The organism is Pseudomonas atagonensis, from assembly GCF_011369485.1.
Lineage (GTDB): Bacteria > Pseudomonadota > Gammaproteobacteria > Pseudomonadales > Pseudomonadaceae > Aquipseudomonas > Aquipseudomonas atagonensis.
The window spans coordinates 1-115343 of record NZ_VXCA01000030.1; the positions used below are offsets into that span (position 1 = coordinate 1).

At 59.5% G+C, this 115343-nt stretch carries 103 protein-coding genes and 1 tRNA gene (1 of these 104 running past the window's edge); 58 read left to right on the forward strand and 46 right to left on the reverse strand.

All coding sequences use genetic code 11. The annotated features are described in order from the left end of the window. Window positions 1-187: 187 nt before the first annotated feature. Window positions 188-1387, reverse strand: a complete 1200-nt coding sequence (gene tyrS / locus F2P67_RS21055; RefSeq protein ID WP_166223199.1) for a tyrosine--tRNA ligase — start codon at window positions 1385-1387, stop codon at window positions 188-190. 212 nt (window positions 1388-1599) lie between these two features. Between tyrS and F2P67_RS21060 the strand changes: the two genes are divergently transcribed. Next, window positions 1600-3024 carry a peptidoglycan DD-metalloendopeptidase family protein gene (locus F2P67_RS21060; protein WP_166223202.1) on the forward strand — a complete coding sequence of 475 codons (1425 nt, stop codon included), beginning with the start codon at window positions 1600-1602 and terminating at the stop codon, window positions 3022-3024. 3 nt (window positions 3025-3027) lie between these two features. Next, the gene (locus tag F2P67_RS21065; RefSeq protein WP_166223205.1) at window positions 3028-4119 is read left to right on the forward strand and encodes an anhydro-N-acetylmuramic acid kinase; all 1092 of its coding nucleotides are present in this window, start codon (window positions 3028-3030) and stop codon (window positions 4117-4119) included. Between the two features lie 74 nt (window positions 4120-4193). Here F2P67_RS21065 and erpA read toward each other — a convergent pair whose 3' ends face one another. Then, window positions 4194-4544 carry an iron-sulfur cluster insertion protein ErpA gene (gene erpA / locus F2P67_RS21070; RefSeq protein WP_003228776.1) on the reverse strand — a complete coding sequence of 117 codons (351 nt, stop codon included), beginning with the start codon at window positions 4542-4544 and terminating at the stop codon, window positions 4194-4196. A 168-nt stretch (window positions 4545-4712) separates the two neighbouring features. Next, entirely contained in the window at window positions 4713-5747 is a 1035-nt protein-coding gene (gene argC / locus F2P67_RS21075; RefSeq protein WP_166223208.1) for an N-acetyl-gamma-glutamyl-phosphate reductase, read from the reverse strand. A 135-nt stretch (window positions 5748-5882) separates the two neighbouring features. Between argC and hemJ the strand changes: the two genes are divergently transcribed. The 6 genes from hemJ (at window position 5883) to coq7 (ending at window position 10362) form a co-directional block, all read left to right on the forward strand. After that, on the forward strand, window positions 5883-6311 hold the full coding sequence (gene hemJ, locus F2P67_RS21080; RefSeq protein WP_166223211.1) for a protoporphyrinogen oxidase HemJ: 429 nt from the start codon (window positions 5883-5885) through the stop codon (window positions 6309-6311). Between the two features lie 33 nt (window positions 6312-6344). Next, window positions 6345-7313 (forward strand): NAD(P)H-dependent flavin oxidoreductase, encoded by a 969-nt coding sequence (locus F2P67_RS21085; RefSeq protein WP_166223214.1) that lies wholly within the window; start codon window positions 6345-6347, stop codon window positions 7311-7313. A 78-nt stretch (window positions 7314-7391) separates the two neighbouring features. Further along, window positions 7392-8342 (forward strand): DUF805 domain-containing protein, encoded by a 951-nt coding sequence (locus F2P67_RS21090; protein ID WP_166223217.1) that lies wholly within the window; start codon window positions 7392-7394, stop codon window positions 8340-8342. Window positions 8343-8403: 61 nt separating this feature from the next. Further along, a complete protein-coding gene (locus F2P67_RS21095; protein ID WP_166223219.1) occupies window positions 8404-9192 on the forward strand; it encodes an SDR family NAD(P)-dependent oxidoreductase in 789 nt (262 codons plus the stop codon). A gap of 80 nt (window positions 9193-9272) precedes the next feature. Next, window positions 9273-9611, forward strand: coding sequence for a histidine triad nucleotide-binding protein (locus tag F2P67_RS21100; RefSeq protein ID WP_003228789.1), 339 nt, complete (start codon window positions 9273-9275; stop codon window positions 9609-9611). 103 nt (window positions 9612-9714) lie between these two features. Next, the gene (coq7, locus tag F2P67_RS21105; RefSeq protein WP_166223222.1) at window positions 9715-10362 is read left to right on the forward strand and encodes a 2-polyprenyl-3-methyl-6-methoxy-1,4-benzoquinone monooxygenase; all 648 of its coding nucleotides are present in this window, start codon (window positions 9715-9717) and stop codon (window positions 10360-10362) included. Between the two features lie 105 nt (window positions 10363-10467). On the opposite strand, the gene speD is transcribed toward coq7, so the two are convergent. Then, window positions 10468-11262, reverse strand: coding sequence for an adenosylmethionine decarboxylase (gene speD, locus F2P67_RS21110; RefSeq protein ID WP_016983471.1), 795 nt, complete (start codon window positions 11260-11262; stop codon window positions 10468-10470). A 237-nt stretch (window positions 11263-11499) separates the two neighbouring features. Then, the gene (locus F2P67_RS21115; RefSeq protein ID WP_003228794.1) at window positions 11500-11922 is read right to left on the reverse strand and encodes an OsmC family protein; all 423 of its coding nucleotides are present in this window, start codon (window positions 11920-11922) and stop codon (window positions 11500-11502) included. A gap of 237 nt (window positions 11923-12159) precedes the next feature. On the opposite strand from F2P67_RS21115, the gene crp reads away from it, so the two are divergent. Beyond that, entirely contained in the window at window positions 12160-12804 is a 645-nt protein-coding gene (gene crp, locus F2P67_RS21120) for a cAMP-activated global transcriptional regulator CRP (protein WP_053124359.1), read from the forward strand. Between the two features lie 10 nt (window positions 12805-12814). Here crp and F2P67_RS21125 read toward each other — a convergent pair whose 3' ends face one another. From F2P67_RS21125 to F2P67_RS21140, 4 genes are all read right to left on the reverse strand, one after another. Continuing rightward, entirely contained in the window at window positions 12815-13513 is a 699-nt protein-coding gene (locus tag F2P67_RS21125) for a lipoate--protein ligase family protein (RefSeq protein WP_166223225.1), read from the reverse strand. 97 nt (window positions 13514-13610) lie between these two features. After that, on the reverse strand, window positions 13611-14447 hold the full coding sequence (gene trpC, locus F2P67_RS21130) for an indole-3-glycerol phosphate synthase TrpC (protein WP_166223228.1): 837 nt from the start codon (window positions 14445-14447) through the stop codon (window positions 13611-13613). Next, window positions 14444-15493, reverse strand: coding sequence for an anthranilate phosphoribosyltransferase (gene trpD, locus F2P67_RS21135; protein ID WP_103304391.1), 1050 nt, complete (start codon window positions 15491-15493; stop codon window positions 14444-14446). The genes trpC and trpD overlap by 4 nt, the downstream gene beginning before the upstream one ends. Before the next feature lie 9 nt (window positions 15494-15502). Next, a complete protein-coding gene (locus F2P67_RS21140) occupies window positions 15503-16096 on the reverse strand; it encodes an aminodeoxychorismate/anthranilate synthase component II (RefSeq protein ID WP_166223231.1) in 594 nt (197 codons plus the stop codon). Window positions 16097-16503: 407 nt separating this feature from the next. On the opposite strand from F2P67_RS21140, the gene estP reads away from it, so the two are divergent. Beyond that, on the forward strand, window positions 16504-18414 hold the full coding sequence (estP, locus tag F2P67_RS21145; RefSeq protein WP_166223234.1) for an esterase EstP: 1911 nt from the start codon (window positions 16504-16506) through the stop codon (window positions 18412-18414). Window positions 18415-18549: 135 nt separating this feature from the next. Here the strand turns inward: estP and trpE are convergent, their stop codons facing one another. From trpE to F2P67_RS21195, 10 genes are all read right to left on the reverse strand, one after another. Next, window positions 18550-20031 (reverse strand): anthranilate synthase component I, encoded by a 1482-nt coding sequence (gene trpE, locus F2P67_RS21150; protein WP_166223237.1) that lies wholly within the window; start codon window positions 20029-20031, stop codon window positions 18550-18552. A 71-nt stretch (window positions 20032-20102) separates the two neighbouring features. After that, window positions 20103-20921 carry a phosphoglycolate phosphatase gene (locus tag F2P67_RS21155; protein ID WP_166223240.1) on the reverse strand — a complete coding sequence of 273 codons (819 nt, stop codon included), beginning with the start codon at window positions 20919-20921 and terminating at the stop codon, window positions 20103-20105. Next, complete coding sequence (rpe, locus tag F2P67_RS21160) at window positions 20918-21592, reverse strand: ribulose-phosphate 3-epimerase (RefSeq protein WP_007918813.1); 675 nt, start codon at window positions 21590-21592, stop codon at window positions 20918-20920. The genes F2P67_RS21155 and rpe overlap by 4 nt, the downstream gene beginning before the upstream one ends. Before the next feature lie 113 nt (window positions 21593-21705). Beyond that, window positions 21706-22854, reverse strand: a complete 1149-nt coding sequence (locus F2P67_RS21165) for an iron-containing alcohol dehydrogenase (protein ID WP_166223243.1) — start codon at window positions 22852-22854, stop codon at window positions 21706-21708. A 161-nt stretch (window positions 22855-23015) separates the two neighbouring features. Further along, window positions 23016-23840: an ABC transporter permease gene (locus F2P67_RS21170; protein ID WP_166223246.1), complete on the reverse strand. Its 825-nt coding sequence runs from the start codon at window positions 23838-23840 to the stop codon at window positions 23016-23018. A 12-nt stretch (window positions 23841-23852) separates the two neighbouring features. Further along, the gene (locus F2P67_RS21175; RefSeq protein ID WP_166223249.1) at window positions 23853-25100 is read right to left on the reverse strand and encodes an ABC transporter permease; all 1248 of its coding nucleotides are present in this window, start codon (window positions 25098-25100) and stop codon (window positions 23853-23855) included. Between the two features lie 263 nt (window positions 25101-25363). Continuing rightward, complete coding sequence (locus F2P67_RS21180) at window positions 25364-26407, reverse strand: ABC transporter substrate-binding protein (RefSeq protein WP_166223252.1); 1044 nt, start codon at window positions 26405-26407, stop codon at window positions 25364-25366. 48 nt (window positions 26408-26455) lie between these two features. Then, window positions 26456-27580, reverse strand: a complete 1125-nt coding sequence (locus F2P67_RS21185) for an ABC transporter ATP-binding protein (RefSeq protein WP_158953271.1) — start codon at window positions 27578-27580, stop codon at window positions 26456-26458. Between the two features lie 353 nt (window positions 27581-27933). Beyond that, on the reverse strand, window positions 27934-28563 hold the full coding sequence (locus F2P67_RS21190; protein WP_003228820.1) for a response regulator: 630 nt from the start codon (window positions 28561-28563) through the stop codon (window positions 27934-27936). Continuing rightward, window positions 28564-30963 carry a PAS domain-containing sensor histidine kinase gene (locus F2P67_RS21195; RefSeq protein ID WP_166223254.1) on the reverse strand — a complete coding sequence of 800 codons (2400 nt, stop codon included), beginning with the start codon at window positions 30961-30963 and terminating at the stop codon, window positions 28564-28566. Window positions 30964-31037: 74 nt separating this feature from the next. Here F2P67_RS21195 and F2P67_RS21200 point away from each other — a divergent pair, with 74 nt between their 5' ends. Continuing rightward, a complete protein-coding gene (locus tag F2P67_RS21200; protein WP_166223257.1) occupies window positions 31038-32027 on the forward strand; it encodes an alpha/beta hydrolase family protein in 990 nt (329 codons plus the stop codon). Window positions 32028-32154: 127 nt separating this feature from the next. Here the strand turns inward: F2P67_RS21200 and F2P67_RS21205 are convergent, their stop codons facing one another. From F2P67_RS21205 to F2P67_RS21215, 3 genes are read right to left on the reverse strand one after another with little or no spacing between them, the layout of a single operon-like run. Beyond that, window positions 32155-32922 carry a TerB family tellurite resistance protein gene (locus tag F2P67_RS21205; protein ID WP_166223260.1) on the reverse strand — a complete coding sequence of 256 codons (768 nt, stop codon included), beginning with the start codon at window positions 32920-32922 and terminating at the stop codon, window positions 32155-32157. Window position 32923: 1 nt separating this feature from the next. Continuing rightward, window positions 32924-33595 (reverse strand): N-acetylmuramate alpha-1-phosphate uridylyltransferase MurU, encoded by a 672-nt coding sequence (gene murU, locus F2P67_RS21210; protein ID WP_166223263.1) that lies wholly within the window; start codon window positions 33593-33595, stop codon window positions 32924-32926. Further along, window positions 33592-34611 carry an aminoglycoside phosphotransferase family protein gene (locus F2P67_RS21215; protein ID WP_166223266.1) on the reverse strand — a complete coding sequence of 340 codons (1020 nt, stop codon included), beginning with the start codon at window positions 34609-34611 and terminating at the stop codon, window positions 33592-33594. Before F2P67_RS21215 ends, murU begins: the two co-directional genes overlap by 4 nt. 130 nt (window positions 34612-34741) lie before the next feature. Between F2P67_RS21215 and F2P67_RS21220 the strand changes: the two genes are divergently transcribed. From F2P67_RS21220 to F2P67_RS21270, 11 genes are all read left to right on the forward strand, one after another. Beyond that, entirely contained in the window at window positions 34742-37543 is a 2802-nt protein-coding gene (locus F2P67_RS21220; protein WP_166223269.1) for an LPS-assembly protein LptD, read from the forward strand. Continuing rightward, window positions 37518-38840, forward strand: a complete 1323-nt coding sequence (gene surA / locus F2P67_RS21225) for a peptidylprolyl isomerase SurA (RefSeq protein ID WP_178120946.1) — start codon at window positions 37518-37520, stop codon at window positions 38838-38840. Before F2P67_RS21220 ends, surA begins: the two co-directional genes overlap by 26 nt. Continuing rightward, window positions 38837-39826 (forward strand): 4-hydroxythreonine-4-phosphate dehydrogenase PdxA, encoded by a 990-nt coding sequence (pdxA, locus tag F2P67_RS21230; RefSeq protein ID WP_166223275.1) that lies wholly within the window; start codon window positions 38837-38839, stop codon window positions 39824-39826. The genes surA and pdxA overlap by 4 nt, the downstream gene beginning before the upstream one ends. Beyond that, window positions 39823-40641 (forward strand): 16S rRNA (adenine(1518)-N(6)/adenine(1519)-N(6))-dimethyltransferase RsmA, encoded by an 819-nt coding sequence (rsmA, locus tag F2P67_RS21235; protein WP_166223278.1) that lies wholly within the window; start codon window positions 39823-39825, stop codon window positions 40639-40641. The genes pdxA and rsmA overlap by 4 nt, the downstream gene beginning before the upstream one ends. A 114-nt stretch (window positions 40642-40755) precedes the next feature. Further along, window positions 40756-41136 (forward strand): Co2+/Mg2+ efflux protein ApaG, encoded by a 381-nt coding sequence (apaG, locus tag F2P67_RS21240; protein WP_166223281.1) that lies wholly within the window; start codon window positions 40756-40758, stop codon window positions 41134-41136. Continuing rightward, window positions 41136-42017, forward strand: a complete 882-nt coding sequence (locus F2P67_RS21245) for a symmetrical bis(5'-nucleosyl)-tetraphosphatase (RefSeq protein WP_166223284.1) — start codon at window positions 41136-41138, stop codon at window positions 42015-42017. The genes apaG and F2P67_RS21245 overlap by 1 nt, the downstream gene beginning before the upstream one ends. A 33-nt stretch (window positions 42018-42050) precedes the next feature. Beyond that, complete coding sequence (glpE, locus tag F2P67_RS21250) at window positions 42051-42380, forward strand: thiosulfate sulfurtransferase GlpE (protein ID WP_166223287.1); 330 nt, start codon at window positions 42051-42053, stop codon at window positions 42378-42380. Window positions 42381-42678: 298 nt separating this feature from the next. After that, window positions 42679-44601 (forward strand): PrkA family serine protein kinase, encoded by a 1923-nt coding sequence (locus tag F2P67_RS21255; RefSeq protein ID WP_166223290.1) that lies wholly within the window; start codon window positions 42679-42681, stop codon window positions 44599-44601. 121 nt (window positions 44602-44722) lie between these two features. Beyond that, window positions 44723-45994: a YeaH/YhbH family protein gene (locus F2P67_RS21260; RefSeq protein WP_166223293.1), complete on the forward strand. Its 1272-nt coding sequence runs from the start codon at window positions 44723-44725 to the stop codon at window positions 45992-45994. Further along, a complete protein-coding gene (locus F2P67_RS21265) occupies window positions 45991-47553 on the forward strand; it encodes a SpoVR family protein (RefSeq protein WP_166223296.1) in 1563 nt (520 codons plus the stop codon). The genes F2P67_RS21260 and F2P67_RS21265 overlap by 4 nt, the downstream gene beginning before the upstream one ends. Before the next feature lie 63 nt (window positions 47554-47616). Further along, on the forward strand, window positions 47617-48846 hold the full coding sequence (locus tag F2P67_RS21270) for a multifunctional CCA addition/repair protein (protein WP_166223299.1): 1230 nt from the start codon (window positions 47617-47619) through the stop codon (window positions 48844-48846). Between the two features lie 82 nt (window positions 48847-48928). Here the strand turns inward: F2P67_RS21270 and folK are convergent, their stop codons facing one another. Then, on the reverse strand, window positions 48929-49447 hold the full coding sequence (gene folK / locus F2P67_RS21275; RefSeq protein ID WP_166223302.1) for a 2-amino-4-hydroxy-6-hydroxymethyldihydropteridine diphosphokinase: 519 nt from the start codon (window positions 49445-49447) through the stop codon (window positions 48929-48931). Continuing rightward, on the reverse strand, window positions 49438-49794 hold the full coding sequence (gene folB, locus F2P67_RS21280) for a dihydroneopterin aldolase (protein ID WP_016772885.1): 357 nt from the start codon (window positions 49792-49794) through the stop codon (window positions 49438-49440). The genes folK and folB overlap by 10 nt, the downstream gene beginning before the upstream one ends. Before the next feature lie 74 nt (window positions 49795-49868). On the opposite strand from folB, the gene plsY reads away from it, so the two are divergent. Next, window positions 49869-50438 carry a glycerol-3-phosphate 1-O-acyltransferase PlsY gene (gene plsY / locus F2P67_RS21285; RefSeq protein WP_166223305.1) on the forward strand — a complete coding sequence of 190 codons (570 nt, stop codon included), beginning with the start codon at window positions 49869-49871 and terminating at the stop codon, window positions 50436-50438. Between the two features lie 23 nt (window positions 50439-50461). Here plsY and tsaD read toward each other — a convergent pair whose 3' ends face one another. After that, window positions 50462-51487 (reverse strand): tRNA (adenosine(37)-N6)-threonylcarbamoyltransferase complex transferase subunit TsaD, encoded by a 1026-nt coding sequence (gene tsaD / locus F2P67_RS21290; protein ID WP_166223308.1) that lies wholly within the window; start codon window positions 51485-51487, stop codon window positions 50462-50464. A gap of 199 nt (window positions 51488-51686) precedes the next feature. Here tsaD and rpsU point away from each other — a divergent pair, with 199 nt between their 5' ends. The 16 genes from rpsU to F2P67_RS21370 all read left to right on the forward strand — a co-directional run bounded on the left by rpsU (window position 51687) and on the right by F2P67_RS21370 (window position 72049). Then, window positions 51687-51902, forward strand: coding sequence for a 30S ribosomal protein S21 (gene rpsU, locus F2P67_RS21295; protein WP_002551877.1), 216 nt, complete (start codon window positions 51687-51689; stop codon window positions 51900-51902). A 485-nt stretch (window positions 51903-52387) separates the two neighbouring features. Then, entirely contained in the window at window positions 52388-54352 is a 1965-nt protein-coding gene (gene dnaG / locus F2P67_RS21300) for a DNA primase (protein WP_166223311.1), read from the forward strand. A 67-nt stretch (window positions 54353-54419) separates the two neighbouring features. Next, a complete protein-coding gene (gene rpoD / locus F2P67_RS21305) occupies window positions 54420-56264 on the forward strand; it encodes an RNA polymerase sigma factor RpoD (RefSeq protein ID WP_166223314.1) in 1845 nt (614 codons plus the stop codon). A 126-nt stretch (window positions 56265-56390) separates the two neighbouring features. Then, complete coding sequence (locus tag F2P67_RS21310) at window positions 56391-60137, forward strand: bifunctional diguanylate cyclase/phosphodiesterase (RefSeq protein WP_166223317.1); 3747 nt, start codon at window positions 56391-56393, stop codon at window positions 60135-60137. Window positions 60138-60152: 15 nt separating this feature from the next. After that, a tRNA-Ile gene (locus F2P67_RS21315) sits at window positions 60153-60229 on the forward strand. Window positions 60230-60432: 203 nt separating this feature from the next. Continuing rightward, on the forward strand, window positions 60433-60993 hold the full coding sequence (locus F2P67_RS21320; RefSeq protein ID WP_166223320.1) for a PBECR2 nuclease fold domain-containing protein: 561 nt from the start codon (window positions 60433-60435) through the stop codon (window positions 60991-60993). 308 nt (window positions 60994-61301) lie between these two features. Beyond that, entirely contained in the window at window positions 61302-61763 is a 462-nt protein-coding gene (locus F2P67_RS21325; protein ID WP_007959884.1) for an Lrp/AsnC family transcriptional regulator, read from the forward strand. A 146-nt stretch (window positions 61764-61909) separates the two neighbouring features. Continuing rightward, window positions 61910-63592 carry a flavin monoamine oxidase family protein gene (locus F2P67_RS21330; RefSeq protein WP_166223323.1) on the forward strand — a complete coding sequence of 561 codons (1683 nt, stop codon included), beginning with the start codon at window positions 61910-61912 and terminating at the stop codon, window positions 63590-63592. A gap of 12 nt (window positions 63593-63604) precedes the next feature. Continuing rightward, window positions 63605-64399, forward strand: coding sequence for a carbon-nitrogen hydrolase family protein (locus F2P67_RS21335; protein ID WP_166223325.1), 795 nt, complete (start codon window positions 63605-63607; stop codon window positions 64397-64399). Window positions 64400-64437: 38 nt separating this feature from the next. Next, window positions 64438-66855: a pyrroloquinoline quinone biosynthesis protein PqqF gene (gene pqqF, locus F2P67_RS21340; RefSeq protein WP_166223328.1), complete on the forward strand. Its 2418-nt coding sequence runs from the start codon at window positions 64438-64440 to the stop codon at window positions 66853-66855. A 159-nt stretch (window positions 66856-67014) separates the two neighbouring features. Beyond that, a complete protein-coding gene (gene pqqA, locus F2P67_RS21345) occupies window positions 67015-67089 on the forward strand; it encodes a pyrroloquinoline quinone precursor peptide PqqA (RefSeq protein ID WP_003444522.1) in 75 nt (24 codons plus the stop codon). Between the two features lie 81 nt (window positions 67090-67170). Beyond that, window positions 67171-68082 carry a pyrroloquinoline quinone biosynthesis protein PqqB gene (pqqB, locus tag F2P67_RS21350; RefSeq protein ID WP_166223331.1) on the forward strand — a complete coding sequence of 304 codons (912 nt, stop codon included), beginning with the start codon at window positions 67171-67173 and terminating at the stop codon, window positions 68080-68082. A gap of 21 nt (window positions 68083-68103) precedes the next feature. Next, a complete protein-coding gene (gene pqqC, locus F2P67_RS21355) occupies window positions 68104-68856 on the forward strand; it encodes a pyrroloquinoline-quinone synthase PqqC (protein ID WP_166223334.1) in 753 nt (250 codons plus the stop codon). Then, window positions 68853-69128: a pyrroloquinoline quinone biosynthesis peptide chaperone PqqD gene (gene pqqD, locus F2P67_RS21360; protein WP_166223336.1), complete on the forward strand. Its 276-nt coding sequence runs from the start codon at window positions 68853-68855 to the stop codon at window positions 69126-69128. Before pqqC ends, pqqD begins: the two co-directional genes overlap by 4 nt. Before the next feature lie 7 nt (window positions 69129-69135). Continuing rightward, entirely contained in the window at window positions 69136-70272 is a 1137-nt protein-coding gene (gene pqqE / locus F2P67_RS21365; RefSeq protein ID WP_425511027.1) for a pyrroloquinoline quinone biosynthesis protein PqqE, read from the forward strand. Continuing rightward, window positions 70238-72049, forward strand: coding sequence for a S9 family peptidase (locus F2P67_RS21370; protein WP_166223340.1), 1812 nt, complete (start codon window positions 70238-70240; stop codon window positions 72047-72049). Before pqqE ends, F2P67_RS21370 begins: the two co-directional genes overlap by 35 nt. A 148-nt stretch (window positions 72050-72197) precedes the next feature. On the opposite strand, the gene F2P67_RS21375 is transcribed toward F2P67_RS21370, so the two are convergent. Together F2P67_RS21375 and F2P67_RS21380 are read right to left on the reverse strand one after the other, a co-directional pair. Then, window positions 72198-72356, reverse strand: a complete 159-nt coding sequence (locus F2P67_RS21375; RefSeq protein ID WP_003228885.1) for a YqaE/Pmp3 family membrane protein — start codon at window positions 72354-72356, stop codon at window positions 72198-72200. A gap of 196 nt (window positions 72357-72552) precedes the next feature. Then, window positions 72553-73836, reverse strand: coding sequence for an aspartate aminotransferase family protein (locus tag F2P67_RS21380; RefSeq protein ID WP_166223342.1), 1284 nt, complete (start codon window positions 73834-73836; stop codon window positions 72553-72555). A gap of 169 nt (window positions 73837-74005) precedes the next feature. Here F2P67_RS21380 and F2P67_RS21385 point away from each other — a divergent pair, with 169 nt between their 5' ends. Next, entirely contained in the window at window positions 74006-74926 is a 921-nt protein-coding gene (locus tag F2P67_RS21385; RefSeq protein ID WP_166223344.1) for a LysR family transcriptional regulator, read from the forward strand. 227 nt (window positions 74927-75153) lie between these two features. Here F2P67_RS21385 and F2P67_RS21390 read toward each other — a convergent pair whose 3' ends face one another. From F2P67_RS21390 to bioB, 10 genes are all read right to left on the reverse strand, one after another. After that, window positions 75154-76932, reverse strand: coding sequence for an acyl-CoA dehydrogenase C-terminal domain-containing protein (locus F2P67_RS21390; protein ID WP_166223346.1), 1779 nt, complete (start codon window positions 76930-76932; stop codon window positions 75154-75156). Window positions 76933-77114: 182 nt separating this feature from the next. Next, window positions 77115-78911: an acyl-CoA dehydrogenase C-terminal domain-containing protein gene (locus tag F2P67_RS21395; RefSeq protein WP_166223348.1), complete on the reverse strand. Its 1797-nt coding sequence runs from the start codon at window positions 78909-78911 to the stop codon at window positions 77115-77117. Window positions 78912-79001: 90 nt separating this feature from the next. Continuing rightward, complete coding sequence (locus tag F2P67_RS21400) at window positions 79002-80291, reverse strand: GGDEF domain-containing protein (protein ID WP_166223350.1); 1290 nt, start codon at window positions 80289-80291, stop codon at window positions 79002-79004. Between the two features lie 293 nt (window positions 80292-80584). Then, window positions 80585-82390, reverse strand: a complete 1806-nt coding sequence (locus F2P67_RS21405) for a phenylacyl-CoA dehydrogenase (protein WP_166223352.1) — start codon at window positions 82388-82390, stop codon at window positions 80585-80587. A 276-nt stretch (window positions 82391-82666) separates the two neighbouring features. Continuing rightward, entirely contained in the window at window positions 82667-82963 is a 297-nt protein-coding gene (locus F2P67_RS21410; protein ID WP_166223355.1) for a pyrroloquinoline quinone biosynthesis protein PqqE, read from the reverse strand. Window positions 82964-83069: 106 nt separating this feature from the next. Beyond that, window positions 83070-83750: a dethiobiotin synthase gene (gene bioD, locus F2P67_RS21415; RefSeq protein WP_166223358.1), complete on the reverse strand. Its 681-nt coding sequence runs from the start codon at window positions 83748-83750 to the stop codon at window positions 83070-83072. Continuing rightward, entirely contained in the window at window positions 83747-84559 is an 813-nt protein-coding gene (bioC, locus tag F2P67_RS21420; RefSeq protein ID WP_166223361.1) for a malonyl-ACP O-methyltransferase BioC, read from the reverse strand. Before bioC ends, bioD begins: the two co-directional genes overlap by 4 nt. Beyond that, window positions 84552-85283, reverse strand: a complete 732-nt coding sequence (locus F2P67_RS21425) for an alpha/beta fold hydrolase (RefSeq protein ID WP_166223364.1) — start codon at window positions 85281-85283, stop codon at window positions 84552-84554. The genes bioC and F2P67_RS21425 overlap by 8 nt, the downstream gene beginning before the upstream one ends. After that, entirely contained in the window at window positions 85276-86454 is a 1179-nt protein-coding gene (gene bioF, locus F2P67_RS21430; RefSeq protein ID WP_166223367.1) for an 8-amino-7-oxononanoate synthase, read from the reverse strand. The genes F2P67_RS21425 and bioF overlap by 8 nt, the downstream gene beginning before the upstream one ends. Window positions 86455-86600: 146 nt before the next feature. Further along, window positions 86601-87656, reverse strand: coding sequence for a biotin synthase BioB (gene bioB / locus F2P67_RS21435; RefSeq protein ID WP_103304440.1), 1056 nt, complete (start codon window positions 87654-87656; stop codon window positions 86601-86603). Between the two features lie 91 nt (window positions 87657-87747). Here bioB and F2P67_RS21440 point away from each other — a divergent pair, with 91 nt between their 5' ends. The 5 genes from F2P67_RS21440 (at window position 87748) to rarD (ending at window position 93678) form a co-directional block, all read left to right on the forward strand. Beyond that, window positions 87748-88482, forward strand: a complete 735-nt coding sequence (locus F2P67_RS21440; RefSeq protein WP_166223369.1) for a ComFC family protein — start codon at window positions 87748-87750, stop codon at window positions 88480-88482. Window positions 88483-88675: 193 nt separating this feature from the next. After that, window positions 88676-89440: a TOBE domain-containing protein gene (locus tag F2P67_RS21445; protein ID WP_166223372.1), complete on the forward strand. Its 765-nt coding sequence runs from the start codon at window positions 88676-88678 to the stop codon at window positions 89438-89440. Window positions 89441-89510: 70 nt separating this feature from the next. Continuing rightward, window positions 89511-91412, forward strand: coding sequence for an alkaline phosphatase PhoX (locus F2P67_RS21450; protein ID WP_166223375.1), 1902 nt, complete (start codon window positions 89511-89513; stop codon window positions 91410-91412). A 197-nt stretch (window positions 91413-91609) separates the two neighbouring features. Continuing rightward, window positions 91610-92584, forward strand: a complete 975-nt coding sequence (locus tag F2P67_RS21455; protein ID WP_016983182.1) for a serine/threonine protein kinase — start codon at window positions 91610-91612, stop codon at window positions 92582-92584. Between the two features lie 206 nt (window positions 92585-92790). Next, window positions 92791-93678, forward strand: a complete 888-nt coding sequence (gene rarD / locus F2P67_RS21460) for an EamA family transporter RarD (RefSeq protein ID WP_166223378.1) — start codon at window positions 92791-92793, stop codon at window positions 93676-93678. A gap of 223 nt (window positions 93679-93901) precedes the next feature. On the opposite strand, the gene F2P67_RS21465 is transcribed toward rarD, so the two are convergent. Next, the gene (locus tag F2P67_RS21465; RefSeq protein WP_034155036.1) at window positions 93902-94420 is read right to left on the reverse strand and encodes a glycine cleavage system transcriptional repressor; all 519 of its coding nucleotides are present in this window, start codon (window positions 94418-94420) and stop codon (window positions 93902-93904) included. A 661-nt stretch (window positions 94421-95081) separates the two neighbouring features. On the opposite strand from F2P67_RS21465, the gene F2P67_RS21470 reads away from it, so the two are divergent. Then, the gene (locus tag F2P67_RS21470) at window positions 95082-97259 is read left to right on the forward strand and encodes a malate synthase G (protein WP_166223381.1); all 2178 of its coding nucleotides are present in this window, start codon (window positions 95082-95084) and stop codon (window positions 97257-97259) included. Window positions 97260-97378: 119 nt separating this feature from the next. On the opposite strand, the gene F2P67_RS21475 is transcribed toward F2P67_RS21470, so the two are convergent. Next, entirely contained in the window at window positions 97379-97825 is a 447-nt protein-coding gene (locus tag F2P67_RS21475; protein ID WP_166223384.1) for a response regulator, read from the reverse strand. A 259-nt stretch (window positions 97826-98084) separates the two neighbouring features. Between F2P67_RS21475 and F2P67_RS21480 the strand changes: the two genes are divergently transcribed. The 8 genes from F2P67_RS21480 to F2P67_RS21515 all read left to right on the forward strand — a co-directional run bounded on the left by F2P67_RS21480 (window position 98085) and on the right by F2P67_RS21515 (window position 106967). Then, window positions 98085-100019 carry a putative nucleotidyltransferase substrate binding domain-containing protein gene (locus tag F2P67_RS21480; RefSeq protein ID WP_343045169.1) on the forward strand — a complete coding sequence of 645 codons (1935 nt, stop codon included), beginning with the start codon at window positions 98085-98087 and terminating at the stop codon, window positions 100017-100019. After that, the gene (locus F2P67_RS21485; RefSeq protein ID WP_166223390.1) at window positions 100016-100723 is read left to right on the forward strand and encodes a 3'-5' exonuclease; all 708 of its coding nucleotides are present in this window, start codon (window positions 100016-100018) and stop codon (window positions 100721-100723) included. The genes F2P67_RS21480 and F2P67_RS21485 overlap by 4 nt, the downstream gene beginning before the upstream one ends. 193 nt (window positions 100724-100916) lie before the next feature. Continuing rightward, a complete protein-coding gene (locus F2P67_RS21490) occupies window positions 100917-101393 on the forward strand; it encodes an RNA polymerase sigma factor (RefSeq protein ID WP_218583382.1) in 477 nt (158 codons plus the stop codon). Beyond that, window positions 101390-102361: a FecR domain-containing protein gene (locus F2P67_RS21495; RefSeq protein ID WP_166223395.1), complete on the forward strand. Its 972-nt coding sequence runs from the start codon at window positions 101390-101392 to the stop codon at window positions 102359-102361. Before F2P67_RS21490 ends, F2P67_RS21495 begins: the two co-directional genes overlap by 4 nt. A 123-nt stretch (window positions 102362-102484) precedes the next feature. Beyond that, a complete protein-coding gene (locus tag F2P67_RS21500) occupies window positions 102485-104911 on the forward strand; it encodes a TonB-dependent siderophore receptor (RefSeq protein ID WP_166223398.1) in 2427 nt (808 codons plus the stop codon). Window positions 104912-104985: 74 nt separating this feature from the next. Further along, window positions 104986-106116 carry a PepSY-associated TM helix domain-containing protein gene (locus tag F2P67_RS21505; protein ID WP_166223401.1) on the forward strand — a complete coding sequence of 377 codons (1131 nt, stop codon included), beginning with the start codon at window positions 104986-104988 and terminating at the stop codon, window positions 106114-106116. Further along, the gene (locus F2P67_RS21510) at window positions 106113-106292 is read left to right on the forward strand and encodes a hypothetical protein (protein WP_166223404.1); all 180 of its coding nucleotides are present in this window, start codon (window positions 106113-106115) and stop codon (window positions 106290-106292) included. Before F2P67_RS21505 ends, F2P67_RS21510 begins: the two co-directional genes overlap by 4 nt. Window positions 106293-106337: 45 nt before the next feature. Then, entirely contained in the window at window positions 106338-106967 is a 630-nt protein-coding gene (locus tag F2P67_RS21515; protein WP_166223407.1) for a glutathione S-transferase, read from the forward strand. Here the strand turns inward: F2P67_RS21515 and F2P67_RS21520 are convergent. From F2P67_RS21520 to rloA2, 5 genes are all read right to left on the reverse strand, one after another. Continuing rightward, a complete protein-coding gene (locus F2P67_RS21520) occupies window positions 106964-107152 on the reverse strand; it encodes a hypothetical protein (RefSeq protein WP_166223409.1) in 189 nt (62 codons plus the stop codon). The two genes, F2P67_RS21515 and F2P67_RS21520, sit on opposite strands and share 4 nt — an antisense overlap. Continuing rightward, on the reverse strand, window positions 107149-108519 hold the full coding sequence (gene creD, locus F2P67_RS21525) for a cell envelope integrity protein CreD (protein ID WP_166223412.1): 1371 nt from the start codon (window positions 108517-108519) through the stop codon (window positions 107149-107151). The genes F2P67_RS21520 and creD overlap by 4 nt, the downstream gene beginning before the upstream one ends. Window positions 108520-108623: 104 nt before the next feature. Next, a complete protein-coding gene (creC, locus tag F2P67_RS21530) occupies window positions 108624-110042 on the reverse strand; it encodes a two-component system sensor histidine kinase CreC (RefSeq protein WP_166223415.1) in 1419 nt (472 codons plus the stop codon). Further along, window positions 110042-110722 (reverse strand): two-component system response regulator CreB, encoded by a 681-nt coding sequence (gene creB, locus F2P67_RS21535; RefSeq protein ID WP_166223417.1) that lies wholly within the window; start codon window positions 110720-110722, stop codon window positions 110042-110044. The genes creC and creB overlap by 1 nt, the downstream gene beginning before the upstream one ends. Before the next feature lie 74 nt (window positions 110723-110796). Further along, window positions 110797-111300 (reverse strand): retropepsin-like aspartic peptidase RloA2, encoded by a 504-nt coding sequence (gene rloA2 / locus F2P67_RS21540; protein ID WP_053124525.1) that lies wholly within the window; start codon window positions 111298-111300, stop codon window positions 110797-110799. Window positions 111301-111557: 257 nt separating this feature from the next. Between rloA2 and F2P67_RS21545 the strand changes: the two genes are divergently transcribed. Continuing rightward, window positions 111558-112436, forward strand: coding sequence for an acyltransferase (locus F2P67_RS21545; protein WP_166223420.1), 879 nt, complete (start codon window positions 111558-111560; stop codon window positions 112434-112436). 1 nt (window position 112437) lies between these two features. Here F2P67_RS21545 and F2P67_RS21550 read toward each other — a convergent pair whose 3' ends face one another. Then, window positions 112438-112995: a DUF2780 domain-containing protein gene (locus F2P67_RS21550; protein WP_166223423.1), complete on the reverse strand. Its 558-nt coding sequence runs from the start codon at window positions 112993-112995 to the stop codon at window positions 112438-112440. 148 nt (window positions 112996-113143) lie between these two features. On the opposite strand from F2P67_RS21550, the gene F2P67_RS21555 reads away from it, so the two are divergent. The 3 genes from F2P67_RS21555 to F2P67_RS21565 all read left to right on the forward strand — a co-directional run bounded on the left by F2P67_RS21555 (window position 113144) and on the right by F2P67_RS21565 (window position 115079). Further along, on the forward strand, window positions 113144-113779 hold the full coding sequence (locus F2P67_RS21555) for a sigma-70 family RNA polymerase sigma factor (protein WP_166223426.1): 636 nt from the start codon (window positions 113144-113146) through the stop codon (window positions 113777-113779). Next, entirely contained in the window at window positions 113776-114450 is a 675-nt protein-coding gene (locus F2P67_RS21560; protein ID WP_166223429.1) for an anti-sigma factor, read from the forward strand. The genes F2P67_RS21555 and F2P67_RS21560 overlap by 4 nt, the downstream gene beginning before the upstream one ends. A 152-nt stretch (window positions 114451-114602) precedes the next feature. Next, window positions 114603-115079 (forward strand): DUF3757 domain-containing protein, encoded by a 477-nt coding sequence (locus F2P67_RS21565; RefSeq protein ID WP_166223432.1) that lies wholly within the window; start codon window positions 114603-114605, stop codon window positions 115077-115079. A gap of 68 nt (window positions 115080-115147) precedes the next feature. On the opposite strand, the gene fdhA is transcribed toward F2P67_RS21565, so the two are convergent. Further along, window positions 115148-115343 carry the end of a formaldehyde dehydrogenase, glutathione-independent gene (gene fdhA / locus F2P67_RS21570; RefSeq protein ID WP_166223435.1) on the reverse strand. 1004 nt of this gene lie beyond the right edge of the window, so the window shows 196 of its 1200 coding nt (coding positions 1005-1200); its start codon lies off the right edge, out of view — the gene reads right to left on this strand; its stop codon occupies window positions 115148-115150.

The window sequence follows — 115343 nt, forward strand, 5'->3', positions numbered from 1 at the left end:
TTCTACAGCGTTACACGCTGTTGTCAACACCTCTTTTTCAACTTCCTTTTGGCTTCGATGAACTGAAGCACTTACCGCCGAAACCTACATAACTCATTGAATCTCAAGGAGTTTTCCGTTTCGACTGCGCCGGAAGTGGGGCGAATTATAGACATCTGAAATTCGCCGTCAACACTTATTTTCGATATCACTCAGATTTCAGCGTGATACGCGCAAATGCCTTCTTGCCGGCCTGACAAACGTGGGTTGCGCCCAGTACATATATAAAGGAGCGGTCAACCACCTCACCATCTACACGCACGCCGCCAGCCGCCAACAGATCACGAGCCGCCGCCGAGTTCTTCACCAGACCCGCCTTATTAAGGACAGCAGCAATCGGCATATCCTCAGCGGAGGCCAACTCGATCTCCGGCAGATCATCCGGCAACTCACCATCCTTCATACGGTTACCCGCACCTCGGTGAGCATTCGCCGCTGCTTCTTCACCGTGGAAACGCGCAACGATCTCTTCAGCCAGCTTGATCTTGATATCACGCGGATTGGCACCCGCCTCTACATCAGCACGGAAAGCATTGATCTCATCCATCGAACGGAAACTGAGCAATTCGAAGTAACGCCACATCAGCGCATCCGGAATAGAAACCAGCTTGCTATACATGACGCCCGGCGCTTCCTGAATACCAACATAGTTGCCCAACGACTTGGACATCTTCTTCACGCCATCCAGACCTTCAAGCAACGGCATGGTCAGGATGCATTGAGCCTCTTGACCGTAACCACGCTGCAGCTCACGCCCCATCAGCAAGTTGAACTTCTGGTCAGTACCACCTAACTCGACATCCGCGCGCAGAGCGACCGAGTCATAACCCTGAACCAGCGGGTAAAGGAACTCGTGAATAGCGATAGGTTGATTGGTGGTGTAGCGCTTGTCGAAATCGTCGCGCTCGAGCATTCGAGCGACGGTGTATTGCGAGGTCAGGCGAATGAAGTCCGCCGGCCCCATCTGATCCATCCAGGTGGAGTTGAATGCGACTTCGGTTTTTGCCGGATCAAGAATTTTGAAGACCTGAGTTTTATACGTCTCAGCGTTCTCCAGAACCTGCTCACGAGTCAGCGGCGGGCGAGTGGCGCTCTTGCCGCTCGGATCACCGATCATCCCGGTGAAATCACCTATAAGGAAGATCACCTGATGCCCCAGCTCCTGGAACTGGCGCAGCTTATTAATAAGGACAGTGTGACCAAGGTGCAGATCCGGAGCAGTTGGATCGAAACCAGCCTTAATACGCAGCGGTTGGCCGCGCTTGAGCTTCTCGATCAGCTCGGACTCGACCAATAGTTCTTCCGCACCACGTTTAATCAGCGCTAGCTGCTCTTCAACCGACTTCATAACAGACCCGCAAGGCTCAGATTCAAAGGGAACCAACCATACAAGATCGCGCACCAATTACAAGTTTTGCCCGGCGCACGGACACCAATCCACAGACGCACTGTCTGTAGACTTGCTTCAGAGATGATTTGGTTATATTTTATACAGTTATTTCATCTTCATCATGTCATTCATCTTTTCCAATTCATCATTTTTCAAAGTCAAAATTACTTATGACCACTGAACCGTCTAAAGCGCCACCGCTTTACCCGAAGACCCACCTGCTCGCTGCAAGTGGAATCGCCGCCCTACTCAGCCTGGCGCTCCTGGTATTTCCTTCCAGTGATGTTGAAGCCAAAAAGACGACCCTGAGCCTTGAACTGGAAAGTCCTGCTGAACAACTGACACAAGATCAAGACGCTGCTGACACGGCTCAAGCCACAAATGAGCCCGTAACCTCCCCCTTTGCACAGATAGAAAACAGCGACGAAACCACTTCGCAAACGGCTGAAGCCGCTCCTGCGCCAGCACCCGTCGCGGAAAAACCAAAAGCCCCTGGTCATCGAGAAGTCGTTGTCGCAAAAGGCGATACGCTCTCTACGCTGTTTGAAAAGGTAGGTTTGCCGGCCGCAGCCGTGCATGAAATTCTGGCCAGCGACAAGCAGGCCAAGCAGTTCAGCCAGCTCAAGCACGGCCAGAAACTCGAGTTCGAACTCAACCCGGAAGGTCAACTAACCAGCCTGCACAGCAAGGTCAGTGACGTTGAAACCATCACCCTGACCAAGAATGACAAGGGTTATGCCTTCAATCGCGTCACTGCAAAACCAACCGTTCGCACCGCTTACGTCCATGGCGTCATCAACAGTTCGCTGTCGCAATCCGCAGCCCGCGCAGGCTTGTCCCACAGCTTGACTATGGATATGGCCAGCGTGTTCGGCTATGACGTCGACTTCGCCCAGGACATCCGTCAAGGCGATGAATTCGACGTCATCTACGAGCAGAAAGTGGTCAACGGCAAGGCTGTCGGCAATGGCCCGATCCTCTCCGCGCGTTTCACCAACCGCGGCAAGACTTACACCGCGGTGCGTTACACCAACAAACAGGGCAACAGCAGCTACTACACCGCTGATGGCAACAGCATGCGCAAGGCATTCATCCGTACGCCGGTGGATTTCGCCCGCATCAGCTCCAAGTTCTCCATGGGCCGCAAACACCCTATCCTGAACAAGATCCGCGCTCACAAGGGCGTCGATTACGCAGCCCCACGCGGTACGCCAATCAAGGCAGCCGGTGACGGTAAAGTACTGCTCGCCGGCCGCCGTGGTGGCTACGGCAACACCGTAATCATTCAACACGGCAATACTTATCGCACCCTATACGGTCACATGCAGGGTTTCGCCAAAGGCGTGAAAACCGGTGGCACCGTGAAGCAGGGTCAGGTGATTGGCTACATCGGCACTACCGGCCTATCGACCGGCCCTCACTTGCACTACGAGTTCCAGGTCAACGGCGTGCACGTCGATCCGCTGGGTCAGAAGCTGCCAATGGCCGATCCGATTGCCAAAGCCGAACGGGCGCGTTTCCTCGCCCAGAGCCAGCCGCTGATGGCGCGCATGGATCAAGAGAAGGCCACCATGCTTGCCTCGAGCAAACGTTAAGCGATGGCCCTGTATATCGGCGTGATGTCCGGAACCAGCCTCGACGGTCTGGACATTGCCCTGATCGAGCAGACTTCGGCGATCAAACTGATCGCCACGCACTACATCCCCATGCCTGAATCGCTGCGCACCGAGTTCCTTGGCTTGTGCGCCAGCGGCCCCGACGAAATCGCCCGATCGGCAATTGTGCAGCAGCACTGGGTGCAACTTGCCGCTCAGGGCATTCACACTCTTCTCGAACAGCAGCAGCTCAAACCTCAAAACATCCGCGCAATCGGCAGTCACGGCCAGACCATCCGCCATGAGCCCGCGCGCGGTTTTACGGTACAGATTGGCAACCCTGCTCTGCTGACCGAGCTGACGGGCATTACCGTCGTCAGTGACTTCCGCAGTCGAGACGTCGCTGCCGGTGGCCAAGGCGCACCTCTGGTGCCAGCCTTCCATGAAGCTTTGTTCGAAGAGCGTACCGGCAATCAGGCGGTCTTGAATGTCGGCGGTTTCAGCAATCTGAGTCTGATAGAGCCGACCAGGCCTGTAGCCGGTTTCGACTGCGGCCCAGGGAATGTTCTGATGGATGCCTGGATTAAGCAGCAGCGCGGCGAAAACTACGATCGCAATGGTGACTGGGCAGCCAGCGGTAAGGTGGAGCCGACGCTACTCGGAGCACTGCTCAGCGACCCATTCTTCGCCACCAAAGGCCCGAAGAGTACCGGCCGGGAGGTGTTCAACCTGCCATGGCTGGAGCAGCACCTTTCACGGCTGCCGACTTTCGCCGCAGAAAACGTACAGGCAACACTGCTCGAGCTGACGGCGTTGACTATCGTCGAGTCGCTGCAAAGTGCCCAAAGCGATACTCAGGAACTACTGGTCTGCGGCGGCGGCGCGCACAACGCCACACTGATGAAGCGCCTTGCCGACTTGCTACCGGGCACCACCGTCGCCAGCACTGCCACCCACGGCGTAGATCCTGACTGGGTCGAAGCGATGGCCTTTGCCTGGCTAGCCCATTGCTGCCTCGAAGGTATCGCTGCCAACCGGCCAAGCGTTACCGGCGCCAAAGGCCTGCGCGTACTCGGCGCCATCTATCCCAACTGAGCGAAATGCTGGCAAAAAAAACGCCGTAGAACCGTGAGGCTCTGCGGCGTTTTGTTATGTGCAGCGAAGTGCAATCAGATCGAGAACGAAGACCCGCAACCACAAGTCGTGGTGGCGTTCGGGTTCTTGATCACGAAGCGCGAACCTTCCAGACCTTCCTGGTAGTCCACTTCGGCACCCGCCAGGTATTGGAAACTCATCGGATCAACTACCAGACTCACGCCTTCGCGCTCGACAATGGTGTCATCCTCGGCCACATCTTCATCGAAGGTGAAACCGTACTGAAACCCTGAACAACCGCCACCCGTAACAAATACGCGCAGCTTCAAGCGATCATTCCCCTCTTCATCGACCAGGCTCTTCACCTTGTGCGCAGCACCTTGAGTGAATTGCAAAGCCGTGGGGGTGAAGGATTCGACGCTCATGCTGACTATCTCCCGGCGTTACGCCGCCATAATGCGTGATGACGCGCATTATCCGCTTGTCCTAGAAAATCGGTCAACTATTGTTACGGTATATCAATAAAGCCGATCAACTCCTCAGAATGCAAAAAGGCCCATTTGACGGGCCTTTTTGCTGTGCTCGATAAAGTGTTACGGCAGCATACCGGCGTGGGACAGGCCGAAACGCTCATCCAGCCCGAACAGGATGTTCATGTTCTGCACAGCCTGACCCGAGGCACCTTTGACCAGATTGTCGATCACCGACAGCACCACCACCAGATCACCATCCTGCGGACGGTGAACCGCGATACGGCAGACGTTGGCGCCACGCACGCTACGGGTTTCCGGATGGCTTCCGGCTGGCATCACGTCGACGAACGGTTCGTTGGCATAGCGCTTTTCGAACAGTGCCTGCAAATCCACCGAACGATCGACCACAGTCGCGTAAAGCGTCGAGTGAATACCGCGAATCATCGGTGTCAGGTGCGGAACGAAGGTCAGACCAACATCCTTGCCCGCGGCGCGACGCAGGCCCTGACGAATTTCCGGCAGATGACGGTGACCTTTTACCGCATAAGCCTTCATGCTTTCCGACGTCTCGGAGTACAGCGACCCTACAGCCGCACCGCGACCGGCACCACTGACACCGGATTTGCAGTCGGCAATCAGGCGCGATGCATCGGCCAGACCTGCCTCAAGCAAAGGCAGGAAACCCAGCTGAGTCGCAGTTGGATAGCACCCCGGCACGGCGATCAGGCGCGCTTTTTTGATTTGCTCGCGATTGACTTCAGGCAGACCGTAAACCGCTTCATCCAGCAGCTCCGGCGCACCATGCGGCTGGCCATACCACTTGGCCCATTCTTCAGCGTCCTGCAGGCGGAAGTCGGCCGACAGGTCGATGACCTTGGTGCCCGCCGCCAGCAGCTCGCCTGCCAATGCGTGGGCAACACCGTGCGGCGTAGCAAAGAACACCACATCGCAATCACCCAGGGTTTTGATATCCGGCACGCTGAACGCCAGACCGTCGTAGTGACCGCGCAGGTTCGGGTACATGTCAGCCACGGCCAGACCGGCCTCGGATCGGGAAGTGATCACTACCACTTCTGCCTGCGGATGCTGTGCCAACAGACGCAGCAGTTCGACACCGGTGTAACCCGTGCCGCCGACGATACCGACCTTGACCATAAACCTGCCCTCAACGAACCCACTGGAAAGCCGTCGATAATAGGGGCCGCGCGCCCCTGCGACAACCGTCAAGGTGACGTGCGGACGCTCAAGCCTCTACTATCCCGGCTACCGTGAACCTGGGAATAACCAAAAATGCTCTATCTGTGGATCAAAGCGCTACATATCGTCAGCATCGTGTGCTGGTTTGCCGGCCTCTTCTATCTTCCGCGACTGTTCGTTTATCACGCGCAAAGTGAGGACACGATCAGCAAAGAACGCTTCAGCGTCATGGAGCGCAAGCTCTATCGCGGCATCATGGGGCCGGCGATGATCGCCACACTGATCTTCGGTGGTTGGCTGGTCTATCTCAACCCGGGCATCTTCAGCATGGGTGGCTGGATCCACGCCAAGTTGACCCTGGTGGTTCTGTTGATCGGCTATCACCACATGTGCGGCGCACAGGTAAAACGTTTTGCCCGTGGCGAGAACACCCGCAGCCATGTCTTTTATCGCTGGTTCAATGAAGTGCCGGTTCTGATATTGCTGGCTATCGTAATTTTGGTCGTGGTCAAGCCGTTCTAACTTCAACAAGTACAGATATTTGGGGTGTTCACAATGTCGCTGCCCGCTCTGCTCGAACAACGTCTGCGTCTGCCTGTGGTGGCGGCGCCGATGTTCCTGATTTCCAATCCGGAACTGGTGCTCGCCTGCTGTCGAAACGGCGTGGTCGGCAGCTTCCCGGCGTTGAACCAGCGTGACAGCAGCGGGTTCAAAGCCTGGCTGGAACAGATCGAGGCGGGACTCGCGACACTGGACAACCCGGCGCCTTACGCGGTGAACCTGATTGTGCACAACAGCAACCCGCGCTTGCAGGCGGATCTGAATATCTGCGTCGAACATAAGGTTCCGGTCGTCATCACCAGCCTCGGCGCGGTGAAGGAACTGGTCGACGCGGTGCACAGCTATGGCGGCCTGGTCTTCCACGACGTCACTACCCGCCGGCATGCCGAAAAGGCTGCCGAGGCTGGCGTTGATGGTTTGATCGCGGTGGCGGCTGGCGCCGGGGGCCATGCCGGCACCTGGAGCCCGTTCGCACTGATTGCCGAGATCCGCGAGTTCTTCGACAAGACGCTGTTGCTTGCAGGATGTTTGAACCATGGCCATGAGATTCTGGCCGCACAAATGCTCGGTGCGGATTTGGCCTACTTTGGTACGCGTTTTATCGGCACCACGGAAAGTCATGCGCCTGACGCCTACAAGGAGATGCTGCTGACAGCCAAGGCCGCGGACATCATCCATACTCCAGCGGTGTCGGGAGTTCCGGCGAGTTTCATGCGCCAAAGCCTGCAGGCCGCCGGTTTCGATCTGGCCGCGCTGCAGGGCAAGGGCGAAGTCAATTTTGGCGAAAAACTCAAACCGATAAACGACGAAGCCAAGGCCTGGAAAACCGTGTGGTCGGCAGGTCAGGGCGTTGGGCAAATCGATGATCTGCCGAGTGTGGATCAACTGATCGCGCGTCTCGACGGCGAGTATCGCCAGGCTCAAGAGCGCACGCGGCAATTGTCGACCCGCTGGCCCCGCTGAAAAAACCAGGCCAGTCACTCCGCGACCGGCCTTACACTGACGACTTTTCAATCTACTCGCGACAAGGATGCCTCGGCCATGAGCGAACCCCGTTACAAGATCGTTTTCAACGGTGCTCTACAGCCCGGTGTCGATATCACCACGGCCAAACTCAATCTGGCGGATCTGTTCAAAAGCGATGTGGCTGGCATTGAGCGATTGTTCAATGGCCGAATCGTAGCCCTCAAACGCGACCTGTCCCACAGCGATGCGCAGACTTATCTGCAGGCATTGAACAAAACCGGGATCGACGCGCGAATCGAGACCGAAACCGCCATCGAACTGAACCTGTCGGACGTCCACGAGCACGCCCCCGTCGTGGCGGAGCCGGATTCTCCGTACGCGCCACCACGCGCCAGCGTCGGCGAAAGCCTGCCGGCCTTTGCCACACTCAAGCCGTTCGGCGTCGAAGGACGGATCGGCCGTTTGCGTTTTCTGGCGTGGACGATGGTGCTGAGCCTGGTCACTCTGCCCGTGGTCGGCATATTTGCCCTGGTCGCCTTGGGGCTGGTCAGCGGCGACTCCACCACCGGCCTGATCATTGGGGGAATCCTCGCGTTCTTCCTGTTTCTTGGCTTTGTCATCGTCAGCATTCTGTTCAGTGTTCAACGTCTGCATGACATCGGCTGGTCGGGCTGGTTGTGGCTGCTGAACCTTGTACCCTTCGTCGGCAGCTTCTTCCCGCTGGTGATCATGGTCGTGCCGGGCAACACCGGCGCCAACCGCTATGGCCCACCGCCGCCACCAAACAGCACGGCAGTCAAAGTCCTGTGTTCGTTGTGGATCGTGTTCTTCGCGCTGATATTCGCAGGGGGCATGCTCGGCGGGATCTCGGCCATTCAGCAAGAATACGAAAGCAATCTGGAAAGCAGTTACGAAAGCGGCTCGGTAACCACCGATGAAATCGAAGTCGAAGTCGAACCGGCGGCGAATTCCGCCGAGGATGCAGCCGAAGCGGCGCAGCCCCCTGTAGACTCTGCAAAAGAATGAACAGCGCTCCCCGCCGTGACACCCGCGTCGTCGGCGCGGAGCTGTTGCGATGGAGAATTGCATGACCCGTTACGCTCTGATCACTGGCGCCTCCAGCGGCATTGGCCTGGCCATGTCCGAAGCGCTGGCACGGCGCGGCCGCAGCCTGATTCTGGTAGCACGACAGCGTGATCAGCTGGAAAGTATCGCAATCGAACTGACCCAACGCTTCGGCGTGGAAGTGTTGTTCCGTGCCTGCGACCTGGGCGAACCATTACGCCTGTCCGGCTTCCTCCTTGAGCTGGAAGAAGGCGACCGGCAGATTGATTTGCTGGTGAATTGCGCCGGCATAGGCACTTGTGGCCCGTTCCTCGCGCAGGACTGGATGACCGAGCAGGATCTGATCGAAGTCAACATTCTCGCCCTCACCCGTCTGTGCCACGCAATCGGCAACAGCATGGCGTTGCAGGGTGGCGGACAAATACTCAATGTTGCCTCGATGGCGGCGTTCAATCCCGGCCCGTGGATGAGTACTTATTACGCCAGCAAGGCTTACGTGCTGCATTTTTCCGAAGCCCTGCGGGTTGAGCTCAAACAGAGCGCGGTTAAGGTATCGGTGCTCTGCCCCGGCCCGACCCGTACTGCCTTTTTCCGCACGGCGCAGTTGAACAGCGACAAGCTCAAGGACAGCAAACTGCTGATGAGCCCCGAGGAAGTCGCGCTGTACACCGTGCGCGCGCTGGAGAAAAATCGCGCGATCATCATTCCGGGACGGCGCAACCGCTGGTTTGCGTTCCTGCCGCGACTGGGTTCGCGCTGGCTCAACCGCACCATCGTCGGCATGGTCAACAAGGCTTACTGCCCGCGCTGAACCGTCCTACAGCAAAACACTGGGCGGGTTCATTCCCCATGAGTACACTCAGACCAGCCCAAACAACGGAGAAAACAGCAGTGGATACTCTGTTCACCAAGATCATCAACCGGGAAATTCCGGCCAAGATCATTTACGAGGACGACCAGGTTCTGGCGTTCCACGATATCGCTCCCCAGGCACCGGTGCATTTTCTGGTGATCCCGAAGAAACCGGTGCGCACCCTCAATGACCTGACCGAAGACGACAAGGCGTTGGCCGGGCATATCCTGTTCACCGCGCAGCGTCTGGCACTGGAACTGGGCTGCGAAGAAGGTTTCCGGGTGGTGATGAACTGCAATGAAAAGGGTGGGCAGACCGTCTATCACATCCACATGCATGTACTCGGTCAGCGTCAGATGAACTGGCCGCCGGGCTGATTCACGGCAAAACGTGCGGGAGCCCCGCTCCCGCATGACCCAGCGCAAACCTTCCCCGGCCGATTCGGTTAAACTGGCCGCCGAGATTCTTCCGGAGGTCAGCATGACTACCCAACGTCACTACTCGCCGATTGACCGCCTTCTGCTGCAAGCCGATGCCGCGATGCGTACCTTGCTGCCCTTCAGTGGCCAGCCATATCGTCCGTCGCCGGCCATTGTGCAGCCTGAAGTGCAAATGAGCGACGAAGACACCCGCCACGTCGCCGGCCTGATGCGCATCAACCATACCGGTGAAGTCTGCGCCCAGGCGTTGTACCAGGGGCAGGCACTGACCGCCAAACTGCCGCAGGTGCGCGAGGCCATGGAACACGCCGCCGAAGAAGAGATCGATCATCTGGTCTGGTGCGAGCAGCGCATTCATCAGCTGGGCAGCCACACCAGCGTGTTGAATCCGCTGTTCTACGGGATGTCGTTCGGAATCGGCGCGGTTGCCGGGCTGATCAGCGACAAGGTCAGCCTGGGGTTTGTCGCGGCGACCGAGCATCAGGTGTGCAAACACTTGAACGAACATCTGGAGCAATTGCCGGCTGAGGACGAAAAGTCCCGGGCGATTCTGGAGCAGATGCGCATTGATGAAGAACATCACGCGGAAAGTGCGCTGGAGGCTGGTGGTTTCCGCTTTCCGGCACCGGTGAAGTTCGGGATGAGCCTGTTGGCGAAGGTGATGACCAAAAGTACTTACCGGATCTGAGATCCGTGTTGCCGCAGAAAGCCTTCTAGTGAGAAAGCCCGCAGGCTTTCACAACAGAAATGAAAAAGGCGACCGAGAGGTCGCCTTTTTTTGTGCCCGGGAATCTTACGTCGGCATGTTGCGCGCGTAGAAGATTTCCAGCATTTCGTGCTTCACACGATCAGTCACCTGAGCACGTTGCTCCGGGGACAGGTTGCTGGTGGCGTCGCCGAACAGGTAGTTATCCAGTTCGAAGTTCTTCAGCAGCATTTTTGTGTGGAACAGGTTTTCCTGATACACGTTCACGTCGGTCATCTGATACGCGTCGCGGGTGTCTTCGGAGAGGTAGTTCTGGATCGAGTTGATCTCGTGGTCGATGAAGTGCTTGTTGCCTTCAACGTCACGGGTAAAGCCGCGCACACGATAATCCACAGTCACGATGTCCGAATCGAACTGGTGAATGAGGAAGTTGAGCGCTTTCAGCGGTGAAATCACACCACAGGTCGACACGTCGATGTCCACACGGAAGGTTGCAATACCGTCGTCCGGATGGATTTCCGGGTAGGTGTGCACCGTGATATGGCTCTTGTCGAGGTGGGCCAGGATAATTTCGGGCAACGGGCCCGGTGACTCTTCAATCTGGCTTTCAGTCGGGGTGACCGGCTCTTCAGAAATCAGAATCGTGACGCTGGCGCCCTGAGGTTCGTAGTCCTGACTGGCAATGTTCAGGATGTTGGCACCAATGATCTCGACAACCTCTGTGAGAATCTGCGTCAGGCGTTTCGCGTTGTACTCTTGATTGATGTACTCGACGTAAGCCTGCTGGTCTTGCGGGGTTTCCGCGTAGCAGATGTCATAGATGTTGAAGCTCAAGGTCTTTGTCAGGTTATTGAACCCGTGGAGCTTGAGTTTGCTTTTCACCGTTAAAAACTCTCTATGTATGCGGCACGGCCGCGTGATCAAGCATGCCCGTCAAGTGCGAACAACGCACCTGCGTAGGACGGTTAACACCTCTTCGCGATGGCGATTTTGGTTATCTGTTCAGGCGGCTGACCCATCGGTTGACCGATCACTGCCCTGAAAAAAGTGGCGCATTATGCAGACGTCAGCGGGGGATCGCCAGAGTCTGCACTGCTTTTATGATAGTTGAATGTCGGTTCAACCGAGTTCGACGATTTCGTAATCGTGGGTGATCGCCACGCCGGCTGCGCCCAGCATGATCGAGGCCGAGCAATACTTTTCGGCGGATAATTCGATGGCGCGTTTGACCTGGGCTTCTTTCAGACCCCGGCCCTTGACCACGAAGTGCATGTGAATCTTGGTAAACACCTTCGGATCTTCGGTCGCGCGCTCGGCTTCCAGGAAGGCTTCGCAGCTTTCAACGGCCTGACGCGACTTCTTCAGGATGCTGACCACATCGAAGTTGCTGCAACCGCCAACGCCCAGCAGGAGCATTTCCATCGGGCGGACACCCAGATTACGACCACCGGCGTCCGGCGGACCGTCCATGACCACGACATGACCGCTGCCGGATTCGCCGAGGAACATGGCTTCGCCAGCCCATTGGATGCGTGCCTTCATCGCCAAGACTCCACTGTAGAAAAAAGGGTCGCCAGCTTAGCACAGCGCCCCGGTCTGACAGCGAGCGACGATCCTAGGACAGTTGCCTCTGCAGCGTAGGTAATTTCTCGAATTTTCGACGAAGTGTCTGGTAAGCTGGCGCCAATTGGCTGGCGCCCATGCCAGCCGTGTAGCGACCGCCTTCAGCGCCTCATAAAAAAATCAAACATCACCGTGCAGTCTTTTCGGGATACAACCATGGTTGCTATTACCCCAACACCCAAAATCAAGAACCTCGACAAGCTGTTGATGCATTGCCAGCGCCGTCGCCATGCGGCCAAGAGCAACATCATTTGTGCCGGCGACCGCTCGGACACGCTGTACTTCATCATCAAGGGTTCGGTGACGATCCTGATCGAGGACGACGATGGTCGCGAGATGATCATCGCCTATCTCAACGCCGGTGATTTCTTCGGTGAACTGGGTCTGTTCGAACAGGCGGGCCAGGAGCAAGAGCGAAGCGCCTGGGTGCGAGCCAAGGTCGAGTGTGAAATTGCGGAAATCAGCTACACCAAGTTTCGCGAATTGTCCCAGCAGGATCCGGACATTCTTTACGTGCTCAGCGGACAAATCGCACAACGCTTGCGCAACACCACGCGCAAGGTGGGCGATCTGGCGTTTTTCGACGTGACCGGCCGAGTGGCGCGTTGCCTATTGGAACTGTGCAAGCAACCGGATGCGATGACCCATCCCGATGGCATGCAGATCAAGGTAACCCGCCAGGAAATCGGGCGAATTGTCGGTTGTTCCAGGGAGATGGTCGGTCGCGTGCTCAAGGATCTTGAGGAACGCAACCTTGTCGATGTGAAAGGCAAGACCATGGTGGTCTTCGGCACACGCTAAGCGGGAACAGTCAGGCGCTGTAGATCTGCGCCAGCATCAAACGAAACAACTCATCAAGACGCGCCAATGCCGTTGGCGCGGCAAACTTCTCGTGCAGCGCAATGTGGCTTTCGGCACGCACCCGCTGCTCCAGGCCACAGGCTTCGTTGAAGCGGTTGACCGCAGCGACCATCGATTCCCGCTCGTTATCCAACAGCATCGCACCGTGCACCAAGCCAACCGGACGCTGTCCGCCCTGACTTTGGCGCCAGCGCTGGGCCGTGCCGACCATCTTGCGACCGTCGAGATTGACGTTGAAACGTCCGTCGCAGAACGCGCCGTCGATTTCGCCCACCGATGAAACTCCGCCCAGCTCATCCAGCAGTTCACAGATCGGATCACACAGACGCCGGTAACCGGTTTCAATGCGGTTCAGATCACCTTCGCTGCGAGGTGGGGCGTAGACCAGTGCGATATTGAGGGTGGCCGCAGATTGCGGAACGGGTTCACCGCCGGTTTCGCGCAGCAGGACTGGCCAACCGGCAGCGGCAGAGACTTCGCAGGCGTGCTCGAAACCGGGCAGGCGATTGAGCCGGCGCGGCATGACCAGGGCGCGGTCGCTGGGCTGCCAGAACAACAGACCGAATTCGGCGTCGCCGCTGCAGATCGAGGCCAGTAGATCCTGTTCGGCTTGCAGCCCGGCTTCGATGGTCAGGGAGGTGGGGATCATAAGGTTTCCGTAGGACGATGAGTCTGAGGTGAATCTTATGCCGCCTTCACGGGCAAGCCCGCTCCCACAAGGGACGCGGGTGCCTGCAAAGACTTGATCAGTCGAGGGTCGAACCGCTCACCGGAACGCCACGCTCCGGGAAGAACAGACGCTGCAGCTCAGTGCCCGGGCTTTCCGCACGCATGAAGGCCTCGCCGACCAGGAACGCGTAAACGTCGCTGATTTCCATCAACTCGACGTCGGCCCGGTTGAGGATGCCGCTTTCGGTAATTACCAAACGATCACGCGGAATACGCGGCAACAAATCGAGGGTGGTTTCCAGGCTGACATCGAAGGTGTGCAGATTGCGGTTGTTGACCCCGACCAATGGCGTGTCGAGGGTTTTCAGTGCGCGTTCCAGCTCATCGCCGTCGTGCACTTCCACCAGCACGTCCAGGCCAACGCTTTTCGCCACTGACGCCAGCTCGGCCATTTTCACGTCATCCAGCGCGGAGACGATCAACAACACGCAGTCGGCGCCCAGCGCACGGGCTTCGACGATCTGGTACGGATCGATCATGAAATCCTTGCGGATCACCGGCAGTTTGCACGCGGCACGGGCCTGTTGCAGGTAAACGTCGGCGCCCTGGAAGTAGTCGATGTCGGTCAGCACGGACAGACAGGTCGCCCCGCCCTTCTCGTAGCTTTTGGCGATGTCGGCGGGCACGAAGTTCTCGCGGATCACGCCTTTGCTCGGCGACGCCTTTTTGATTTCAGCGATCACTGCCGGCTGCTTTTTCTTGGCCTGCGCCAGCAATGCCTGGGCAAAACCACGGGGTGCATCGGCCGCCTTGGCCAGACTTTCCAGCTCGCTCAGGCTGACGCGAGCGCTACGCTCGGCGACTTCCTGAACTTTGCGGGCCAGAATGTTTTCCAGAACCGTCGGTACACTCATCCCTCATTCTCCACTTTGAATACCGCGGTAAAGGCACCCAGCTCCTCGAGTTTTTCCCGAGCAAGCCCAGTGTGCAAAGCGTCGTGCGCAAGCTCCACGCCCTGTTTCAAACTGCTGGCCAGGTCGGCGGCGTACAACGCCGCACCGGCATTGAGCACAATCATTTCGGCGGCTTTCTGACCGTTTTCGGTTTTGCGCTTGCCGAGGGCATCGCGGATCAACGCCAGCGACGCTTCCGGGCCTTCGACCGACAGACCGTGCAGGCTCTGGCTTTTCATGCCCAAGTCTTCCGGCTCGACCCAATACTCGGTGATCTCGTTGTTCTTCAGCTCGGCGACAAAGGTCGGCGCGGCGAGACTGAACTCGTCCAGACCATCCTTCGAATGCACCACCAGCACATGCTTGCTGCCCAGACGCTGCAAGACTTCGGCCAGTGGCCGGCACAGAGCCTGAGTGAACACGCCTACCACCTGATGTTTCACACCGGCCGGATTCGTAAGCGGGCCGAGCATGTTGAACAACGTACGCAAGCCGAGATCGCGGCGCGGGCCGGCGGCATACTTCATGGCTTTGTGATGGGTCTGGGCGAACATGAAACCGATACCGACGTTGTCGATGCAACGAGCGACTTGAACCGGCGTCAGGTTCAGATAGATGCCGGCGGCTTCCAGCAGATCGGCACTGCCACTCTTGCCCGACACCGCACGGTTGCCATGCTTGGCCACGGTGCAACCGGCCGCTGCGACAACAAAGGAAGACGCGGTCGACACGTTGAAGATGTTCGCACCGTCACCACCGGTGCCGACCACATCGACTACACCGTCGAGGGTCTTGAGTTCGACCTGATCGGCCAGCTCACGCATCACCGACACGGCGCCGACGATTTCGTCGATGCTCTCGCTTTTCATGCGCATGGCCATCATGAACGCGCCGATCTGCGCGTCAGTGCATTGGCCGGTCATGATTTCGCGCATCACGTCGCGCATTTCATCGGTGCTGAGATCGAGGTGATCGACGATACGGCTCAGGGCTGTCTTGATATTCATGGGAAGTCCTTAGCGCGTGCCGCCGGTTTGTTTGAGGAAGTTGGCAAACAGTTCATGACCCTGTTCGGTCAGGATCGACTCGGGGTGGAACTGTACGCCCTCAATGTTCAGGGTCTTGTGACGCAGGCCCATGATTTCGTCGACGCTGCCGTCATCGTGTTGCGTCCACGCGGTCAGCTCCAGGCAATCGGGCAAAGTATCGTGCTTGACGATCAGCGAGTGGTAGCGGGTAACGGTCAGCGGATGATTCAGTCCCGCGAACACGCCCTTGTCCTCATGGAATACCGGGCTAGTCTTACCGTGCATCACTTGCCGGGCACGCACTACGTCACCGCCAAAGGCCTGGCCGATGGACTGGTGGCCGAGGCAGACGCCGAGGATCGGCAGCTTGCCGGCAAAGTGCTTGATGGCTTCGATGGAGACGCCAGCTTCGGTCGGAGTACATGGGCCTGGGGATACAACGATCCGCTCAGGGTTGAGCGCTTCGATTTCGGCGATGGTCAATTCGTCGTTGCGCACGACTTTGACTTCGGCACCCAACTCGCCGAGGTATTGCACAACGTTGTAAGTAAAGGAGTCGTAGTTGTCGATCATCAGCAACATGGCGTTTCGAACCTCTTGAATTCTGACTAGAAGACAGCCTTCAGGTGACTTGCCCGCAGGGCGCTGCACGATGTCGGACGCGCCAGTGGCGTCGGCAAAGCGGCATTTCAAACGGGCAAGGAAGGCAAAGCGATACAGATCCGGCGGAGCCGGCAGAAAAGATTCAGGCGCGCCAACGCCAGCGGGCGTGTGCCTTGATGACTTGATCCAGAAGTTTGCTGGTGATCAACACGGGGAAGGTCTCGTTCATACGTTCCGGCACAGTAACTTAGCTGGGCAGAGCGTGCAATATGGCGGGGCTTGCGGGAGATAAAACCGGGGGAGGATTCGCGACCGATGGCAAAACGCCGGAAGTTTTTGGTACTGTCGTTTCGTTCACCTACAACAATAAATAAACGGACTTGCTCATGATCAAACAGACGTTGTTTGTACCGCTCGCCAGTTGCCTGCTCGCACTGGCCTGCGCCCAGGCGAATGCTGCACCCAATCCTTACTCGAACTTCGTGGTCTTTGGCGACAGCCTCAGCGATGCCGGGACATTCACCGACAGCGGCGGCCCTGCCGGGTCGGGCACACGCTATACCAACCGCACCGGCCCGAACTATCAGAACGGCAGCGGTGAGTTCTACTCCCTGAACGCCACGCAACTGCTCGGCGGCCGCCTCGGATTCACTCCAGACCAGACCGCCGCGTCATCCTCCACCGTACGTCCCGACCAAGGCTTGCCGGACGGCAATAACTGGGCAGTGGGTGGCTATCGCACCGACCAGATTCTCGACTCGATCACTAGCCAGTCCGCCACCGGCGAACGCACCCGCACCGGTTATCTGCCTTCGAACGGTTTCCGGGCTGACCCGAATGCCCTGTATTACCTGACCGGGGGTGGCAATGACTTCCTGCAGGGCCGCGTCACCAGTATTCCTCAGGCGAATGCCGCCGCCGATCGCCTGGTCGACAGCGTACGCACGCTGCAAGGTGCAGGCGCCCGTTACATCATGGTCTGGCTGCTGCCGGACATCGGCCTGACCCCGGCCATCAACGGCTCACCGTTACAGGCCTTCACCTCGCAACTCAGCGCCCAGTTCAACACTGAACTGGTGAGCCAGTTGCAGGGCGTTAATGCCAACGTTATCCCGCTGAACGTTCCGGTACTGCTGAAAGAGGCGTTCGCCAATCCGGCGCAGTTCGGTCTGGCCACTGACCAGAACCTGGTCGGCACCTGCTTCAGCGGCAACAGCTGCACGGAAAACGCCCGGTACGGGATCAACAGTGCGACGCCGGATCCGACCAAGCTGATCTACAACGACGCAGTGCACCCTACCGAAGCCGGGCAACGCCTGATTGCCGACTACGCCTACTCGCTGCTGGCCGCGCCGTGGGAAGCGACTTTACTGCCGCAAATGGCGCAAGGCACCTTGCGCTCGCATCAGGATGAATTGCGCAACCAATGGCTGGCCGATTGGCAGAACTGGCAAGGCGTTGGCCAGTGGCGAGCCATTGTCGCCGGCGGTGGCCAGCATCAGGACTTCGACACCCAAGACAGCGGCGCCAGCGCCGACGGCAACGGCTACAACCTGAACATCGGCGGCAGCTATCGCCTCAACGAGGCCTGGCGCGTGGGTCTGGCGGCGGGTTTCTACAATCAGAAACTCGAAGCGGGCGATAACGACTCGGACTACAAGCTGAACACCTACATGGGCACTGCATTCGCTCAGTATCAGGAGAATCGCTGGTGGGGTGACGCGGCGGTGACCGCCGGACATCTGGACTACGACAGCCTGAAACGTAAATTCCAGTTGGGCGTCAACGAGCGCGGCGAGAAGGGTGACACCGATGGCTACGTTCTGGCGTTCAGCGGCCGGGTGGGTTACGACATCGCGCCTGAGGCGAGCAGCCCATGGCACCTGTCGCCTTTCGTCAGCGCGGATTTCGCCAAGGTTGAAGTCGATGGCTACTCGGAAAACGGCGCTGACTCGACCGCGCTGACCTTCGATGACCAGTCACGCATCTCCCGGCGTCTGGGCCTCGGGTTTCAGGGCAAATATCAGATCACTTCGCAAACCCAGGTGTTCGGCGAACTGGCTCACGAGCGTGAGTACAACGACGACACCCAGAATGTGACGATGAATCTCAACAGCCTGCCGAACAACCACTACACCCTGGCGGGCTACACCCCGCAGACCAACCTCAATCGCTTGAACCTGGGCGTGAGCCACAACCTCACCAAGGAACTGGCGTTGCGCGCCAGTTACAACATTCGCAAGGATGATGACTTTACCCAGCAAGGGATCAACGTTGGTGTAGCGCTGGATTTCTAAGCGCAAAAGATCGCAGGCCTGCAAAAACAAGTGTGGGAGGAGGCTTGCTCCCGAAGGCAGTGGGTCAGTCGACATTAATCTGACTGACCTACCCACTTCGGGAGCAAGCCCCCTCCCACAAATACTATGTCCGGCTCAGCTTTCCGGAGTTTGCTCAGCCAAGGCCACGGCGCGGAACATCGCGCGGCGCTTGTTCAGGGTTTCTTCCCATTCCAGCGCCGGTACCGAGTCGGCAACGATGCCGCCACCGGCCTGCACATGCAGTTCACCGTTCTTGATGACTGCGGTACGGATGGCAATCGCGGTGTCCATGTTGCCGTTCCACGCGAAGTAACCGACCGCCCCGCCATACACTCCACGCTTGACCGGTTCCAGTTCGTCGATGATTTCCATCGCACGAATTTTCGGCGCACCAGACAAAGTGCCCGCCGGCAGAATTGCCCGCAGTGCATCCATCGCCGTCAGCCCTTCTTTCAAATGGCCGGTGACGTTGGAAACGATGTGCATCACATTGGAATAACGCTCGATGACCATCTTCTCGGTGAGCTTCACCGAACCGATTTCCGAAACGCGACCGGTGTCATTACGGCCCAGATCGATCAGCATCAAGTGCTCGGCGATTTCTTTGTCGTCGGATAGCAAGTCTTCTTCCAGTGCCAGATCCGCTTCTTCGGTCGCGCCACGCGGACGCGTGCCGGCAATCGGGCGCACGGTGATCAGGTTGTCTTCGACCCGCACCAGCACTTCCGGCGAACTGCCGACGACGTGGAAATCGCCGAAGTTGAAGAAATACATGTACGGCGTCGGGTTGAAGCAACGCAGTGCACGGTACAGATCGATCGGCGCGGCCTTGAAGTCGATCGACATACGCTGCGACGGCACGACCTGCATGCAATCACCGGCAAGGATGTATTCCTTGATGGTGTCGACGGCTTTTTCGTAGTCGTCCTGGGTGAAACTCGAACGGAATACCGGATCAGCCGATTGTTGCTTGCTGAACTCCAGGCCACGACGCGGGGTGATCGGCTGGCGCAGTTTCTCCAGCAGCTCCTGCAATTGCGCCTGACCTTGTTCGAAAGCATCGGCCTGCGCCGGGTCGGCCAACACAATCGCGTGCATCTTGCCGGCGAGGTTGTCGAACACGACCACCGCATCGGAAACCATCAGCAAAATGTCTGGCACGCCCAGCGGGTCCGGGTTCGGGCATTTGCCCAGGCGTTTCTCGACATAACGCACACAGTCGTAACCGAAATAACCGACCAGACCACCGTTGAATCGCGGCAGACCGGCAATGGTTGGCACGTTGTAGCGGGCCTTGAAGGTTTCGACGAAGGCCAGCGGGTCTTCAACGTCGTGACTTTCGGTCTCGACGCCATCGACGGTCACGCTGACGTGATGGTCATGAACCCGCAGCACAGTGCGGCACGGTAGACCAATGATCGAGTAACGCCCCCATTTCTCGCCACCCTGCACCGATTCGAGCAGGTAGGAGTTGGGCTGGTCGGCCAGTTTCAGGTAGATCGACAGCGGCGTGTCGAAGTCGGCCAGGGTTTCGCAGGCCAGCGGGATGCGGTTGTAGCCGTCGGCGGCCAAGCGCAGGAATTCTTCGCGGATCATAAGGTGCCTCGTGGTGTGAGGTGCAAATCAGTCAGGTGTGCAAACGCGCCGGCAGGCCGGCCAGGAACAAGTCAGGCGCGCCAACGCCAGCGGGCCAGGGCCTTGATGACTTTCATCCAGAGTTTGCGAGTGACCACCACGATGGCGTTTCCAGAAGGGGATTGAGAAGCGTCGGGCAACGTTATCTCAGCGGCCGTAACGAGGCAACCGGGAATTAGCTTGCGCAGATCGTCGATCACCAGCGCCGGGGATTCCTCGGCAATCGGCCGGCCATGGTTGTAGCCGTAACTGAGCGCGACACATTTGACCCCCGCTGCTTTCGCCGCCAGCACGTCGCTGCGCGAGTCGCCGACGAACAGCGATTGCGAGGCCGGAATGTTGGCCATTTTCATCACGAAGAACAGCGCGGCCGGATCAGGTTTCTTCTGCGGGAGCGTGTCGCCGCCGATGATCCACTTGAAGTAGCGGCCAATCTTCATCTGATCCAGCAACGGCGCGACGAAGCGCTCCGGCTTGTTGGTGATCAGCGCCATGGCCACGCCCTGTTTGTGCAGCCACTTGAGGGTGTCGCGTACGCCAGGATAGACCACGGTCAGCTCATGGCTGGCACCGTAGGCTTCCATGAACACTGCCAGCGCATGCTCGGCCTCGACGTCATCCACGGAGGAATGATCGATGCCACCCGCCAAGGCGCGGCGCACCAGCACCGGCGCGCCATTGCCGACCCACTCGCGTACTGCTTCGACGCCCGCCGGTTGGCGGCCGAGGGTGAGCAGCATGTTGTCCACCGCCGCCGCCAGGTCGGGAACCGAGTCGATCAGCGTGCCATCCAGATCGAACATCACCAACCGTGGCAGTTTGCCCGGGAACAGCTGCTCAAAACCGCTCATGGACGTGCCAGCGCCAGCTCGGAACGCATCTTGTCGATGACTTCCTGATAGTTCGGCGCGTTGAAGATTGCCGAACCGGCCACGAACGTGTCGGCGCCAGCGGCGGCGATTTCGCGGATGTTGTTGACGTTGACGCCGCCGTCGATTTCCAGACGGATGTCACGGCCCGAGGCATCGATGATCGCCCGCGCTTCGCGCAGTTTGTCGAGGGTGCCGGGAATGAACTTCTGCCCGCCGAAGCCCGGGTTGACGCTCATCAGCAAGACCATGTCGACCTTGTCGATCACGTACTTGAGCACGTCCAGCGGGGTTGCCGGGTTGAACACCAGACCGGATTTGCAGCCGCCTTCACGGATCAGTTGCAGCGAACGATCGACGTGCAGCGTGGCTTCCGGGTGGAAAGTGATGTAAGTGGCGCCGGCCTCGATGAAGTCGCCAACGATGCGATCCACCGGGCTGACCATCAGGTGCGCGTCGATTGGCGCGGTGACGCCGTATTTGCGCAATGCCGCGCAGACCATCGGGCCAATGGTCAGGTTGGGCACGTAGTGGTTGTCCATGACATCGAAGTGAACGAAGTCGGCACCGGCGGCCAGAACGTTGTCCACCTCTTCGCCGAGGCGGGCGAAGTCGGCGGAGAGAATCGACGGAGCAATTACGAAGGGCTGCATGACGCACCTTTTCTGAGCTAAATCACGATGGCGCGCATTGTAGCCTCATGCTTGGACGCGCGCACCGTGACCGCGATGATTGGGTTATGCCATGACGGGTGGTCGATGCCGGATCAGTACGCCGCGCGGTAGATCTTCTCGATGTCGGCAGCGCTGAGTTTGCGCGGGTTGTTGCGCATCAGGCGCTCGATGCCTGCGGCCTCCACGGCCATTGCCGGGATGGCCTCTTCCGGCACGCCGCAACTGCGCAGACCCGCGGGAATTTCCACTGCCATACACAAATCGGTCATCGCCTGCACGGCTTTGTCCGCCGCCTCGCTGGCACTCAGATGAGCGGTCTTCACCCCCATGGCTTCGGCAATATCCTGCATGCGTTCGACACAGGCCATCTTGTTCCAGGTCATGACATACGGCAGCAGCAAGGCATTGCTGACCCCGTGAGCGATGTTGAAGCGCCCGCCCAGCGGATAGGCCAACGCATGCACCGCGCCGACGCCAGCATTGCCGAATGCCATGCCGGCCATCAGGCTGGCAGTGGCCATATCTTCGCGCGCCTGCAGGTTGGCGCCGTTGGCGTAGGCCTTGGGCAACGCGTTGGCAATCAGTTTGATCGCGCCGATGGCCAGCGAATCGGTAATCGGCGAAGCGTTCACCGACAGATAGGACTCGATGGCATGCACCAGCGCGTCGACACCACTGGCGGCGGTGACGCTGCGTGGACAAGTCAGGGTCATCTGCGGACTGACCAACGCTACGTCCGGCAATAGAAAGTCGCTGACGATACCTTTCTTCAGTTGGGCGACCTTGTCCGAAAGGATGGCGACATTGGTGACTTCCGAACCGGTGCCGGCGGTGGTCGGGATGGCGATCAGCGGCGGGCCTTTGCGCGGTACCTGGTCAACGCCGAACAGATCCTCCAGCGCGCCGTGATAACCGGCATACGCCGCAACACTCTTGGCAATATCGATAGCACTGCCGCCACCGAGGCCAATCAAGCCGTCATGCCCGCCTTCGCGGTACACGCGCATGCAGTCTTCGACGATGGCGATTTCCGGGTCCGGCAGCACGCGGTCGAAAATCTCGTATTCGCGCCCGCCGAGTTGCACCAGCGCCAACTCGACGGTGCCGGACTTGACCAGAGCGGCATCGGTGACGATCAGTGGGTTGTCGATGTCGAGGCGTGTCAGTTCGGCCGCCAGTTGCTCGATGGCTGCGGCGCCGGTGATCAGTTTGTGAGCGATTTTGAACTGGGACAGACTCATCGTGCGCAGCCTCTTATAAATGTGGGAGCTGAGCACAAGGTTAGCTGGGGTTTTGGGGTTGTCTGCCATTCACACCATGAATGCCCCAAAACTCCACACACAACACAAATCCCTTGTGGGAGGGGGCTTGCTCCCTCCCACATTTTTGACCGATTGCGATCTTAAACCTGGGCGGTACGCAATTTTTCGCTGCGCCCGCGCAGCCATTCCAGGGTCAGCAGCAAAATTACGGAGAAGGCGATCAGCAACGTAGCCGCCGCCGCAATCGTCGGACTCAGGTTCTCGCGAATCCCGCTGAACATCTGCCGAGGCAACGTCGCCTGCTCGGGACCCGCAAGAAACAGCGTTACCACCACTTCATCGAACGAAGTCGCAAAGGCAAACAGCGCCCCGGAAATCACCCCCGGCGCAATCAGCGGCAGAGTCACCCGGCGAAAGGTGGTCAGCGGAGAAGCGCCAAGACTTGCGGCAGCGCGCACCAGATTGTGGTTGAAGCCTTGCAACGTCGCCGACACGGTGATGATCACAAACGGCACACCCAGCACTGCGTGCACCACGATCAGCGAGAAAAAGCTGTTGCCAAGCCCCAATGGCGCGAAGAACAGATAACTCGCCACGCCGATGATCACCACCGGCACCACCATCGGCGAAATCACCAGCGCCATTACCAGCGCCTTACCGGGGAAGTCGCCACGGGTCAGGCCAATCGCCGCCAGCGTGCCGAAGATCATGGCCAGCACGGTCGCGGCCGGGGCGACGATGATGCTGTTCTTCAGTGAGCGCATCCATTCCGCCGAGGCGAAGAAGTCCTGATACCAGTGCAACGAAAAGCCCTGCAGCGGATAGACCAGAAAACTGCCGGAGTTGAACGACAACGGCACGATCACCAGCACCGGCAGGATCAGGAACAACAGAATCAAGCCGCAGAGGATCCGCAAGCTGTAGAACCACACCCGTTCGATGGGCGACATATAAGGACTCAGCATTTCTAATTCCCCTTAGCTCAGGCGCAGGCGACTGGCGCCCACCAGCCAGCTGTAAATCAGATAAAGCACCACGGTCGCCAGCAGCAACAACCCGCCCAACGCCGTGGCCATGCCCCAGTTGATGCTGGTGTTGGTGTAGAACGCGACGAAGTAACTGACCATTTGATCGTTCGGGCTGCCCAGCAGCGCCGGGGTGATGTAGTAGCCGATGGCGAGGATGAACACCAACAGGCAACCGGCGCCGACACCGGCGTAGGTCTGCGGGAAGTACACCCGCCAGAAACTGGCGAACGGATGGCAACCCAGGGAAATCGCGGCGCGCATGTAGGTCGGCGAGATGCCTTTCATCACGCTGTAGATCGGCAAGATCATGAACGGCAGCAGGATGTGCACCATCGAGATGTAGACCCCGGTGCGGTTGAACACCAGCTCCAGCGGTTTATCGATGATGCCCATCGCCATCAGCGCGCTGTTGATCAATCCGCCGGATTGCAGCAACACGATCCACGCGGCGACTCGCACCAGAATCGAAGTCCAGAACGGCAGCAGCACCAGAATCATCAGCAGGTTGCTTTGACGCGATGGCAGGTTGGCCAGCAGGTAGGCAAGCGGATAGGCCAGCACCAGGCAGATCACGGTGATGATCAGGCCCATCCAGAAGGTGCGGGCGAAGATGTCGAGGTAGATCGCCTGATCCGGGGTGGCCGGGGCCAGTTCACCGAGGTCGTCAATGCGGTGGTCGACCGCCGCCAGCAGGTAATACGGGGTGATACTGCTGGTGTTGCGTTTGACCGCTTGCCAGTAGGCAGGATCGCCCCAACGCTCATCGAGGCCTTCGAGTGCTTCTTTATAAGAGGACGGCTCGCTGGCGAATGGCAGCGCCCGGGCGGTTTTGGTCAACAGGCTGCGATAGCCGGCCAACTCCATGTTCAGGCGCTTGGACAGATCGCCCAGGGTCTGGTTTTTGCGTGCCTCGGCGAGGTCTTCGCCGGCGGCTTTGTAGACCGGTTCAGCGGGCAGGCCTCGGCCGTCCCAACTGGCGATGGCCGCCACGGTGCGCGGCATGCCGCCGACCACTTCCGGGTTGCCGACGCTTTTGTAGAGCAGCGCCACGATCGGCACCAGAAACACCAGCAACAGAAACAGCACCAGCGGCGCGATCAGCGCCTGGGCCTTCCAGCGGTTAACCCGCTCGGCGCGCTTGAGCCGCTGCTTCAGGGTGGGGTCGGTGCCCGCGTTCAGGGGAATGGCGGTGGCCATGACGTACTCCGCAAATCTTTGATCGTTACAGAGGTGGCTAACCACCTCTGTTGTGTTGAAACACCACAACCTGTGGGGGCCAGCTTTTGTGGCGAGGGGATTTATCCCCGTTCGGCTGCGCAGCAGTCGTAAACCTGAGAATCCGGTTTTCCTGACACACCGAGTGGGATGGCTTCGGGGCTGCTTCGCAACCCAACGGGGATAAATCCCCTCGCCACACCAGCTCCCTCGACACAAAAGCCTTCACACAGGTAAAGCTGTGGTTACTTCGCCGCCCAGGAGTTGAAGCGCTGTTCCAGTTGCTCGCCGTTGTCAGCCCAGAAGCTGACGTCGATCTGCACCTGGTTGGCGATGTTTTCCGGGGTGGTCGGCATGTCTTTCAACACGTCTTTGCTCAGCAGCGGTACTGCCTGGGTGTTGGCCGGGCCGTAGGCGATGTTTTCCGAGTAGGTCTTCTGCTGCTGCGGCTGCACCGAGTAGGCGATGAATTTCTTCGCCGCGTCCGCACGCGCCTTATCCAGACCTTTCGGGATGGCCCATGCATCGAAGTCGTAGATGCCGCCGTTCCACACAACTTTCAGGTTGGATTCTTTCTGCACCGCAGCGATGCGGCCGTTGTAAGCCGAGCTCATCACCACGTCACCGGAAGCGAGGTATTGTGGCGGCTGGGCGCCGGCTTCCCACCACTGGATGTTCGGCTTCAGCTCATCGAGCTTCTTGAACGCGCGATCCTGGCCGCCCTTGCTGGCCAGTTCCTTGTAAACGTCTTTCGGCGCAACGCCGTCGGCCATCAGCGCGAATTCGAGGGTGTACTTGGCGCCTTTGCGCAGGCCGCGCTTGCCCGGGAATTTCTTCGTATCCCAGAAATCCGCCCAACTGGTCGGTGCGGTTTTCAGCTTGTCGGCGTTGTAGGCCAGCACGGTCGACCAGACGAAGAAGCCCACGCCGCACGGCTGAATTGCGCCTTTGACGTAGTCTTCAGTCTTGCCGAACAGCGCAGGATCGAGTTGCTCGAACATGTCTTCGTCGCAGCCACGGGACAGTTCCGGCGATTCAACTTCCACCAGATCCCACGAGACGCTCTTGGTGTCGACCATGGCTTTGACCTTGGCCATTTCGCCGTTGTATTCGCCGGCGACTATTTTGCCGTTGCCCGCCGCTTCCCACGGTGCATAGAAGGCTTTGACTTGCGCAGCCTTGTTCGCCCCGCCAAACGAAACCACGGTCAGATCAGGACCTGCGGCCATTGCGCTGGCCGCACCCATCAGGCCCAGAGTCAGGGCGGTGAACTTCAGGGATCTCAACATTTATTGTTCTCTCCACGTGCAGGGTTGGTGTTGGTATTGCCGGGGCGTTTAGTGCGCCTCTAAAAGCGGATCAAGCGCGCGAACGTGCTCGACCTGCCAGCCAAGCGGAACCACGTCGCCGACCGCGAGCGCGGGATCGAGCTCGGCAATCGGTTGTTTCACGAAGAAGTCGGTCTTGCCGCAGACCTCCAGGCGCACCCGGACGTGGTCGCCCAGATAGATGAATTCCGCCACCCTCCCTGAGAAGCGGTTGACGCATTGGTCGCTCGAGCCGTTGAGGCTGACGCGCTCCGGGCGGATCGACAAGGTCACCGGTTCGCCGGTCTGGCCGACGTTGACCGCCAGCGCCTCAACCTTCTCGCCACGGCCCAACTCGACCACACAGCGCTCGCCGCTCTGGCTGAGCAGGCGACCGTTGAGTCGGTTGTTCTCGCCGATGAAGTTGGCGACGAAGGTGTTTTTCGGTTCTTCGTAGAGCGTGCGCGGCGGGGCGATCTGCTGGATTTCGCCTTGGTGGAATACTGCAACGCGATCGGACATGGTCAGCGCTTCACCCTGATCATGGGTCACGTAGACCACGGTCACGCCGAGGCGCTGGTGCAGGTGTTTGATTTCCATCTGCATGTGTTCACGCAGTTGTTTGTCGAGAGCGCCGAGTGGTTCATCCATCAACACCAGTTGCGGTTCGAACACCAAGGCGCGGGCCAATGCCACACGTTGCTGCTGACCACCGGACAACTGCGCCGGATAGCGTGAGGCAAATGCGTCGAGCTGGACCATGCTGAGGACTTTCTTCACGCGGTCACTGACATCGCTTTTGTTCAGACCACGTACGGTCAGCGGGAAAGCAAGGTTTTCCGCGACGGTCATGTGCGGGAACAGCGCGTAGTTCTGGAACACCATGCCGATGTCGCGCTTGTGCGGCGGCACGTTGTTGATCGAGCGCCCGGCGAGAAGAATTTCGCCGGCGGTCGGGGTTTCGAAACCGGCGAGCATCATCAGGCTGGTGGTCTTGCCGGAGCCGGACGGCCCGAGCAAGGTGAGGAATTCGCCCTTGCGAATGTCCAGGTTGAGGTCTTTGACGATCAGGTTCTCGCCGTCGTAGCTCTTCTGCACTCCACGAAAGCTGACCAGCACATCGCTGGCCCCTGCGTTTGAATCGACCTGGCTCATACCCACACCTTTGTTGTTGATGACTGCTTGTGTATCAAGCCTAGTGGCTGGCGGCAGGCACGCAAATCGGGGCGCAGGAGAGAATCGCCTCAGCCGGATGGAAGGTTGAGGGTAGGGATTGCCCTACAAGGATGACGCTAACGGACAAGGCAGTTGCAAGCGTCGAGCTGCAAGCCGCAAGAACAAGCAAAAGCGGCTGTCGCTAATGGATATGCCCACAATCCTGATCATGGTGGGGATCTCATGTGGGAGGGGGCTTGCTCCCGAATGCGGTGGGTCAGCCAACCTTTCAGCAACTGATACATCGTCTTCGGGAGCAAGCCTCCTCCCACAGTTTTTGATTGCCGTGATCTTCAGAGGAGTTTGTGTTCCATCGCGTATTTCACCAGTTCGGCGAGCGAGGTGATGTTCAGCTTCTGCATCAGTCGCGCCTTATGCGTGCTGATGGTCTTGCTGCTGAGCGCCAGTTGCTGGGCGATGTCGTTGACGTTGGCGCCTTGGGCGAGGCGTTCGAACACCGAGAACTCGCGTTCGGACAACAACGAATGCAACGGTCGCGTATCGGTCAGGCCGACTTCGAAGACCATCCGGTCAGCCAGCTCCGGATCGATGTAGCGCCCACCCGCCGCGACCTTGCGGATCGCCGTGAGCAGCAGCGCCGGATCGCTGTCCTTGGTCGCATACCCGGCGGCGCCAACCTTCAGCGCCCGGGCGGCCATTTGCGCTTCGTCGTGCATCGACAGCACCAGAATCGCTGGCGGATTGTTCAGCGCACGAATACGCGGGATGGCTTCCAGTCCGTTGACCCCGGGCATGGAGATGTCCAGCAACACCACTTCGCACGGCACACTGCGCAGGGTTTCCAGCAGTTGCTCGCCATTGCTCGCCTCCCCCACCACTTGCAGGTCCTTGGCCAGGCCGATCAATTGCTTGATGCCTTCACGGACGATGGTGTGGTCTTCGGCTACCAGTACACGGATCACTTACTTCTCCTCATCCAGTGGCACTCGCACACTCAGTGTGGTGCCCTCGCCCGGCTCGCTGTCGAGTAACAACGAACCGCCCATGATCAACACCCGCTCACGCATGCCCACCAGTCCAAAGGATGTCGGCCTGCCCGCAGCGGCGACAAATCCTGCGCCGTCATCACTGACCGTCAGACACAACTCGTCGCCTTCCAGCGCCAGCGTCAGTTCGACAGTATGCGCCTGGGCGTGACGCATCACATTGGTCAGCGCCTCCTGCAAAATCCGGAACAGGCCGATGGCTTTGGCATCGCTCAGCGTCGGCAGATTATCCGGCACCTGCACCAGACACGGAATCTGCGTGCGCGCCTCGAAGCGTCGCGCCTGCCATTCGATTGCCGAAGCAATCCCGGCATCGAGAATCGGCGGCCGCAACGCCGTCGCAACATCGCGCACCAGCTGGAACAACTGGGCGATCAGGCGCTTCATGCTGTTCAAGCGTTCGTTCAAGCCCGGATCCAGTTGTGCGTAGGCCAGTTCGCACATCGACGTCTCCAGTTTCAATACCGTGAGCATCTGCCCCAGCTCATCGTGCACCTCACGGGCGATCCGCGCCTTTTCCTCTTCGCGCACGCTTTCAAGGTGCGCCGACAATTCACGCAGTTGCTCACGTGAGGCCGCCAACTCCAGCTCGATGCGCTTGCTCTCTGTGATGTCCCAGACGATGCCATCCCAGACGTAAGCGCCATCCTCCAGTTGTCGGGTAATGGCCTTGATTTCAGCCCAGCGCTGCTCGCCTTGGCGGGTAACAATGCGGCCCTGCCACGACCAGTCACGGTCGGTGTCCAGCGCCTGATCCTGGGTCTGGTGATAACTGGCCTTGTCGTCCGGGTGCACCAGACTGCGCAAACCCATGTCGCGGTGAGCGATCGCCGCCGGCGAATAACCGACCAGACTTTCACTGCCCTCACTGATGTAGGCAAAGTCGATCTGCCCGGTCACCGGCGCTCGCTCCAGACGGAACACCAGCCCCGGCACGTTGGCGGCAATACCTTGCAGGCGCGCTTCGCTTTCCTGCAACGCTGCCAGTGCGCGGCGGCGCTCAGTGACGTCGGTGAGATAAACCACCAGATATTCACTGTCGCGAAAGCGCAGAAAGCTCAGCGACACGTCCGCCGGCAGCACGCTGCCATCGGCGCGCACGCAACTGGTCTCGAAACTCAACGGTCCCTCTTCACTGGCCCGCGCGCGCTTCCACAGGTTGAGCCAGCGATCCATGTGCAGACCGGGCTCGAAGTCGATCAGCGGCCGTTCGATCAGGCCGCCTGCGGGATAACCGAGCATGTGCTCCGCCGCGCGATTGGCGTAGCGCACGTGGCTGTCCCAATTGACCCAGAGAATGCCGACGGTGCTTTGATCGATGGAAAACTGCGTCAGACGCAACGCCTCTTCGCTGGCGGCGCGCAGGGCAATGTCTTCACGCGCGGCGAGCAGCCGCTGCTCAAGACTGTGCTGTTGGCGCCGCTGCCAGAAAACGATGGCCACACAACTGAGCAGCATCACGGCAAACAGCAGACTGAGGTTCTGCCAGAACCCGGGCGACTCCGACAATCGCGGGTATTTCGGTTGCAGCCATTGATTGTGCAGGCGTTCGAGATCCTTGGCCGGGATCGCACGCAAGGCGCTCTGGACGATACCGGCCAGTTCCGGCCAGTCACGTCGAGAAGCCACGCGCAGCAGTTGCGGCAGACCGATGTCGCCAACCACCACCAGTTCGGCAAATTCGGGTTCGGCCGACAGACGCCCGAGCTGCGCCTCATCGACCACGGCGTAAGACGCCTGCTGACTCAGCAGCAACTGCAAGGCCTGACGCTCCATCGGCACACCTTGCAGATTCAGGTGCGGATAGTTGCCCCGCAAATAATCGGCTGTCGTACTCGGCATGCGCACGGCAATGCGGGTCTGGCTGTCGAGTTTTTCCAGCTCCACCACGCCGCTGGCTTTCTGATCGCTGACCACCAGTTGCGGCACGCGCATGTAAGGATCGGAAAACTGCCAGAGGCGCAACGCGCTCGGCGTCTGCGTGAGTCCCGGCGCCAGATCGATTTCGCCCTCGCGCACGGCCGTTTCCAGTTGCGCCAGATCTTGAAAATTACGCCAGCTCAATTCGACGTTGAGTGCCTTGGCCAGCGACTTCATCAACTCGACGTTGGCCCCGGACAGACGCTGCAAGCGTCGGTCGTACTGCGCGTACGGCGCCTGCAACACCAGGCCGACGCGCAATTCGTTGTGTTGCGCCAGCCATTGCTGCTGACCGGCGGACAACTGCGCGATGTGTGCCGGTGGCGCAGGCGCTGCCCAGCCCATCAAGGGAAGCCACAAACAGCCGATAACCCACAGGCAGCAAAATCGCTTCATTGAAGTCTCATACACTGACAAATTCTGACCAACCCATTAGGCTGCCGGGATACTTTTCTGGCCTGGAATAACCAATGCCCTCTGTCTACCGCCTGGCAATGCCAGCATTGTGCCTGTCGCTGATCCTGCCTTGTGCGTTTTCCGTCAATGCGGCCGATCCGGCGCCTGCCGCCGCTGCGGAAAAACCCGCTGAAGAAAAACCGGCCGAACGCCAGCCATTGCTTGAGCGTAGTCAGGAAGAAGCGGCGGCACTGGAACGTAAAGTCCCGGCGCAAGAACAGCAACAGTTGCAGGCCGGCAGCGACAGCTTTCTCGCCCTGTGGAAACCGGCCAACACCGCCGAGCCCCAAGGCGCGGTGATCATTATTCCCGGCGCCGGCGAAACCGCTGACTGGCCGCAAGCCGTGGGTCCATTACGGCGCAAATTGCCCGACGTGGAATGGAGCAGCCTGAGTATCACCCTGCCCGATCTGCAAAGCGACGCGATCGCACCCCGCGTGATCGCAGCGCCGGCGGCACCCAAGGCGCCGGAAAGCGGCAGCAAGGATTCCACCACCGCGCAACCGATCGAACAGGCGGCTGGCGGTGAAGCGGAAGTGGCGGATCAGGTTGTCGCCGAAACCACGGAAGAACAAAGCAAAGCCGATGCCGAGCGAATCTTCGCGCGCATCGACGCCGCCATCGCTTACGCCGAACAGCAAAGCGCCCGGCACATTGTCGTACTCGGTCACGGCACCGGCGCCTATTGGGCGGCGCGCTTTCTGAGCGAGAGACAAACCGCGCAGGTCGAGAAATTCGTCATGGTCGATGCACAAACCCCGACCAAGGCCAAGCCGCCCCTGGCGGAACTGACGCCGACACTGAAATTGCCGACCGCTGATCTTTTCTACATGGACAAGGCGCTGGATCGTCAGGCGGCGCTGGAACGCATGCAAGCGAGCAAGCGCTTGAAGACGTCGGCGTTCAGCCAGGTGGCGCTCAAGGCGTTGCCGGACAACAAGGCTGAACAGGAGCAATTGTTCCGTCGCGTGCGTGGCTGGCTGAATCCGCAGAACACGGACTGACCCGAAGAACGCGTCGCCTCATGCGCGAGCAAGCCCGCTCCCACACTGGTTTTGTGTACGCCACAGATCCAGTGTGGGAGCGGGCTTGCTCGCGAAAAGGCCAGTGCAAACAACGCACCTCTAACGCTTAACGAAAATCCCGCCGCTCACGAATCAACGTGTAAGCGTTATGCAGCTCGCGGGTTTTCTCGGTCGCTTCTCGCACCTGCGCGGGTGTTGCGCCGGTCCCGGCGATCTTGTCCGGGTGATGACGACTGAGCAGACGCCGGTACGCGCGCTTTATCTGCGCCGGTTCACTGCTCGCCGACACGCCGAGCAAACGCATCGCCTCCTGATAACTCACCGCCGCACTGACGATTGGCCGTTTGCCGGGTTCATAATCACTGGCCAACGCCTGCACCTGATGCGTCGTCCAGCCCAGCCACTTGCCCCACTGCGCCAGCAATTCACGCTCACTGACGCCGGCACGGCCATCGGCCCAAACCATTCGCCAACAGGCTCGCAACACACCTTCAGCCGCGTGTGGTTGCGCACTCAGACGTCGCAGATAACCGCGCAGATTGTCGCTGCCGGACTTGCCGCGATTGAACGCGGCAATCGCCCGCCGCTGCGCCGGCTCACTCATTTCCAACGCACGCATCTCGTTACGCGCCTGCTGGATGTGCCCGTCGGTGACCCGCCCGTCGCTCTTGGCCAGACGTCCGAGTAACACGAACAACAATTCGTCGTTGCGCAGCATCGGCCGCCCGCCGAGCTTTTCCCGCAAATGTCCCCAGCTCTGCAAGTGCAGGCGCCGATCCAGCGCCTGCCCCAACAATGCCCCAAGCATGGCCCCCGGAATGCTGGCAATCGCAAAACCCGCACCGGCTCCAATCAGAGTCCCTGGCCACAACATATCAGCGACTCGCTTCTATCAAGGTTTCGGCTTCAGCCAGACGCTCATGCGTACCGACATCGACCCAATGACCTTTAAGACGCTCGCCCGTGACCTCGTCGTTCGCCATGGCTTTGCGCAGCAACGGTGCCAGTTTGAAAGCGCCGTCCGCACAGCCGTCGAACAGCTGCGGGTGCAGCACGGCGATGCCGCTGTACGTCAGTGTCGGTGCATCGGCCTGACCGTCATGCACCTGGCCGTCGGTCAGCGTGAAATCACCCGCCGGGTGATGCGCCGGGTTATCCGCCAGTACCAGATGCGCGAGACCATAGATCGGCTGATGCAAAACGCTGAAATCGTAATCGGTCCAGATGTCGCCGTTGACCACCAGAAACGCGTCGTCGCCAAGCAACGGCAGCGCACGGAAAATCCCGCCGCCGGTTTCCAGCGGCTCACCTTCCGGCGAGTACTGAATGCTCACGCCGAATTGCGAACCGTCGCCGAGGTAGTCCTCGATCTGCTGACCGAGCCATGCGTGATTGATCACGATTTCGTTGAAACCGGCCGCCGCGAGGGCACGCAGGTGATATTCAATCAGCGGTACACCGCCGGCACGCACCAGCGGTTTCGGAGTGGTCAGGGTCAGCGGGCGCATGCGCTCGCCCTTGCCTGCCGCCAGAATCATCGCCTTCATGCCGACGCTCCACCACGCAGGCTGACGAGCAGCGCTTGCAGTTCGGCCAGCTCGGGACGACGCGAAATCACCGCATCTATATAGAAGAAGAAGCGTGGCACATCCGCGAGGTAACGCGGCTTGCCGTCGCGATGACAGATGCGGGCGAAGATGCCGATGACTTTCAAGTGCCGCTGCACGCCCATCAGATCGCTGGCACGCAGGAAATCTTCGAAGTCCGGCTGCACCGGGATGTTCAGTGCCGACGCTTGTTGCCAGTATTTTTCCAGCCAGCCACGTACGCGTTCTTCAGGCCAACTGAGGAAAGCGTCCTTGAACAGGCACGTCACGTCGTAAGTCACCGGGCCGTAGACCGCGTCCTGAAAGTCCAGCACGCCGGGGTTCGGTTCGCTGAGCATCAGGTTGCGCGGCATGTAGTCGCGGTGTACCAGCACTTTCGGCTGGGCCAGGGCGCTATCGATCAGCAGATCGCTGATGTTTTGCCACTGCTGTTGTTGGATCGAATCGAATTCGACGCCCAGTTCGCGCTTCACGTACCACTCAGGGAACAGTTCCAGCTCACGACGCAGCAATGCCACGTCGTAACTTGGCAGCGGCGCCACCATCGGCAACTGCTGAAAAGCCAGCAGTGCTTGCAGGGCATCGCTGAATAAAGCGTCGGCATTTTCGCCATCGATCACGTCGAGATAGGTCTTGTTGCCCAGGTCATTGAGCAAAAGAAAACCGCGCTCGAGGTCTTCGGCATAAATTTTCGGCACATTTATTCCGGATTTCGCCAGCAAAAAGGCGATATCCACGAACGGTTTGCAGTTTTCCTGCGGGGGTGGCGCGTCCATCACGACAAAGCTGCGACCCGCCCCTTCCCAACGGAAGTAACGGCGGAAACTCGCGTCGCTGCTGGCCGCAGTCAACGTGGCCGGGGGCACGGTGCCCCAGCCCTGAGCTGCAAAAAGGATTGCCAACTGTTCATCGAGCCAAACTTTCAGGTGTTGCAAGCGTACATCTTGGTCAGGCATTGCAAGGGTCTCCGACGGCGCTAGCCGTCAAGCGGGTCATGCTTTATTATCCAGCATCTTTTTCAGACCATCGAGAGGCGTGCGGCCCACACCGCGGGCAGATGGCACGCAGGAAGCCCGGACTAATAAGATGGCATTGAAATCCCCCGCGTTTCGTAAAAAATTTCCATTGTTGGTAACCGGCAGTCTGCTGGCTATGCAACCTCTGGCCAGTCAATTCGTTGTTGCCGCCGAGCAGTATGACTGCTCCGTCTCGGCTTCGGGTGGCTGGGACTGTGCGCCCAAGACGTCGGCTGCGGCATTGCCGCCGCGTCCAGTGCATGACGGCAGTGCCGTCAGCGCCACCGGCGAAGCCCCGGCCGAGAACGGTTCGGTGGCCGAAACAGGCGCCAAGCCCGCACTGGTCACCGAATCCAAGGGCCGTGGCCTGAAATCCCGTAGCGAAGACTACAGTCACCTCGACTGGGTTCCGCGCGAGAAGCTCACCGCCGCCCAATTGGCCGAGACCGGTCCTTACTGTTCTGGTTCCTATATCGAACCGATTCGTCCTGGCATGAATGACAAGACGAATAAAAGTGACGCACCGACCTTCATCGGCGCCAAGGCGTCGCGTTATCAGCAGGATTCGCAAGTCGCGAGCCTGGCCGGTGACGTGGTCATGCGCCAGGGCAGCATGCAGGTTGAAGCCGACGAGGCGAATCTGTATCAGGCCGAGAGCCGTGGCGAACTGGCCGGCAACGTACGTATCCGTGACAACGGTGCGCTGATCGTCGGCGACCACGCCGATGTGCAGCTCGACACCGGTGAAGCCAAGGTCGACAACGCCGAATACGTGATGCACAAATCGCGCATCCGCGGTAACGCGCTGTACGCCAAGCGTGCCGAAAACGCGATCATCCGTTTGAAGGACGGCACGTACACCACGTGCGAACCGAACAGCAACGCCTGGCAGCTCAAGGGTAATAACATCACCCTGAACCCGGCCACCGGCTTCGGTACCGCGACCAACGTGACGCTGCGCGTAAAAGACATTCCGGTTCTGTACACCCCTTACATCTACTTCCCTATCGACGACCGTCGCCAGTCGGGCTTCCTGCCGCCGACCATCGGCAGCGGCAGCGATACCGGCTTCATGCTGGTCACGCCTTACTACTTCAACCTGGCGCCGAACTACGACGCCACGTTGTACCCGCGCTACATGAGCAAGCGTGGCATGTTGGTGGAAGGCGAGTTCCGTTACCTGACCAAGTCGAGTGAAGGCCAGTTCGGTGCGGCGTATCTGAACGATGACGATACCGAACGCAGCAAGCAGACCGATTACGAAAAAACCCGCTACATGTACAACTGGCAGCACAAGGGCGGTCTCGATTCCCGTGTGCTTACTCAGGTTGACTACACCAAGATCAGCGATCCGTATTACTTCCAGGATCTGCAGACCGATCAGATTGGTGTGAAATCCAGCGATTTCGTGAACCAGCAGGGTTCGGTTACTTATCGTGGTGATAACTACACCGCTCGCCTGAATGCTCAGCAGTACCAGTTGGCTACCGTTTCGAACATCACGCCGTATGGCCGTCTGCCGCAGATCACCTTCAATGGTCAGCTGCCGTATCATCCGGAAGGTTTGAACTTCGATTACGAGACCGAGATCGTGCGGTTTGATCGTGATCTGAAAACCGGGACATTTACCCAGGAAGACGGCGTTACTACAGAGTCTCGTCTGGACAACAACATTCAAGGCCTGGCTCGTGCCAACGGCGACCGTCTGAACCTCAAACCGGGTGTCAGCCTGCCGATGAACTGGACTTATGGTTTCCTGAAACCATCGCTCAAGTATCAGTACACCCAGTATCAACTGGATCTGGACGGCACCGGCAAGTCGCAGATTGACGCGATGACGGCCGAGCAACAGAAGCTCAACGGCACTTTTGACACGAACCAGAACCGCGGCGTACCTATTGCGAGCATCGACGGTGGCCTGTACTTCGACCGCAACACGTCGTACTTCGGCAAAAATTATCGTCAGACCCTGGAACCACGCCTGTTCTATCTCTACGTACCTGAGAAAGACCAGTCCGACATTCCGGTATTCGACACCAGCGAATACACCTTCAACTACGCCTCGCTGTTCCGTGACAACCGCTTCTCTGGCTCCGACCGTGTCGGTGACGAGAACAAACTGTCGCTGGGCGTGACCAGCCGCTGGATCGAAGACGACGGTTTCGAACGTCAACGTATCAGCGTCGGTCAGGCGCTGTACTTCAAGGATCGTGAAGTCCAGCTGCCTGGCATCGATGCGAAAACCCGTGATGACGCGAAATCCAACGTTTCGCCATACGCACTGGAATACGAATATCGCTGGAACCGCGATTGGCGCACCACGGCCGACTACAACTGGGATCCGGACAGCCGCAGCCCGCGTTCCGGCAGTGCGATGTTCCACTACCAGCCTGAAGACAACCCGAACAAGGTTATCAACGCCGGTTATCGCTATCGCAATGACCAGGTTCGTTACGACCAGAACACCGGTAAATGGTCGGTGGGTGGTGGCGACTACGGCACGCCAGGCCAGCCTGGCTACGTGAAGGACTACTACAAGATCCAGCAGCATGACTTCTCGGTCATCTGGCCGATTGTTCCGCAGTGGAACGCGATCAGCCGCTGGCAGTACGACTACAACCGTAACCGTACCCTGGAAGCCTTCGGTGGTTTCGAGTACGACAACTGCTGCTGGAAACTGCGCCTGATCAACCGTTACTGGGTTTCCTACGACGAGTTCAGTCAGGAAGCTCCGCAAAACGAAAAAGGCGACCATGGCGTCTTCCTCCAAATTGTTCTGAAGGGACTCGGTGGCCTTACTGGCGCCAAGGTAGAGAGCTTCCTCGACAAAGGCATTCAAGGTTATCGTGAACGTGAAGACCAAGCTTTCTGATTGTCTGCGCCCGCTAGTGCTGGGCGCGCTGTTCCTGGGTACTGCGGCCAACGCCGCGGTACAGTCCATCGATAAAGTGGTAGCGATCGTCGACAACGACGTGGTCATGCAAAGCCAACTGGACCAGCGTGTCCATGAAGTTCAGCAAACCATTGCCAAGCGCGGCGGCGGTTTGCCGCCTCCGGGCGTGCTGGATCAACAGGTGCTCGAGCGCCTGATCGTCGAAAACCTGCAACTGCAGATCGGCGAACGTTCCGGCATCCGCATCACTGATGAAGAACTGAACCAGGCTGTCGGCACCATTGCCCAGCGCAACAACATGACGGTTGACCAGTTCCGCGCCGCTCTGGCTCACGACGGCCTGTCCTACGACGACGCCCGTGACCAGATCCGTCGCGAGATGATCATCAGCCGTGTGCGTCAGCGCCGTGTAGCCGAACGTATTCAGGTGTCCGAGCAGGAAGTGAAAAACTTCCTCGCCTCCGATCTGGGCAAGATGCAACTGTCCGAAGAACTGCACTTGGCCAACATCCTGATTCCGACCCCTGAAAGCGCCAACTCCGAAGCGATTCAGAGCGCGGCCCGTCAGGCGATGGAGGTTTACCAGCAGCTCAAGCAAGGCGCTGACTTCGGTCAGATGGCCGTGGCCAAATCCGCCAGCGACAACGCACTGGAAGGCGGCGATATGGGCTGGCGTAAAGCCGCGCAACTGCCACCGCCGTTCGACCGCGAACTGAGCAGCATGGCCGTCGGCGACATCACTCAGCCTGCACGCACCCCGGGCGGTTTCATCATCCTGAAACTGCTGGAAAAACGCGGCGGTGGAAGCCAGATGCGCGACGAAGTGCATGTGCGTCACATTCTGGTCAAGCCAAGCCCGGTTCGCGACGAAGCCAAGACCAAAGAACTGGTTCAGTCGCTCTACAACCGCATCGAAGCCGGCGAAGACTTTGCCGAACTGGCCAAGAAATACTCGGAAGACCCGGGTTCCGCCCTTAACGGTGGCGACCTGAACTGGATCGACCCGAGCGTACTGGTTCCGGAATTCCGCGCAGTGATGGCCAAGACCCCACAAGGTCAGCTGTCCAAGCCGTTCCAGACCCAATACGGCTGGCATGTTCTGGAAGTCCTTGGCCGTCGCGCCACCGACAGCACCGAACAGGCCCGCGAGCAGCAGGCCATGACCGTATTGCGTAACCGCAAATACGACGAAGAGCTGCAAACCTGGCTGCGTCAGATCCGTGACGAAGCGTACGTAGAGATCAAACTCCCTGGTGCAGACCAGGCAGCGCAGTGAAACCCAAGCGTTTCGCGCTGACACCCGGCGAACCAGCCGGCATCGGTCCCGACCTGTGCCTGCTGCTCGCCTCGCAAGCCCAGCCACATCCCCTGATTGCCATCACCAGCAGCGACCTGCTCCTTGAGCGGGCCGCGCAACTGGGGCTGGCCGTCAATCTGCTGGAGGTCGGGCCAGATCACTGGCCGGATGTTCCGGCGCCGGCCGACAGCCTGTACGTCTGGGATACTCCGCTCAGCGCCCCGGTGGTCGCCGGACAACTGGACAAGGCCAACGCCGCGTTCGTCCTCAAGACCCTGACCCGCGCCGGTAACGGCTGCCTGAACGGCGACTTCGCCGGGATGATCACCGCGCCCGTGCACAAGGGCGTGATCAACGAGTCTGGCATCGCGTTCTCCGGGCACACGGAATTTCTGGCCGACCTGACGCATACCGCACAAGTGGTGATGATGCTTGCCACGCGCGGCTTGCGCGTGGCACTGGTCACCACTCACCTGCCCCTGCGCGAGATTGCCGATGCAATCACGCCGGAGCGGCTGGAGCGGGTTACGCGGATCCTGCACGCTGATCTGCAGAACAAATTCGGCATCGCCCGGCCACGCATCCTGGTGTGCGGGCTCAACCCGCACGCCGGTGAAGGCGGACACCTGGGCCATGAAGAAATCGACATCATTGAACCGACATTAGAGCGCCTGCGCGGCGAGGGCATGGACCTTCGTGGCCCGCTGCCTGCCGACACTCTGTTTACCCCCAAATATCTGGAGCACTGCGACGCAGTGCTGGCGATGTACCACGACCAGGGCTTGCCTGTGCTTAAGTACAAAGGCTTCGGCGCTGCCGTCAACGTGACCCTGGGCTTGCCGATCATCCGCACATCGGTCGACCACGGCACTGCCCTGGATCTGGCCGGCAGCGGCAAGATCGACACCGGCAGCCTGCAAGTCGCCCTGGAAACCGCCTACCAGATGGCCGAGACCCGTTTATGACCGAGCAATACCAACACAAGGCGCGCAAACGCTTTGGCCAGAACTTCCTGCACGATGCCGGCGTTATCGACCGCATCCTGCGCTCCATCAGTGCCAAGTCTGAAGATCGCCTGCTGGAAATCGGCCCGGGCCAGGGCGCACTGACCGCCGGCCTGCTCAATTCCGGTGCGCAACTGGACGTGGTGGAACTGGACAAGGATCTGATCCCGATCCTCAACCAGCAGTTTGCCGGCAAGAGCAATTTCAACCTGCACCAGGGCGACGCGCTGAAGTTTGACTTCAACACGCTCAACGCCGCACCCAACAGCCTGCGCGTTGTCGGTAATCTGCCGTACAACATCTCCACGCCGCTGATTTTTCACCTGCTGAACAACGCCGGCATCATTCGCGACATGCACTTCATGCTGCAGAAAGAAGTGGTCGAGCGTCTGGCCGCTGGCCCCGGCGGTGGCGACTGGGGTCGTTTGTCGATCATGGTTCAGTACCATTGCCGCGTGGAACATCTGTTCAACGTCGGGCCGGGTGCGTTCAACCCGCCACCGAAAGTCGACTCCGCCATCGTCCGTCTGGTGCCGCACGCGGTATTGCCGCACCCGGCCAAGGATCACAAGTTGCTGGAGCGCGTTGTGCGCGAAGCGTTCAACCAACGCCGCAAAACCCTGCGCAACACCCTCAAACAATTGCTCAGCAACGCAGAAATCGAAGCCGCCGGCGTAGATGGCAGCCTGCGTCCCGAGCAACTGGATCTGGCAGCATTCGTACGTCTGGCCGACCAGCTTGCCGTACAAGTCCCGGCAACCCCCGCCGCCGACTGACAAACGATGAACGCTATCGGGCAGGACGCCACTCTGGTTTACTGCCCGATACTTGCCTAGACTGATTCCCCATCAGCTACGCCTCGCGTTCCGCTTCGTTTAAGGCCCTTTTGCATGTCCGATCCTCGTTATCAGGTCGATGTCAGCGTCGTTACCCACTATCTGGCAGACCAATCGCAACCCGAGCACGACCGCTTCGCCTTCGCCTACACCATCACCGTGCAGAACAATGGCGAGCAATCCGCACGCCTGATGTCGCGCCATTGGGTGATCACCGACGGTGACGGCCATGTCGAAGAAGTACGCGGCGCGGGTGTCGTCGGCCAGCAACCGCTGATCGATGCAGGCAAAAGCCACACCTACAGCAGCGGCACAGTCATGACCACCAAGGTTGGCACCATGCAAGGCACTTACGAGATGGTCGCCACCGACGGCAAACATTTCGACGCGATCATCAAACCCTTCCGCCTCGCCGTCCCCGGAGCCCTGCACTGATGGCGACGTATGCCGTCGGCGACCTGCAGGGCTGCCTTGATCCACTGAAGTGCCTGCTCAAGCAGGTAGCGTTCGATCCGGCGCTCGACCGGCTGTGGCTGGTTGGTGATCTGGTCAACCGTGGCCCACAGTCACTGGAAACCCTGCGTTTTCTGTATGGCATTCGTGAATCGCTGGTCTGCGTGCTGGGCAATCACGACCTGCACTTGTTGGCGGCCGCGAAAAAAATCGAGCGTCTGAAGAAATCCGACACCCTGCGCGAAATTATCGAAGCCCCGGACGGCCCCGTGCTGATGGAGTGGCTGCGTCAGCAGAAACTGATGCACTACGACGAGGTGCGTGATGTCGCCATGGCTCACGCAGGCATTCCGCCGCAATGGTCGCTGCGCCGTGCCCTGAAGTGTGCCGCTGAAGTCGAAACCGCCCTGCGCGACGACAATCTGTTTCCTGCCTACCTCGACGGCATGTACGGCAATGAACCGGCGAAATGGGACAACGACCTCAAAGGCGTCACCCGCCTGCGCGTCATCACCAACTATTTCACACGCATGCGCTTCTGCACCGCCGAAGGCAAGCTCGACCTCAAGAGCAAGGAAGGCCTCGACACCGCCCCGCCCGGCTACAAACCGTGGTTCCAGCACAAGGAACGCAAGACCAAAGGCCTGCGAATCATCTTTGGCCACTGGGCGGCGCTGGAAGGCAATATCCATGAGCCGGGTATTTCTGCGCTGGACACCGGTTGTGTCTGGGGTGGCAGCCTGACCCTGATGAACGTCGACAGCGGCGAACGCCTGTCGTGCAAATGCGATGAACATGGCGGCCTCGCCCTAACCGTCGCACCACTTATCCCCGAAACTTCGCCAGTCAGCGCCCCGCGTTAGACTGCGCATTCAGCCGAGCAACAGGAACACGCCATGAGCGAATTCAAACGAATCCCCCCGGAGCAGGCCCAGGCCCTGCGTGAGCAAGGTGCTGTCGTGGTCGACGTTCGCGACCCGGCCACTTTCGCCGCCCTGCACATCAGCGGCTCGAAGCACCTGGACAACCACTCCCTGCACGCTTTCATTCAGGGTGCCGACCTTGACGCACCGACCGTGGTGGTCTGCTACCACGGCAACTCCAGTCAGGGGGCGGCTGCTTACCTGATCAGTCAGGGCTTCTCCGACGTCTACAGCATGGACGGTGGTTTCGAGCTGTGGCGTACGACTTATCCTGCGGAAACGGCGCAAGACACCTCCGAATAATTTTTTTGTAACCTGCAGACCCCCGGCTGCCGTGGGCCTGCGCGGTGGCAGACGAACGGTCTGCCACAACTAATTACGTATCTCGCCTTTACCTCCTGAATTCCCAACTATCCTTAAGCCCAGGCCATCCAAAACAGGGGAGAGCCGGTACACCGGCGCACGGGTCATCGGGAGTGACTTTCAAGGTTGTCGACCTCGAAAGTGTTCTGGGGGGTAAACATCAGCTGCCAACGCGGCTGCATGCCAGCATCGACTGAGTGACCCGGCGTCGGCTCCACGTATCGAGCGAGGTGACGTCATGAGTATCTTTAGCCACTTCCAACAACGCTTTGAATCCACACGCCAGGAAGAATTCTCCCTGCAGGAGTATCTGGAACTGTGCAAAAAGGATCGCAGCGCCTACGTTTCCGCCGCCGAGCGTCTGTTAATGGCTATCGGCGAACCGGAGCTGCTCGACACCTCGACCAATTCGAGGCTGTCACGCATCTTCTCCAACAAGGTGATCCGTCGCTATCCGGCCTTTGAAGACTTCCACGGGATGGAAGAATGCATCGACCAGATCGTTTCGTATTTCCGCCATGCCGCCCAGGGCCTGGAAGAGAAGAAACAGATCCTCTACCTGCTCGGCCCTGTCGGTGGCGGTAAATCGTCCTTGGCCGAGAAGCTGAAACAACTGATGGAAAAAGTGCCCTTCTACGCGATCAAGGGCTCGCCGGTTTTCGAGTCGCCTCTGGGCTTGTTCAACGCCACCGAAGATGGCGCGATCCTCGAAGAAGACTTCGGCATTCCACGGCGCTACCTGAACACCATCATGTCGCCATGGGCGACCAAACGCCTGGCCGAATTCGGCGGCGACATCAGCCAGTTCCGCGTGGTCAAACTGTACCCGTCGATTCTCAACCAGATCGCCGTGGCCAAGACCGAACCGGGTGACGAAAACAACCAGGACATTTCCGCCCTGGTCGGCAAGGTCGACATCCGCAAACTCGAGGAATACCCACAAAACGACGCCGACGCCTACAGCTACTCCGGTGCGCTGTGCCGGGCCAACCAGGGTCTGATGGAGTTCGTCGAAATGTTCAAGGCACCGATCAAGGTGCTGCACCCGTTGCTGACCGCCACTCAGGAAGGCAACTACAACAGTACCGAAGGTCTCGGCGCGATTCCGTTCACCGGGATCCTGCTCGCCCACTCCAACGAATCTGAGTGGCACACCTTCCGCAACAACAAGAACAACGAAGCCTTCATCGACCGGATCTACATCGTCAAAGTGCCGTACTGCCTGCGAGTCAGCGACGAAGTGAAGATCTATGACAAGTTGCTGTTCAACAGCTCTTTGGCCAAGGCCCATTGCGCGCCGGACACCTTGAAGATGCTCGCGCAGTTCACCGTGCTGTCGCGCCTCAAGGAGCCGGAAAACTCCAACATCTATTCGAAGATGCGCGTCTACGACGGCGAAAACCTCAAGGACACCGATCCGAAAGCCAAGTCGATCCAGGAATATCGCGACTCGGCAGGCGTCGATGAGGGTATGAACGGTCTGTCGACCCGGTTCGCGTTCAAGATCCTGTCTAAGGTCTTCAACTTCGACCCGCATGAAATCGCCGCCAACCCGGTGCACCTGCTCTACGTGCTGGAACAGCAGATCGAACAGGAACAGTTCCAGGCCGAAACCCGCGAGCGCTATCTGCGTTACCTGAAGGAATACCTGGCACCGCGTTATATCGAATTCATCGGCAAGGAGATCCAGACCGCCTACCTCGAGTCTTACAGCGAGTACGGCCAGAACATCTTCGACCGCTACGTGCTGTATGCGGACTTCTGGATTCAGGATCAGGAATACCGCGATCCGGAAACCGGCGAGATCCTCAATCGCGTAGCCCTGAACGAAGAGCTGGAAAAAATCGAGAAACCGGCCGGCATCAGCAATCCGAAAGATTTCCGCAACGAGATCGTCAACTTCGTACTGCGCGCCCGAGCCAACAACAACGGCAAGAACCCGACCTGGCTCAGCTACGAAAAACTGCGGGTGGTCATCGAGAAGAAAATGTTCTCGAACACCGAGGATCTGCTGCCTGTCATCAGTTTCAACGCCAAGGCCAGCAAAGAGGATCAACAGAAACACAACGACTTCGTTACACGAATGGTCGAGCGCGGCTACACCGACAAACAGGTACGGCTTCTTTCCGAATGGTACCTACGGGTCCGGAAGTCGCAGTGAAGCAGCTGCAAGCTTCTAGCTACAAGCTGCAAGAACAAAGCGCGTAACCCACAGATGCCCGGGAGACTGCTTTTACTTGCAGCTTGAGGCTCACAACTTGAAGCTGCCCGGAGGGCTTCCCATGAGTTATGTGATCGACCGACGTCTCAATGGCAAGAACAAGAGCACGGTGAACCGTCAGCGCTTCCTGCGGCGTTACCGTGACCACATCAAGAAGGCTGTCGAAGAGGCGGTCAGTCGTCGTTCCATTACCGATATGGAGCACGGCGAACAGATCAGCATTCCCGGTCGCGATATCGACGAGCCGGTGCTGCACCACGGTCGTGGCGGCAAGCAGACCGTGGTTCATCCCGGCAACAAGGAATTTACCGCGGGCGAACACATCGCCCGACCACCGGGAGGCGGCGGCGGACGCGGGCCTGGCAAGGCCGGCAATTCCGGCGAGGGTATGGACGAATTTGTCTTCCAGATCACTCAGGAAGAGTTTCTCGAGTTCATGTTCGAAGACCTTGAACTGCCGAACCTGGTCAAACGCAACCTCAGCGGCACCGACACCTTCAAAACCGTACGAGCGGGAATCAGCAACGAAGGCAATCCGTCACGGATCAACATCATCCGCACCCTGCGCTCGGCGCATGCACGGCGTATCGCTTTGTCCGGTAGCAGTCGGGCAAAACTGCGCGAAGTCAAAGAGGAGCTGGCACGACTCAAACGCGAAGAGCCGGACAACTTCGGCGACATTCAGGAACTCGAGGCCGAAATTGAAAAACTCAGCGCGCGCATCCATCGCGTGCCGTTTCTCGACACCTTCGACCTGAAGTACAACTTGCTGATCAAGCAGCCAAATCCAAGTTCGAAAGCCGTGATGTTCTGCCTGATGGACGTTTCCGGCTCGATGACTCAAGCGACCAAGGATATCGCCAAGCGATTTTTCATCCTGTTGTACCTGTTCCTGAAGCGCAACTACGACAAGATTGACGTGGTGTTCATCCGCCACCACACCAGTGCCCGCGAAGTAGACGAGGAGGAATTTTTCTATTCCCGCGAAACCGGCGGCACCATTGTCTCCAGCGCCCTGAAACTGATGCAGGAAATCATGGCCGAGCGCTATCCGAGCAACGAGTGGAACATCTATGCGGCGCAGGCTTCCGACGGTGACAACTGGAACGACGACTCGCCGATCTGCCGCGATATTCTGATCAATCAGATCATGCCGTTTGTGCAGTACTACACTTATGTGGAGATCACCCCGCGCGAACACCAGGCTCTCTGGTACGAATACGAGCGCATCGCCGAAGCCTTTTCCGACACGTTTGCCCAGCAGCAACTGGTCTCGGCCGGGGATATCTATCCGGTCTTCCGTGAACTCTTCCAGCGCAGGTTAGTGACATGACCGCCAAAGAGCAGAAGCGCCAACCCATTTCCACCGGCTCCGAATGGACGTTCGAGCTGATCCAGACCTACGACCGCGAAATCGCCCGTATCGCGGCCGGCTATGCGCTGGACACCTACCCCAACCAGATCGAGGTGATCACTGCCGAGCAAATGATGGATGCATACGCCTCGGTGGGCATGCCGCTGGGTTATCACCACTGGTCCTACGGCAAGCACTTCCTCAGCACTGAAAAATCCTACAGTCGCGGGCAGATGGGCCTGGCCTACGAGATCGTGATCAACTCCGACCCCTGCATCGCCTATCTGATGGAAGAAAACACCATCTGCATGCAGGCGCTGGTGGTGGCGCATGCGTGCTACGGCCACAACAGCTTCTTCAAGGGCAATTACCTGTTCCGCACCTGGACCGACGCCAGTTCAATCATCGATTACCTGGTGTTCGCCAAGCAGTACATCATGCAATGCGAGGAACGCCACGGCATCGATGCGGTGGAGGACTTGCTCGACTCTTGCCACGCACTGATGAACTACGGCGTCGACCGCTACAAACGTCCGTACCCGATATCCGCTGAAGAAGAGCGCCGGCGGCAGAAGGATCGTGAAGAACACATGCAGAAGCAGATCAACGATCTGTGGCGCACCATTCCCAAAGGCGCGGACAAGTACAGCGACAAGGACAACGCACGCTTCCCGGCCGAACCGCAGGAAAACATCCTCTACTTCATCGAGAAACACGCGCCGCTGCTGGAACCCTGGCAGCGCGAGATCGTGCGGATCGTGCGCAAGATCGCCCAGTATTTTTATCCACAGCGCCAAACCCAGGTGATGAACGAAGGATGGGCAACGTTCTGGCACTACACGTTGATGAATGACCTGTACGACGAAGGGCTGGTGACTGACGGCTTCATGATGGAATTTCTCACGTCGCACACCAGCGTGGTGTTCCAGCCTGGTTTTGATAGCCCTTACTACAGCGGAATCAACCCCTACGCACTGGGCTTTGCGATGTACCGCGACATCCGTCGCATGTGTGAAGACCCTACGGAAGAAGACCGCCGCTGGTTCCCGGAGCTCGCCGGTAGCGACTGGCTGTCGTCCATCAAGTTCGCCATGAGCAGCTTCAAGGATGAGAGTTTCATCCTGCAGTACCTGTCACCCAAAGTGATCCGCGATCTGAAGCTCTTCAGTATCCTCGATGACGATCAGAAAGATGACCTGCTGGTGCCGGCAATCCACGATGAGACCGGCTACCGAATCATCCGAGAAACCCTGGCTGCGCAGTACAACCTCGGCAATCGTGAGCCGAATGTGCAGATTTACAGCATCGACCGGCGCGGTGACCGCTCACTGACCTTGCGTCACCAGCAACATGACCGCAAACCGCTGGGCGACTCTACTGACGAGGTGCTCAAACACCTGCATCGTCTGTGGGGCTTCGACATTCATCTGGAAACCCTGCAGGGCGACCAGATCATGAAAACCCATCATGTTCCGCCACGCAGTGAACACAGCGAAGGGGATTACGGCCGGCTCGACCTCGCCGTCATTCATCTTTGATCCGCTTGTGGCCTCCGTAAGTCTGACGCAGGAGTTATCCTGTCGGGCTAACGGAGGTTTTTTATGCAGATTTTCAAGGTTGGCGGTGCGGTACGTGATCGTTTGCTGGGCAAACCGGTCACTGATATCGATTGGGTCGTTGTCGGTGCCACCACCGAAGAAATGCTCGCGCAGGGTTATCGTCCGGTCGGCGCAGATTTTCCGGTGTTTCTTCACCCCAAAAGTGGCGAGGAATACGCCCTCGCCCGCACCGAACGCAAAAGCGGTCGCGGCTATGGCGGTTTCACCTTTCACGCCAGCCCCGAAGTCACGCTCGAAGAAGACCTGATCCGCCGCGACCTGACCATCAACGCCATGGCCGAGGACGATCAGCAGAATCTGACCGATCCATATCACGGCCAACGCGATCTCGAAGAGCGGATTCTGCGCCACGTTTCCCCCGCGTTTGCCGAAGATCCGCTCAGGGTTCTGCGTGTTGCGCGCTTTGCTGCCCGCTACGCGGAACTCGACTTCAAGGTGGCGCCCGAGACACTGGAGCTGATGCGTCAGCTCAGCGAATCGGGTGAACTGGAAGCCCTTACGGCCGAACGCAGCTGGAAAGAGATTTCCCGTGCACTGATGGAAGATCAGCCCCAGATGTTCATTCAGGTGCTGCGCGATTGCGGCGCCTTGAAGGTGCTGATGCCAGAGGTCGATGCCTTGTTCGGCGTGCCGCAACCGGAAGCCCATCACCCGGAAATCGACAGCGGCATCCACACCTTGAGCGTGCTGGAGCAGTCAGCGCTGCACAAACAGCCACTGACCGTGCGCTGGGCGTGCCTGCTGCACGACCTCGGCAAAGGCCTGACGCCGGAGGAAGAATGGCCTCGGCACATCGCCCATGAGCATAAAGGCCTGAAGTTGATCAAAGCGGTCAACGAACGCTTCAAGGCACCGAAGGACTGTCAGGAGCTGGCACTGTTGGTTGGCCAATATCACACGCACGGGCACCGCGCGCTTGAGCTGAAGGCTTCAACGTTGCTGGAGTTATTGCAGAGCTTTGATGTGTATCGCCGTCCGCAGCGCTTTGAAGAATTCATTGCGGCTTGCGAAATGGATGCGCGAGGACGCAAAGGACTGGAGCAGAGAAGTTATCCACAGGCGGAATATTTGCGCGGTGCGGCCAAGGCAGCACGGGAAGTCGCGGTACAGCCGTTGCTGGAGCAGGGATTCAAGGGGCCGGAGTTGGGCGAGGCGCTCAAGCGCGAGCGGCTTAAGGCACTCGAGACTTACAAAGAGGCTTGCGCCTCTTGAAAAGCTTCGCGAGCAAGCTCGCTCCCACATTGGAATGCACTCCCCTGTGGGAGCGGGCTTGCTCGCGAAGGCGGCAGTCAGATCAACGGAGATCCGAAGACGTGAGCTGCTCACCGCGCCATTCAAACGCAACCGGCGCCAACACCTGATCGATCTGCGCCTCTGCCCACAGCGTGGCGAAGCTTTTTCCCACGCCCGGATGCACGCGATCCGGGGCAATCAGCGACAGCGGCCACAGCACAAAAGCATTTTTCAGGATTTCTGCCCGCGGCAGAACCAGACCGTCGAAGTTACCCACCAGATCGCCGTACAACAACACGTCGATATCCAGCGGCAAACCCTTGCGATCCGGCGCATAACGACCGTTGTCCGCTTCAATGAACTTCAAGCGCCGATCCAGCTCCATCAGTGGCAGGTCGGTATACGCCGACACCACGAAATTGAAGAACGGCCCGCTCTTGATGCCCACTGGCTGGCTTTCGAAGACTGCCGAACAACGGATGTCCACCAGAAACGTGGCCAACGCATCGAGCCCGGCACGCAAATGGGTTTCGCGCTCGATATTGCTACCGAGCCCAAGATAGACCTGAGTCAGCGACATCCGCGCTCGATCTCCACGCCCACACCACCCTTGGCGGCCGGCACGGCGCCGGGCTTGGTCAGCTTCAGACGCACCCAAGTGATCTTGAACTCGGCCATCAGCACTTCGACCAGACGCTCGGCGAAGGTCTCGACCAGTTGAAACTGCGCCTGCTCGGCAAACGCCTGAATACGCGTGGAAACGCTGGCGTAATCCAGCGCCAGAGTCAGGTCGTCACCGGCGGCGGCCGGGCGATTGTCCCAAGCGAAGCTCAGATCAAGACGCAGGCACTGTCGGATGCCGCGCTCCCAGTCGTAGGCACCGATCACGGTGTCGACTTCCAGGCCCTCGATAAACACTCTGTCCAAGCACTTTTCTCCGCTGCACGACAAGGGCGCAATGCGCCGTTAGAATCAGGGCGTCCTCGCCCGGAATAGTTAGCATGTTTTGGTTACTGGCGATCCTCGCCTACCTGCTCGGCTCGCTGTCCTTCGCCATTTTGCTCAGCCGCCTGACCGGAAACCCGGACCCGCGAATGAGTGGCTCGGGTAATGCCGGCGCCACCAACATGCTGCGCCTGGCCGGTCGCAAACTGGCGATCCTGACCCTGCTAGGTGATCTGTGCAAAGGCTTGCTGCCGGTGCTGATCGCAGCGGCGGCGGGCCTTTCGCTGCAGGATCAGGCCTGGATCGGCGTGTGCGCCGTGATCGGTCACCTGTTCCCGCTGTATTTCCGTTTTCGTGGCGGCAAGGGCGTTGCCACTGCCGCCGGCATGTTGCTGGGCCTGTATCCGCCCGCCGCACTGCTGGCCATCTGCGCCTGGCTGCTGACGTTCTACCTGACCCGCACCAGCTCGCTGGCGGCACTGATCGCCACGCCGCTGACTCTGCCGTTGCTGGCCTGGCAGGAACCGGAGGCGCTGTTGCCGATGAGCGCCCTGACATTACTGATCGTCTGGCGCCACCGCGGCAATCTACGCGACCTGTTTGCCGGGCGCGAACGGCATTTTTAAATACCGTTCATGAGCGCCACGCATCACAACGCCGACAACTGCTCCATCGGCCAGCGCGCCTGCACGCTGATCGCCAGACTTTCCTGCTGACCGGCCTGCAAACGCTGGCAACCGGCAAACGCAATCATCGCGCCGTTGTCGGTGCAAAACTCGGGACGGGCATAAAACACGTCGCCCTTCATGTCGCCGAGCATTTTCTCCAGCGAAACACGCAACGCCTTGTTGGCACTGACGCCGCCAGCGATCACCAGACGCTTCATGCCCGCCTGTTTCAGGGCACGCTTGCACTTGATGGTCAAAGTCTCCACCACGGCCTGCTGGAACGCCAGCGCGATGTCGCAACGGGCTTGCTCGCTGTCGTCCCCGGCGCTGACGCACTGCTGCCAAGTGTTGAGCGCAGAGGTTTTCAAACCACTGAAGCTGAACTCCAGCCCCGGTCGATCACACATCGGACGCGGAAAGGTGAAACGTCCTGCAACGCCCGTCTCCGCCAGCTTGGCGATTTCCGGACCGCCCGGGTAATTGAGGCCCATCATTTTCGCGGTCTTGTCGAAAGCTTCGCCGGCAGCATCGTCGAGCGTTTCGCCGAGCAGGCTGTACTGACCAATGCCATCGACCTGAACCAGTTGCGTATGACCGCCAGACACCAACAAAGCGACGAACGGGAATTCCGGCGGTTTCGGCTCCAGCATCGGCGCCAGCAAATGGCCTTCCATGTGGTGCACACCAAGCGCCGGAATGCCCCAGGCAAAGGCCAGCGCCTGGGCGCAGGAAGCGCCGACCAGCAACGCGCCAACCAGGCCAGGACCCGCGGTATAGGCGATTGCATCGATCTCGGTCGGCACACAGTCAGCCTCGGCCAACACCTGACGAATCAAGGGCAGCATGCGCTTGACGTGGTCACGCGAGGCCAGCTCCGGCACCACACCGCCATACACGCGATGCAGGTCGATCTGACTGAACAGCGCGTCGGCCAGCAGACCGCGTTCACTGTCATATAATGCGACGCCGGTTTCGTCGCAGGAGGTTTCTAATCCCAGTACTAGCATGGGTTTGCGCCTTGTTTAGGCTGAATTCGAAGGCGCGCATAATAGTCCCCACGTGATGCCCAGACCAGCGGTTTTCGATCAGAGGCTTTGCATTCCGAGCGATGAGGGGTTAACATCCGCAACCCTTAAAAACCGACGTCTTCAAGTGCTCTTTTGCCGCGAGGATGTTGACCCCGGTAATGAATGAAGGTAGCTCTGGATGCCAGCCGTCAAAGTTAAAGAGAACGAACCCTTCGACGTAGCTCTGCGTCGTTTCAAGCGCTCCTGCGAAAAAGCCGGTGTACTGGCTGAAGTTCGTAGCCGCGAATTTTACGAGAAGCCAACTTCTGAGCGTAAGCGCAAAGCAGCAGCCGCTGTTAAGCGTCACGCCAAGAAAGTTCAGCGCGAACAGCGCCGCGCCGTTCGTCTGTACTAATACACAGACGTTCGTAGCAAGCTTCTTGCCTAAGCCCGGCCCTCAGCCGGGCTAATGGCATTTGCGTAAAACGCTTGATGCTTCACCGTCGAAGCCGCACACGCGACCGAGACAAATCTGCTTCACGCGTCAGACCTGGCTCTTTTGCCAGCGGTGCACGTCTTTTCTGACGAGCCTTTCAAGGCTACTGACGAGCACACCCACTGATTCCTCTTACGACGATCAGCCCAAGGCACCTACACGCGTGCCCGCTTTATTGAGCTATCCGAGGCCCTGAACCGGCCGTCAGCGGATTCAGCGCAACACTTTCAAATAGTCGAAGACTGATAGGTACTCACGTCAGTGGATTTTCGGCAGATACACTTCCCGACAGCGATCAAGCAGACGACACCGGTCGAGCCGCACATTTTGCGTGCTTCAAACAACGACCCGCGTCCGGCAGCCCTTCGCATCGGACTTATTACAGCGCAGACGACGAGAACGCCATGGCCGGGCTGATTCCCCAGAGCTTCATTGACGACCTGCTGAACCGCACCGACATCGTCGACGTGGTCAGCTCGCGCGTGCAATTGAAGAAGGCCGGCAAGAACTACACCGCCTGTTGCCCGTTTCACAAAGAGAAAACCCCGTCCTTCAGCGTCAGCCCCGACAAGCAGTTCTATTACTGCTTCGGCTGCGGCGCCGGCGGCAATGCCCTCGGCTTCCTTATGGACCACGACAACCTGGATTTTCCCCAGGCCGTCGAGGATCTGGCGAAAGCCGCGGGCATGGAAATCCCTCGAGAAGAAAGCGGTCGCGAGCGCAAGCCACGACAACCGACTGACTCGCCGCTATACCCACTGCTCACCGCCGCCGCTGACTTTTATAAGCAGGCACTCAAGAGCCATCCTGCCCGCAAGGCAGCCGTGGATTACCTCAAGGGTCGTGGCCTGACCGGCGAAATCGCCCGGGATTTCGGCCTTGGCTTTGCGCCGCCAGGCTGGGACAACCTGTTCAAACACTTGAGCAGCGACACCCTGCAACAAAAAGCCATGATCGACGCTGGCCTGCTGATCGAGAACGCCGAAACCGGTAAACGCTATGACCGCTTCCGCGATCGCGTGATGTTCCCGATTCGCGACACCCGCGGCCGGATCATCGCTTTCGGTGGCCGAGTGCTCGGCGACGACAAACCGAAATATCTGAATTCACCGGAAACCCCGGTATTTCACAAAGGCCAGGAGCTCTATGGCCTTTATGAAGCGCGAAAGAACAACCGCAACCTTGACGAAATCATCGTCGTCGAGGGCTACATGGACGTCATTGCACTCGCCCAGCAAGGCCTGAAAAATGCCGTCGCAACACTGGGCACCGCGACCAGTGAAGAACACCTGAAGCGCTTGTTCCGCGTCGTGCCGAACGTTTTGTTCTGTTTCGACGGCGACCAGGCCGGCCGCAACGCCGCCTGGCGCGCCCTGGAAGCAACACTGTCGAGCCTGCAGGATGGTCGTCGAGCGCGTTTTCTGTTTCTGCCCGAGGGCGAGGATCCAGACACACTGGTTCGCTCCGAAGGCACCGATGCCTTCAAGGCCCGAATCAATCAGCATGCACAGCCGCTGGCGGATTACTTTTTCCAGCAACTGACGGAAGAAGCCGATCCGCGCTCGCTCGAAGGCAAGGCCCACATGGCCACCCTCGCCGCACCGTTGATCGACAAAGTACCCGGCGCCAACCTGCGCATTCTGATGCGTCAACGCCTGACCGAAATCACCGGCCTGAGCAGCGAAACCGTCAGCCAGCTCGCGCAAAGCGCCCCGCAGGAAGCGCCACCGGCTTACGATCCGGGCATCGATTACGACGCAATGCCGGACTACAGCGACTACCATCAGCCGCAGGCACAGGACATGTATGTGCCGCAGCAGGAGTGGACGCCAAAGAAACCCGGCGCCGGCGGCAAGAAGTGGGACAAGAAACCGTGGGACAAGAACGGCAAGCGTGGCGGTGATCGTGATCAGCAACGTCCGCGCACGCCGATCGGCGTCGAGTCACCGACCCTGACCGCCCTGCGCACACTGCTTCATCACCCGCAACTGGCCGAGCGCGTCGAGGACGCCGGGCACATTGCCGACGAGAATCAGACCAACGCCCAGTTGCTTGTGGCGCTGCTCGAAGCCGTACAGAAGAATCCCAAGCTAAACTCATTTCAGTTGATCGCGCGATGGCACGGCACCGAACAGGGTCGGTTGCTCAAGGCACTGGCAGAAAAGGAATGGCTGATTGACGGAGATAACCTTGAACAACAGTTTTTCGACACCATTACTAGCTTGTCAGCCCGCCAACGCGAGCGAAATCTGGAACAACTGCTCAGGAAAGCGCGTCAAAGCGAACTGAGCCTGGAAGAGAAAAATCAACTGCGCGACCTTCTAAGTCGCAATGTTTCCGCATCAAACCCGACCTCAACTGGCGCGTGAGGTCATAGCTCAGGTATAATCCTCGGCTTGTTTTTTGCCCGCCAAGACCTTCAGTGGATAGGGTGTTATGTCCGGAAAAGCGCAACAGCAGTCTCGTATTATTGAGTTGATCAAACTGGGTCGTGAGCAGAAGTATCTGACTTACGCCGAGGTCAACGACCACCTGCCCGAGGATATTTCAGATCCGGAGCAGGTGGAAGACATCATCCGCATGATTAACGACATGGGGATCCCCGTACACGAGAGTGCTCCGGATGCGGACGCCCTTATGTTGGCCGACGCCGATACCGACGAGGCCGCTGCGGAAGAAGCAGCCGCCGCGTTGGCAGCGGTGGAGACCGATATCGGTCGCACCACTGACCCGGTGCGCATGTACATGCGTGAAATGGGTACGGTCGAGCTTCTGACTCGTGAAGGCGAAATCGAAATCGCCAAACGTATCGAAGAAGGCATCCGTGAAGTGATGAGCGCAATTGCGCACTTCCCTGGCACGGTTGACCACATTCTCTCCGAGTACACTCGCGTCACCACCGAAGGTGGTCGCCTGTCCGACGTTCTGAGCGGTTATATCGACCCGGACGACGGCATTGCGCCGCCTGCCGAAGTGCCGCCACCGATCGAAGCGAAAGCCGCAAAAGCGGACGACGATACCGACGACGATGAAGCCGAATCTTCCGATGACGAAGAAGAAGCCGAAAGCGGTCCGGATCCGGTCATCGCTGCCCAGCGTTTCGGCGCTGTGTCCGATCAGATGGAAATCACCCGCAAGGCTCTGAAAAAGCACGGTCGTCACAACAAGGCAGCGGTTGCCGAGTTGCTGGCCCTGGCCGAGCTGTTCATGCCGATCAAACTGGTGCCGAAGCAATTCGAAGGCCTGGTCGAGCGTGTTCGCAGCGCCCTGGATCGTCTGCGTCAGCAAGAGCGCGCGATCATGCAACTGTGCGTACGTGATGCACGTATGCCACGCGCCGATTTCCTGCGTCAGTTCCCGGGCAACGAAGTCGACGAAAGCTGGTCCGACGCCCTGGCCAAAGGCAAGAGCAAGTACGCCGAAGCCATTGGTCGCGTTCAGCCGGACATCATCCGTTGCCAGCAGAAGCTGATCGCACTGGAAACCGAGACCGGCCTGACCATCGCAGAAATCAAGGACATCAACCGTCGCATGTCGATCGGTGAGGCCAAGGCCCGCCGCGCGAAGAAAGAGATGGTTGAAGCCAACTTGCGTCTGGTGATCTCGATCGCCAAGAAGTACACCAACCGCGGCCTGCAATTCCTCGATCTGATCCAGGAAGGCAACATCGGTCTGATGAAAGCGGTGGACAAGTTCGAATACCGTCGTGGTTACAAGTTCTCGACTTATGCCACCTGGTGGATCCGTCAGGCGATCACTCGCTCGATCGCCGACCAGGCCCGCACCATCCGTATTCCGGTGCACATGATTGAGACGATCAACAAGCTCAACCGTATTTCCCGCCAGATGCTGCAGGAAATGGGTCGCGAACCGACCCCGGAAGAGCTGGGCGAACGCATGGAAATGCCTGAGGACAAGATCCGCAAGGTATTGAAGATCGCTAAAGAGCCGATCTCCATGGAAACCCCGATCGGTGATGACGAAGACTCCCATCTGGGTGACTTCATCGAAGACTCGACCATGCAGTCGCCAATCGATGTCGCCACTGTTGAGAGCCTGAAAGAAGCGACTCGCGAAGTGCTGTCCGGCCTTACTGCACGTGAAGCCAAAGTACTGCGCATGCGTTTCGGTATCGACATGAACACCGACCATACGCTCGAAGAAGTGGGCAAACAGTTTGACGTAACGCGTGAGCGTATCCGTCAGATCGAAGCCAAGGCGCTGCGCAAGCTGCGCCACCCGACGCGAAGCGAGCATCTGCGCTCCTTCCTCGACGAGTGATACCAGAATCCCCGGCCCAGGCCGGGGATTTTGTTTATATGGCAGATAAAATCCTTCGCAACACCCCTCCCCCGCATACCCCGTCTACACTCGAAACAATCATCCCCGAGCCATAACGAGAGCGTTATGCCCAGACTGGCGTCCGTGCTTTTTTTGCTGTCACTGATGATCTGGACCGCAACGGCTGACGCGCTGACTCTGACCGATGAAGAACGTAGCTGGCTGGCGGCTCACCCGGACTTGCGCCTGGGTGTGGACGCCTCGTGGCCGCCCTTTGAGTTTCGCGACGATCAGGCCCGATATCAGGGGCTGGCGGCGGACTATATCGATGTGATTCGCCAGCGCCTGGCGATCAAACTCACGCCCATCGAGCCGGTGAGCTGGACGGAGGTGCTGGAGCAGGTCAAGGCAGGCAAGATCGATCTGCTACCGGGCATCATGTCTACCCCGGAACGTCAGACCTATCTGTCATTTACCCGCCCTTATCTCGACTTCCCCATCGTCATCCTCGCCCATGTTGGAGGGGCGCAACCACGCAAACTGGACGATCTGTACGGTCTGAAGATCGCCGTGGTGGAAAACTACGCGCCACATGAGCTTCTACGCACCCATCACCCGGACCTTAATCTGGTTGCCATGCCCAACGTCAGCTCAGCGTTGCAAGCGCTGGCAACCGACGAAGTGGACGCTGTGGTTGGCGACCTCGCGTCCAGCGTCTGGAGCCTACGCCAGCTCAAACTCGATGGTCTGTATGTCAGCGGAGAAACCCCGTACCGCTATCAATTGGCGATGGGCGTACCGCGTGAAAACAAGATGCTGGTCGGTATTCTGGACAAAGTTCTGGCCGATATGAGCCCGGACGAAATCAGCAGCATTCAGGAACACTGGGTGGGCAACGTCCTCGATCACCGGACATTGTGGTCAGATCTGTTGATCTACGGCCTGCCCGGCCTGCTCTTGCTGATGATTATTCTGGCGGTAGTGATCCGCATCAATCGGCGCTTGAGTTCCGAGATTGCCCGACGCATCGACCTCGAACAGGAACTGCGCAGCAGCGAATACCACTATCGCGGCCTGGTAGAAAGTTTGTCGGCCATCGCCTGGGAAGCGCGGATGAGCGACTTCACCTACAGCTATGTGTCGCCGCACGCCGAAGACCTGCTCGGTTACCCCCTGTCGCATTGGCTGATTCCGGGGTTCTGGCGCAACATCATTCACCCGGCAGACCTGACCCGCGCCCAGAGTTTCTGCGATCACGAAGTGCTGGCCGGGCGTGATCACAGCCTCGATTACCGCGTGATCACCGCCGATGGTCGGTGTCTTTGGGTACGCGACATCGTCAGCCTGATCGAGCACGGCCATGAGCCGGTGATGCGTGGGCTGATGATCGACATCAGCGAAACCAAGCGCACAGAGGAAGCGCTGCGCTTGTCGGAGCAGAAATTCGCCTCGGTGTTCCAGCAGTGCCCGGACATCCTGGTGATCGCGCGGCTGTCCGACGGTTGTCTGCTGGAGGTCAACGAAGCCTTCGAGGAACAAATCGGACTCAAGGCCGAAGAAGTCATTGGCCAAACCGCCACCGATCTCAACATCTGGGGCATCCCGGGTGTGGGGCCGGGGTTGTTGCAGCGTTTGCAGGCAGGCAGCATCCGTAACCTGGAGATGCCCTTTCGCCGTAACAACGGGCAGGTGTTTACCGGCCTGATCTCGGCTGAACCTTTCGACCTCGACACGACTCCCGCGCTGGTGGTGGTTGTGCGCGATATCACCCAGTTGAAGGAAACCCAACAACAGCTGCAAACCTCCGAAGAGAAATTCGCCAAAGCCTTCCACGCTTCTCCGGATGGCCTGTTGTTGTCACGCCAAAGCGACGGTTTGCTGCTGGAGGTCAACGAAGGCTTCAGCCGCATCACCGGGTTCAACAGCGCCATGTCGGTAGATCGTTCGGCGCTGGATCTGGGGATCTGGGTCAACCTCAACGAACGTAAACAGATGCTCGACCTGCTGCACCGTGACGGTTATGTCCGTGATTTCAGCTGCCATATCCGCCGCAGCGACGGGCAGATCCGCCTCTGCGAGGTGTCCGCACGTCCGCTGCCGATCGGCGATGAAGACTGCATGCTGACCATCGCCCGCGACATCACCGAGCGCCACCTGATGCAGGAAAAACTGCAACAGGCTGCAACCGTGTTCGAGAGCACAGCCGAAGGTGTGTTGATCACCGACACTCAGCAGCACATCAGTGCGGTCAACCGGGCCTTCACCGAGATCACCGGTTACAGCGAAAGCGAAGCGCTCGGCCATACGCCGCGTCTGCTCGCCTCGGGACTGCATGACAGCGCTTTTTATGCGGCGATGTGGCATCAATTGACTGACGAAGGTCACTGGCAGGGCGAGATTTCCAATCGCCGCAAAAACGGCGAGTTGTACCCGAGCTGGCTGACCATCAGCGCCGTGCGCAACCGCGACAGGTTCATCACCCACTTTGTCGCCGTGTTTGCCGATATTTCCAGCCTCAAGCACGCCCAGGCCAAACTCGATTATCAGGCGCACCACGACCCGCTCACCGGCCTGCCGAACCGCACACTGTTTGAAAGCCGTTTGCAGATGGCGCTGAACAGCCAGCAGGAAAACGGCGGCCAGGGCGCCGTGCTGTTTCTCGATCTCGACCGCTTCAAACACATCAATGACAGCCTCGGTCATCCGGTCGGTGACCTGCTGCTCAAGGGCATCGCCGTACGTTTGAAAGAACAGCTGCGTGACATCGACACCGTCGCACGTCTGGGAGGCGACGAATTCATCATTTTGCTGCCCGGTCTGCAGCAGGCCAGCGACGCCGACCATATCGCCACCAAACTATTGAACTGCTTTGGCGCGCCGTTTCAGGCCGGCGAGCATGAGTTTTTCATCAGCGCCAGCATCGGCACCAGCCTGTACCCGCGCGACGGTTGCGACGTGGCCACGCTGGTGAAAAACGCCGATGCGGCCATGTATCGCTCTAAAGCCAAGGGCCGCAACCGCGTCGAGAGCTACACCCGCGACCTCACCGCCCAGGCCAGCGAGCGCGTGGCGCTGGAGCACGAGCTGCGTCGGGCCATCGAGCGCGACGAACTGTTCCTCTACTACCAACCGAAAATCAGCCTCGACGATCACAGTCTGGTCGGCGCCGAGGCCCTGATCCGCTGGCGTCATCCAACCTTTGGCGAGGTGCCGCCGGAGCACTTCATCCCGCTGGCAGAAGAGAACGGCATGATCCTGCAGATCGGCGATTGGGTGCTGGAGACCGCGTGCCGACAAATGTTCGAGTGGAGTCAGGTCTACGACAGCCTTGGGCCGCTGTCCGTCAACCTCGCAGGTGCGCAGCTACGTCAACCCAACCTGCTCGGACGCATCGAGCAACTGCTCAAGGACAACCGCCTTCAGCCCGATTTACTGCAACTGGAAATTACCGAAAACTTCATCATGAGTCAGGCCGAAGAGGCGCTGGCGGTGCTGCACCAACTCAAACACCTCGGCGTACAACTGGCCATTGATGATTTTGGTACCGGCTATTCTTCGCTCAGTTACCTCAAACGCCTGCCGCTGGACATCCTCAAAATCGACCAGTCTTTCGTCCGCGGACTGCCCGACGACCCCCACGACGCGGCGATTGTCCGCGCCATCATCGCCCTGGGCCGGAGCATGCAATTCACTGTGATTGCCGAAGGCGTGGAAACCCAGGCACAACAGCAATTCCTCGCCGCCGAAGGCTGCGAACAGATCCAGGGCTACATCGTCAGCCTGCCGCTACCACCGGAAGAATTCGCGGCAACGTTTCTTCGTGTAACCGTATCGGATTTTTCGGATAGCACAGCCGAGAAACCGTCGCTATAATCCGCGGCCTACTGAGGGCCTATAGCTCAGTTGGTTAGAGCAGAGGACTCATAATCCTTTGGTCCACGGTTCAAGTCCGTGTGGGCCCACCAAAAATGAAAAAGCCGCGCTTATGTGCGGCTTTTTTTCGCCTGTCGCTTGGCGATCAAGGTCTTCACAAGCGCAACGCTCGGAATACCACCGCAAGGTCTGTAAGTAATTTCCCAAGCTGTGTTTTCACTGAGTTTTCAACCTTGTTGGCCTTTTCTCCGAGCAAGTAATCTCCGGGCGCCGCTATTCGCCAAGGATTACTTTCATGCTCGTGAATGCTGCGCCACTGATAAAAGAATCAGGAGGTCAACAAACATGGATCGACTTAGCTTTGCCCGACCTGCGAACGCTGGTCAGGGAGCTTCGCTCGGCCGCAATTGATGAAGTGAAAAGGGCAGACGATGCGCAAGGAGCCCTCAGAATTCTCCTGGCTCACTTCGGATTCATCGATGAGGCGGTGCTCGCAGTCACCATCCTCACCCCGATCGGAAACGTTGCAGTCATGAGGGACAAACTCGCCCACATCGTCGAAAAACGCGCTGATTCACGAGAGCGCTATGTTCGGCATGCCATTGATACGCTGACGGGACCTTTTGAAATATGGAGAGTGCTGTACGACAACGGCGGATACCGCATGGCTTTCATCAACGCCTACGAGGCAAAGAATGACATGCTCGTCGTAGTGGATGTCAGGCACGGGCACGTCCTGTGGAACTTCATGCATGCCCCGGCAAGAGCTATGAACAAGCACCGCCAGGGAGAACTTCTCTACAAGAGATACGTTCTTCAGGACAAACAAAAAGGGGAGCCTGTTGGCTCCCCTTGAATATTTGAATCCTGATATTGGCATCCTCAGGAAATGGGATGAAGAGGTCTCACCTTACACCGATGTTGCAGCATCGCTGAGGTACCTACGTCTGCTGAAGCCCTGCAAGGCAGCAGATTTCGCGCTCTTGAAGCCATTTTTGATAAAGGCAGCAGGCAAGTCAAATCATTTGTCTGTTCTTTTGTTTCAGTAAAATCTCCCGATCCGGCGACAGCCTAACCCCAGCCGCTCAATCAACGCTCACAAGCGCCTCGCGTGGCGAGCCTGTAACATGCGACCCCATTGATCCGTACCGCTGGAGCCTGCCCTTGCCCGACATCCGCCCACCCGTGCTCGATGAAATCGACCGCCAGCTGATCGCGGCCCTGCAAATCAACGCCCGCGAGAGCGTGGCGATGCTGGCCCGGCAATTGGGGATCGCCCGCACGACCGTGACTTCGCGACTGGCGCGGCTGGAAAAGGCCAAGGTCATCACCGGCTACGGCGTACGACTGGGTCAGCGTGTAGTGGATGGCGGCTTGCAGGCTTACGTCGGGATCAAGGTGCAGCCGCGCTCTGGTAAAGAGGTGTTGCGGCGGTTGAGCGCGATGGCTCAGGTACAGCAGCTGTGCGCGGTAAGTGGCGAATTTGATTATGTGGCGTGGCTGCGGACGGACTCACCGGAGCAGCTCGATCAGTTGCTGGATCAGATCGGCAGCGTAGACGGTGTAGAGAAGACCACGACGTCGATCATTCTCAGCAGCAAGATTGATCGCGGCCATCCAGTTTGATCATCAACTCCGTCAGATTGCATCACCAACACTCAAAACGACGACACTTTGCGTCTTATTAACGTGTTCTACGCTCCCTAGAATGGCTGGCATCTTTTCCTATACTCAGACGCGCATCCCGCGTCGGGTCGCCAGCAAGGTCATCCATGAACAAGAACAATCGCCATCCTGCAGACGGTAAGAAACCAGTCACCATCTTCGGCCCGGACTTTCCTTTCGCTTTTGACGACTGGATCGAACACCCGGCGGGCCTCGGCAGCATTCCTGAACACAATCACGGCGCTGAAGTGGCGATTGTCGGCGCGGGCATCGCCGGCCTTGTGGCCGCTTACGAGTTGATGAAGCTCGGCCTGAAACCGGTGGTTTACGAGGCCTCCAAGCTGGGCGGTCGTCTACGCTCGCAGGCGTTCAACGGCACCGATGGCATCGTCGCCGAACTCGGTGGCATGCGCTTCCCGGTATCTTCCACAGCGTTTTATCACTACGTCGACAAGCTCGGGCTTGAGACCAAACCTTTCCCGAACCCGCTCACGCCCGCCTCTGGCAGCACAGTGATCGACCTGGAAGGCAAAACCCATTACGCACAGAAACTGGCGGATCTTCCTGCCCTGTTCCAGGAAGTGGCTGACGCCTGGGCGGATGCGCTGGAGGCCGGTTCGCAGTTCTCCGATATTCAGCAAGCCATCCGTGACCGCGATGTACCTCGCCTGAAAGAATTGTGGAACACCCTGGTGCCGCTGTGGGACGACCGCACGTTTTACGACTTCGTCGCCACTTCGAAAGCCTTCGCCAAACTGTCGTTCCACCACCGTGAAGTGTTCGGCCAGGTCGGTTTCGGTACGGGCGGCTGGGACTCGGACTTCCCCAACTCGATGCTGGAAATTTTCCGCGTGGTGATGACCAACTGCGACGATCACCAGCATCTGGTAGTCGGCGGTGTCGAGCAAGTCCCACAAGGCATCTGGCGCCATGTGCCTGAACGCTGCGTGCACTGGCCTGAAGGCACCAGCCTGAAATCTCTGCACCGTGGCGCGCCGCGTTCCGGCGTGAAGAAAATCGCCCACGCGCCGGATGGCCGCTTCGCCGTCACCGACAACAATGGCGACACCCGCGAATACGCTGCTGTCCTGACCACGTGCCAGAGCTGGCTGCTGACGACCCAGATCGAATGCGACGAAAGCCTGTTCTCGCAGAAGATGTGGATGGCCCTCGACCGCACCCGCTACATGCAGTCGTCGAAAACCTTCGTGATGGTCGACCGGCCGTTCTGGAAGGACAAGGATCCGGAAACCGGTCGCGACCTGATGAGCATGACCCTCACCGATCGCCTGACTCGCGGCACTTATCTTTTCGACAACGGCGACGACAAGCCGGGCGTGATCTGCCTGTCCTATTCGTGGATGAGCGACGCGTTGAAGATGCTGCCGCACCCGGTGGAAAAACGCGTGGAGCTGGCGCTGAATGCGTTGAAAAAGATCTACCCGAAAGTCGACATCGCCGCGCGGATCATCGGCGATCCGATCACCGTGTCGTGGGAAGCCGATCCGTATTTCCTCGGTGCGTTCAAAGGCGCCCTGCCCGGCCACTACCGCTACAACCAGCGCATGTACGCGCACTTCATGCAGGACGACATGCCCGCCGAGCAGCGCGGGATTTTCATCGCCGGCGATGACGTGTCGTGGACCCCGGCGTGGGTCGAAGGCGCGGTGCAGACTTCACTCAACGCAGTGTGGGGGATCATGAAGCACTTCGGCGGATCGACACATAAAGCGAACCCGGGCCCGGGTGATGTGTTCAAAGACATCGGCCCTATCGCCCTGCCCGAGTAAGAGGAATCCCTGATGCGTGTAGCCCTTTACCAATGTCCGCCGCTGCCACTGGACCCCGCCGCCAATCTGCAACGCCTGCATCAACTGGCGATGGAGGCCAAGGGTGCCGATCTGTTGGTGCTGCCGGAGATGTTCATGACCGGCTACAACATTGGAGCCGAAGCAGTCAGTACATTGGCCGAGGTCTACAACGGAGAATGGGCGCAGCAGATCGGTCGGATAGCCAAGGCTGCCGGCCTGGCGATCCTTTACGGCTACCCCGAACGTAACGCCGACGGACAGATTTACAACGCCGTGCAGTTGATCGACGCGAACGGCGAGCGCCTGTGCAATTACCGCAAGACGCATCTGTTCGGTGATCTCGATCGATCGATGTTCAGCCCCGGCGAAGGTGACTTTCCGGTGGTTGAACTGAACGGCTGGAAGCTCGGGTTCCTGATCTGCTACGACCTGGAGTTCCCGGAAAATGCCCGTCGCCTAGCCCTCGATGGCGCCGAACTGATTCTGGTGCCAACCGCCAATATGATCCCGTTCGATTTCATCGCCGATGTTTCGGTGCGCGCCCGGGCTTTCGAAAACCAGTGCTATGTGGCCTACGCCAACTACTGCGGCCAGGAAGGCGACATCCACTATTGCGGACAAAGCAGCATCGCCGCACCGGACGGCAGCCGTATCGCTCAGGCCGGTCTCGATGAAGCGCTGATCGTCGGTGAGCTGGATCGCCAGTTGATGGTCGACTCCCGCGCCGCCAATCGCTACTTCAGCGACCGCCGTCCCGAGCTTTACGACGCGCTCAACAAGCGCTAATCCGCTAGCATTGGCACTTCACTGTTCTGGAAGTGCCCATGCCTGCGCCGACCCACCCCCGCCCCCACACTGAAACCCTGGCCAATGGCTTGCGCGTGACCCTGCGTCACGTGCCCGGTCTGAAGCGCAGCGCCGCCGCGTTGCGTGTGGCTGCCGGTAGCCACGACGTGCCGCTGGCGTGGCCGGGGCTGGCGCATTTCCTTGAGCACTTGTTGTTTCTTGGCACCGAGCGTTTTCCTGCAACTGAAGGGCTAATGGCCTACGTGCAAGGGCATGGCGGTCAGGTCAATGCCAGCACCCGCGAGCGCACGACCGACTTTTTCTTTGAGTTGCCAACCCACGCGTTCAGCGGCGGGCTGGAGCGTCTGTCAGACATGCTCGCCCATCCACGGATGAATACGGACGATCAATTGCGGGAAAGGGAAGTGTTGCAGGCGGAATTTGTCGCTTGGTCGCAGGATCCCACGGCGCAGCAGGCGTTTGCGTTGTACGAGGGTTTACCTGCGGATCACCCGTTACGCGGCTTTCATGCGGGCAACCGCGACACACTGCAAGTCGAGCACCCGGCGTTTCAGCAGGCGCTGAAGGATTTCCATCAGCAGCTTTATCGCACCGGGCAAATGACTCTGAGCCTGGCCGGCCCGCAAAGCATTGAGGCGCTGCGCGCACTGGCGGAGCAGTTCGCGGCGGAGCTGCCGGTTGGGGATAAAAATGCCCAGGCAGCACCATGGCCACTGGGAGTGAAAAGTTATCAACAGGCCGGCGAGCGGCATCACAACTTGCTGTTTGCCTTTGACTCATTGCCTGCATCGTCTGCCGAAGCCTTGCGGTTTCTCTGCCATGCGTTGAACAACGCCAAACCGGGCGGTCTGCTCGCACATCTGCAGCAACAAAATCTCGCAGACGACTTGAAAGCCACTGCGCTGTATCACTTTGCCGGACAAGCGCTGCTGCATGTGCATTTCACTGCTCCTCACGAAGCCATGAGCGTTATTCGCGAACAACTAATGGATTGGCTGAGCTTCTTTGCTACGCAGCAGGACTGGTCAGCGTTGCGCGAGGAATACGCCAATCTGCTTCAGCGTCAGCAACAAATCAGCAGCGCCCTGCAACTGGTGCGCCTCGACAGTGAACAACTCGACCACGGCTTGTCAGAAAACGGCGTTGTTGCGCTTGAACAGGTGCTGCACGAAATCGGTGTTGTGGATAACTTCAGCCAGCACTGGCACCTGCCGGCAGCCAATCCTTTCCTGCGTTCCAGCGAACCGTTGACCAACGCCGGTTTGATTCGCGGCCAGACCAGTGCCCACCGGGGACTTCGCACGTTCGCCCAGGATCGTTCGCGCGGCCGTCGCGAGCGGTCGCCGATGCAGTTCAGCCAGGCGCTGCCGGACACCAGCGATCAAGGCGCGATTTATCTGCGCTGGCAATTGCAAGCCGCAGCCAGTGCCGATCTGCAAGGCAAGCTGCAGCGCAGCCTGCGGGACACTCAGGAAGATGCGCGTCAGGCCGGGGTCGAGTTGTCGTTCAATGCCACCGGCACTCAATGGCTGCTGAAACTGACGGGCCTGCAGGAGCCGATGCCCGGAATCCTGGAGCATGCGCTGAAAAATCTGACACAGACTGATACTGATTCCGTACGCGCAGCGCCAGAAGCGCCGTTGATACCGATCCGCCAATTGCTCATGGCGTTGCCTGAGCGCTGCCTGCCAGCGGCCGCCGAGTCAGACGACATCAAACACCTGTGGACAACTTCGCGTTGGGACGGACTGGCTTTGGGCCTCAGCGCACCGACTCAATCGGCGATGGGGCTGGCCCTCAGCCGCATCCCCGGCACACCGGACACTCAACTGCCGGCAACGCCTATGATGAATGCCCAACGCCTGTGGAGCCACATCGATACGGGCTCCAGTGAGCACGCCCTGCTGCTGTTCTGTCCGACAACCAGCCGCGAAATTGCCGACGAAGCGGCGTGGCGCCTGCTCGCGCAGCTGTGCCAGACGCCGTTCTATCAACGGCTGCGGGTGGAGTTGCAATTGGGTTATGCGGTGCTCAGCGGCCTGCGGCAGATTCACGGCCAGAGCGGACTGATGTTTGGCGTACAGTCGCCGAACATTGCACCGGTTCAGTTGCTCCGTCATCTTCAGCAGTTCCTCGACAGCGTTCCTGCGCTGATCGAAAACCTCGATGACCGCAGTTTCAATCAGCTACGTCAGTCACTCGCGCAGCAATTCACCGAGAGCAATCTGTCCGCCAAAGACGCTGCCGAACTGCTCTGGCAAGCAAAGCTTGCTGGCCACTCGTCGGATTACCTCACGCAATTGATTGAGGCTGTCGGTCAACTGGACCGCCCGGCTCTGCTGGCCGCCGCACACCGTTTGAACAGCGCCGTAGGTGGCTGGCTGTGTCTCGCCACTGGAGTGATGCCGGATTCATCGTGGCAAGCGGCAGAATGATCATTACTCAGGCTGCAAGGAGCTTTCTCAAAGATTCACGGGCAAACCCGGTGAAATTTTGAGTAACATAGCCACCTAACTATTTGGAACATCTTTGCGCTGCCGTGGACTATACCTATGGATAGCGCTATCTCACCCACCTGAAGAAGGAGTCACCCGATGGCTTGGACCAAACCTGCTTACACCGACCTGCGTATCGGCTTCGAAGTCACCATGTACTTCGCCAGCCGCTGAGTTCTGCCTCGTCAGAATTGCAGTGCAACGCCTCGGCTCGCCGAGGCGTTTTATTTTCAGCGTTGAAAGATTGGAGCGTTCATGTTCGTCCAGATTCTGGGTTCGGCCGCCGGTGGCGGTTTTCCGCAGTGGAATTGCAACTGCGTCAACTGCGCAGGTTTTCGCGACGGCAGCCTGAATGCCAAGGCCCGCACCCAGTCGTCCATCGCGATTTCCGATGACGGCGTGAACTGGGTGCTGTGCAACGCCTCGCCGGACATCCGCGCGCAACTGCAAAGCTTTGCCCCGATGCAACCGGGCCGTGCCCTGCGTGATACCGGCATCAGCGCGATCATCCTGATGGACAGCCAGATCGACCACACCACCGGCCTGCTCAGCCTGCGCGAAGGCTGCCCGCATCAGGTCTGGTGCACGGACATGGTTCACGAAGATCTCAGCACCGGTTTCCCGCTGTTCAAGATGCTCACCCACTGGAACGGCGGCCTGGACTGGAACCGCATTGAACTCGACCAGAGTTTCACAGTGGCGGCGTGCCCGAACCTGCGCTTCACCCCGCTGCCGTTGCGCAGCGCAGCACCGCCCTACTCGCCGCACCGCTTCGACCCGCACCCGGGCGACAACATCGGCCTGATCGTCGAAGACCTCAGCACCGGCGGCAAACTGTTCTACGCGCCGGGCTTGGGCAAGGTCGACGCGCCGTTGCTGGACATCATGGCCGGCAGCGACTGTGTGCTGGTGGACGGCACGATGTGGGACGACGATGAGATGCAGCGCCGTGGCGTCGGCACCCGCACCGGCCGCGAAATGGGCCACCTGGCCCAGAACGGCCCCGGCGGCATGCTCGAAGTGCTGGAACAGCTTCCCGAGCAGCGCAAGGTGCTTATCCACATCAACAACACCAACCCGATTCTTGACGAAGACTCCCCGGAGCGCGCGGAACTGGTTCGGCGCAATGTTGAAGTGGCGTATGACGGCATGAGCATTGTCCTGTAACGAATGGCCCGGAGAACCGCAATGACCGACACCCCGCTGTCCCCCGCCGAATTCGAAGCGGCCCTGCGCGCCAAAGGCGCCTATTACCACATCTACCACCCGTATCACGTGGCGATGTACGAGGGCCGCGCCACCCGCGAGCAGATTCAGGGCTGGGTCGCCAACCGCTTCTACTATCAGGTGAACATTCCCCTGAAAGACGCAGCGATCCTCGCCAATTGCCCGGATCGCGAGATTCGTCGCGAGTGGATTCAGCGCCTGCTCGACCACGACGGCGCCCCCGGTGAAGACGGCGGTATCGAAGCGTGGCTGCGTCTCGGCCAGGCCGTCGGCCTCGATCCGGATCAACTGCGCTCCCAGGAACTGGTGCTGCCCGGCGTGCGTTTCGCCGTTGATGCCTACGTCAACTTCGCCCGTCGCGCCAGTTGGCAGGAAGCTGCCAGCAGCTCATTGACCGAACTGTTCGCGCCGCAGATCCACCAGTCGCGTCTCGACAGCTGGCCGCAGCATTACCCGTGGATCGATCCGGCCGGCTACGAATACTTCCGTACCCGCCTCGGGCAGGCGCGGCGCGATGTCGAGCATGGTCTGGCGATCACGCTGGAGCACTACAAGACGCGCGAAGGCCAGGAGCGCATGCTGGAAATTCTCCAGTTCAAACTGGACATTCTTTGGAGCATGCTCGATGCCATGAGCATGGCCTACGAACTGAACCGCCCGCCGTATCACAGCGTCACCGATCAACGGGTCTGGCACAAAGGAATCGCCTTATGAGTTTCGACCGCAGCAAGACCCCGACCTGGCGTCCCGGCTACCGTTTCCAGTACGAACCGGCCCAGAAAGGCCACGTGCTGCTGTACCCGGAAGGCATGATCAAGCTCAACGAAACTGCCGCGTTGATCGGCGGTTTGATTGACGGCGAGCGCGATGTCGCAGCGATCATCGCCAAACTCGATGAGCAGTTCCCCGGCGTACCCGAGCTCGGTGACGACATCGAGCAATTCATGGAGGTTGCCCGTGCGCAGCACTGGATCGAACTTGCCTGAGTCATCGGTGCAAGTCCCGCCCAAACCGGAAATCGGCCTGCCGCTGTGGCTGCTCGCCGAGCTGACTTACCGCTGTCCGCTGCAATGTCCGTACTGCTCCAATCCACTGGATTTCGCCGAGCAAGGCAAAGAGCTGACAACCGAACAGTGGATCAAGGTATTCCGCGAGGCGCGGGAGATGGGTGCGGCGCAACTGGGCTTTTCCGGGGGCGAACCGCTGGTGCGTCAGGATCTGGCCGAGCTGATCCGTGAAGCGCGCCAGTTGGGTTTCTACACCAACCTGATCACCTCCGGCATCGGCCTGACCGAGCAGAAAATCAGCGATTTCAAGAAGGCCGGGCTCGACCACATCCAGATCAGTTTCCAGGCCAGTGACGAGCAAGTGAACAACCTGCTCGCGGGCTCGAAAAAAGCCTTCGCGCAGAAACTGGAAATGGCCCGTGCGGTGAAGGCCCACGGCTACCCGATGGTGCTGAACTTCGTCACCCATCGGCACAACATCGACAAGATCGACCGCATCATCGAGCTGTGCATTGCGCTGGAGGCCGACTTCGTCGAGCTCGCCACCTGCCAGTTTTACGGCTGGGCGCAGCTCAATCGTGTCGGCCTGTTGCCGACCAAGGAACAACTGGTGCGCGCTGAACGCATCACCAATGAATACCGCGCCAAACTGGAGGCCGAAGGGCATCCGTGCAAGCTGATTTTCGTCACTCCGGACTATTACGAAGAACGCCCGAAAGCCTGCATGAACGGCTGGGGCAGCATCTTCCTGACGGTCACACCGGACGGCACCGCCCTGCCCTGTCATGGCGCCCGACAACTGCCGGTACAATTTCCCAATGTGCGCGACCACAGCATGCAGCACATCTGGTACGACTCGTTCGGCTTCAACCGCTTTCGCGGGTATGACTGGATGCCCGAGCCGTGCCGCTCCTGCGACGAGAAAGAAAAAGACTTCGGCGGCTGTCGCTGCCAGGCGTTCATGCTCACCGGTGACGCGAGCAATGCCGACCCTGTGTGCAGCAAATCCGAACATCACGGCGTGATCCTCAAGGCCCGCGAAGAAGCCGAGCACGCCACTCAAACCATCGAACAACTGGCCTTCCGCAATGAACGAAACTCACGCCTCATCGCCAAGGGCTGAGCCTTTCAGCGCCTCGCAAGCCGTCGCAGCCGGGATGGATTTCGCCGAGCTGCTGCTCGGTGCAAACGGTTTGTTCTGGAACGAATATCGACCGGAAGAGGCCGCATGCCGGATCTGGCACTGGCGCGATGGCGTGGCGAAATGTCTGACGCCAGGCGGTTTCAGCGTGCGCAGTCGGGTGTACGAATATGGCGGTGGTGCGTTTTGTCTGACGCCTGACGGGGTGGTTTTCGTCGCCGAGGCGGATCAGCAGTTGTATCGGCAGGATTTGTCTGGAGCACCTGAGGCGTTGACTTCGGGTGAGTGCCGTTATGGCGATCTGCAGTTTGCGTTCGGCCAAGTGCTGGCCGTGGAAGAACGGCACGACCTGCATCGACTTGTAGCGATTGATCTGGTGGACGGAACGCGGCATTTGCTGGCTGAAGGTGCAGACTTTTACGCCGCGCCGACTGTCAGCCCGGACGGCAAGCGACTGGCCTGGATCGAATGGAGCCGGCCGCATCAGCCATGGACATCGACGCGGTTGATGGTGGCGCAGCGTTTACCTGGCGGTGCACTCGGTTCGGCACGCTGTGTTGCTGGTACCGAGATTGAAGAATCCATTCAACAACCGCGATTCGATAACGAAGGTCGCCTCTATTGCCTGACCGATCGCGGCGGATTCTGGCAGCCGTGGGCTGAGAGTTCTGAGGGTCTGGAGCCATTGCCCGCCGCGCCAGCCGATCACGCTCCAGCGCCTTGGCAATTGGGCGGCGGCACTTGGTTGCCTGTTGAAGATTCGGTTTTAGCCAGTTGGAGTGAAGGTGGTTTTGGCCGTCTGACATTGGGCGATGAAGACTTCACTGGCGACTACAGTCGCTTCCGTCATCTGGCTTTGGATGCGCAGTTTATTTACTGCATCGCCGCCTCGCCGATCAGTCCTTCGGCGGTCATCACCATTGATCGTGGGACGCGTGAAGTGAAAGTGCTGGCCGGTGGCGTGGCGCCTTTACCCGCTGAACGCATCAGCCGTCCGCAAACCCTGCGTTACCCGACCAATACGGGTCATGCGCATGGTTTCTTCTATCCAGCCATGAACGATGAGGCGCAACCGCCACTGGTGGTGTTCATCCACGGTGGCCCGACATCGGCCTGTTACCCGATACTCGACCCACGCATCCAGTACTGGACGCAACGCGGTTTCGCCGTTGCCGACCTCAACTATCGCGGCAGCAGCGGTTATGGCCGGGAATATCGTCAGGCGTTGCATTTGAGCTGGGGCGAGGTGGATGTCGAGGATGCTTGTGCTGTGGTGAGCTATCTCGCCGAACAGGGTTTGATCGACGGTAATCGCGCGTTCATTCGGGGCGGCAGCGCGGGCGGTTACACCACGTTGTGCGCGTTGGCGTTCAAGCAGGTCTTCCGCGCTGGCGCCAGCCTTTACGGGGTCAGCGACCCGGAGGCGTTGGCTCGGGCGACGCATAAGTTCGAAGGCGATTATCTGGACTGGCTGATCGGCGATCCCGAGCGAGACGCCGAACGCTACGCCGCCCGCACGCCATTACTGCACGCAAACAACATCCGCGTGCCGGTGATCTTCTTCCAGGGTGAACTCGACGCCGTGGTCGTCCCGCAACAGACCCGCGACATGGTCACGGCGCTGGAGCACAACGGCATCCCGGTCGAGGCCCATTACTACCCCGACGAACGCCACGGCTTCCGCCGCGCGGCCAATCAGGCGCATGCGCTGGAACAGGAATGGAAGTTTTATCGGCGGGTGATGGGATTGGCGGACTGATTACCGCGCCCCATTCAAAACCGCGTTGCCCCATTCGCGAGCAAGCTCGCTCCCACAGGTTCTTTGGTGTACACAAAATCGATGTACGACCGAGACTACTGTGTGAGCTGGCTTGCCAGCGTTAGCGATCTATCCGACGGCGGAGGACTCAGCGTTTGGCGATGATGTACACCGCATGCACGATCCCCGGAATGTAGCCGCACAACGTCAGCAGAATGTTCAACCAGAACGCCCCGCCAAACCCGACTTGCAGAAACACACCCAGTGGTGGCAACAGAATGGCGATGATGATTCGAATGAAGTCCATGGGTCAGCTCCTGAATAGGGGTTGGCTCACTTGAGCCATACAAGCTAATCGACCCGCACCGTTCGTCAGGGTTCAGTGCGATCGCCATTTGTTTGCCAGTATCCATTGTAAAAAAACGCCCCACGCCAAAAGAATCAGGCGTGGGGCGTGCGTTATACCGCGAGACGGTTCTTGAAATCGGGCAGGAAATTTCAGCTCAGACGGCAATCCCTTTGCGGCACTGCAGTTGTGCAGTGCGCACGCGCGCGAAGGCCCGGGCCAGGCGCAGGAGCATTTCGTCGATGTTGGTTTTACTCACGGTCAGTGCCGGGGTGAAGCGCAGGCAGTTGGCTTGAGGCGCATTGAGCAGCAGGCCTTCATGCAATGCAGCGTGAACGACGGCATCGGCGGAATCGTCTGACAGGGTCAGTCCATGGAACAGGCCTTGACCGCGCAGTTCACCGTGGCCATAACGGTGCGCCAGTCGCGCCAGACCTTCGTGCAGATGTTGGCCATTTTCTTTGACCTGTTCGAGAAAGCTGCGGTCTTGCACGGCGTCGAGGACGACAAGACCGGCCGCCGTCATCAGCGCGTTGCCGTGATGCGTGCCGCCGAGTTCACCCGCGTCGAAACAACATGCCCTGCCCCGCGCCAGCAGCGCCGCCAACGGCACGCCGCCGCCCAGGCCTTTGCCGAGCACCACGATGTCAGCGCGCACGCCAAAGGATTGTTCGGCGAGCAAGCTGCCGCAGCGACCGATGCCGGTCTGCACTTCGTCGAGAATCAGCAGAATGCCCAGTTCACGACACAGACGTTCGACGCCTTTGAGGTAATGCTCGGTTGCTGGTATGACGCCGGCGTCGCTCTGGATGGGTTCGAGCATGATCGCCACGGTCTGCGCATCGACCGCCGCGTGCAGCGCCGGCAAATCGTTGAACGGCACCAGATCGAACCCCGGCAGCAGCGGCGCAAAGCGGTTGTGCAGATTGCAGCTGTCCGAGGCGGAAATCGTCGCCAGACTGCGGCCGTGACAACCCTGCTTCGCGACAATAATCCGCGAAGCCCCGCCGCGATGCAGCTGGCCCCATTTACGCGCCAATTTGATCGCTGCTTCGCACGCCTCGCTGCCGCTGTTGAGCAGGTACGCCTGATCGCTGGAGGTGCTGGCGCACAGGCGCTCGGCGAGGCTGAGCATGCCGCGATTGTGCAGATTGAAACCGGGATTGATCAGCGCCTGGGCCTGGCTGGCAATGGCTTTGACCAGCGCCGAAGGGCTGTGGCCAAGACTATTGGCGCCGCCGGCCTGGGAGAAATCGAGGTAAGCGCGGTCGTTGCTGTCCCACAGCCAGGAACCCTGGCCGCGAACGAAGACCTGCTGCGGCCGTTCAACACTTGGCATCAGGCGCTCGGTACTCAGGCTGTCGTCAATAGCTGATTGGCTGGCCTCGAACGCCAGGTCATCAAGGCTCGGCGCAGAACGCCGCAAACTGAACAGATTCATTGGAAAAAACCTCGATTGAGGTTTTTTGAACTGCCTATGCAAACACTCTTGAAGCTGATGCTGGTCATCGCGCTTTCTGGCCCTATAAGCCTTGTGAATGCGGTTAGACTAGGCTCACTGCAGGCGTCAGGCCATTTCGATTTACCAGCATTTTCGATAAGCATTACTTATGGATTTCAAACAACTGCGTTATTTCGTCGCGGTCTACGAAGAAGGCCATGTCGGCCGAGCCGCTGAACGCCTGTCGATCTCGCAACCAGCGCTGTCGCAGCAGATCCGTCAGCTTGAACAAAACCTCGATGTGACCCTTTTCGAGCGCAGCAGCAAACGCCTGTTGCCAACGCTCGCCGCGCACACGCTGTACAACCACGCGCTGCCATTGCTCGACGGCTTGCAACGGGCGCGGGAGGCACTGGGCAATTTCAAGGGGCAGGCGCTGCGCACGCTGGCAATTGGCGTGCTGCAAACGGTTCACACCAGTCTGGTACCGCAAATGCTCGAGCGCGTGCGCAAGGCGCAACCGCATCTGGTGGTGCAGATTTATGAATTGACGGGACTGGAGATCGAGCGGCGTCTGCTCAATGGCTCGCTGGACATCGGCATCAGCTACTTGCCGCCACGTCAGCCCGGTCTGCAGGGCGTGATGTTGTACGAAGATGAACTGACACTGGTGATCCCGGCGGATCATCCGTTGCGCGAATTCAAGAAGGTCTCGATCCGTCAGGCGGCCGAGTTGCCGATGTTGCTGTTGGGCGAAGAATTTCAGATCCGCCAGATCTGGCAGGCGCAACTGGCCAGTCTCGGTCGTCGTCCGCAGGTGCAAGCCGAGCTGAACAACATGGTGGGGATTCTCGACAGTCTGCCGCACACCAAACTGGCGACGGTGCTGCCGGGGCGTTCGCAGAAGGAGTACGACGATCAGGATCTGTTGTGGAAACCGTTGAGCGAGCCACGGGTGCCGCTGAAGGTCGGATTGGTGTGTCGCGATGTACAACGACAACAGGCGTCTTTGGCGCTGTTGCGCACGTTGCTGGAAGAAGTGATGGAACGCGAGGAAAAACGTGCGCCGCCGCTCGATCCCTTGGCCTGAACACTTTTCTTCAGGCAAAAGAAAACCCCGCCGAAGCGGGGCTTTGCAGACTGTTTCCCTGACATCCATTTCACTCCGCCACCCTGGCAGAATCCTACGTGTCCGTGTTGTTGCTTTGCGCTTCCTGCGCGACGTCCATGAAATGTAGATTAGCTGTGGATCCAATCTACGCATATGGGAGAACAGCAGCACGTCATGTAAGAGAATGCTTACATGACGTTACCTCATCAGAATTGCGCCGCATCCAGCAGGAAAAGCGATTCGCTACCGGCCTTCACCGACGCGCTCAACGAATGAATACGCGGTAGCAGACGGGCGAAATAGAAGCGCGCAGTGCCAAGCTTGCTGGCGTAGAAATCGTCCTGGGTTTCTTTGCCCAGCGATGCTTTGGCCATCAATGCCCACATGTAGGCGTACGCCGTGTAACCGAATGCTTGCAAATATTCGACCGAAGCCGCGCCGATTTCGTTCGGGTTGTTTTTCGCCCGATCCAGCAGCCAGGACGTCAGCTCGTCGAGGGTATCGACGGCGTCATTCAGCGGCTTGGTGAACTCGCCCAGATCAGAACTGGCGGTCGCGGTGAAATGACGGATCTCGTCGGCGAACAGTTTGTAGAACACCCCGCCGCTGCCGACGATCTTGCGCCCCACCAGGTCCAGCGCCTGGATGCCGTTGGTGCCTTCATAAATCTGGGTGATGCGCACGTCACGCACCAGTTGCTCCTGGCCCCACTCGCGGATGTAGCCATGGCCGCCGAAGATCTGCTGGCCGTGGACGGTGGTTTCCAGACCCAGATCAGTCAGGAACGCCTTGGCCACTGGCGTCAGCAAGGCAACCAGATCCTCTGCACGTTTGCGGGTGGCGGCGTCTTCGCTGAACTTGGCGGTGTCGAGTTGCATCGCCACGTAGGTGGAGAACGCGCGGCCGCCTTCGTTCGAGGCTTTCATGGTCAGCAGCATGCGACGCACGTCCGGGTGAACAATGATCGGATCTGCAACCTTGTCTTTGTTCTGTGCGCCGGTCGGCGAACGGCTCTGCAGGCGATCGCGGGCGTATTCGATGGCGTTCTGGTACGAGCGCTCGCCGGTGGCCAGGCCCTGGATACCGACACCCAGACGCTCGTAGTTCATCATGGTGAACATCGCGGCCAAACCCTTGTTCGGCTCGCCGACCAGATAACCCACGGCTTCGTCGAAGTTCATCACGCAGGTCGCGGAAGCCTGGATGCCCATCTTGTGTTCGATCGAACCGCAGTTTGCCGGGTTGCGCGCGCCCAGACTGCCGTCGGCGTTGACCATGAACTTCGGCACCAGGAACAGCGAAATGCCTTTCGGGCCTGCCGGCGCGTCCGGCAGTTTGGCCAGCACCAAGTGAATGATGTTTTCGGTGAGGTCGTGTTCGCCACCGGTGATGAAGATCTTGGTGCCGCTGACCTTGTAGGAACCGTCGGCCTGAGGCTCGGCCTTGGTGCGAATGATGCCCAGGTCGGTGCCGGCATGCGGCTCGGTCAGGCACATGGAACCGGCCCAGACGCCGGCGTACATGTTCGGCAGGTAGGCGGCTTTCAGCTCTTCGCTGGCGTGGGCGTTGATCGACAGGCAGGCGCCGGCGGTCAGCATCGGGTAGAGACCGAAGGACAGGCTGGCGGAGTTGACCATTTCTTCGACCTGAGCGGAAACAGCTTTGGGCATGCCCATGCCGCCGTAGGCCGGATCACCGCCAACGCCGACCCAACCGCCTTCAGCATAAGTCTGATAAGCCTGTGGGAAACCGGCCGGCGTGGTGACGGCGCCGTCGGCCCAGTGGCAGCCTTCTTCGTCAGCGGCACGGCTCAATGGCGCGATGCTTTTGCTGGTGACCTTGCCGGCTTCTTCGAGAATCGCTTCAACGGTCTCAGCGTCGACAGTCTCGGCCAGCGCCGGCAACTCGGCCCAGAGTTTGGCGACTTCGAACACTTCATTGAGGACGAAGCGCATATCGCGCAGCGGCGCTTTGTAGTCAGCCATGGCAAACCTCGCAGGATGTAAACAGGTTATTCGTGAAGGGTGTTTTCGTTGAGCCGGAGTGTAACCCAACAACTTTTGCGACACATAGGGTCAGGCAGTGACTGTTTTGTTATCTTTAGTCACCAACAGTCAACCAAAAAGAAGCCCGCGATCAGCGGGCTCTTTTGTTTAACAGGGACGTTTTACAGCGCGAACAACTGCGACGGCAGTTTCATCAGGCAATCGCTGCCCGCTTCGATCGCCGCACGGTGCGCCGCAGTACGTGGCAACAACCGCTTGAAGTAAAACTCGCATGTCGCCAGTTTGCCCTGACAGAAATCGCCATCACCCTCACCCGACTCCATCTGTGCCTGGGCGACCAGCGCCATGCGCAGCCACAGATAGCCGAGGATGATGTAACCGCTGTACATCAGATAATCCACTGACGCGGCGCCGACTTCGTCCGGGTTTTTCATCGCCGCCATGCCGACCTTCATGGTTAGCTCGCCCCACTGCTGATTGAGGCCATCGAGCTGCGCAACGAAGGCGCCCAACTGCGGATGTCCAGTGTTGGCGGCACAGAATTTGTGGACGATTTTGGTGAAGTTGCGCAACAGCTTGCCTTGGCTGCCGAGCACTTTGCGCCCCAACAGATCCAGCGCCTGAATGCCGTTGGTGCCCTCGTAGATCGGCGCGATCCGGCAATCTCGGACCAACTGCTCCATGCCCCATTCACGGATGAAACCGTGGCCACCGAACACCTGCATGCCGTGGTTGGTCACTTCCAGGCCGGTGTCGGTCATGAACGCTTTGCAGATCGGCGTGAGGAACGCCAACAGGTCTTCGGCCTCCTGACGCGCTTCGGCATCCGCGCTCAGGTGTGCGACATCGAGCATCTGCGCGGTGAAATAGGTCAGCGCCCGGTTACCTTCGTTGAAGGCTTTCATGGTCAACAGCATGCGCCGCACGTCCGGGTGGACGATGATCGGATCCGCCGGTTTGTCCGGGGCTTTGGCGCCGGTCAGGGCACGCATCTGCAAGCGGTCGTTGGCGTATTTGATCGCGCCCTGAAAACTCGCCTCGCCCAGACACAAACCCTGCATGCCGGTACCGAGCCGCGCATGGTTCATCATGGTGAACATGCAGTTCAGGCCCTTGTTCGGCTCGCCGATCAGAAAGCCCTTGGCGCCGTCGAAGTTCAATACACACGTGGCCGAGGCCTTGATGCCCATTTTGTGTTCGATCGAACCGCAGGAAACGCCGTTGCGCTCACTCGGCTCGCCCGCCGTATCGGGCAAAAACTTCGGCACGATGAACAGCGAAATGCCTTTGGTCCCTGCCGGTGCGTCCGGCAATTTGGCCAACACCAGATGGATGATGTTCTCGCTCATGTCGTGTTCGCCGGCGGAGATGAAAATCTTGCTGCCGGTGACCGCGTAGCTGCCGTCAGCCTGCGGCACGGCGCGGGTCTTGATGATGCCCAGATCGGTGCCGCAATGGGCTTCGGTCAGGCACATGGTGCCAGTCCATTGGCCGGCGGTGAGTTTGCTCAGAAAGGTTTCTTTCTGCTCGGCGGTGCCGTGGGCGTGGATCGCCGACATCGCGCCGTGGGTCAGGCCCGGGTACATGCCCCACGAAGTGTTGCTGGAGCCGACCATCTCGCTGATCACCAGGCCCAGCGAACCTGGCAGCCCCTGGCCGCCGTAGGTGGGATCTGCCGCCAGACCGTGCCAACCACCCTCGACGTATTGTGCGAAGGCTTGCTTGAAGCCTGTAGGCGTTGTCACCACGCCGTTGTCGAAATGGCAGCCCTCTTCGTCACCACTGCGATTGAGCGGCGCCAGTACGTTCTCACAGAACTTCGCGCCCTCCTCGAGGATCGCGTTGATCATGTCCGGGCTGGCGTCGTGGGCGCCGAGAGCAGCGTAGTTGGCGTGAAAGTCGAAGACGTGGTCGATCAGAAAGCGCATGTCGCGCAGGGGAGCTTTGTACTCAGGCATGGTGGCTTCTCCGTCAGCAGATCGCTTCAAGCTACTGCCGGCTACCACACCCCACAATCATTGTGCGGACGCTGAATGCGCCGTCATCACTCAACCCGCAGCGCTGTCCATGCGCACCGCGCCGCGACGGTTTTGCCCGTAGGCCATCACACAGTTGCGCCCCGCGCCTTTAGCGGCGTACAGCGCTTCGTCGGCGGATTTCAGCACTTGTTCCGGGTTGCGCTGCTCGATCCGCTCGGCAACGCCGATACTGACCGTGACCGAAACGCTGGAAGCACCGGAACCGGCGCGACGTTGACGGCCCTGCTGATCGTCCTGCGGACGGTTTTCCTGATTGCGCAGTTGGATGTTGTAGGAGGCAATCGACTCGCGGATCACTTCAAGGTGCGGCATACACTCTTCAAGGGTTTTACCTGCAAACACCAGGGCAAATTCCTCACCACCATATCGATATGCCCTACCGCCACCACTGATTTTCGACAGCTTGCTGGCGACTAATCGCAGCACTTGGTCACCGACGTCGTGGCCGTGGGTGTCGTTGAATTTCTTGAAGTGGTCAACGTCGCTCATCGCCAGCACATAGTTGCGCCCCAGGCGCTGCATGCGTTCGTTGAGTGCGCGGCGCCCCGGCAGACCGGTAAGTTCATCGCGGAAGGCCATTTGGTAAGCCTCGTGCGCGACGGCGGCGGCGATCATCAGCATCACCTGGCTGCACATGATGTTCAGGGTGAACGGCAGGATGAAGGTTTTCGGCAACATCCAGAACACCCCGAGTAAACCGACCAGTTGCGCCGCGTGCAGCGGACGCGGGTTGCGCCAGTACTGCCAGGCCAGCAGCAGGAACGCCGAGATGAAAACCGGATACGACAGCTGGATCAGGCTCATCCATGCGCCATGCAGCGCCGGCCAGCGGATTTCCGAAAGCCACATCAGCAACGCCTGTGGGTAACTTTGCTCAAGCCCCAGCGCGACGCTGCCAAAGGCAAGCAGCACGGCGAACCGCGCGACCATGTCCTGAAACAGGTGCGTGCGTTCCTGCCACGCGGCGAACAATCCGAACAACAGCGGCAGCAGCAGGCAGACCAGATGAAAGACCACAGCGGCGTCTTCGCGCACCTTGCCGTTGTCGCGGTAATAGTCGGTCTGGGTGTCGAGCAAAAAGTAGGCGATGTACACCGTAAGCATCAGAAACAGTTCGCGCTGACGCCGGTAAACCGCGCAGTACGCGCCGCCCAGCAACAGCACCAATGTCGGCAGTACATTAAACAGAGACGTGAAGAACACGTTGAGGTCTTTGACGTACGCAGCCGCCAACCCCGCGAGTAACAACAGCAGTGAAGGTAGAAAATGGCTGAAACGTACAGCGGAAGAACGCGGCAAGGGTAAAGCTCCGACCCGTCATATCAAAGAGATGGCATTGTGCCTGCAATGTGGCCAGTTAAGCACACACAATGTGATACAGATCACACGCAGTCTCTTTAACGGCCGAAAATGTTGATTGCTGAGCCATCGAACGATGTTTTTTGCCTCTGTACGAATGAATCATTGTTAATGGCCACTATGCCTGATGGCCAGGACCGGATTTTCCCTCGCAATGCCAAAAAATTCAGCCAAAAAAAAACCGCTGCTCCCCCAAGGAAGCAGCGGTTTTTTTCAAGAGACCGCGTTAAGGCTTAGTAGCCGAGTGCGAAGTCTTCTTCTTTCATGTCCATCAGGTTGTTGGCGCCCGACAGCATGGTGGCCACGTGAGTACGGGTACGTGGCAGGATGCGTTGGAAGTAGAAGCGCGCGGTTTGCAGCTTGGCGGTGTAGAACGCCGCGTCGCCGGTACCTTCTGCCAGCTTCTCGGCTGCCAGACGTGCCATGTCGGCCCAGAAGTAAGCCAGGCAGGCATAACCGGAGTACATCAGGTAGTCCACGGAGGCCGCGCCGACTTCTTCGCGATCTTTCATGGCAGCCATACCGACCTTCATGGTCAGCTCGCCCCATTCCTTGTTGATTGCAGCCAGCGGAGCGACGAACTCTTTGACGGCTTCGTTGCCTTCGTTGTTCTGGCAGAACTTGTGGACGATCTTGGTGAAGCCTTTCAGTGCCTCGCCTTGAGTCATCAGCACTTTACGGCCCAGCAGGTCGAGCGCCTGGATACCGGTGGTGCCTTCGTACAGCATCGAGATGCGGCTGTCGCGGACGTTCTGCTCCATGCCCCACTCGGCGATGAAACCGTGGCCGCCGTAGATCTGTACGCCGTGGTTGGCGGATTCGAAACCGACTTCGGTCATGAACGCTTTAGCGATCGGAGTCATGAAGGCCAGCAGTGCGTCGGCTTTCTTCTTCTCTTCTTCGTCCACGCCATATTTGACGATGTCGACCTGCTTGGCGGTGAAGTACACCATCGCGCGGTTGCCTTCGGCGAATGCCTTCATGGTCAACAGCATGCGGCGTACGTCAGGGTGAACGATGATCGGGTCAGCAGCTTTGTCCGGCGCTTTCGGGCCAGTCAGGGAGCGCATTTGCAGACGATCGCGAGCGTATTTCAGGCCACCCTGGAAGCCGATTTCGGCGTGGGCCAGACCTTGCAGCGCGGTGCCCAGACGTGCGGTGTTCATAAAGGTGAACATGCAGTTCAGGCCTTTGTTCGCCGGGCCGATCAGGAATCCGGTCGCGCCGTCGAAGTTCATCACGCAAGTGGCATTGCCGTGGATGCCCATCTTGTGTTCCAGCGAACCGCAGCTCACGGCGTTGCGTGCGCCAACAGTACCGTCGGCATTCGGCATGAACTTCGGAACGATGAACAGGGAAATGCCTTTGGTGCCAGCCGGTGCATCCGGCAGGCGAGCCAGTACGATGTGGACGATGTTGTCGGCCATGTCGTGTTCACCGGCCGAGATGAAGATCTTGGTGCCGGAAACCTTGTAGGAACCGTCGGCCTGAGGCTCGGCCTTGGTGCGCAGCATGCCCAGGTCGGTGCCGCAGTGCGGCTCGGTCAGGCACATGGTGCCGGTCCATTCACCGGAGACCAGTTTGGTCAGATAGGCTTCTTGCTGCTCAGGGGTACCATGCTCGGAGATGGTGTTCATCGCGCCGTGCGACAGCCCCGGGTACATGCCCCACGACCAGTTGGCTTCGCCGACCATTTCGCTGACGGCCAGACCCAGCGATTCAGGCAGACCCTGACCACCGTGCTTAACGTCATGGGCCAGGCTTGGCCAGCCGCCTTCGACGAATTGTTTGTAAGCCTCTTTGAAGCCCGTCGGGGTTTTCACGCCGGACTCGCTCCAGGTGCAACCTTCGAGGTCGCCCACGCGGTTCAGCGGTGCCAATACCTGCTCACAAAACTTGGCGCCTTCTTCGAGAATGGCGTCAACCATGTCCGGAGTCGCGTCTGCGCAAGCCGGAAGGCTCTGATAATGCGCTTCATAGCCGAGCAGCTCGTCACGAACGAAGCGAATATCACGCAAGGGGGCCTTGTAGTCAGGCATAGCGATAAACCTCTGCTGATGTAACCGGGAATGAACGACCGTGTTGATTTGTTGTGACGGTCAAACAGTTGTTTGAAACATACGTTTACGCCGAAATGTTGTCAAGCATCGATCTTTTGCCGTTCGTCTTCATGACTTTCAAATCCCGGGCACAACGCAACGCCGTGTGCTCAAAGTAGCCACAGACACTGAAAAAAGATTAGTTGAGGGAGAAGGACTTACAACGAAAAACGCCGCGACAAGGCGCGGCGTTCTGAAGACTGTCAGCGAGAAAATTCAGGCAAACGTATCGATGATCGTCCCGAGCATTTCATCGGATGCCTTGGCAACCTTGACGCCCAGTTCTGCCTGAATCTTGCCCTGAGACATCTCGACCATGTTACTTGCCAGATCCGATTGCTGCGCACGATCAACACCACGCAGCCGATCGACCTGCGCCTGCGAAGACTGGCTGGTGACCGAACGTTCGATGGTGTTGCTGGCAATCTGGCTGGCAGCCTGATCGACACGGTTCTGGCCGCTCTGAATCGAGCTCAGACCCGCATAAAAAGCTGTGTTACCGGAGATTTCCATAACGGTTCTCATCCCTGGGAAGGATCAATTGCCGCCATTGAAGCAGAGGCGCCAGAAAAACACCCGTCAAAAACACTAATGGCACAGTGCCTGTTCATAGGCAAAATCAGTCGAGCAAGTCCAGTTGCAGGTGTTCAGCCACCGCTTCTGCACTCAAGGCCTTGAGTTTGGGCACTCGCCCAAGGCACGGCGCCGGGATCCTTTCAGCCAGCGTTGCGAGGTTTTCTTCCAGTCGTGACGTCTTCGGATCAATGATGTTCGCCACCCAGCCCGCGAGTTGCAGCCCGTCACGGGCAATCGCCTCGGCCGTGAGCAAGGCATGACTGATACAACCCAGGCGCACACCCACCACCAGAATCACCGGCAGCTTCAGCGCGATGGCCAGGTCCGACAAATTATCCTGATCCGCCAACGGCACCCGCCAGCCACCCGCGCCTTCGATCAGCGTGAAGTCGGCATTCATCGCCAGAATCTCGCGCATCGGTGCCAGCAACGATTGCACCGTCAGTGCCACCCCCGCCTCGCGCGCCGCCAGGTGCGGAGCAATCGCCGGCTCGAACGCCACCGGGTTGACCTGTTGATACGTCAGCGGCAATGAACACTCGGCCAACAGCGCCAACGCGTCAGAATTGCGCAAGCCTTTGGGCGTGACCTCACACCCGGAGGCGACCGGTTTGCCCGCCGCCGTGCTCAACCCCGCCGAGCGCGCCGCGTGCAGCAGCCCGGCGGCGACGGTGGTCTTGCCGACATCGGTGTCCGTTCCGGTGATGAAATACGCTGCGCTCATACGGGTCTCTCCAACACGGCGTAGACCACCTGGTAAGTCGCCGGCAATCCCGACGCCTCACGGAACTGCTCGTATGCCTCGACCAAACCGAGAATCCGTGCCCGCCCGGTCAAACCACCCGGCCGTCCGGGATTGAGATTGTGCGCACCCAACGCTTTCAGTTCATGGGTCAGGCTGCGCACATCCGGATAGTGCAACACGTGCGGCTGCTGCTCCAGACTCACCGCGCGTAAGCCGCTGACCGCCGACAGTTGCTCGTAGCGGGCAAATTCGCGGAAGCGGTTGACGTGCACCAGGCCATCGACCTGACGCCAGCTGTCGCGCAACTCAGACAACGTCCCTGTACAAAGACTAGCAAATGCAAAAATCCCCCCGGGTTTCAGCACCCGAAAGGCTTCGCGGAGTACCGCTTCGAAGTCCGCACACCACTGCACCGCCAGGCTGGAGAAGATCAGATCGCAGGTTGAATCCTGCAACGGCAGGCGTTCCGCGTCACCCGCGATAAAGTGCTCGGCACCGCCCAACGGCCGGGCGTGATTGAGCATGCCTTCGGCGATGTCCAGCGCCAGCCCCTGCCCCTCTGCAAAACGTTCGCTTAATGCGCGGGTGAAATAACCGGTGCCGCAGCCCAGATCGAGCCAACGCTCAGGCACAAAATCCTTCGGCAGACGTTGCAGCAGTTGTGTACCGACATCGCGCTGCAACTCGGCGACGCTGTCGTAACTGGCTGCCGCTCGGGAAAAAGACGCCGCGACCTGTCGCTTGTCCGGCAAGCCGCCAGGCAGCGCAACTTGAGACAAATCAGTCATCACCGCTCTCGTGTAAAAAAGCCTGGATCGCACCCGCCACTCCGTGCGGGTCCTCCAGCAGAAACGCATGGCTGGCCTGTTCGATCAGGCCAATTTCAATATCCGGCAACAGGGCAAACAACGCAGCCGCTACCTCGGCAGGCACCAGACCATCGAGGCCGGCAAACAGGTGAAACTGTGGGCCGCGAAACGCCTGCAATGCTTCGCGAGTGTCGAGTTGAGCGAGCAATTCCAGCCCCGCCATCAGCGCCGCCGCCGCGGTATTCGGCGCACCACCCAACATCAACCGCGACAAGCCGCGTGGGTCTTGCGCGCCTTGAGCACAAAGCAGCGAGAAGCGTTTGAGGGTTGTACGCGGATCGGCCTGGCAACCGGCGAGAAACGCATCGAACGTCTCACCCGCCATCGCACTCGGCCATTGCTCATGGGCAACGAAAGAAGGATTGCTCGCCAGCGTCAACAAACCGCAGCAACGTTCGCCACGGCGCGCCGCCAGCTCGGAGGCGAGCATGCCGCCGAGCGACCAGCCCCCGAGCCAGACGTCTTGAGGAATGCGCTCATCGAGTTCGTCGAGCCAATCTTTTACGTCGCTGGATTCCAGCGCTGGCAACGGCTCGATATCGACCTTCAGGTGCTCGTCGAGCCCTTGCAACGCCGCCGCCAACGGTTCCATCGGCGAAACACCGAGGCCCCAGCCGGGCAGCAGGATCAGGCGGTTACGCATGGTTTGGCTCCGGCGACAGTCGGGCAAAGCAATCGGCCAGTCCCTCTAACAATAGCTGCACCTGCGCCTCACTGTGGGCGGCGGTCAGGGTCACGCGCAAGCGCGCACTGCCGGTCGGCACGGTGGGCGGACGAATCGCCGTGACCATCAGCCCGCGCTCTCGCAGCATCTGCGACAGACGTACAGCGCGACCGGCATCGCCAATCATGATCGGCTGGATCGGCGTGAAGCTGTCCATCAGCTCCAGACCGATCTGTTCGGCGCCGTGGCGGAACTGTCGGATCAGCGTCTGCAGATGCTCACGGCGCCAGTGTTCGCTGCGCAGCAGTTCCAGACTTTTCAATGTCGCGCAGGCCAGCGCCGGGGGCTGGCTGGTGGTGTAGATATACGGGCGAGCAAACTGAATAAGGCTTTCGATCAGCTCCTCACTGCCGGCGACGAAAGCGCCTGCCGTGCCGAACGCCTTGCCAAGGGTGCCGACCAGCACCGGCACATCCTCCTGGCCCAAGCCGAAATGCTCGACAATCCCGCCGCCATTGGCGCCCAACGGTCCAAAGCCGTGCGCATCGTCGACCATCAGCCAGGCGCCTTTGGCCTTGGCTTCACGCGCCAGCGCCGGCAGATCGGCAAGGTCGCCGTCCATGCTGAACACGCCGTCGGTGACCACCAGCGTATTGCCGGTGGCTTTCTCCAGACGCTTGGCGAGGCTGTCGGCGTCGTTGTGCAGATAGCGATTGAATCGCGCGCCGGACAACAGGCCGGCATCCAGTAACGAGGCGTGATTGAGGCGGTCTTCCAGCACCGTATCGCCCTGCCCGACCAGCGCCGTCACGGCGCCGAGGTTGGCCATGTAACCCGTGGTGAACAGCAGCGCTCGCGGGCGCCCGGTGAGGTCGGCCAGCGCCTCTTCCAGAGCGTGATGCGGGCCGCTGTGACCGATCACCAAATGCGAGGCACCGCCACCGACGCCCCAGCGCTCGGCACCGGCGCGCCAGGCTTCGATCACTTGCGGGTGATTGGCCAGGCCCAGGTAATCGTTGTTGCAAAACGCGAGCAAGGGCTGGCCGTCGATTACCACTTCGGGCCCTTGGGGGGATTCGAGCAGCGGTCGCTGGCGGTAGAGGTTTTCGGCACGACGGGCAGCAAGGCGTGCGGCGAGATCGAAAGACATGCAGGCCTCGACTTTCAAGTGACACAGATCTCCTGTAGGAGTGAGCCTGCTCGCGATGGCGGTGTATCAGTCGACATTATTGGTGAATGTCAGACCGCTATCGCGAGCAGGCTCACTCCTACAAGGTTTTGCATTTCAAGTGGTGGTCAGACCGCAGCGTTATAGAACTGCTCGCTGCTCTTCTGCTCCACCAGCGCTTGCTCGATCGCAGCCTGATGCACTTCATCGGCATGCTCTTCGCGAGCCTCCGGCTGAATGCCCAGACGCGCGAACAATTGCATATCCTTGTCGGCCTGCGGGTTGGCCGTGGTGAGCAATTTGTCGCCGTAGAAAATCGAGTTGGCACCGGCAAAGAACGCCAAGGCCTGCATCTGCTCGTTCATCGCCTCGCGACCGGCGGACAAACGCACGTGGGATTGCGGCATGAGGATGCGCGCCACGGCGAGCATGCGGATGAAGTCGAACGGGTCGATGTCTTCGGCGTTTTCCAGCGGCGTGCCGGCGACTTTTACCAGCATGTTGATCGGCACCGACTCCGGGTGTTCCGGCAGGTTGGCCAGCTGGATCAGCAGGTTGGCGCGGTCGTCCAGCGATTCGCCCATGCCGAGAATGCCGCCGGAACAGATCTTCATCCCCGACTCACGCACGTAAGCGAGCGTCTGCAGGCGCTCGCTGTAAGTGCGGGTGGTGATGATGCTGCCGTAGAACTCCGGCGAAGTGTCGAGGTTGTGGTTGTAGTAATCGAGGCCGGCCTTGGCCAGCGCTTCGGTCTGCTCCTGATCCAGACGACCGAGGGTCATGCAGGTTTCCAGGCCCATGGCTTTCACGCCTTCGACCATTTTCAACACGTACGGCATGTCTTTGGCCGACGGGTGTTTCCACGCCGCGCCCATGCAGAAACGGGTCGAACCGATGGCCTTGGCGCGGGCAGCCTCTTCGAGAACTTTCTGCACTTCCATCAGCTTTTCTTTTTCAAGGCCGGTGTTGTAGTGACCCGACTGCGGACAGTATTTGCAGTCCTCAGGGCAGGCACCGGTCTTGATCGACAGCAGGGTCGAAACCTGCACGCGGTTAGCGTCGAAATGCGCGCGATGCACCGTTTGCGCCTGAAACAACAAGTCGTTGAATGGCTGCACGAAGAGTGCTTTGACTTCGGCCAGAGACCAGTCGTGACGCAGGGTGGCTGTGGTGCTCGCGCTCATGGGTATTTCCTTGGTTATGCTTGACTGGCGACTGGGGAAACCGAATACCCACAGGCGCTACACGGATGTTCGGCATATTTAAGGAAGAGTCATGCGCTGTCAACCACGATACAAAGGCGAGGTTTACATCTGTTTAAAAAACGTACACCACTGCTTGTTATGCGATGAACCCGCCGACGCGCAAACACCACTCTGCATGGCCTGCGAAACCGATCTGCCGTGGCTCGGCGAGCAATGTTTGACCTGCGCATTGCCAATGCCCGCTCCGGGTCTGACCTGTGGCGAGTGTCTGCTAGAGCCGCCGGCCTTCGAAACGGTCGCGGTGCCTTGGATGTATGGCTTCCCGGTGGACAGTCTGATTACGCGTTTTAAACACAATGCAAAATGGCCGTTTGGCCACCTGCTCGCCGACGTTCTCGGCCAATACCTGCATCATCGCTTCGAAGAAGACTTGCCGCGCCCGCAGGCATTGTTACCCGTACCGCTGGCGGGCAAACGCCTGCGTCAACGTGGCTTCAACCAAGCCGCAATGCTCGCGCGCTGGTTGAGTCAGCAACTGGATGTGCCGTGCGAAGAGAATGTCTTGCGCAGGGTTCAGGACACCAGTGCCCAGCAAGAGCTTGATGCCAAGGCGCGCAAACGCAATCTGCGCAGTGCCTTTGCCCTTGAGCCTGAGGCTCAGGTACGCGGCCGGCATCTGGCACTGGTCGATGATGTGCTGACCACTGGCGCCACAGCACAAGCGCTCGCGCGATTGTTGATGGCTGCAGGCGCCGCGCGAGTCGACGTGTACTGCCTGGCCCGAACGCCGAAACCCGGAAGTTGAAGGCAACACCATGCCCCCTGTGGGAGCGGGCTTGCCCACGAAGAGGCCGTCAAACCCGGCCTCAATGCCGGCTGACACATCGCCTTCGCGAGCAAGCCCGCTCCCACGCGGTTAATCAGTGTTGAACTTGACTCTCGCGTTGCAAGCGGCCAACTTCACGTCCCACCGCCTCAACAAAAAAAGCGCCCCATTCATGTCCATGCCTTCCCTGTTGTCCCAGCACATCGTCCGCCGTCCGCAGCGAATTGCCCTGCTGCAACACATCGCCGAACAAGGCTCGATCACTCGCGCCGCGAAAAGCGCCGGCCTGAGTTACAAAGCCGCGTGGGATGCCATCGATGAGCTGAACAATCTGGCGCAGAAACCGCTGGTAGAACGCGCGGTCGGCGGCAAGGGCGGTGGCGGCGCGAAGCTGTCGGATGAAGGCGAGCGCGTGCTGCGCCTGTATCAAAAACTGCAGGCGTTGCAAGCACAGGTGCTGGAAGCGGCGGAAGATGCCAGCGATCTCGATTTGCTCGGGCGTTTGATGCTGCGCACCAGCGCGCGCAATCAATTGCACGGCAAAGTGGTCGCGATAGAGGCTCAGGGCCGCAATGACCTGATCCGTCTCGAACTGGCCGAAGGTCTGGGCATCGGCGCGCAGATCACCCACGACAGCACCGTGCATCTGGAGCTGCAACCGGGCACCGAGGTCGTGGCGCTGATCAAGGCAGGCTGGCTTGAACTGCTCGCACCCGGCCAACCTGTAACGTCTGGTCACAATATTCTAAACGGGACCATCGAGGCGATTCTCGATGCCGAGGACGGCCCCAGTGAAGTGCGCATCTCCCTGCCCAATGGCCATACCCTCTGCGCCCTGGCGGAACCGCTGGACCTGCGTACCCGCGGGCTGACCCTCGAACAACCGGTGCAAGTGCAGTTTTCCCCGTCTAACGTTTTGATCGGCACGCCGCTCTAGTCAGGCCCTGCAACAAAAACTTCATCGCCTCCCATTAAGGTTGCTGCCAAAACCAAGCAGGGAGCCTGATGTGAGCCTATTAGAAGAAAACCAATCCACCGACCTGGAAAAAATGGTCGGCCTCAGCCGTCGCGGTTTCATCGGCGCCGGCGCGTTGTGCGGTGCCGCCATGTTCCTCGGCGGCAGCCTGTTGAGCCGCAGTGCGCTCGCCACTGGCGTCAGCGCCGGCAACAGTCGCCTGCTCGGCTTCGACAGCATTGCCGCGGCGACCACAGACGTCATCAGCCTGCCCAAAGGCTACAAGTCTTCGGTGCTGATCAGTTGGGGCCAGCCCTTGCACAAGAACGGCCCGGCCTTCGATCCGAGTGGCAATGGCACCGCCGCCGCTCAGGAAGTGCAGTTCGGCGACAACAACGACGGCATGAGCCTGTTCGAATTCCCCGACGACCGTAACCGTGCGTTGATGGCGATCAACAACGAATACACCAACTACCGCTACCTCTACCCGCACGGCGGCATGCCGCAATCGGCCGAAGACGTGCGCAAGGCGCTGGCCTGCGAAGGCGTGTCGGTGATCGAGGTGCAACGCAAGAACGGCCAATGGCAGTTCGTCCAGGGTTCGCGCTACAACCGCCGCATCCACGGCAACTCGCCGTTGCGCATCAGCGGCCCGGCGGCCGGCCACGATCTGATGAAAACCGCTGCCGACAAGCACGGCAAGAAAGTCCTCGGCACCTTCCAGAACTGCGCCAACGGTAAAACCCCGTGGGGCACTTACCTGACCTGCGAAGAGAACTTCACCGATTGCTTCGGCAGCAGCAACGCTCAGCAGCAATTCGATCCGGCGCAAAAACGCTACGGCGTATCGGCTGCCAGCCGTGAAATCAACTGGCACCCGCATGACCCGCGCTTCGACATGGCGAAGAACCCCAACGAACTCAACCGTCACGGCTGGGTGGTCGAGATCGACCCGTTTGATCCGCAATCGACGCCGGTCAAACGCACGGCGCTGGGTCGCTTTAAACATGAAAACGCCGCACTGGCCGAGACCGATGACGGCCGCGCCGTGGTGTACATGGGCGATGACGAGCGTGGTGAGTTCATCTACAAATTCGTCAGCCGCGACCGCATCAACCACCGTAACGCCAAAGCCAACCGCGACATCCTCGATCACGGCACGCTGTACGTGGCGAAATTCGATAACGGCGACAGCAACCCCGATCACCCGAAAGGCCAGGGCCAGTGGATCGAACTGACCCACGGCAAGAACGGAATCGACGCCAGCAGCGGTTTCGCCGATCAGGCCGAAGTGCTGATTCACGCTCGCCTCGCCGCCAGTGTGGTCGGCGCCACGCGCATGGACCGCCCGGAATGGATCGTGGTCAGCCCGAAGGATGGTCAGGTTTATTGCACCCTGACCAACAACGCCAAGCGCGGCGAAGACGGGCAACCGGTGGGCGGCCCGAACCCGCGCGAGAAAAACGTTTACGGACAAATCCTGCGCTGGCGCACCGACCGCGACGATCATGCGTCGAAGACGTTCGCCTGGGATTTGTTCGTGGTTGCTGGCAACCCGGGCGTGCACGCCGGCACGCCAAAAGGTGGCTCGTCCAACATCACCCCGCAGAACATGTTCAACAGCCCGGATGGTCTGGGTTTCGACAAGGCCGGACGCTTGTGGATTCTCACTGACGGCGATTCGAGCAATGCCGGGGATTTTGCCGGGATGGGCAATAACCAGATGCTCTGCGCCGATCCGAAGACCGGTGAGATTCGCCGCTTCATGGTCGGGCCGATCGGTTGCGAAGTCACCGGGATCAGCTTCTCGCCGGATCAGAAAACCCTGTTTGTCGGGATTCAGCATCCGGGTGAGAACGGTGGCTCGACCTTCCCCGAGCATCTGCCGAACGGCAAGCCACGCTCTTCGGTGATGGCGATTACCCGTGAGGATGGCGGGATCGTCGGCGCCTGATAAACCGTCTTCGGGAGCAAGCCCCCTCCCACAGGGGAACGCCTGCGTGGGGATAGTCTTCCATACACCAGAGTTCTACTGTGGGAGGGGGCTTGCTACCGAAGAGGTCCTCCCAGACAAGGCAAACCCCCCAACCCCCACAGTCTGCGCTACCATGCCGGGCCGGACGCGGCAGCCTGCTGCGCGCAGGAGTCAGCATGGCCCACCCGTTTGAAACCCTCACACCCGACCTTGTCCTCGATGCCGTTGAAAGCATCGGGTTCCTGAGCGATGCGCGCATTTTGGCGCTCAACAGCTACGAAAACCGCGTCTATCAGGTCGGCATCGAAGACTCCGAACCGCTGATCGCCAAGTTCTACCGTCCGCAGCGCTGGACCAACGAAGCCATTCTGGAAGAACACAAATTCACCTTCGAGCTCGCCGACGTCGAGATTCCGGTGGTCGCGCCGCTGATTCACAACGGCGAAACCCTGCACGAGCACGCCGGTTTCCGCTTCACCCTGTTTCCCCGCCGTGGTGGCCGCGCGCCGGAGCCGGGCAATCTCGACCAGCTGTATCGCCTCGGGCAGTTGCTCGGACGCATTCACGCGGTCGGCGCGACCAAGCCGTTCGAACACCGTGAAGCGCTCGCAGTGCAGAACTTCGGCCATGCCTCGCTGAACACCTTGCTCGAAGGCAACTTCATTCCGAAAAGCCTGTTGCCGGCCTACGAGTCCGTCGCCCGCGACCTGCTCAAACGTGTCGAAGATGCCTACGCCAACACGCCGCACCAGAACATCCGCATGCACGGCGATTGCCACCCCGGCAACATGATGTGCCGCGACGAGATGTTCCACATCGTCGACCTCGACGACTGCCGCATGGGCCCGGCCGTGCAGGACATCTGGATGATGCTTGCCGGTGATCGTCAGGAATGCCTAGGGCAACTGTCAGAGTTGATGGACGGCTACAACGAATTCCACGATTTCGATCCGCGCGAACTGGCGTTGATCGAACCTCTGCGCGCATTGCGTCTGATGCACTACAGCGCCTGGCTCGCACGGCGCTGGGACGATCCGGCGTTCCCGCACAGTTTTCCGTGGTTCGGCACTGAGCGTTATTGGGGCGATCAAGTGCTGGCGTTGCGTGAACAGCTTTCAGCGCTCAACGAAGAACCGCTGAAACTCTTCTGATTCATCACGACCCCTTGTGGGAGGGGGCTTGCTCCCGAAAGCGGACTTGCATTCAACGATTATGTTGACTGACACGGCGCATTCGGGAGCAAGCCCCCTCCCACATTTGTCCTCTGTTCACAATTTCCCGACCACTGCGCTGCGGCATTTGTGGACAAATCTCCTTACAATCCCTCCTTTGTTAGTTGCCTAAGCAAGGATTCTGCATGCAAGCCGCCAACCCGCGTCGCGGGTACATTCTGGGCCTGAGTGCCTACATCATCTGGGGCCTGTTCCCGATCTATTTCAAAGCCATCGCCGAAGTGCCGGCCGTCGAAATCATCATCCACCGGGTGTTGTGGTCGGCGCTGTTTGGCGCGCTGCTGCTGATGGTGTGGAAACACCCGGGCTGGCTGCGCGAACTGCTGGATAACCCCAAACGCCTGGCAATTCTGGCCTTGAGCGGCACGCTGATTGCGGCTAACTGGCTGACGTATGTGTGGTCGGTAAACAACGGGCGCATGCTCGAAGCGAGCCTCGGTTACTACATCAATCCGCTGGTGAACGTGTTGCTGGGGATGTTGATTCTTGGCGAGCGCCTGCGCCGGATGCAGTGGGTCGCGGTCGGTCTGGCGGCCGTCGGCGTGGCGCAACAGGTCTGGCAGGTCGGCAGTTTGCCGTGGGTTTCACTGGTGCTGGCGCTGACCTTCGGCTTCTACGGTTTGATCCGCAAGCAGGCTCCGGTCAAAGCGTTGCCGGGGCTGGTGGTCGAGACCTGGATGCTGGTGCCGATCGCTATCGCATGGCTGCTGTTCAATCAGACCGCGACCAGCGCCCAACCTGAGTTCTGGACGACGTCGCAAGCCTGGTGGCTGGTCGCGGCCGGTCCGGTGACGCTTGTGCCGCTGGTGTGCTTCAACGCTGCTACGCGTCACCTGCCCTATACCACCATTGGTTTCCTGCAATATCTGGCGCCAACTCTGGTGTTGCTGCAGGCGGTGCTGCTGTTCGGCGAGCACTTGTCGTCCAGCACCCTGATCGCGTTCATCTTCATTTGGGCCGGCCTGGCAGTTTACAGCGTCGATGCGTGGATAAGTTTGCGCCGCCGCACCTGATCAAAAAACGCACAACCCTCCGCAGGCCACGGTTCTCGTGGTCTGCAGCGTTCCTTCCCAAGGTTATCCACAGCGTGATCCCCGCCGTTTGTGTGCAACTTGTTGAATACTGGCGTTTTTTTGATCAGCAACGGCAAAGCCACGTCGGCCGTGGCGTTGCGGGCTGTCTCTACAGGTTATCCACAGGCAGGTGCACGTTTAAACTGGATAACCCGTTCAAGCCTTAAACGTCTGTGCGTAACACCAGTTCGACCATCAAATCATCGGCCAGGGTTTCCAGACGCGACTGCAACACGTCGAGCGACAACGTCAGCGGCACCGCGAGTATCGCTTCGGCGTGAAACAGCGGCTCGCTGCTCATCGGCGCCGGACGCACCTCCGTCACCAGCCGCTCCAGATTGACGCCCTGCTCGCTCAACAGTCGCGTGATGTCGCGCACGATCCCCGGCCGGTCGTTGCCTACCAGCTCCATGGCTATCGGTTTCCAGGTACAGGATTGCTCGATACCACTTTCAGCGATCAACACGCGAATGCCGTGAGTCGACAGCGCTTGTAAGGCATCGACTAATTCATCGTAAGCCTCTGCCGGTACCCCCACCCGTAAAATCCCGGCGAACTGCCCGGCCATCCGCGACATGCGACTTTCCAGCCAGTTACCGCCGTGCTCGGCAATGCATTGGGCGATGCGCTCCACCTGCCCGGGCTTGTCCGGGGCGAAAACGGTGAGTACGAGATGGTCCATGGCGCCGCCCTCTTGTCATGACTTTTGTTATAGAAAAGCAAGTATAGGCAAGCGTCTTGATTAAGCCCGGCCCAGTGCCGGTATGTGGAAATCACCTGCAGATGATGATCTGTGGCGAGGGGATTTATCCCCGTCCGGCTGCGCAGCAGTCGTAAATCCTGCCAACTCGGTTTACCTGCCAGAACGCAGGGGGCGGCTTCGCCACCCAACGGGGATAAATCCCCGCGCCACAATTAACTTCACCACGAAGCCCTTCGTGGCAGAAGTCATGGGCCATAGCAGCCAAACAGCATTTATGTGTACAACTTTTGATATTTAGCTGGAACAATCCGATAGTTTTTTGAGAACATCCCGTTCCGCGACGTGACCGCAATGCGTCATGAGGTCGCAGAACGACGTAATTAGTCTGATTTTCACAAGCGCAACTCATCATGTAGTATGCCGCAGCGCGCACTACATAACGCTGGATCGATGTCTGCCCAAAGCCTGTTCGCAACCCTGAAAGCCCCGTCAGCAAGGCCTCCAGCCGTTGATTGGTCCCAGCCCAGCCGCCAGCAATGGCATGTACTGGTCGGCAGGTTTGTGGTTTAAATGGCCAGAGGCTTCATTGTCAATTTTGAAGAGCTGAAAAGCGAAATAGCTGAGCAGAGTGAGGCAAGCAATGACTGAACACGTTCAAGTCGGTGGCCTGCAGGTCGCCAAAGTCCTGTTCGACTTCGTGAACAACGAAGCCATTCCCGGTACCGGCCTCACCGCCGACAAATTCTGGGAAGGTGCCGACAAGGTCATTCACGACCTGGCGCCGAAGAACAAAGCCCTACTCGCCAAACGCGATGACTTCCAGGCTCGCATTGATGCCTGGCATCAGGAACGCGCCGGTCAAGCACACGACGCTGTGGCCTACAAAGCTTTCCTGCAAGAAATCGGTTATCTGCTGCCAGAAGCGGCTGATTTCCAGGCAACGACGCAAAACGTCGATGATGAAATCGCCCGTACCGCCGGCCCGCAACTTGTTGTGCCGGTGATGAATGCCCGCTTCGCTCTCAATGCCTCGAACGCCCGCTGGGGTTCGCTGTATGACGCCCTCTACGGCACCGACGCGATCAGCGAAGACGGTGGCGCGGAAAAAGGCAAAGGCTACAACAAGGTGCGTGGTGACAAAGTCATCGCCTTCGCCCGTGCCTTCCTCGACGAAGCCGCGCCATTGGCTGCTGGCTCTCACGTCGATTCGACCGGCTACAAAATCGCTGACGGCAAACTGGTGGTCACCCTCAAGGGCGGCAGCAACAGCGGCCTGCGCGACGACGCGCAACTGATCGGTTTCCAGGGCGATGCCAACGCACCGATCGCGATCCTGCTGAAGCACAACGGTCTGCACTTTGAAATTCAGGTCGACGCCAGCACCCCGGTCGGCCAGACCGATGCCGCCGGCGTCAAAGACATCCTGATGGAAGCGGCCCTGACCACCATCATGGACTGCGAAGACTCCGTGGCCGCCGTCGATGCCGACGACAAAGTGGTGATCTACCGCAACTGGCTCGGCCTGATGAAGGGCGACCTGGCGGAATCGGTATCCAAGGGCGGCCAGACCTTCACCCGCACCATGAACCCGGACCGCAGCTACACCGCGCCGAATGGCGGCGAAGTGACCCTGCACGGCCGTTCGCTGTTGTTCGTGCGCAACGTTGGCCATCTGATGACCATCGACGCGATCCTCGACAAAAACGGCAACGAAGTGCCGGAAGGCATTCTTGACGGTCTGGTCACTTGCCTGGCGGCAATGCACAACCTCAACGGCAACACCTCGCGCAAGAACACCCGCACCGGTTCGATCTACATCGTTAAACCGAAGATGCACGGCCCGGAAGAAGCGGCGTTCACCAACGAGCTGTTCGGTCGCATCGAAGATGTGCTCGGCCTGAAACGCAATACGCTGAAAGTCGGAATCATGGACGAGGAGCGCCGCACCACGGTTAACCTCAAGGCCTGCATCAAGGCGGCCAGCGAGCGCGTGGTGTTCATCAACACCGGTTTCCTCGACCGCACCGGCGACGAAATCCACACCTCCATGGAAGCCGGCCCGGTGGTACGCAAGGCCGACATGAAGGCCGAGAAGTGGATCGGCGCCTACGAGAACTGGAACGTCGATATCGGTCTGAGCACCGGCCTGCAAGGTCGCGCGCAGATCGGTAAAGGCATGTGGGCAATGCCCGACCTGATGGCGGCGATGCTCGAACAGAAAATCGCTCACCCGCTGGCCGGTGCCAACACTGCCTGGGTACCGTCGCCGACCGCTGCTGCGCTGCACGCGCTGCACTACCACAAGGTCGACGTGTTCGCCCGTCAGGCCGAGCTGGCCAAACGTGCCCGTGCTTCGGTGGACGACATTCTGACCATCCCGCTGGCGGTCAATCCGAACTGGACGCCAGAGCAGATCAAGAACGAACTGGACAACAACGCCCAGGGCATTCTCGGTTACGTGGTGCGCTGGATCGACCAGGGCGTGGGTTGCTCGAAAGTGCCAGATATCAATGACGTCGGCCTGATGGAAGACCGTGCCACGCTGCGTATCTCCAGCCAACACATCGCCAACTGGCTGCGCCACGGTGTGGTGACTGAAGCGCAAGTGATGGAAAGCCTCAAGCGCATGGCGCCGGTGGTGGACCGTCAGAACGCCAACGACCCGCTGTACCGTCCGCTGGCACCGAACTTCGACAGCAACATCGCCTTCCAGGCGGCAGTCGAACTGGTGATCGAAGGCACCAAACAGCCGAACGGCTACACCGAGCCGGTCCTGCACCGTCGTCGTCGCGAGTTCAAGAAGGCCAACGGCCTGTAACTTGCGCTGAATGCCGGACATGAAAAAGCCCTGATCTTTCGATCAGGGCTTTTTGTTGGCCGATTAAAATCTCTGAATCACTGGAGATCCATTGTGGTTTTTCTCGGTGTTACTGAAAGTCAGGGCTCAATCCCCAGCTCATGCTTGACCAGTCCCAACAACTTCACCGTATCAATCGGCTTGAGCAGAAAATCCACCACGCTCAAATGCATCGCCGCAATCGCGTCTTTCACATCGGCATCGCCCGAGACGATGATGATCGGCATCGCTGCCCGCACCGATTCACGCACCTGGCGGATCAGGTCAAGGCCATCGACATTGCCCATGCGCAGGTCGGTGATGACCAGGCCGATCGATGGTTTTTCTTCGAGCATTTTCAGCGCGGTTTCGCCGCTGGCGGCGGTCATGCAACGAATGCCATCCAACGCGAGAATCTCCGATAACAGCTCCCGGGCATCCTTGTCATCATCGACGATCAGGACTCGCTGGGGCGGAAGATCGGGTTCGAGCATCACTGCGCTGAGCGCTTCACGCTCGGCATCGCTCAAAATATCGTGGTCGGACATGGCGTTCTCTAAGTGTTCAAATCAATCACCTGGCACAGTCGTCAGACATCGCTAAGCAGAGCTTCAATGTGCACTTCGTCGGAATTTTTTCCAAGAGGGCAAACAAGAGAAAAACCGACTGTTTGCGTAGGGCATCTCCGAAACTTCACGAACGGTGGCAAAACCTAGACTTACGTCCAATGGGCACCCCGTGCGATGGGGCCGACCATGGCTGCATTGATCCGACAACAACAATTCGAAAAAGACTGCGGTAATGGTTATGAGTAAAGCGGACGCCTTCACCCAGGCAGGGAAAACCGCGGTGTTGCAGAACATTCAGGGCACTCTGCAATTCCTCCAGCGCTTCCCGCCCTTCAATCAGATGGAACACGCTCACCTCGCCTATTTGGTGGAGCAGTGCCAACTGCGCTTTTACGCTCAAGGCGAAAGCATCATCAAACCGGCCGACGGCCCGGTCGAATACTTCTATATCGTCAAACAGGGCCGGGTGGTTGGTGAGCGTCAGCACATCACCCGGCCCGGTACCGAAACCACCTTTGAAATCACCACCGGCGAATGTTTTCCCCTCGCCGCGCTGCTGGGCGAACGCGCGACGCGCACCGAGCACCTGGCCGGCGAGGACACCTTCTGCCTGCAACTGAACAAACTGGCGTTCATCAAACTGTTCGCGCTCTCTAATGCCTTTCGCGACTTCGCCTTGCGCGGGGTCAGCAGCCTGCTGGATCAGGTCAATCAGCAAGTCCAGCAGAAAGCCGTGGAAACCCTCGGCACCCAGTATTCGCTGAACACCCGTCTCGGCGAACTGGCGATGCGTCACCCGGTGACCTGCAGCCCGCAAACGCCCTTGCGTGAAGCGGTGAAATTGATGCATGAGCAGCAGGTCGGCAGTATCGTCGCGGTAGATGACAACAAGGCGCCGCTGGGAATTTTTACCCTGCGCGATCTGCGCCACGTGGTGGCTGAAGGCGTTGGCGACTTCAGCGAAGCCATCGAACGCCACATGACCCGTGCGCCCTTTTACCTTTCGCCGGATCACAGTGCCTTCGATGCAGCGATTGCGATGACCGAGCGGCACATCGCCCACGTCTGTCTGGTCAAGGATCAGCGCTTGTGCGGCGTGGTCTCCGAGCGTGATCTGTTTTCCCTGCAACGCGTCGATCTGGTGCACCTGGCCCGGACGATCCGTAGCGCCCAGCGCGTCGAGCAACTGGTCACCCTGCGCGGCGAGATCGGCCAACTGGTCGAACGCATGCTCGCCCACGGTGCATCCTCGACGCAGATCACCCACATCATCACCCTGCTCAACGACCACACCGTGTGCCGGGTGATCGAACTGACCCTCGCCGAAAAGGGTGACCCCGGCGTGCCGTTCAGTTGGTTGTGCTTCGGCAGCGAGGGACGCCGCGAGCAGACGCTGCACACCGATCAGGACAACGGCATTCTGTTCGACGCCCGCGATGCGGCGCATGCGGCGGAGATTCGCGGCAAGCTGCTGCCGATTGCCCAGCAGATCAATCAGAGCCTGGCGCAGTGCGGCTTCACCCTGTGCAAAGGCAACATCATGGCCGGCAACCCCGAACTGTGTCTGTCGCGGGCAGAATGGGCGCGGCGTTTTGCGGCGTTCATTCGCGAGGCGACACCGGAAAACCTGCTGGGCTCGAGCATCTATTTCGATCTGCGGGTGGTCTGGGGTGATGAACAGGGCTGCGCGCAACTGCGTCGGGGGATTCTCGATCAGGTCGGCGACAACCGTCTGTTCCAGCGCATGATGGCCGACAATGCCTTGCGCAACCGCCCGCCCGTGGGGCGTTTCCGCGAGTTTGTACTGGCACGCAAGAACGGCGAGAAGGCCACGTTGGATTTGAAAGTCCAGGGCCTGGCGCCGTTCGTCGATGGCGCACGTCTTCTAGCGCTGGCCAACGGCATCGACGCCAACAACACCCTCGAGCGCTTCCGCCAACTGGTCGATAAAGAAGTCATCGAACGACTCGACGGCGCCGCGTATGAGGAGGCCTACCACTTCATTCAGCAAACGCGCATGCAACAACATCAGATCCAGACCCGGGAAAATCTGCCCTACTCCAACCGCGTCGATCCCGACAGCCTCAACCACCTCGACCGGCGCATCCTGCGCGAATCCCTGCGTCAGGCTCAACGCCTGCAAAGCAGCCTGACGTTGCGGTATCAGCTATGAGCCTGTTCTCGTGGCTGCGCCCGACGAGTCCGGTGGTGCCGGCCAACCTGCGACAACGCCTGGCGCAGTTGCCGGCGATCCGCGAGTTGAGCGATTGCAGCCTGCGTGAACAACGCTGGGTGGTGCTCGACCTGGAAACCACCGGGTTGAACCTGAACAAGGATCGGGTGTTGTCGATTGGCGCGGTGGTGATCGAGGACGGCGCCATCGATTTCAGCCAGCAATTCGAAAGGACGCTGCAATGCCGCGAGCTGAAACTCAGCCCCAGCGTATTGATTCATGGCCTAGGACCGAGTGCGATTGCCGCCGGCAGCGATCCGGCGGAGGCGTTGCTTGAGCTCATGGAGTTTATCGGCGACAGCCCGGTGCTCGCCTTTCATGCGCCGTTCGATCAGCACATGCTCGGTCGGGCGTTGAAGGAGCATCTGGGGCACAAGTTGCAGCAGGTGTTTCTGGATGTCGCGGACATCGCGCCGCTGCTTTGCCCGCAGGCAAATAATCGCGAGGCGGGGCTGGATGAGTGGATCAACTGGTTTCGTCTCGAAGTGTTCGAACGGCATAACGCCAGTGCCGATGCGCTGGCCACGGCGGAACTGACACTGATTCTGTTCAGCCGGGCGCGGGGGCAGCAGATTCATAGTCCGCTGAATTTGCAGCAGCGGTTGAGCCAATGGAAGCGCCGGCAACAGGCGCCGTCCTTTTAGATTTTCGACGGCTGTTATGGCCTCTTCGCGAGCAACGATGACGCGGTCTTCGTCATGCCACCTGACCAGTGGCCAATTGCTAACCATTCCCACCTCTGCCAGAATCGCGAACAATTCGCGTTAGTTAATATTTCCCAATCGGTGATGTCCGGTGTCGTCAGTCCCAAGCCCTCACAGTGAACTCGTCGGTGCGATGTATCGCGACCATCGCGGTTGGCTGCTGGCGTGGCTGCGGCGCAATGTGGCCTGCCCGCAGCGGGCTGAAGACCTGAGCCAGGACACCTTCGTGCGCCTGCTCGGGCGCGACCAACTGCTGACGCCGCGCGAACCCCGGGCCTTTTTGATGGCCATCGCCAAAGGGCTGCTGTTCGACTACTTCCGCCGCGCGGCGCTGGAGCAGGCCTACCTCACCGAATTGATGCTGATCCCCGAAGGCGAGCAACCGTCGGTGGAAGAACAGCAACTGATCCTCGAAGACCTCAAAGCCATCGACCGCCTGCTCGGCAAGCTGTCGACCAAGGCCCGCGCCGCGTTCCTTTATAACCGCCTCGATGGCCTCAGCCATGCCGAGATCGCCGAGAAGCTCGGCGTCTCGGTGCCGCGCGTGCGCCAGTATCTGGCGCAAGGCATTCGCCAGTGCTACATCGCCCTATACGGTGAGCCGACGTGACTCCGGCCAGTTCCAGACCGGTACCGGCGCATGTGCTCGACGCGGCGATTGCCTGGCAGTTGACGCTCGATTCCAGTAGCCCGCTGGAGCGCGAGGAATTCGCCAGGTGGCATGCCGCCCATGAAGAACACGCCCGTGCGTGGCGTCAGTTGGGCATGCTCGATCAGCGTTTCAGCGTCGCCAAAGGCCCGGCCCGCAGCGCTTTACTGCAATCGCGTGAAGGCATTCGCCGGCGGGTGCGCAAGCTGGGCAGTGGTTTGGCCAGTGTCGTGGCGGTCATCGGGCTGGGCCTTTTCGCGGGCGAGCGTTATCTGCCACTGGATTACTGGCTCGCCGATCAGCGCACCGCCACCGGCGAACAGCGCACAGTGCGCCTGGTCGACGGCACGGTGCTCAATCTCAACACCCACAGCGCGGTGGATGTGCGCTTCGATGAGAAGCGTCGCCTGATCGTTCTGCAGGAAGGCGAGATCATGGTCGAAACCGGCCACGGCGATGCGCGGCCCTTTATCGTCGAAACCCGTGAAGGCAGCATGCGCGCGCTGGGCACGCGGTTTCTGGTCAAGCGCGAGGACGACGGTACACGTCTGAGCGTGTTGCAATCAGCGGTGGCGGCGCATACGCCAGCGAACCCCGAAGAACAGATTTTGCGCGAAGGCCAGCAAGTGCTGCTGCGCGGTGACGGTCTGGGCTCCATTGTCGCCCTCACGCCCGGCGCCGATGCCTGGACGCGCGGCATGCTGGTGGTGGACAACGCGCGACTGAGCGATCTGGTGCATGAACTGGGTCGTTATCGTCGCGGGCATCTGGGCGTGACGCCGGAAGTCGCCGACCTGCGCATCACCGGCAGCTTCCCGCTGCATGACACCGACAAGGCCCTGAGCGCCCTGTTGCCGACCCTGCCGGTGCAGATCGAGCAGCACACGCCCTATTGGGTGACCGTGGCCAAGGCCGAGCCAAAGCCCTGATCTCGATAAGATCTGCGGCTCCTTTTTCGGTTAATCGAAATTATTTTCATCCAGCCCTATCACTTTTTGATTCTCGTTCGGCACACAGGCAATTGAGAAATATTTCCATTCAGGAGCCGCTGTATGTCCCGTTCGCTAGACACCTTGTTGCGCCCCAGTTTGCTGGCGGTCGCCATTGCCCTCTGCACCCCGTTGGCCAGCAGTCAACTGATCGCCGCTGAACAAGCATCGAGCGTACGCGCCTACAATCTGCCGGCGGCGCCACTGGCCACCACCCTGAACCAGATCGCCAGCCAGGGTGGCCTGGCGCTGTCGCTGAACCCGGCGCTGGCGGCGGGCAAGACCTCGGCAGCGGTCAACGGTCAGTACGATGCCGCCGGCGCATTGCGCGCAGCCCTGCGTGGTACCGGCTTGCAACTGGAACAAAGCAGCACCGGCACCTACACCTTGGTGGCTGTGCCGGAAGGCGTGATGGCGCTGCCGGAAACATCGGTCATCGGCGTGGAAAACCTGGAAACCGCCTGGGGCCCGGTCGAGGGCTACACCGCTACCCGCACCGCCGCCGGCACCAAAACCGACACCGCACTGGTCGAAGCACCCCGTTCGATATCGGTTGCGACCCGCCAGCAGATGGACGATCGCAGCGTGCACAGCCTCGATGACGCCGTGCGCTACATGCCGGGCATCACCGCCAGCAGCTACGGCAGCGACACTCGCGCCGACTGGTTGCGCGTGCGCGGTTTCGAACCGACCCAGTTCCTCGATGGCCTGCCATTGCCGAAAGGCGTGTACGCTAACCCGAAACAGGAAACCTGGAACCTCGACCGCCTCGCCCTGCTGCGCGGCCCGGCCTCGTCGGTTTACGGCCAGACCCCGCCAGGCGGCTTGCTCGACATGGTCAGCCGTCGCCCGAGCGATGTGCAGAGCAGCGAAATCCAGTTGCAGTACGGCAGCGACAATCACCGCCAGATCAACTTCGCCAGCACCGGCAAGATCGACGATGCCGGGCAGTTCCTTTACGGCCTCAGCGGCGTGGTGCGTGACAGCGGCACACAGATCGACCACGTCGACAACAAGCGCTACAACATTGCGCCGAGCCTGACCTGGAACATCGACGACGATACCAAATTCACTCTGCTGAGCCAGTTCACCCGCGACGATACCGGCATCACCAGCCAGTTCCTGCCGGTTCAGGGGACCAAGATCAAATCGCCTTTCGGTGATATTTCCCATCACAAAAATCTGGGTGATCCGGACTGGGAATACTACGACCGGACTTACTACGCGCTGGGTTACGCGTTCGAACATCGTCTGAACGACACCTGGCAGTTCAAGCAGAACCTGCGCTACACCAAGTCGGATCTGTCCTTCCAGTCGCTGACGCCGGGTTCCTACCCATACACCGAAGTGGATGATCAAGGCAACGTCGGGCGCACCAGCACCAGCGTCGAAGAAGACATCAGCCAGTTCGCGGTGGACAACAACTTCCAGGCCGACTTCGCCACCGGCGATATCCGCCACACCTTGCTGCTGGGACTTGATCACCAGCGCAGCAACACCAACTACACCTCGATTTTCGGTGACGGCCTGACCACCAACGTGATCACCCCGATCTACGGTCAGCCGATCGTGCGCCCAGCGCGCTCCACTGCGTTCTACGACTACAACCAGAAGACCTACCAGACTGGTCTGTACGTGCAGGATCAAATGGCCCTGGACCAGTGGCGCCTGACCCTCGGCGGCCGTGAAGACTGGGTGCACACCAGCACAAAGTTCATCAACAAGGGCGATACCACCAGCACCCAGCGTGACAAGGCGTTCAGCGGCAACGCAGCCCTGAGCTACGTGTTCGACTCGGGTTTTGTGCCGTACCTGTCGTACGCCGAGTCTTTCCAGCCGACCTCGGGTGCCGACGCCTCCTCCACCGAGTCGCTCAAGCCAACCGAAGGCAAGCAATGGGAACTGGGGATCAAGTACCAGCCGCCGGGCAGCAAGACCCTGCTGAGCGCCGCCGTGTATGACCTCACCCAGAAGAACGTCTCGGTCAGCAGCTTCGTCAACGGTGTGTCGATCACCAGCCAGACCGGCGAAGTGAAAGTCAAAGGCCTTGAGCTGGAAGCGGTGTCCGACGTCACCGAAAACCTGAAAGTCATCGCCGCCTACACCTTGGCCAAATCCGAAGTGCAGAATGGCGTCGACAAGGGCAATCGCCTGCAACTGATGCCGAACCAGCAAGCCTCGTTGTGGACCGACTACACCTGGCACACCGGCGTGCTCGACGGCTTCGGCATCGGCGGCGGCGTGCGTTACACCGGCAACACCTACGGTGACAAAGCCAACACCTGGCTGGGCAAGGCAGACGCTTACACCGTGTTCGACGCCAGCGTGCATTACGACCTCGGCCGCCTCGACAACAGTCTCAAAGGCGCGTCGCTGGCAGTCAATGCCACCAACCTGTTCGACAAGGAATACATTTCCACCTGCGACAGCTACTACTGCTACTACGGCGACACCCGCAGCGTCGTCGCCAGCGCCACGTACAAGTGGTAAACGACTGAGCTGAAACAGGCCCCGTCTCCAGGCCGTCCTTCGTGGACGGCTTTGGTGTTTTTGAAGGTCATGAAATGAAAAGTAAAACAATTCGCCGCTGGTCGTTCATCCACACCTGGACCAGCCTGATCTGCACCGTGTTTTTGCTGATGCTGGCATTGACCGGCCTGCCGCTGATCTTCCACCACGAGATCGAGCACTTGCTCGGCGATGCCCCTGAAGTGCGCGAGATGCCGGCGGACACGCCGCGCCTGAATCTGGCGCAACTGGTCGAGGCCGCCGAGAAACATCGTCCCGATGAAGTCGTGCAGTACTTCGGCTTCGACGATGACGAGCCGAACGCCGTGCTGACAATCATGGCGAAAACCGCCGGCACCGAACCGAACTCCTCGCACACCTTCATGCTCGATGCGCGCACCGGTGAAGCGCTGGAAACCCCGTCGGCCAACGGTGGCCTGATGCTGTTCATCCTGCGTCTGCACGTCGACATGTTTGCCGGGCTGCCGGGCAAGCTGTTGCTGGCGTTCATGGGATTGCTGTTTATCGTGGCGATTGTCTCGGGGACGGTGCTGTACCTGCCGTTCATGCGGCGGCTGAAGTTCGGCACGGTGCGTCAGGACAAATCCACGCGTCTGCGCTGGCTCGACCTGCATAACCTGATCGGCGTGGTCACGCTGACCTGGGCCTTGGTGGTCGGCGTGACCGGGGTGATCAGCGCCTGCGCTGACCTGATCATCGCCGCGTGGCGCAACGATGCGCTCAACACATTGATTGCGCCCTACCGAGATGCACCGCCGCTGACACAACTGGCGCCGGCCACGCGCTTGCTCGATATCGCTGGCGAAGTCGCGCCGGGGATGAAACCGGATTTCATCGCGTTCCCCGGCACCCGGTTTTCCAGCGAACACCATTACTCGGTGTTCATGAAGGGCGGCACGCACCTGACCTCGCATTTGCTGACACCGGTGCTGATCGACGCCACCACGTTGAAAGTCACCGCCGTGGCCGAGCGCCCGTGGTACATGGACGCCATGGGCATGTCGCAACCGCTGCACTTTGGTGATTACGGCGGCATGCCGATGAAGATTCTCTGGGCGACGCTCGATGTGCTGACCATCATCGTCCTCGGCAGCGGCTTGTATCTGTGGGTGGTGCGGCGCAAAGCTGCCAAGCCTGTGCTGGAAACGGCGGAGGCATCTGCATGAAGCCGCGTCAGTCGAATTTCTGGAAGGTTTTCAGCACGCCACTGGTGATTGCGCTGCTCAGTGCGGCGGGGTTGTTTGCGGCGTTGCTGGGGGATGGTATCTGGGATGCATTGAGCTGGGTCGGGTTGGGTGTTCCTGCCGCTCTGGCGCTTAAAGGATTGCTGCAGCGCCGCTGAAAACGACTATGCTGCCGCATCATTGTCCTGATCGAGACCCTGCCAATGTCCGCCCCCAGCATGACCCTGTACCACAACACGCTGTCCCCGTTTGTACGCAAAGTGATGGTGTTGCTGCACGAGACCGGCCAGCAGGATCGTGTCGCGTTGCAAGACTGCGTCCTCAGCCCGGTCAGCCCGAGCGCCGAACTCAACGCCGACAACCCGCTGGGCAAGATCCCGGCCTTGCGTCTGGCCGACGGCAACGTCATCCATGACAGCCGCGTGATTCTCGAATACCTCGATCAACAGCACGTTGGCAACCCGCTGATTCCGCGCGAAGGCGCGGCGCGCTGGCGGCGTCTGACCCTGGCCTCGATGGCCGACGGGATCATGGATGCGTCGGTGATGGTGCGTTATGAACTGGCTCTGCGCGCACCGGAAAAACATTGGGACGAATGGCTCGATGCCCAGCGCGACAAGATTCGTCGCGCATTGGCTGTTCTGGAAAAAGAAGCGATTGCCGAGCTGACCAGCCATTTCGATGTGGCCGCGATCAGCGTGGCGTGTGCCCTGGGTTACCTTGACCTGCGCTTCCCGGATCTGGGTTGGCGTGACGCCAACCCGCACCTGGCCAACTGGTTCTTTGAAGTCAGCCAGCGACCGTCGATGATCGCGACCATGCCCAAGCCTTAACTCGGCGGCGCCTGTTCCGGCCTCTTCGCGAGCAGGCTCACTCCTACAGTTGACCGCATTCCCCTGTAGGAGTGAGCCTGCTCGCGATGGCCCCACATCGGCTCCACAGGCAAATACCCAATAATCCGCGCCACCAATTCTTCCTTCCAGCGCTGATCCTCACGCAACCCCAGCAAGCCGCTCATTGCACCGCCTCCACATCAAACTCCAGCGGCCTGGCCGGTTTCTGTCCGATCCCGTACCAGTCCAGTTTGCGCGTCAGCACCATGAACACGCCGAGCAAGCCAAACAGCAGCAACGAGCCCATCAAGAGCGCGTAATCCTCAGCGCTCAGCAACCCATAGAGCAGGCCATACAGCGCCGCCAATCCCGCCGAAAAACTCAACCCGTGCCGCACGCTGCGCAGCACATGACAAACATAAAAGCCGATCAACAACACACAACCACTGGCTGACAGCAGATACGCCAGGGCAAAGCCGATGTGCTCCGACAGCGACAGCAATAACAGGTAAAAGAACGCCAGCGCCACGCCGACCAAGGCGTACTGCACCGGGTGCACTGCGAGACTTTTCAGCACTTCGAACAGGAAGAAACCGGCAAACGTCAGGACGATGAACAGCAATGCATATTTGATCGCCCGATCACTCTTCAGGTACTGATCCACCGGTTCGATAAAGCTCACACCAAAGCTACGGGCATTGAACGCCTCGCAATCGTTGCTGCTCACACAGCGGCTCATGGCGTCTTGCAGGTTGGTGGAAAAGAACGTGGTCTGCCAGTCGGCACTGAAGCCCTGATCGCTGATCTCGCGCTTGCCCGGCAGGAAGTTGCCGATGAAGCTTGGGTGCGGCCAGTTGGCAGTCAGGCTCACGCTGCTGCTCTTGCCCACCGGCAGCACTTGCAGCGAACCGGTGCCTTGCAGGCGCAGGTCAAAACCGAACGCCAGTTCCGTGGCCTTGCTGGTGTCGAGCAGTGGCAGCGTGACGCGTACGCCTTCGCCAAGCCAGCCGACTTGAGTGCCCGGGACGAAGTCCAGGCGCTGGCCGTCGAGTTCCAGTTTCAGTGCGTTTTCGATGCCGCGAATGTCACTGATGCCGACTGCGAGAAACGGCGCATCGAACTGGTAGTCCACGAAATCCTCTTTGATGCCCAGCTGGGCCGGCAGCGAGAACTGACCGTTGATGCGATTCTCGGCGTGGAACAACCGCGCCTCGTAGATGCCCCGGGAACGCAGCTCGGTTTGCACCTGGCCATCGAGTTCGAAACGCTCCGGCAGAAAATACAGGCGCCCACGCTCTTCGCCCGGCTCGTCGTAACGCTGGTTGGTTTTGTCGTTGAGCTTCCAGTTGTGGATCACCTTGCGGTACGGCACCACCATCACCGGCCCGTGCAGTTGCTGGCTGTAGCTTGAGCTACGGGCGATGTCTTCAAGCACACCGTCGCGCAGTTGCTGACGCTCGTCGATGACGCCATTGATCATCAGCAGTGGCACCAGCAACAGCAGGATCAGCAGGGCAATTGCCCCGAGCTTTATGGTCAAATTCTTGTTCATGGGACTCTCCCTGTTTTGATGGGCAGAGTCTGGTTCGGGTGTATGGGGGTTTTGTGGGAGGAATGTGGAGATTGTGTGGAGAAACGCAAACCCTCGCCACAGGATCAAGGCAGGTGCAATGTTACTTCAACACCGCTTTCGACATTGCAGATGTGCATCGAACCACCGTGCAACTTGACCACTTCTTCAACGAAGTTAAGTCCCAGACCCGTGCTCTTGCGGCCACTGTCGGGACGCGGCAACGAGTAGAAACGCTCAGTCAAACGCGGCAAGGCGTAATCGGGAATGGGCAACGTTTCATTGAACAAGCGAAACTCGATCTGCTCGCCAACGCGCTCGGCGCTGAAACGCAATAACCCCTGCGGCGGCGTGAAATCCAGCGCGTTCTCCAGCAAGTTACCCAATGCCTGACGCAACAGAAACGGCTCGCCGATCAGCAGCAAATCCTCCGCGATCATTCGTTCAATGCGCAACTGCTTGCCTTCAATTCGCGCGGCCTGGGCGTACAACAAGTCATCGACCAACACCGCCAGAGGTACAGCAACCTTCTCTTCAAGACCCTGACGCTGTTCGACTTGCGCCAGATTCAGCAAGCGCTCGATCAACTGCTGCATCCGCGCACTTTCGCTGTCGATGTTGCCGACAAACCGCAATCGCTGAACCGCTGGCATGTCACCTTGCAGCAACTCAGCCGCGCCGCGAATCGCCGCCAGCGGACTTTTCAGTTCGTGGGTCAGCGTGTGCACGTAACGTTCGACGTAAGCCTTGCCCTCCAGCTGCGTGCGCATCTGCTCGACCGCTGTCGCCAGTTGCTCCAGCTCACCACCCCGGTAATGCGGCACTTCTACTCGCCGGCCTTCGCTGACAGCTTGGGCATAACCGGTCAGACGGTGCAGCGCACGGCTCAGCCACCACGACAGCAGCGCGCCGAACAGCAGACCGAGGCCGATCAAACCGGCGCCGTAAAACAACAAGCGCCGCTCGGTGCGATCCACATACGGCTGCAGCGAGCTGTTGGGTTTGGCCACGGTGACCACGCCGATGATCCGGCCGTTGTCGCGGATCGGCGCGCCGACGTGCATCACCGAAGAACTCGCGTCGTTCGGGTCGCTGCGGGTCGAGCGCGCGCCGTACTCGCCGCGCAGGGTCAGGTAGACGTCGTTCCAGCGCGAGTAATCCTGACCGACCGCCACGCCACTGGAATCCAGCACGACGATGCCTTTGGCGTCGGTGACGTAGATGCGGTGATTGACCTGATTCTTCGGCAAGCCCCAGATCGTCGCTCGCGGCTGGCGTTCGCCGTAGGCACGCAGCAACTCGGGCCAGCGGTTCTCGCTGAGGGTGCCGGCCTTGAAATCATCGCGGAGGATTTCTGCCATCAGGTTAGCGGTGTCGACCAAGGTTTCTTCGGTGGACTGGCGCACACCGGGACGGATTTCTTCCATCACCGTGTTGAGCACGAAATACCCGGTCAGGCCGATAAACAGCACATACACCAGGAAAATCCGCAGCCCCAGCGACATCAGCTGTGCCCCGGGCTGTAGCTGTAGCCGAGGCCGCGATGGGTCTGGATCGGCTCGGCTTCGGCGCGCACCAGACGCAGTTTGGCGCGCACGCTTTTGATGTGGCTGTCGATGCTGCGCTCATAACCGGCGTCGGCGGCGACACCCAGCGCATCAAGCAATTGTTCGCGGCTGAACACCCGTTCCGGTTGTTCGAGCAGGCATTGCAACAGTCGGAATTCGTGGCGGGTCAGGCTCAGGGTCTGGCCGCGATAGACAATCTGTACGCGCTCGGGATCGATGCGAAACAGCGCCGAAATGGCTTCAATCGGCGGGCGCGGCGCCATGCGTTTGAGAATCGCCCGAACTCGCGCCGCCACTTCCCGTGGGCTGAACGGCTTGACCACGTAATCGTCGGCGCCGATCTCCAGGCCCACAACCCGGTCGATCTCCGCGTCTCGCGCACTGAGAAAAAGCACCGGCACTTCGCTGAAACGACGCAGCTGTTTACAGGTTTCGAAGCCGCTGATGTCCGGCAGGCCGATGTCGAGGATGATCAGATCCGCCGGCGTCTGGCGCTGATGCTCCAGCGCCGCCGCACCGAGACTCACCCACGTAGTGGTGAACCCCTCGCCCTGCAAGGCAAAAATAAGCGTGTCGGCAATCGCCGCTTCGTCTTCGACAATCAGGATATGAGGCATGGCGTCCGAGCCCGTGGGTTAAGTGCGCGAACGGTGCCCCAAGCGTGCCTTTACGTCAATGAGACCACTTGGCGCTAGCAGTCCGGTTTGTCGGCGGTGAAGCGCCGCGCCGGGTTCACGGCCGCGCCAAATTCACGCAAGGCCTTGGCACCGATCAGCAGCGGATAGTTGAAGTTGCTGCGGTCAGTCAGGTTGACCTCCACGGTACGCTTGACGTCGCCCAGGCACAGTTCCAGATCGACCACTGGCCGTTTCGCGACTTCGGTGCTTTCGCCCTCGTCTTCTTCATCCGAACGACTCTTGATCTTGCTGATCCGCGCGACCTTGTGTTCATAGACCTTGTTGCTGGCGTCTTTGGTGCCGAGGCGGAAACGCACCCAGTCTTCGCCGTCACGGGTAAAGGTTTCGATGTCCTTGGCCGACAGCGAGGCCGTCAGTGCGCCGGTGTCCATCTTGGCCTTGAGCACTTCACCGCCGATTTCCGGCAGCGCGATGTATTCGTAACGCCCGTACAGGGTCGGCTCGGCGGCCATCACCGGCAGAGCAACGAGGGCAAACAGTGCAAGGAGGGATTTCACGTAAGGGGCTTCCTTGAGAGGTTGGGCAACGGGATTTTAGACCGTTGCGCGCTTGATCGTTCCCACGCTCTGCGTGGGCATGCATCCAGTGACGCTCCGCGTCACAGGGACGCGGAGCGTCCCGGGCGGCGTTACCACGCAGAGCGTGGGAACGATCAGGTTAACCCGACTAAAGTGAAACATTCGTCACCGCCGATTTGGCCTGTCGCCCGAAGCCACTTATCATGGCGCGCCCATCCGACTTCATAGAGTTGCTTATGCGCCGCCTGCTCACCGGCTGTTTCGTCACCCTGCTGCTGTTGCTCAACACCCTGATCCTGATCGGGCCGTTGATGGTGTTTGCCCTGCTCAAACTGGTGGCGCCCGGGCGCTGGCGCGATTACGCGTCGTGGGCGGTGATGTGGATTGCCGAGACCTGGGCCGAGATCGACAAGCTGATCTTCCGCCTGTGCATTCCCACGCAGTGGGACATTCGTGGCGGCGAAGACCTGCGTGCTGACACCTCGTATCTGGTGGTCAGCAATCACCAGTCGTGGGTCGACATTCCGGCGCTGATCCAGACCCTCAACCGGCGCACGCCGTTCTTCAAGTTCTTCCTCAAGAAAGAACTGATCTGGGTACCGTTTCTGGGGCTGGCGTGGTGGGCGCTGGATTACCCGTTCATGAAGCGCTACACCAAGGCGTATCTGGCCAGGCACCCGGAGCTGGCGGGCAAGGATCTGGAAATCACCAAACAGGCCTGCGAGCTGTTCAAGCGTCAGCCAGTGACCGTGGTGAATTATCTGGAAGGCACCCGCTACACCGCCGCGAAAAGTGCGCAGCAACAATCACCGTTCAAGCACCTGCTCAAGCCCAAGGCGGGCGGCGTGGCGTTTGTATTGGCGGCGATGGGTGAACAGCTGGATGCGATTCTCGACGTCACCGTGGTGTACCCACAGGAGAAAATTCCAGGATTCTGGGATTTGATCAGCGGTAACGTGCCGCGGGTGATCATCGACATCAAGACTCGCGAACTCGACCCGGCGCTGTGGCAGGGCGATTACGAGAACGATCCGGCGTTTCGCCAGACCGTCCAGAGCTGGGTCAACCAGCTCTGGAGCGAGAAGGATCAGCGCATCGCCGAACTGCGCGGCTGATTCAGCTACCGGTGCCGGCGCCCCAGATGCTGCCCAGGCTTTGCAGCAGCGGGCCGCCGACGCCCTGGTCACCGAGATACTTGAGGAGCACCGGGGCAAACTGGCCGACCATGCCGCTGTCCATGCCCAACGCGCCGAACGCGTTGTTCAGGTCATTGGTGTCCTTGACGTTGCCCAGCGCGTTTTCCAGCCCGGCGGATTTACCGGACTGACCGAGCAAACCGCTCAACGCCGCCAGGTTGCCGCTGCCGCCCGACAGCTTGTCGATACCCGGCACTTCCTTGGCCAACTGCGAATAATCAGTACTGCTCAATTGGTTCTTCGCCAGGCCCAGCATCGCGCTGGTACCGCCAACGGCTTGCTGCGGCGTGACACCCAGACCGGTGACAGCTTGCAGCAGACCGGCGGTTTCCGACGTTGGCGCGGCAGCGGTGGCCGCATTGCCGCCCTGCATGCTTGAAGCAGCCTTGGTCACATCGTCCAGGCTGAAACCGGCGAACACCGGGCTGGCCGCAAGGGTCATCAGCGAAGCCATGACAATACCGCGTGAAATCTTCATTCAGACATCCTCTTGCGCTGTGAAACCACCCGTTGAACGGGCGGCGAAACTGCCGGTTTGACCGGCTATCGCGCGGCATGTTCCTCGCCTGCGCATCCATTTTCAGCGTAGCCACGTATATAAATCGTGAAACCCTGGAATGGCCGCGATGAATGGCACAAGCGCTTTTGCTGAACTAGCCTGTGAACAGCCCGAGATCAGTCCTCGTCGCCCGCCCTTTGCCTGGAGAGACGTCATTTCCATCGCCGACACCGATCAGTTGCGACAGCTGTTGGCCCAGTGCTCACTGGGTGATCGTCGCGCCTTCGAAACGCTGTACCGCAGCGTCGGCCCGCGCCTGCACGGCGTGGCCCTGCGTTTCATGGGCCGTACGGATCTGGCCGAAGAAGTCCTGCAGGAAGCCTTCGTGCGCATCTGGAACAACGCTTCGCGCTACGAAGCGCACCTGTCGGCGCCACTGACGTGGATGATCAACATCACCCGCAATCAGGCCATCGACCAGTTGCGCAAACACCGCGAGCGGCCGCTGAGCGATCTCGAACAGGACACGTTGCCGGACGAAAGCCCGTCGGCGCATGACCAATTGAGCAGTGCCCGTGAGGCCCGTGCGCTTAACCGCTGCCTGGAAACCCTCGAAGGCATGCAGCGTCAGTCGATCACCGTGGCCTACTTTCAGGGGCTGTCTTGCTCGGAGCTGGCGGAACATCTGGCGGCACCACTGGGCTCGGTCAAATCGTGGATCCGTCGAGGCATGGAGCGTCTGCGCAGGTGCCTTGAATCATGAACTACCAGACCCCTGCCCTGCGCCGTGCCCTCGCCGCCGATTACGCCATCGGCCTGATGTCCTCGACTGCGCGTCGGCGCTTTGAACACTTGCTGCTCGACGACGCGGCATTGCGCGCCGAACTGGCGCAATGGCAGGAAAGTCTCGCCAGTCTCACCGAAGCCGTGCCGGAACAACCGGTGCCCGAACACGTCTGGCAAGGCATTACCGCGCGCATCGACCCGCAAGTGCTGCATGTGCCGGAGAAACGTCCGTTCTGGAACTGGCTGCGACTCTCGGCTGCCGCAGCCTCAATGGTTGTGCTGGTCTTCCTCGGCTCGCTGTACAACCACGACGACGCCCGCTACCGCGCGACCCTGTTGAGCGCCGATGCGCAACCGGCGCTGAAGGTCGAAGCGCATGCTGATTATCTGCAAGTCGAACCACTGACACTGGCGGCCATCGATCCCGGACGCAGCCTGGAACTTTGGGCGATTCCAGCGGATGGCAAGCCGATCTCGCTCGGTGTGATCCCGGCGGGGGGCAAAGGCAAGGTTGAGTTGAACGAGGCACAGAAAGCCCTCATCGGCCAACCGATTGCGCTGGCGGTGAGTCTGGAGCCGAAGGGTGGTTCGCCGACTGGGCAGCCGACTGGGCCAGTGCTGTATCAAGGTGCGTTGGCGGCCCTCTGAGTGCAGAAATCGGTTGTTCTCTTGGATCAATTTCCTAGTGACATTCGTTTCATTATTTCAAATGGGACTATACAACTGTCAGATCTGACAGTGGTCGATAAGTACCTAACTTGCCAATATTGCTACTCCTCCCCTGTAACGGAGTACAGATAATGAAGCTGAAAATTGCTACCGCCATTCTTGGCTTGGCTGCGATGAGCAATGTGAATGCGGAACAATGCCCGGAGGTTTCACAGATATCCCAAACCGCACTACCTGGCGGTGGATTTGAATACAAAGCCTCCTTTGCTGCTGCGAACCAAAAGCTTGAATGGACTGGTGGAGATAAATGGACCGGAGGAAGCGATAAGGAAAAACTCGCTTTCACATCGGCGCGTATCCAGCCAGAAGTTAATGATAAGACAGACCCGAAAAAGTCCAAGGTCTGGAGCGTAATTTGTCGGTATGAGGGGCAAGGTGCAGGTAATGAAGAGGCCAACGCGACCATGGTGCTCAAACCGGGAAAAGAGATCACAACCGCCTCTCCCCAGTGGGGCAAAAAGCCAGAAGGCAGCGTCAGCACCGCAGCTGTGAGCAAGTTGGATTGTGCAGCGAAAGAACCTTCGAAATGTGCGTTCAAGCTGAACTGAAAAGCTGAATCTGGTGCGTGAAGCAAGATTAGAAACGGCGACCCTGAGGTCGCCGTTTTGTATTGCGCTTACGCCGCACTGAACAACTTGTGCGGATCAATCACAAACTTCTTCGGCACACCGGCATCGAACTCGCCATACCCTTCCGGCGCCTGATCCAGACTGATCACCTGCACGCCCACCACTTCAGCAATGTTGATGCGATCCCACATGATTGCCTGCATCAACTGGCGGTTGTACTTCATCACCGGGGTCTGGCCGGTG

Excerpts from the sequence above, each read along its gene's own strand:
- pqqC (WP_166223334.1), top strand. The coding sequence starts at position 68,104 with ATGACCGACACCCCGCTGTCCCCCGCCGAATTCGAAGCGGCCCTGCGC.
- bioB (WP_103304440.1), bottom strand. The coding sequence starts at position 87,656 with ATGAGCGCGAGCACCACAGCCACCCTGCGTCACGACTGGTCTCTGGCC.
- F2P67_RS21115 (WP_003228794.1), bottom strand. The coding sequence starts at position 11,922 with ATGAAGGCACGCATCCAATGGGCTGGCGAAGCCATGTTCCTCGGCGAA.
- F2P67_RS21220 (WP_166223269.1), top strand. The coding sequence starts at position 34,742 with ATGGCATTGAAATCCCCCGCGTTTCGTAAAAAATTTCCATTGTTGGTA.
- apaG (WP_166223281.1), top strand. The coding sequence starts at position 40,756 with ATGTCCGATCCTCGTTATCAGGTCGATGTCAGCGTCGTTACCCACTAT.
- F2P67_RS21475 (WP_166223384.1), bottom strand. The coding sequence starts at position 97,825 with ATGTCCGACCACGATATTTTGAGCGATGCCGAGCGTGAAGCGCTCAGC.
- coq7 (WP_166223222.1), top strand. The coding sequence starts at position 9,715 with ATGACTACCCAACGTCACTACTCGCCGATTGACCGCCTTCTGCTGCAA.
- F2P67_RS21270 (WP_166223299.1), top strand. The coding sequence starts at position 47,617 with ATGCAGATTTTCAAGGTTGGCGGTGCGGTACGTGATCGTTTGCTGGGC.
- pqqB (WP_166223331.1), top strand. The coding sequence starts at position 67,171 with ATGTTCGTCCAGATTCTGGGTTCGGCCGCCGGTGGCGGTTTTCCGCAG.
- F2P67_RS21550 (WP_166223423.1), bottom strand. The coding sequence starts at position 112,995 with ATGAAGATTTCACGCGGTATTGTCATGGCTTCGCTGATGACCCTTGCG.
- tsaD (WP_166223308.1), bottom strand. The coding sequence starts at position 51,487 with ATGCTAGTACTGGGATTAGAAACCTCCTGCGACGAAACCGGCGTCGCA.
- F2P67_RS21185 (WP_158953271.1), bottom strand. The coding sequence starts at position 27,580 with ATGAGCCAGGTCGATTCAAACGCAGGGGCCAGCGATGTGCTGGTCAGC.
- F2P67_RS21545 (WP_166223420.1), top strand. The coding sequence starts at position 111,558 with ATGCGCCGCCTGCTCACCGGCTGTTTCGTCACCCTGCTGCTGTTGCTC.
- rsmA (WP_166223278.1), top strand. The coding sequence starts at position 39,823 with ATGACCGAGCAATACCAACACAAGGCGCGCAAACGCTTTGGCCAGAAC.
- F2P67_RS21380 (WP_166223342.1), bottom strand. The coding sequence starts at position 73,836 with ATGAATCTGTTCAGTTTGCGGCGTTCTGCGCCGAGCCTTGATGACCTG.
- F2P67_RS21165 (WP_166223243.1), bottom strand. The coding sequence starts at position 22,854 with ATGAGTCTGTCCCAGTTCAAAATCGCTCACAAACTGATCACCGGCGCC.
- F2P67_RS21215 (WP_166223266.1), bottom strand. The coding sequence starts at position 34,611 with ATGCCTGACCAAGATGTACGCTTGCAACACCTGAAAGTTTGGCTCGAT.
- creD (WP_166223412.1), bottom strand. The coding sequence starts at position 108,519 with ATGAACAAGAATTTGACCATAAAGCTCGGGGCAATTGCCCTGCTGATC.
- pqqF (WP_166223328.1), top strand. The coding sequence starts at position 64,438 with ATGCCTGCGCCGACCCACCCCCGCCCCCACACTGAAACCCTGGCCAAT.
- F2P67_RS21095 (WP_166223219.1), top strand. The coding sequence starts at position 8,404 with ATGACCCGTTACGCTCTGATCACTGGCGCCTCCAGCGGCATTGGCCTG.
- F2P67_RS21180 (WP_166223252.1), bottom strand. The coding sequence starts at position 26,407 with ATGTTGAGATCCCTGAAGTTCACCGCCCTGACTCTGGGCCTGATGGGT.
- F2P67_RS21200 (WP_166223257.1), top strand. The coding sequence starts at position 31,038 with ATGCCCTCTGTCTACCGCCTGGCAATGCCAGCATTGTGCCTGTCGCTG.
- F2P67_RS21255 (WP_166223290.1), top strand. The coding sequence starts at position 42,679 with ATGAGTATCTTTAGCCACTTCCAACAACGCTTTGAATCCACACGCCAG.
- F2P67_RS21480 (WP_343045169.1), top strand. The coding sequence starts at position 98,085 with ATGAGTAAAGCGGACGCCTTCACCCAGGCAGGGAAAACCGCGGTGTTG.
- folK (WP_166223302.1), bottom strand. The coding sequence starts at position 49,447 with ATGTCGCTGACTCAGGTCTATCTTGGGCTCGGTAGCAATATCGAGCGC.
- F2P67_RS21370 (WP_166223340.1), top strand. The coding sequence starts at position 70,238 with ATGAACGAAACTCACGCCTCATCGCCAAGGGCTGAGCCTTTCAGCGCC.
- trpC (WP_166223228.1), bottom strand. The coding sequence starts at position 14,447 with ATGAGTGTACCGACGGTTCTGGAAAACATTCTGGCCCGCAAAGTTCAG.
- F2P67_RS21065 (WP_166223205.1), top strand. The coding sequence starts at position 3,028 with ATGGCCCTGTATATCGGCGTGATGTCCGGAACCAGCCTCGACGGTCTG.
- F2P67_RS21375 (WP_003228885.1), bottom strand. The coding sequence starts at position 72,356 with ATGGACTTCATTCGAATCATCATCGCCATTCTGTTGCCACCACTGGGT.
- F2P67_RS21175 (WP_166223249.1), bottom strand. The coding sequence starts at position 25,100 with ATGGCCACCGCCATTCCCCTGAACGCGGGCACCGACCCCACCCTGAAG.
- F2P67_RS21195 (WP_166223254.1), bottom strand. The coding sequence starts at position 30,963 with ATGAAGCGATTTTGCTGCCTGTGGGTTATCGGCTGTTTGTGGCTTCCC.
- F2P67_RS21445 (WP_166223372.1), top strand. The coding sequence starts at position 88,676 with ATGTCCATGCCTTCCCTGTTGTCCCAGCACATCGTCCGCCGTCCGCAG.
- F2P67_RS21060 (WP_166223202.1), top strand. The coding sequence starts at position 1,600 with ATGACCACTGAACCGTCTAAAGCGCCACCGCTTTACCCGAAGACCCAC.
- trpE (WP_166223237.1), bottom strand. The coding sequence starts at position 20,031 with ATGATCCGCGAAGAATTCCTGCGCTTGGCCGCCGACGGCTACAACCGC.
- F2P67_RS21335 (WP_166223325.1), top strand. The coding sequence starts at position 63,605 with ATGCGTGTAGCCCTTTACCAATGTCCGCCGCTGCCACTGGACCCCGCC.
- creB (WP_166223417.1), bottom strand. The coding sequence starts at position 110,722 with ATGCCTCATATCCTGATTGTCGAAGACGAAGCGGCGATTGCCGACACG.
- F2P67_RS21205 (WP_166223260.1), bottom strand. The coding sequence starts at position 32,922 with ATGTTGTGGCCAGGGACTCTGATTGGAGCCGGTGCGGGTTTTGCGATT.
- creC (WP_166223415.1), bottom strand. The coding sequence starts at position 110,042 with ATGTCGCTGGGGCTGCGGATTTTCCTGGTGTATGTGCTGTTTATCGGC.
- F2P67_RS21125 (WP_166223225.1), bottom strand. The coding sequence starts at position 13,513 with ATGATCCCCACCTCCCTGACCATCGAAGCCGGGCTGCAAGCCGAACAG.
- F2P67_RS21330 (WP_166223323.1), top strand. The coding sequence starts at position 61,910 with ATGAACAAGAACAATCGCCATCCTGCAGACGGTAAGAAACCAGTCACC.
- F2P67_RS21440 (WP_166223369.1), top strand. The coding sequence starts at position 87,748 with ATGCGCTGTCAACCACGATACAAAGGCGAGGTTTACATCTGTTTAAAA.
- F2P67_RS21085 (WP_166223214.1), top strand. The coding sequence starts at position 6,345 with ATGTCGCTGCCCGCTCTGCTCGAACAACGTCTGCGTCTGCCTGTGGTG.
- F2P67_RS21510 (WP_166223404.1), top strand. The coding sequence starts at position 106,113 with ATGAAGCCGCGTCAGTCGAATTTCTGGAAGGTTTTCAGCACGCCACTG.
- F2P67_RS21170 (WP_166223246.1), bottom strand. The coding sequence starts at position 23,840 with ATGCTGAGTCCTTATATGTCGCCCATCGAACGGGTGTGGTTCTACAGC.
- erpA (WP_003228776.1), bottom strand. The coding sequence starts at position 4,544 with ATGAGCGTCGAATCCTTCACCCCCACGGCTTTGCAATTCACTCAAGGT.
- F2P67_RS21090 (WP_166223217.1), top strand. The coding sequence starts at position 7,392 with ATGAGCGAACCCCGTTACAAGATCGTTTTCAACGGTGCTCTACAGCCC.
- plsY (WP_166223305.1), top strand. The coding sequence starts at position 49,869 with ATGTTTTGGTTACTGGCGATCCTCGCCTACCTGCTCGGCTCGCTGTCC.
- F2P67_RS21485 (WP_166223390.1), top strand. The coding sequence starts at position 100,016 with ATGAGCCTGTTCTCGTGGCTGCGCCCGACGAGTCCGGTGGTGCCGGCC.
- F2P67_RS21425 (WP_166223364.1), bottom strand. The coding sequence starts at position 85,283 with ATGCGTAACCGCCTGATCCTGCTGCCCGGCTGGGGCCTCGGTGTTTCG.
- rpsU (WP_002551877.1), top strand. The coding sequence starts at position 51,687 with ATGCCAGCCGTCAAAGTTAAAGAGAACGAACCCTTCGACGTAGCTCTG.
- murU (WP_166223263.1), bottom strand. The coding sequence starts at position 33,595 with ATGAAGGCGATGATTCTGGCGGCAGGCAAGGGCGAGCGCATGCGCCCG.
- crp (WP_053124359.1), top strand. The coding sequence starts at position 12,160 with ATGGTTGCTATTACCCCAACACCCAAAATCAAGAACCTCGACAAGCTG.
- F2P67_RS21505 (WP_166223401.1), top strand. The coding sequence starts at position 104,986 with ATGAAAAGTAAAACAATTCGCCGCTGGTCGTTCATCCACACCTGGACC.
- F2P67_RS21390 (WP_166223346.1), bottom strand. The coding sequence starts at position 76,932 with ATGGCTGACTACAAAGCGCCGCTGCGCGATATGCGCTTCGTCCTCAAT.
- bioF (WP_166223367.1), bottom strand. The coding sequence starts at position 86,454 with ATGTCTTTCGATCTCGCCGCACGCCTTGCTGCCCGTCGTGCCGAAAAC.
- F2P67_RS21465 (WP_034155036.1), bottom strand. The coding sequence starts at position 94,420 with ATGGACCATCTCGTACTCACCGTTTTCGCCCCGGACAAGCCCGGGCAG.
- bioD (WP_166223358.1), bottom strand. The coding sequence starts at position 83,750 with ATGAGCGCAGCGTATTTCATCACCGGAACGGACACCGATGTCGGCAAG.
- F2P67_RS21470 (WP_166223381.1), top strand. The coding sequence starts at position 95,082 with ATGACTGAACACGTTCAAGTCGGTGGCCTGCAGGTCGCCAAAGTCCTG.
- F2P67_RS21265 (WP_166223296.1), top strand. The coding sequence starts at position 45,991 with ATGACCGCCAAAGAGCAGAAGCGCCAACCCATTTCCACCGGCTCCGAA.
- F2P67_RS21405 (WP_166223352.1), bottom strand. The coding sequence starts at position 82,390 with ATGCCTGACTACAAGGCCCCCTTGCGTGATATTCGCTTCGTTCGTGAC.
- tyrS (WP_166223199.1), bottom strand. The coding sequence starts at position 1,387 with ATGAAGTCGGTTGAAGAGCAGCTAGCGCTGATTAAACGTGGTGCGGAA.
- F2P67_RS21320 (WP_166223320.1), top strand. The coding sequence starts at position 60,433 with ATGCTCGTGAATGCTGCGCCACTGATAAAAGAATCAGGAGGTCAACAA.
- F2P67_RS21520 (WP_166223409.1), bottom strand. The coding sequence starts at position 107,152 with ATGAGCGGCTTGCTGGGGTTGCGTGAGGATCAGCGCTGGAAGGAAGAA.
- bioC (WP_166223361.1), bottom strand. The coding sequence starts at position 84,559 with ATGACTGATTTGTCTCAAGTTGCGCTGCCTGGCGGCTTGCCGGACAAG.
- F2P67_RS21515 (WP_166223407.1), top strand. The coding sequence starts at position 106,338 with ATGTCCGCCCCCAGCATGACCCTGTACCACAACACGCTGTCCCCGTTT.
- rarD (WP_166223378.1), top strand. The coding sequence starts at position 92,791 with ATGCAAGCCGCCAACCCGCGTCGCGGGTACATTCTGGGCCTGAGTGCC.
- hemJ (WP_166223211.1), top strand. The coding sequence starts at position 5,883 with ATGCTCTATCTGTGGATCAAAGCGCTACATATCGTCAGCATCGTGTGC.
- F2P67_RS21455 (WP_016983182.1), top strand. The coding sequence starts at position 91,610 with ATGGCCCACCCGTTTGAAACCCTCACACCCGACCTTGTCCTCGATGCC.
- F2P67_RS21490 (WP_218583382.1), top strand. The coding sequence starts at position 100,917 with ATGTATCGCGACCATCGCGGTTGGCTGCTGGCGTGGCTGCGGCGCAAT.
- dnaG (WP_166223311.1), top strand. The coding sequence starts at position 52,388 with ATGGCCGGGCTGATTCCCCAGAGCTTCATTGACGACCTGCTGAACCGC.
- F2P67_RS21395 (WP_166223348.1), bottom strand. The coding sequence starts at position 78,911 with ATGCCTGAGTACAAAGCTCCCCTGCGCGACATGCGCTTTCTGATCGAC.
- F2P67_RS21155 (WP_166223240.1), bottom strand. The coding sequence starts at position 20,921 with ATGAGCGGTTTTGAGCAGCTGTTCCCGGGCAAACTGCCACGGTTGGTG.
- glpE (WP_166223287.1), top strand. The coding sequence starts at position 42,051 with ATGAGCGAATTCAAACGAATCCCCCCGGAGCAGGCCCAGGCCCTGCGT.
- argC (WP_166223208.1), bottom strand. The coding sequence starts at position 5,747 with ATGGTCAAGGTCGGTATCGTCGGCGGCACGGGTTACACCGGTGTCGAA.
- rpe (WP_007918813.1), bottom strand. The coding sequence starts at position 21,592 with ATGCAGCCCTTCGTAATTGCTCCGTCGATTCTCTCCGCCGACTTCGCC.
- F2P67_RS21260 (WP_166223293.1), top strand. The coding sequence starts at position 44,723 with ATGAGTTATGTGATCGACCGACGTCTCAATGGCAAGAACAAGAGCACG.
- F2P67_RS21245 (WP_166223284.1), top strand. The coding sequence starts at position 41,136 with ATGGCGACGTATGCCGTCGGCGACCTGCAGGGCTGCCTTGATCCACTG.
- rpoD (WP_166223314.1), top strand. The coding sequence starts at position 54,420 with ATGTCCGGAAAAGCGCAACAGCAGTCTCGTATTATTGAGTTGATCAAA.
- F2P67_RS21565 (WP_166223432.1), top strand. The coding sequence starts at position 114,603 with ATGAAGCTGAAAATTGCTACCGCCATTCTTGGCTTGGCTGCGATGAGC.
- F2P67_RS21385 (WP_166223344.1), top strand. The coding sequence starts at position 74,006 with ATGGATTTCAAACAACTGCGTTATTTCGTCGCGGTCTACGAAGAAGGC.
- F2P67_RS21310 (WP_166223317.1), top strand. The coding sequence starts at position 56,391 with ATGCCCAGACTGGCGTCCGTGCTTTTTTTGCTGTCACTGATGATCTGG.
- F2P67_RS21140 (WP_166223231.1), bottom strand. The coding sequence starts at position 16,096 with ATGTTGCTGATGATCGACAACTACGACTCCTTTACTTACAACGTTGTG.
- estP (WP_166223234.1), top strand. The coding sequence starts at position 16,504 with ATGATCAAACAGACGTTGTTTGTACCGCTCGCCAGTTGCCTGCTCGCA.
- F2P67_RS21560 (WP_166223429.1), top strand. The coding sequence starts at position 113,776 with ATGAACTACCAGACCCCTGCCCTGCGCCGTGCCCTCGCCGCCGATTAC.
- trpD (WP_103304391.1), bottom strand. The coding sequence starts at position 15,493 with ATGAATATCAAGACAGCCCTGAGCCGTATCGTCGATCACCTCGATCTC.
- F2P67_RS21500 (WP_166223398.1), top strand. The coding sequence starts at position 102,485 with ATGTCCCGTTCGCTAGACACCTTGTTGCGCCCCAGTTTGCTGGCGGTC.
- F2P67_RS21410 (WP_166223355.1), bottom strand. The coding sequence starts at position 82,963 with ATGGAAATCTCCGGTAACACAGCTTTTTATGCGGGTCTGAGCTCGATT.
- pqqD (WP_166223336.1), top strand. The coding sequence starts at position 68,853 with ATGAGTTTCGACCGCAGCAAGACCCCGACCTGGCGTCCCGGCTACCGT.
- F2P67_RS21555 (WP_166223426.1), top strand. The coding sequence starts at position 113,144 with ATGAATGGCACAAGCGCTTTTGCTGAACTAGCCTGTGAACAGCCCGAG.